The sequence below is a fragment of the Aestuarium sp. genome (assembly GCF_023253315.1).
In the GTDB taxonomy this organism is placed as follows: domain Bacteria; phylum Pseudomonadota; class Alphaproteobacteria; order Rhodobacterales; family Rhodobacteraceae; genus Marivivens; species Marivivens donghaensis.
Map to the genome: position 1 here is coordinate 1 of NZ_JALRGW010000009.1, position 85307 is coordinate 85307.

The 85307-nt window shown below is 56.3% G+C and carries 85 protein-coding genes, 1 tRNA gene, 4 pseudogenes and 1 riboswitch; of the genes and pseudogenes, 28 read left to right on the forward strand and 62 right to left on the reverse strand.

Annotated features, from left to right (window positions below):
- A pseudogene (locus tag AC1QQ2_RS06655) lies at nt 1–148 on the forward strand (CoA ester lyase); the annotation flags it as partial.
- A gap of 68 nt (nt 149–216) precedes the next feature.
- Here the strand turns inward: AC1QQ2_RS06655 and AC1QQ2_RS06660 are convergent.
- On the reverse strand, nt 217–885 hold the full coding sequence (locus tag AC1QQ2_RS06660) for a hypothetical protein (protein WP_479712549.1): 669 nt from the start codon (nt 883–885) through the stop codon (nt 217–219).
- 143 nt (nt 886–1028) lie between these two features.
- Here AC1QQ2_RS06660 and AC1QQ2_RS06665 point away from each other — a divergent pair, with 143 nt between their 5' ends.
- The gene (locus AC1QQ2_RS06665) at nt 1029–1991 is read left to right on the forward strand and encodes an acetyl-CoA carboxylase carboxyltransferase subunit alpha (protein ID WP_067550224.1); all 963 of its coding nucleotides are present in this window, start codon (nt 1029–1031) and stop codon (nt 1989–1991) included.
- A 61-nt stretch (nt 1992–2052) separates the two neighbouring features.
- On the opposite strand, the gene AC1QQ2_RS06670 is transcribed toward AC1QQ2_RS06665, so the two are convergent.
- From AC1QQ2_RS06670 to AC1QQ2_RS06685, 4 genes are read right to left on the reverse strand one after another with little or no spacing between them, the layout of a single operon-like run.
- Nucleotides 2053–2661 carry a hypothetical protein gene (locus AC1QQ2_RS06670; protein ID WP_479712550.1) on the reverse strand — a complete coding sequence of 203 codons (609 nt, stop codon included), beginning with the start codon at nt 2659–2661 and terminating at the stop codon, nt 2053–2055.
- Entirely contained in the window at nt 2658–3395 is a 738-nt protein-coding gene (locus AC1QQ2_RS06675; protein ID WP_479712551.1) for a lysophospholipid acyltransferase family protein, read from the reverse strand. Before AC1QQ2_RS06675 ends, AC1QQ2_RS06670 begins: the two co-directional genes overlap by 4 nt.
- Nucleotides 3392–4297 carry a cell division protein FtsX gene (locus AC1QQ2_RS06680; protein WP_249945967.1) on the reverse strand — a complete coding sequence of 302 codons (906 nt, stop codon included), beginning with the start codon at nt 4295–4297 and terminating at the stop codon, nt 3392–3394. The genes AC1QQ2_RS06675 and AC1QQ2_RS06680 overlap by 4 nt, the downstream gene beginning before the upstream one ends.
- On the reverse strand, nt 4294–4968 hold the full coding sequence (locus AC1QQ2_RS06685) for a cell division ATP-binding protein FtsE (protein WP_067550232.1): 675 nt from the start codon (nt 4966–4968) through the stop codon (nt 4294–4296). Before AC1QQ2_RS06685 ends, AC1QQ2_RS06680 begins: the two co-directional genes overlap by 4 nt.
- A 171-nt stretch (nt 4969–5139) precedes the next feature.
- Between AC1QQ2_RS06685 and AC1QQ2_RS06690 the strand changes: the two genes are divergently transcribed.
- The gene (locus tag AC1QQ2_RS06690) at nt 5140–5997 is read left to right on the forward strand and encodes a zinc-ribbon domain-containing protein (RefSeq protein ID WP_479712552.1); all 858 of its coding nucleotides are present in this window, start codon (nt 5140–5142) and stop codon (nt 5995–5997) included.
- A 4-nt stretch (nt 5998–6001) separates the two neighbouring features.
- Here AC1QQ2_RS06690 and AC1QQ2_RS06695 read toward each other — a convergent pair whose 3' ends face one another.
- The 5 genes from AC1QQ2_RS06695 to argH form a co-directional block, all read right to left on the reverse strand.
- Nucleotides 6002–8512 (reverse strand): TIGR02302 family protein, encoded by a 2511-nt coding sequence (locus tag AC1QQ2_RS06695; RefSeq protein WP_479712553.1) that lies wholly within the window; start codon nt 8510–8512, stop codon nt 6002–6004.
- Between the two features lie 48 nt (nt 8513–8560).
- The gene (gene lysA, locus AC1QQ2_RS06700; protein ID WP_479712554.1) at nt 8561–9826 is read right to left on the reverse strand and encodes a diaminopimelate decarboxylase; all 1266 of its coding nucleotides are present in this window, start codon (nt 9824–9826) and stop codon (nt 8561–8563) included.
- A gap of 69 nt (nt 9827–9895) precedes the next feature.
- A complete protein-coding gene (locus AC1QQ2_RS06705; RefSeq protein ID WP_105235834.1) occupies nt 9896–10213 on the reverse strand; it encodes a DUF2834 domain-containing protein in 318 nt (105 codons plus the stop codon).
- On the reverse strand, nt 10213–10386 hold the full coding sequence (locus AC1QQ2_RS06710; RefSeq protein WP_158664550.1) for a hypothetical protein: 174 nt from the start codon (nt 10384–10386) through the stop codon (nt 10213–10215). Before AC1QQ2_RS06710 ends, AC1QQ2_RS06705 begins: the two co-directional genes overlap by 1 nt.
- Nucleotides 10383–11771 (reverse strand): argininosuccinate lyase, encoded by a 1389-nt coding sequence (argH, locus tag AC1QQ2_RS06715; RefSeq protein ID WP_479712555.1) that lies wholly within the window; start codon nt 11769–11771, stop codon nt 10383–10385. The genes AC1QQ2_RS06710 and argH overlap by 4 nt, the downstream gene beginning before the upstream one ends.
- A 12-nt stretch (nt 11772–11783) precedes the next feature.
- Here argH and AC1QQ2_RS06720 point away from each other — a divergent pair, with 12 nt between their 5' ends.
- Nucleotides 11784–12314 carry a TlpA family protein disulfide reductase gene (locus AC1QQ2_RS06720; protein WP_479712556.1) on the forward strand — a complete coding sequence of 177 codons (531 nt, stop codon included), beginning with the start codon at nt 11784–11786 and terminating at the stop codon, nt 12312–12314.
- Here AC1QQ2_RS06720 and AC1QQ2_RS06725 read toward each other — a convergent pair whose 3' ends face one another.
- Entirely contained in the window at nt 12315–12884 is a 570-nt protein-coding gene (locus tag AC1QQ2_RS06725; RefSeq protein WP_105235837.1) for a YqgE/AlgH family protein, read from the reverse strand.
- Between the two features lie 103 nt (nt 12885–12987).
- Here AC1QQ2_RS06725 and AC1QQ2_RS06730 point away from each other — a divergent pair, with 103 nt between their 5' ends.
- Nucleotides 12988–13767, forward strand: coding sequence for a protein-disulfide reductase DsbD domain-containing protein (locus AC1QQ2_RS06730; protein ID WP_479712557.1), 780 nt, complete (start codon nt 12988–12990; stop codon nt 13765–13767).
- Here the strand turns inward: AC1QQ2_RS06730 and AC1QQ2_RS06735 are convergent.
- From AC1QQ2_RS06735 to AC1QQ2_RS06750, 4 genes are all read right to left on the reverse strand, one after another.
- Nucleotides 13764–17132 carry an efflux RND transporter permease subunit gene (locus AC1QQ2_RS06735; RefSeq protein ID WP_479712558.1) on the reverse strand — a complete coding sequence of 1123 codons (3369 nt, stop codon included), beginning with the start codon at nt 17130–17132 and terminating at the stop codon, nt 13764–13766. The two genes, AC1QQ2_RS06730 and AC1QQ2_RS06735, sit on opposite strands and share 4 nt — an antisense overlap.
- Before the next feature lie 3 nt (nt 17133–17135).
- A complete protein-coding gene (locus AC1QQ2_RS06740) occupies nt 17136–18587 on the reverse strand; it encodes an efflux RND transporter periplasmic adaptor subunit (RefSeq protein ID WP_479712559.1) in 1452 nt (483 codons plus the stop codon).
- An 81-nt stretch (nt 18588–18668) separates the two neighbouring features.
- Nucleotides 18669–19208: a molybdenum cofactor biosynthesis protein B gene (gene moaB / locus AC1QQ2_RS06745; protein ID WP_479712560.1), complete on the reverse strand. Its 540-nt coding sequence runs from the start codon at nt 19206–19208 to the stop codon at nt 18669–18671.
- Nucleotides 19205–19993: a uracil-DNA glycosylase gene (locus tag AC1QQ2_RS06750; protein WP_479712561.1), complete on the reverse strand. Its 789-nt coding sequence runs from the start codon at nt 19991–19993 to the stop codon at nt 19205–19207. Before AC1QQ2_RS06750 ends, moaB begins: the two co-directional genes overlap by 4 nt.
- A 118-nt stretch (nt 19994–20111) precedes the next feature.
- Between AC1QQ2_RS06750 and AC1QQ2_RS06755 the strand changes: the two genes are divergently transcribed.
- The 4 genes from AC1QQ2_RS06755 to plsY all read left to right on the forward strand — a co-directional run bounded on the left by AC1QQ2_RS06755 (nt 20112) and on the right by plsY (nt 23671).
- Nucleotides 20112–21071: an aspartate carbamoyltransferase catalytic subunit gene (locus AC1QQ2_RS06755; RefSeq protein ID WP_479712562.1), complete on the forward strand. Its 960-nt coding sequence runs from the start codon at nt 20112–20114 to the stop codon at nt 21069–21071.
- Between the two features lie 166 nt (nt 21072–21237).
- A complete protein-coding gene (locus AC1QQ2_RS06760) occupies nt 21238–21717 on the forward strand; it encodes a hypothetical protein (protein WP_479712563.1) in 480 nt (159 codons plus the stop codon).
- Between the two features lie 64 nt (nt 21718–21781).
- A complete protein-coding gene (gene pyrC, locus AC1QQ2_RS06765) occupies nt 21782–23059 on the forward strand; it encodes a dihydroorotase (protein WP_479712564.1) in 1278 nt (425 codons plus the stop codon).
- Between the two features lie 3 nt (nt 23060–23062).
- Entirely contained in the window at nt 23063–23671 is a 609-nt protein-coding gene (plsY, locus tag AC1QQ2_RS06770) for a glycerol-3-phosphate 1-O-acyltransferase PlsY (RefSeq protein WP_479712565.1), read from the forward strand.
- Here the strand turns inward: plsY and AC1QQ2_RS06775 are convergent, their stop codons facing one another.
- The 3 genes from AC1QQ2_RS06775 to AC1QQ2_RS06785 form a co-directional block, all read right to left on the reverse strand.
- Nucleotides 23672–25042, reverse strand: coding sequence for a glutamate--cysteine ligase (locus AC1QQ2_RS06775; protein WP_479712566.1), 1371 nt, complete (start codon nt 25040–25042; stop codon nt 23672–23674).
- Between the two features lie 74 nt (nt 25043–25116).
- Entirely contained in the window at nt 25117–25650 is a 534-nt protein-coding gene (locus AC1QQ2_RS06780) for a hypothetical protein (protein ID WP_479712567.1), read from the reverse strand.
- A gap of 3 nt (nt 25651–25653) precedes the next feature.
- Nucleotides 25654–26373 carry a 16S rRNA (uracil(1498)-N(3))-methyltransferase gene (locus tag AC1QQ2_RS06785; RefSeq protein ID WP_479712568.1) on the reverse strand — a complete coding sequence of 240 codons (720 nt, stop codon included), beginning with the start codon at nt 26371–26373 and terminating at the stop codon, nt 25654–25656.
- Nucleotides 26374–26385: 12 nt separating this feature from the next.
- On the opposite strand from AC1QQ2_RS06785, the gene ubiA reads away from it, so the two are divergent.
- Genes ubiA through AC1QQ2_RS06800 form a run of 3 tightly spaced genes read left to right on the forward strand, consistent with a single transcriptional unit; the run spans nt 26386 to nt 29656 of the window.
- On the forward strand, nt 26386–27345 hold the full coding sequence (gene ubiA, locus AC1QQ2_RS06790) for a 4-hydroxybenzoate octaprenyltransferase (protein WP_479712569.1): 960 nt from the start codon (nt 26386–26388) through the stop codon (nt 27343–27345).
- Between the two features lie 60 nt (nt 27346–27405).
- Nucleotides 27406–29319, forward strand: a complete 1914-nt coding sequence (locus AC1QQ2_RS06795; protein ID WP_479712570.1) for an OmpA family protein — start codon at nt 27406–27408, stop codon at nt 29317–29319.
- 10 nt (nt 29320–29329) lie between these two features.
- On the forward strand, nt 29330–29656 hold the full coding sequence (locus AC1QQ2_RS06800; protein ID WP_067550271.1) for a hypothetical protein: 327 nt from the start codon (nt 29330–29332) through the stop codon (nt 29654–29656).
- A gap of 7 nt (nt 29657–29663) precedes the next feature.
- On the opposite strand, the gene AC1QQ2_RS06805 is transcribed toward AC1QQ2_RS06800, so the two are convergent.
- Complete coding sequence (locus AC1QQ2_RS06805) at nt 29664–30611, reverse strand: L-threonylcarbamoyladenylate synthase (RefSeq protein WP_479712571.1); 948 nt, start codon at nt 30609–30611, stop codon at nt 29664–29666.
- Between the two features lie 108 nt (nt 30612–30719).
- On the opposite strand from AC1QQ2_RS06805, the gene AC1QQ2_RS06810 reads away from it, so the two are divergent.
- The 5 genes from AC1QQ2_RS06810 (at nt 30720) to AC1QQ2_RS06830 (ending at nt 34838) form a co-directional block, all read left to right on the forward strand.
- A complete protein-coding gene (locus AC1QQ2_RS06810; protein WP_479712572.1) occupies nt 30720–32420 on the forward strand; it encodes an acyl-CoA dehydrogenase in 1701 nt (566 codons plus the stop codon).
- A complete protein-coding gene (locus AC1QQ2_RS06815) occupies nt 32420–33457 on the forward strand; it encodes an MBL fold metallo-hydrolase (protein WP_479712573.1) in 1038 nt (345 codons plus the stop codon). The genes AC1QQ2_RS06810 and AC1QQ2_RS06815 overlap by 1 nt, the downstream gene beginning before the upstream one ends.
- A gap of 48 nt (nt 33458–33505) precedes the next feature.
- Nucleotides 33506–33973, forward strand: a complete 468-nt coding sequence (locus AC1QQ2_RS06820) for a DUF6173 family protein (RefSeq protein WP_479712574.1) — start codon at nt 33506–33508, stop codon at nt 33971–33973.
- An 81-nt stretch (nt 33974–34054) separates the two neighbouring features.
- Complete coding sequence (locus AC1QQ2_RS06825) at nt 34055–34189, forward strand: aa3-type cytochrome c oxidase subunit IV (RefSeq protein WP_105235855.1); 135 nt, start codon at nt 34055–34057, stop codon at nt 34187–34189.
- Between the two features lie 58 nt (nt 34190–34247).
- Nucleotides 34248–34838 (forward strand): hypothetical protein, encoded by a 591-nt coding sequence (locus tag AC1QQ2_RS06830; RefSeq protein ID WP_479712575.1) that lies wholly within the window; start codon nt 34248–34250, stop codon nt 34836–34838.
- Here the strand turns inward: AC1QQ2_RS06830 and AC1QQ2_RS06835 are convergent.
- The 4 genes from AC1QQ2_RS06835 to greA form a co-directional block, all read right to left on the reverse strand.
- A complete protein-coding gene (locus tag AC1QQ2_RS06835; protein ID WP_249945991.1) occupies nt 34822–35157 on the reverse strand; it encodes an AzlD domain-containing protein in 336 nt (111 codons plus the stop codon). The two genes, AC1QQ2_RS06830 and AC1QQ2_RS06835, sit on opposite strands and share 17 nt — an antisense overlap.
- On the reverse strand, nt 35148–35867 hold the full coding sequence (locus AC1QQ2_RS06840) for an AzlC family ABC transporter permease (protein ID WP_479712576.1): 720 nt from the start codon (nt 35865–35867) through the stop codon (nt 35148–35150). The genes AC1QQ2_RS06835 and AC1QQ2_RS06840 overlap by 10 nt, the downstream gene beginning before the upstream one ends.
- Before the next feature lie 85 nt (nt 35868–35952).
- Nucleotides 35953–36942 (reverse strand): hypothetical protein, encoded by a 990-nt coding sequence (locus AC1QQ2_RS06845; RefSeq protein ID WP_105235859.1) that lies wholly within the window; start codon nt 36940–36942, stop codon nt 35953–35955.
- 19 nt (nt 36943–36961) lie between these two features.
- Nucleotides 36962–37432, reverse strand: a complete 471-nt coding sequence (greA, locus tag AC1QQ2_RS06850) for a transcription elongation factor GreA (RefSeq protein ID WP_067550290.1) — start codon at nt 37430–37432, stop codon at nt 36962–36964.
- 321 nt (nt 37433–37753) lie between these two features.
- On the opposite strand from greA, the gene AC1QQ2_RS06855 reads away from it, so the two are divergent.
- The 3 genes from AC1QQ2_RS06855 to AC1QQ2_RS06865 all read left to right on the forward strand — a co-directional run bounded on the left by AC1QQ2_RS06855 (nt 37754) and on the right by AC1QQ2_RS06865 (nt 42056).
- Nucleotides 37754–39400 carry an electron transfer flavoprotein-ubiquinone oxidoreductase gene (locus AC1QQ2_RS06855; protein ID WP_479712577.1) on the forward strand — a complete coding sequence of 549 codons (1647 nt, stop codon included), beginning with the start codon at nt 37754–37756 and terminating at the stop codon, nt 39398–39400.
- A gap of 69 nt (nt 39401–39469) precedes the next feature.
- On the forward strand, nt 39470–41209 hold the full coding sequence (locus AC1QQ2_RS06860) for a tetratricopeptide repeat protein (RefSeq protein WP_479712578.1): 1740 nt from the start codon (nt 39470–39472) through the stop codon (nt 41207–41209).
- Complete coding sequence (locus AC1QQ2_RS06865; protein WP_479712579.1) at nt 41196–42056, forward strand: 4-(cytidine 5'-diphospho)-2-C-methyl-D-erythritol kinase; 861 nt, start codon at nt 41196–41198, stop codon at nt 42054–42056. The genes AC1QQ2_RS06860 and AC1QQ2_RS06865 overlap by 14 nt, the downstream gene beginning before the upstream one ends.
- Here the strand turns inward: AC1QQ2_RS06865 and AC1QQ2_RS06870 are convergent.
- Nucleotides 42049–43047 carry a polyprenyl synthetase family protein gene (locus AC1QQ2_RS06870; RefSeq protein ID WP_479712580.1) on the reverse strand — a complete coding sequence of 333 codons (999 nt, stop codon included), beginning with the start codon at nt 43045–43047 and terminating at the stop codon, nt 42049–42051. The genes AC1QQ2_RS06865 and AC1QQ2_RS06870 overlap by 8 nt on opposite strands.
- A 55-nt stretch (nt 43048–43102) precedes the next feature.
- Between AC1QQ2_RS06870 and AC1QQ2_RS06875 the strand changes: the two genes are divergently transcribed.
- The 3 genes from AC1QQ2_RS06875 (at nt 43103) to AC1QQ2_RS06885 (ending at nt 44354) form a co-directional block, all read left to right on the forward strand.
- A complete protein-coding gene (locus AC1QQ2_RS06875) occupies nt 43103–43318 on the forward strand; it encodes a putative signal transducing protein (protein ID WP_105235864.1) in 216 nt (71 codons plus the stop codon).
- On the forward strand, nt 43315–44067 hold the full coding sequence (locus tag AC1QQ2_RS06880) for a tRNA1(Val) (adenine(37)-N6)-methyltransferase (protein ID WP_479712581.1): 753 nt from the start codon (nt 43315–43317) through the stop codon (nt 44065–44067). Before AC1QQ2_RS06875 ends, AC1QQ2_RS06880 begins: the two co-directional genes overlap by 4 nt.
- 119 nt (nt 44068–44186) lie before the next feature.
- Complete coding sequence (locus AC1QQ2_RS06885; protein WP_067550298.1) at nt 44187–44354, forward strand: YdcH family protein; 168 nt, start codon at nt 44187–44189, stop codon at nt 44352–44354.
- On the opposite strand, the gene yddG is transcribed toward AC1QQ2_RS06885, so the two are convergent.
- The 15 genes from yddG to AC1QQ2_RS06960 form a co-directional block, all read right to left on the reverse strand.
- The gene (gene yddG / locus AC1QQ2_RS06890) at nt 44351–45214 is read right to left on the reverse strand and encodes an aromatic amino acid exporter YddG (RefSeq protein WP_479712582.1); all 864 of its coding nucleotides are present in this window, start codon (nt 45212–45214) and stop codon (nt 44351–44353) included. The two genes, AC1QQ2_RS06885 and yddG, sit on opposite strands and share 4 nt — an antisense overlap.
- A 60-nt stretch (nt 45215–45274) precedes the next feature.
- Nucleotides 45275–45997 carry an acetoacetyl-CoA reductase gene (gene phbB / locus AC1QQ2_RS06895; RefSeq protein WP_067550302.1) on the reverse strand — a complete coding sequence of 241 codons (723 nt, stop codon included), beginning with the start codon at nt 45995–45997 and terminating at the stop codon, nt 45275–45277.
- Nucleotides 45998–46142: 145 nt separating this feature from the next.
- Complete coding sequence (locus AC1QQ2_RS06900; protein WP_105235867.1) at nt 46143–47318, reverse strand: acetyl-CoA C-acetyltransferase; 1176 nt, start codon at nt 47316–47318, stop codon at nt 46143–46145.
- 124 nt (nt 47319–47442) lie between these two features.
- Nucleotides 47443–48219, reverse strand: a complete 777-nt coding sequence (locus AC1QQ2_RS06905; RefSeq protein ID WP_245918074.1) for an EAL domain-containing protein — start codon at nt 48217–48219, stop codon at nt 47443–47445.
- A gap of 91 nt (nt 48220–48310) precedes the next feature.
- Entirely contained in the window at nt 48311–48751 is a 441-nt protein-coding gene (locus tag AC1QQ2_RS06910) for a molybdenum cofactor biosynthesis protein MoaE (protein ID WP_105235869.1), read from the reverse strand.
- Nucleotides 48751–48999: a molybdopterin converting factor subunit 1 gene (gene moaD, locus AC1QQ2_RS06915; RefSeq protein WP_105235870.1), complete on the reverse strand. Its 249-nt coding sequence runs from the start codon at nt 48997–48999 to the stop codon at nt 48751–48753. Before moaD ends, AC1QQ2_RS06910 begins: the two co-directional genes overlap by 1 nt.
- A 4-nt stretch (nt 49000–49003) precedes the next feature.
- On the reverse strand, nt 49004–49591 hold the full coding sequence (gene pgsA / locus AC1QQ2_RS06920; RefSeq protein WP_067550312.1) for a CDP-diacylglycerol--glycerol-3-phosphate 3-phosphatidyltransferase: 588 nt from the start codon (nt 49589–49591) through the stop codon (nt 49004–49006).
- Nucleotides 49592–49674: 83 nt separating this feature from the next.
- The gene (gene uvrC, locus AC1QQ2_RS06925) at nt 49675–51537 is read right to left on the reverse strand and encodes an excinuclease ABC subunit UvrC (protein ID WP_479712583.1); all 1863 of its coding nucleotides are present in this window, start codon (nt 51535–51537) and stop codon (nt 49675–49677) included.
- A 296-nt stretch (nt 51538–51833) separates the two neighbouring features.
- Entirely contained in the window at nt 51834–52613 is a 780-nt protein-coding gene (locus tag AC1QQ2_RS06930; RefSeq protein WP_479712584.1) for an SDR family oxidoreductase, read from the reverse strand.
- A gap of 13 nt (nt 52614–52626) precedes the next feature.
- A complete protein-coding gene (locus tag AC1QQ2_RS06935) occupies nt 52627–53562 on the reverse strand; it encodes a calcium/sodium antiporter (protein ID WP_479712585.1) in 936 nt (311 codons plus the stop codon).
- 168 nt (nt 53563–53730) lie between these two features.
- Complete coding sequence (locus tag AC1QQ2_RS06940; protein ID WP_479712586.1) at nt 53731–54522, reverse strand: S49 family peptidase; 792 nt, start codon at nt 54520–54522, stop codon at nt 53731–53733.
- Nucleotides 54523–54565: 43 nt separating this feature from the next.
- Complete coding sequence (locus AC1QQ2_RS06945) at nt 54566–55327, reverse strand: ABC transporter permease (protein WP_105235874.1); 762 nt, start codon at nt 55325–55327, stop codon at nt 54566–54568.
- Nucleotides 55324–56256 (reverse strand): ABC transporter ATP-binding protein, encoded by a 933-nt coding sequence (locus tag AC1QQ2_RS06950; RefSeq protein ID WP_479712587.1) that lies wholly within the window; start codon nt 56254–56256, stop codon nt 55324–55326. Before AC1QQ2_RS06950 ends, AC1QQ2_RS06945 begins: the two co-directional genes overlap by 4 nt.
- 83 nt (nt 56257–56339) lie before the next feature.
- Complete coding sequence (gene trpA, locus AC1QQ2_RS06955) at nt 56340–57170, reverse strand: tryptophan synthase subunit alpha (RefSeq protein WP_105235876.1); 831 nt, start codon at nt 57168–57170, stop codon at nt 56340–56342.
- Nucleotides 57171–57244: 74 nt separating this feature from the next.
- On the reverse strand, nt 57245–57877 hold the full coding sequence (locus tag AC1QQ2_RS06960) for a YcbK family protein (protein ID WP_479712588.1): 633 nt from the start codon (nt 57875–57877) through the stop codon (nt 57245–57247).
- Nucleotides 57878–58050: 173 nt separating this feature from the next.
- Here AC1QQ2_RS06960 and ilvD point away from each other — a divergent pair, with 173 nt between their 5' ends.
- Nucleotides 58051–59886, forward strand: coding sequence for a dihydroxy-acid dehydratase (gene ilvD, locus AC1QQ2_RS06965; RefSeq protein WP_479712589.1), 1836 nt, complete (start codon nt 58051–58053; stop codon nt 59884–59886).
- Between the two features lie 48 nt (nt 59887–59934).
- Here the strand turns inward: ilvD and AC1QQ2_RS06970 are convergent, their stop codons facing one another.
- Nucleotides 59935–61245: a TRAP transporter large permease gene (locus AC1QQ2_RS06970; RefSeq protein ID WP_105235878.1), complete on the reverse strand. Its 1311-nt coding sequence runs from the start codon at nt 61243–61245 to the stop codon at nt 59935–59937.
- On the reverse strand, nt 61242–61727 hold the full coding sequence (locus AC1QQ2_RS06975; RefSeq protein ID WP_479712590.1) for a TRAP transporter small permease: 486 nt from the start codon (nt 61725–61727) through the stop codon (nt 61242–61244). The genes AC1QQ2_RS06970 and AC1QQ2_RS06975 overlap by 4 nt, the downstream gene beginning before the upstream one ends.
- A gap of 521 nt (nt 61728–62248) precedes the next feature.
- Between AC1QQ2_RS06975 and AC1QQ2_RS06980 the strand changes: the two genes are divergently transcribed.
- On the forward strand, nt 62249–63646 hold the full coding sequence (locus AC1QQ2_RS06980; RefSeq protein ID WP_479712591.1) for a bifunctional enoyl-CoA hydratase/phosphate acetyltransferase: 1398 nt from the start codon (nt 62249–62251) through the stop codon (nt 63644–63646).
- Nucleotides 63643–64806 (forward strand): acetate/propionate family kinase, encoded by a 1164-nt coding sequence (locus AC1QQ2_RS06985; RefSeq protein WP_479712592.1) that lies wholly within the window; start codon nt 63643–63645, stop codon nt 64804–64806. The genes AC1QQ2_RS06980 and AC1QQ2_RS06985 overlap by 4 nt, the downstream gene beginning before the upstream one ends.
- Here the strand turns inward: AC1QQ2_RS06985 and AC1QQ2_RS06990 are convergent.
- The 10 genes and pseudogenes from AC1QQ2_RS06990 to AC1QQ2_RS07035 all read right to left on the reverse strand — a co-directional run bounded on the left by AC1QQ2_RS06990 (nt 64803) and on the right by AC1QQ2_RS07035 (nt 74619).
- Nucleotides 64803–66503 carry a hypothetical protein gene (locus AC1QQ2_RS06990; protein WP_479712593.1) on the reverse strand — a complete coding sequence of 567 codons (1701 nt, stop codon included), beginning with the start codon at nt 66501–66503 and terminating at the stop codon, nt 64803–64805. The two genes, AC1QQ2_RS06985 and AC1QQ2_RS06990, sit on opposite strands and share 4 nt — an antisense overlap.
- A complete protein-coding gene (locus AC1QQ2_RS06995; RefSeq protein WP_479712594.1) occupies nt 66500–67624 on the reverse strand; it encodes a protein-glutamate methylesterase/protein-glutamine glutaminase in 1125 nt (374 codons plus the stop codon). Before AC1QQ2_RS06995 ends, AC1QQ2_RS06990 begins: the two co-directional genes overlap by 4 nt.
- Nucleotides 67621–68460 carry a CheR family methyltransferase gene (locus tag AC1QQ2_RS07000; RefSeq protein ID WP_479712595.1) on the reverse strand — a complete coding sequence of 280 codons (840 nt, stop codon included), beginning with the start codon at nt 68458–68460 and terminating at the stop codon, nt 67621–67623. The genes AC1QQ2_RS06995 and AC1QQ2_RS07000 overlap by 4 nt, the downstream gene beginning before the upstream one ends.
- 16 nt (nt 68461–68476) lie before the next feature.
- Nucleotides 68477–68964, reverse strand: a pseudogene (locus AC1QQ2_RS07005) (chemotaxis protein CheW).
- Between the two features lie 14 nt (nt 68965–68978).
- Nucleotides 68979–70649 (reverse strand): methyl-accepting chemotaxis protein, encoded by a 1671-nt coding sequence (locus AC1QQ2_RS07010; RefSeq protein WP_479712596.1) that lies wholly within the window; start codon nt 70647–70649, stop codon nt 68979–68981.
- Between the two features lie 15 nt (nt 70650–70664).
- Nucleotides 70665–71147 carry a chemotaxis protein CheW gene (locus tag AC1QQ2_RS07015; RefSeq protein ID WP_479712597.1) on the reverse strand — a complete coding sequence of 161 codons (483 nt, stop codon included), beginning with the start codon at nt 71145–71147 and terminating at the stop codon, nt 70665–70667.
- Entirely contained in the window at nt 71144–73126 is a 1983-nt protein-coding gene (locus AC1QQ2_RS07020; RefSeq protein WP_479712598.1) for a chemotaxis protein CheA, read from the reverse strand. The genes AC1QQ2_RS07015 and AC1QQ2_RS07020 overlap by 4 nt, the downstream gene beginning before the upstream one ends.
- Complete coding sequence (locus tag AC1QQ2_RS07025) at nt 73126–73491, reverse strand: response regulator (RefSeq protein WP_479712599.1); 366 nt, start codon at nt 73489–73491, stop codon at nt 73126–73128. The genes AC1QQ2_RS07020 and AC1QQ2_RS07025 overlap by 1 nt, the downstream gene beginning before the upstream one ends.
- Before the next feature lie 13 nt (nt 73492–73504).
- A complete protein-coding gene (locus AC1QQ2_RS07030; protein ID WP_479712600.1) occupies nt 73505–73804 on the reverse strand; it encodes an STAS domain-containing protein in 300 nt (99 codons plus the stop codon).
- 377 nt (nt 73805–74181) lie between these two features.
- Nucleotides 74182–74619: a 6,7-dimethyl-8-ribityllumazine synthase gene (locus tag AC1QQ2_RS07035; RefSeq protein ID WP_067550352.1), complete on the reverse strand. Its 438-nt coding sequence runs from the start codon at nt 74617–74619 to the stop codon at nt 74182–74184.
- Between the two features lie 76 nt (nt 74620–74695).
- Nucleotides 74696–74825, reverse strand: a riboswitch (FMN riboswitch).
- 135 nt (nt 74826–74960) lie between these two features.
- On the opposite strand from AC1QQ2_RS07035, the gene AC1QQ2_RS07040 reads away from it, so the two are divergent.
- Nucleotides 74961–75037: transfer RNA gene (locus AC1QQ2_RS07040), tRNA-Arg, on the forward strand.
- Here AC1QQ2_RS07040 and AC1QQ2_RS07045 read toward each other — a convergent pair.
- The 4 genes and pseudogenes from AC1QQ2_RS07045 to AC1QQ2_RS07060 all read right to left on the reverse strand — a co-directional run bounded on the left by AC1QQ2_RS07045 (nt 75038) and on the right by AC1QQ2_RS07060 (nt 79163).
- Complete coding sequence (locus AC1QQ2_RS07045; RefSeq protein WP_479712601.1) at nt 75038–76000, reverse strand: SLAC1 anion channel family protein; 963 nt, start codon at nt 75998–76000, stop codon at nt 75038–75040.
- Nucleotides 76001–76358: 358 nt separating this feature from the next.
- Nucleotides 76359–76871: pseudogene (locus AC1QQ2_RS07050) on the reverse strand (amino acid ABC transporter ATP-binding protein); the annotation flags it as partial.
- Nucleotides 76872–76873: 2 nt separating this feature from the next.
- Nucleotides 76874–77371, reverse strand: a pseudogene (locus AC1QQ2_RS07055) (IS6 family transposase); the annotation flags it as partial.
- 214 nt (nt 77372–77585) lie between these two features.
- On the reverse strand, nt 77586–79163 hold the full coding sequence (locus AC1QQ2_RS07060) for a trimethylamine methyltransferase family protein (protein ID WP_479712602.1): 1578 nt from the start codon (nt 79161–79163) through the stop codon (nt 77586–77588).
- A gap of 122 nt (nt 79164–79285) precedes the next feature.
- Between AC1QQ2_RS07060 and AC1QQ2_RS07065 the strand changes: the two genes are divergently transcribed.
- Complete coding sequence (locus AC1QQ2_RS07065; protein WP_479712603.1) at nt 79286–80173, forward strand: LysR substrate-binding domain-containing protein; 888 nt, start codon at nt 79286–79288, stop codon at nt 80171–80173.
- A 241-nt stretch (nt 80174–80414) separates the two neighbouring features.
- Here the strand turns inward: AC1QQ2_RS07065 and AC1QQ2_RS07070 are convergent, their stop codons facing one another.
- The 7 genes from AC1QQ2_RS07070 to narJ all read right to left on the reverse strand — a co-directional run.
- Nucleotides 80415–80960: a DUF2478 domain-containing protein gene (locus tag AC1QQ2_RS07070; RefSeq protein WP_479712604.1), complete on the reverse strand. Its 546-nt coding sequence runs from the start codon at nt 80958–80960 to the stop codon at nt 80415–80417.
- Entirely contained in the window at nt 80945–82210 is a 1266-nt protein-coding gene (locus tag AC1QQ2_RS07075; RefSeq protein ID WP_479712605.1) for a molybdopterin molybdotransferase MoeA, read from the reverse strand. Before AC1QQ2_RS07075 ends, AC1QQ2_RS07070 begins: the two co-directional genes overlap by 16 nt.
- A 5-nt stretch (nt 82211–82215) precedes the next feature.
- Entirely contained in the window at nt 82216–82833 is a 618-nt protein-coding gene (locus AC1QQ2_RS07080) for a carbonic anhydrase (protein WP_347199591.1), read from the reverse strand.
- Complete coding sequence (locus AC1QQ2_RS07085) at nt 82823–83239, reverse strand: hemerythrin domain-containing protein (RefSeq protein ID WP_479712606.1); 417 nt, start codon at nt 83237–83239, stop codon at nt 82823–82825. Before AC1QQ2_RS07085 ends, AC1QQ2_RS07080 begins: the two co-directional genes overlap by 11 nt.
- Nucleotides 83240–83242: 3 nt before the next feature.
- On the reverse strand, nt 83243–84052 hold the full coding sequence (locus AC1QQ2_RS07090) for a peptidylprolyl isomerase (protein WP_347199589.1): 810 nt from the start codon (nt 84050–84052) through the stop codon (nt 83243–83245).
- A gap of 5 nt (nt 84053–84057) precedes the next feature.
- Nucleotides 84058–84756, reverse strand: coding sequence for a respiratory nitrate reductase subunit gamma (gene narI, locus AC1QQ2_RS07095; RefSeq protein WP_347199588.1), 699 nt, complete (start codon nt 84754–84756; stop codon nt 84058–84060).
- A gap of 11 nt (nt 84757–84767) precedes the next feature.
- A partial coding sequence (gene narJ, locus AC1QQ2_RS07100; protein ID WP_479712607.1) for a nitrate reductase molybdenum cofactor assembly chaperone occupies nt 84768–85307 on the reverse strand: 540 nt, incomplete at its 5' end.

Sequence of the window (85307 nt, forward strand, 5' to 3'; positions counted from 1 at the left end):
CGAAGCCCGCGAAATCCTCGCAGCTATGGAAGAGGCTAAAGCCCGCGGCGAAGGCGCAACTGTCTACAAAGGCCGTTTGGTTGACATCGCGTCGATCAAGCAGGCCGAAGTGATTGTCCGCCAGTCCGAGATGATTGCTGGCAGCTAAGGCAAACCTACAAAATTCAAACGGCCGGCTTTGATAGAGCCGGCCGTTTTTGTTGAACGCCCTCGCGATTAGTAGTCGCGCATGAACACCACACCAAAAGCGCAAAGCTTCGCACAATCGCTCGCATCGTGGCCGAGGTTTTCAATAGCAACTGACATCGCGGATGCCGGCCCTTCGAAACGCGGGTCGTCACACTCCATGTCCTGCGGATACTCGCCATTATCGTCGCCAAAATCGACGGCCGCGCAATTGGTCATGGCCTTCGCGTCGTTGTAATCCCAAAGCTTCACGTCACCGTTGAGATAAGCCACCGAACAATCGGTCGCGTCAGCACCGACGTAGGTCCAGCTCACGCTACTGGCCATCGCTGATCCATAGAACCGACGGTCATCACATTCGCCATCCATCGACCATTCGCCACTGTCATCGCCGAAGTTAATACCATCCACGATCACAGGTTCAGGCGCCGTGACGCGTCCGCCCTTCACGCCTGCTTGTGCAGAGGCCGATAGTGTAATCGTGCCGGCATTAAACGCGGCTTCGCAGTCGCTCGCGTCATGCATGATGTCCGAGTCCAAAAGCGGGGTCGTCGTCATCCCCTTCCCCTCGAAACGAGGGTCGTCGCATTCGCCGTCATTCGACCACTGGCTGGCATCATCGCCAAAGTTGATAGACTGCGCGGCCAAGGGGTTCGCGGCCAAAAGTGCAATCGCTGCTGCTGTTAAAACTACTCGCATGAGAATCTCCAAAATCAATCAACTCACCTTTGCAAATGCCCGTGTTCGGCGCAACAAACAGCCTCAACACGACAAGGCGAGTTGCAAAGCACCGCCATGCGGCCTTATATCCAGACGAAACGTAACGTCCCGAGAGGCAAGAGATGACGATTTACCTCGAGTTCGAAAAACCCCTCGCCGAAATTGAGGGCAAAGTCGAAGAATTGCGCGCCCTTGCCCGTGCAAATCCAGAGATGGACGTCGAAAAAGAAGCCGCAGGCCTTCAAAAAAAGGCCGAAGACATGCTGAGCCAACTGTATGGCTCGCTGACACCTTGGCGCAAATGTCAGGTCGCCCGCCATGCGGAACGCCCGCATTGCCGCGATTACATCGAAACACTTTTCACCGATTACACCCCGCTTGCGGGTGACCGTAACTTTGCCGAGGACAACGCTGTTTTGGGTGGTCTTGCACGGATCAACGGTCGCTCAGTCATGGTAATCGGTCACGAAAAAGGCAGCGACACTAAGAGCCGTATTGAACACAATTTCGGCATGGCACGTCCCGAAGGCTATCGCAAAGCGATCCGCCTAATGGACCTCGCTGACCGTTTTGGCATTCCGGTGATAACACTCGTCGACACCCCAGGCGCTTACCCTGGCAAAGGTGCCGAAGAGCGCGGCCAGTCCGAGGCCATCGCCCGTTCGACCGAAAAATGCCTGTCGCTCAAAGTTCCGCTGATCTCTGTCGTGATCGGCGAGGGTGGCTCTGGTGGTGCGGTTGCATTTGCGACGGCGAACCGTGTCGCGATGCTGGAACACTCGATTTACTCAGTCATCTCGCCCGAGGGCTGCGCATCGATCCTGTGGAAAGACGCCGAAAAAATGCGTGAAGCGGCAGAGGCGCTGCGTCTGACCGCGCAAGACCTGAACGAACTCGGTATCATCGACAAAATCATCAAAGAGCCGCTCGGTGGTGCGCATCGCGATCCCAAAACCGCGATCAAAGCTGTTGGTGCTGCAATCGAAAAAATGCTCGACGATCTTTCTGGTCAGACGGGCGAAGAAGTCCGCAACAATCGCCGCAAGAAATTCCTTGCAATGGGTGCCAAAGGCTTGGCCGCCTAATCAGCGTGACTGCGATATCAGTTTGAAAAGGCAGCGTGGGAAACCCCGCTGCCTTTTTCGTTTAGGACAATTCCAAGGTTTCAAAGACTTCAATCGGATCAGCCAGTTTGTGCAAAGCAGACCAAAGGAACGGATCGGTATCGTCGGCATCGAACCTGACCGCCTTCGCACCGATTTCATGGGCTTTGGCGCGGCACCAACGGATACCCTCTTCGACCTCAGCCTTGGTTCCGCCAATCCACCCTGCCTCGCTCACCCCTGCCGACATACCGCGCAGCGAAGCAAAGCCTGACCCGATAAAGACGGCGGTTCCGTCCTCAATGGCAACTCCGAACGCACGGCGCAGATCAACGGGTCGGGCAGGAGGATTGTCGGAATGACAATCACGGTAATATTCCCAGTGCGCCTCAAACCACGCAGCCCACTCAGCAGGTTTCACGAGAACCGCATTGGGGCAAAGTTCATGATGTGGGGGCAGTTCGAACACAGCAGAGCGTCGCACGACCTGCCAGTTTTGCGGACGTAATTCGGACCCTTCAGGCAGGATCAGACGCACACGTTCGTAGCCATCGGGAACGCCTAGTTCATCCAAATCATCACCCACCACCAACGCATCCTCATCGACAAAAGCCGATTCAGGATGCAGTGGGTTTTGAACCAAGCGGATCATTTTTGGCGGTCGTAATATCCAGACTCGACCAGCAGTTCTTCTGATCTCGTTTCGACCACATTTTCGAGCTCTTCCATGAAATCGCTCAAGGATTTGCCCGCAGGTATGGTCGGCAGAAATTCAATCACCGCAGTGCCTGGCGTCCGCATGATCCCATGGGCCGGCCAAAACGCACCGACGTTCACTGCAACGGGCACGCAGTCTTGCTTGAGTTCTTTATAAAGAATGCCCGCACCGATCTTGTAGGGCAGTTTTTCCGTCGGAGGCACGCGCGTCCCTTGGGCAAAGATAATCAGCTGACCGGGGTTGCCGATCCCTGCAACAACTTGGGCAACCATTTTACGGATCGCTGCGCCACGTTTACCACGATCCACAGGAACGCAGCCCATCCGCAGACCGTAGATCCCGATCACAGGCGTGTAGATCAGTTCCTTTTTCATGATGAATTTGCCACGCGGAAGCGAGGCATAAATCATGATGATATCGAGGAATGACTGGTGTTTTGCCGCGACGATAACTTCACCCGTCGGTGGCGTGCCACGGACTTCTGTCTTGATGCCAACCATCCAACCTGCAAGCCACATCGTAGCCCGACACCAAGTATGGGCCGCCGCAAATGCACCGGATCGAGAAACCAACGCCCATGGCAGAAACACAATCCCCACGACCATTAGGTTGAAATAGATCAAACCGAGGAAGATGACGGAACGGACCCACTGGATCGACTGTTTCATGACTGGGTCCTTAGTGTGCGCAGCGCCGCTGCACGGGTTGCAAAAAACGCGACAACCGCCGCAAGCACAGGAATACATAGCGGTGCAAACCACCCTGCGCCTTGGAAACCGAGCCCCGTGAGGAAACCACCCGCGACTTCGGTGCTGGGCAACAATAGAACGGCCAGCATACCCACGATAGACCCTGCTGCAGCCCCCGCAAAGGCGCGGATGGTAAAGCGACGGACAAACGCGCCCGCGATGTAAAGGTCGCGCGCACCAACAAGGCGCATCACACGAATAACCTGCGCATTCGCCGACAACGCCGCCTGTGCGGCCAAGGTGATCATGGCCCCCATCGCCGCTGCAATCAAAAGGATCGCCGTGACCGCCAATAACCGCAGCCGACCAGCCGCATCAATCAACGGCTCCCGCCAGCGCGTGTGATCGTCCAAGATCGCACCCGGCACCTCAGCCTGAAGTCGCGCACGAAGGCCCGTTGGATCATAGCCGTCGCCCTCTTCGATGATTTCGATAAGGCGAGGGATCGGAAGGCTGGCAATGGGGATGTCAGGACCAAACCACGGCTCGAGAAGCTCTTGCTGTTCTTCGGCGCTCAACGCACGGGCGGAAGCGACACCTGGTGTGGTTTCCAGCAGCTTAATCGCGGCGGCCTGTTGTGCGTCCAATTGATCCGCAGGCGCCGAAATCCGAAGGGTCGAGGTCCGTGCCAGTTCCGCCGACCAACGGTCGGCCAGACGGCCCGTGGCCAATGAGAGCGCCAAAGCGAACACCGCGAGAAACGCCATAGCGCCCGAGGTGAACAAGGTCAGGCGTGCCGTATATCCCGTCGGCGGCACTGAACGATCGGCAAGCGGGTCGCCTGCCAACATAGCAATAAAACGTCCAAATGCGGTGATCATAGGTCGACCCCCGCTGCTTGAAGGCGGCGATTGTTGAGACGCAGAACACGCGATTGCACCTGAGTTTTCGCGGCCCGAATGAGGTTCATATCGTGGGTCGCGATCAACACGGCCTTACCCATCTTATTCAGCTCGATCAGCAACCGCAAAAGCCGCTGCGACATTTCCCAATCGATATTCCCTGTCGGCTCGTCCGCAATGATAACGTCAGGCGAGATGATCACTGCCCGTGCCAAAGCGGCACGCTGACGCTCGCCGCCCGACAGTTCCGGTGGCAATTGTCCTGCCTGATGCGCGAGGCCGACCCAGCGCAGCAGGTCTTCGAGGTAATCACCCGCCTCTTGGGCACGACCCGCGACCGTAAGCGGCAAGGCGATGTTCTCCGCCACGGGGAGGTGATCCAAAAACTGGCAATCCTGATGCACTACGCCGATTTTACGCCGCGCCAATGCGACCTCATCGCGCCCCATTTCACGAGCGTTTTGACCGAACAAACGTACGTGCCCAGAGGTAGCACGCAACTCGCCATAGCAGAGTTTGAGCAAAGTTGTTTTTCCCGCACCCGATGGGCCGGTCAAAAATTGGAACGACCCCGGCGCCAGGTTGAGCGAAACGTCTGAAAACAATTCGCCCCCGCCGTAGGAATAGGCCACACGGTCTAATTCGATCACAGAAAGATCCTTTCACGCCCCCACCGCTGTGTTCTGCCGAAAACACTCGCAGAATTCAATCGCACTTGACGGGCATGGGCGTGCTTTTGCTTTTCCATTTCCTCTCAGATTGTTACTAATACTCGAACAAAGACTTACTGTTCGGACAAACCGGACGGCGGAGATGGTATAATGCGGCTGATCTGCCCCAATTGCGGCGCCCAATACGAAGTCCCAGATGACGTCATTCCGGAGGCCGGACGTGACGTGCAGTGTTCAAACTGTGGCTCAACGTGGTTTGAACGACCCGGAGACTCTGACCGCGAAGAAAACGATGCAGTTTTCACGACTGATATCCCCGTCGCTCAAGCCGATCCAGAACCCGAACACGTTCAAGAAGACGACGAATTAGTGATGCCCGAACCAGACTTTGGTCCGGAACCAGCACCTGTCTTTGGGTCATCAGACGACTACGACGAAGACTATGAGGACAACCTTCCGCCGCCGACACTGTCGCCGCGCCGCCCTCGTCGGACCATTGACCCAGAAATCGCCAGCATTCTGCAAGAAGAAGCAGACCGAGCCGAGGAACGCCGTCGAGAGTCGCAACAAGACCCGATGGAAAGCCAGCCCGATCTGGGCCTAGATGAACCGCCGAGCCCCGAAGCAAAGCGCGCCGAAGAAGCACGTCGTCGCATGTCGCTGCTCAAGGGAGAAACTGAACTTAACGATGCCGGACCGCGGAGCGACCGCCTCCCCGACATTGATGAGATCAATTCCACCCTCCGGTCGGCATCAGAGCGTCCTGACAATGCTGTAGCACAAACCGCGCAGGTCGTTCGCCGTAAGAGCGGGTTCAAAACGGGGTTCCTTGGCGTGCTCTTGATCGCGGTTATTGGTGCTGGCGGTTATGTGTTCGCCGACCGCATCGCAGCGATGGTTCCGCAATCTCAGCCTGCGTTAGAGACCTACGTTGCTTGGGTTGATGGGCAACGGATTGCGCTGGATGAAACCGTGCAGGGCATGCTTGCCAACCTCGGCAACGATTGATCGATCAGAACCGATCTAGAAGCCGCCGCAAATAGTTGCGTTCGTCCTCTGGCCGATCCAATTCGGCAGAACGACGGCGAATTTCATCCAAGAGTTCGCCTGCGCGACGATAGATATCTTCGCCCTGCAAGAGGTTCTGATCCGTGCCGGATTGCCCTTCGGTGCCCAGCTGTCGTCCCAGTGGATCGCTCTGACGTGGGGCCGCTTGAGCGGTTTGATCCCCTTGCTGTTGACCTTGTCCGCTCTCATCGCGCTCAGACTGGGCAATCGCACGACCAAGTTCGCGCAGCCCTTCGCGTAATGCGTCCATCGCTTCGGCCTGACGGTCAATCGCCTCTGCCATGTCGCCACGGCGTAGCGCGTCCTCGGCACGGTCCATAGACCGCTCTGCCTGTTCGATGGCGCGACGCGCAGCTTCGGCCTCGTCACCTGACAGGTTCGGCAAATTTCGGCGCTGCTCTTCCAACATCTGCCGCAAAGCTTCTTGACGGTCCGCTAGGTTCTGCTGACCTGGATCGCCGTTCGTACCGTCCCCTTCGCGTGGGGTTTCGCCGGGTCGTTGCTCCGTCTCTTGCTGGCCACCGTTGAACTGATCCTGCAGATCGCGGAAGGCATCGTCGGACAGTTGCTGTTGGTCGCGAAGTGTTTCGCCCAAATCTTCCATGGATTTCTGCCCCGGAGACCGAGGACCACCCTGCCCTTCGCCTTGGGTCATTTTCATGTTTTCCATGAGCTGATTGAGCTGTTCCATCAGGACCGCAGCTTCGGCCATACGGCCTTCTTCCATCAGTTCTTGGATACGATCCATGAGGGCGTTGAGCTCGTCCTGTGTGAACTGCATCGTCTCGCCGCCACCATCTGGCTGATCCGTCGCGTTCTCGTTGGGGTCCATCTGATCGGCGAGCATCTGCATGTAGTCGTTGGTTGCGTCGCGCAGCTCGTCCATCAGTTCCTGAATTTCAGCCGCACTCGCGCCGTTGCGCATTGCTTCGGCCAGACGATCTTGGGCCCGCTGGAGCCGTTCGCGAGCATCGGCAAGCGCGCCTTCTTCGAATTCAATCGCGAGGTCCCACATGAGCGCCGCAACCTCATCGCGCTCTTCATCTGTCAAACCACCTTCGTATCTCGCTTCAAGCGTTTCAACGACACCGCGCACCATCGGGAAATGCGTCTCGTTTCGAAAGAAACCATCGGGACGGTTTGAAATCGCCCGCAACAACTGCGCGACACGCGGTGCATTGGCCGTCGACCAAAGCAGATCTCGACGCTGTTCGATGATCACGCGGGCGACAGGCTGAAAGAAACGACGCCCTGGTAGAACCATCTGGGTCTCGACGGACTGTCCCGCCTGCCCCTTAGCGTCTGTCACTTCCAGACGCACTTTCACAGGGAGGTTCGCCATGACTGATTGGCTGAAGTTGTCAATCAACGCCTCATCGAAGGCAGCCCTGTCGCCCGTAATCGGAATGGGTAGATCAACAATCAGAGGCGCAATCGGGTCTGGGTCGATCGCTAGGCCATGACGGCGGTCGATCTGGGCAAGGTCAATCGACACGGTCGCGGACCCACTTGTAATCCCATAGTCGTCAGTCGCGCGAAACGGCAGGGTCATTTGGCCTTCGGCATTCGAAAGAGCCGGCCCCGTCAATTCGACCGAAGGTATGCCATCAGTCACAATGGAGACGTCCCAGGCCTGACCGCCCGAGCCATCAATACGCAATTCGCCCTGCTGCAATGCCTCAAACACTTGATGCTGATCAGACGCAGGTGGCAGTTCGTCAGCACGACGCCCCGACACGGTTTCCGACAACGTTAACGCGCCAACGTCGCCATAAAACCGAACGGTGAAGCGCGACCCTTCGGGCACCTCGATCCGATCTTCGTCCAGATCAGGTAGATAGAGCGTTGGTTTGCCCGTGTAGGCTGGCGGCTCGATCCATCCCTCCCACGTTGGCCCTGTCGCAGTGGTGGCAGCCGACCCCACGGGCGAGGCCTGAGCCACGGTTCCGATACGTGTGACAGAACCGAACAGAAGCCCGACCATCAGGAACAACAGCGCAATATAACGAAGGCCGAACGGGTCGGCTTGGGACACACGCAGGTCGGGCGAAACATAACGCGCTGCCTTGGTTCGATCTTGCATCCGCTGCAGATGGGCAATCCAAACGGCCTCTGATGCGGGATCACCTGCACCGACCGCTTGAGCATCGCCAAGCGCGGAAATTGGTCTACCCGGCAAACGCGCATCAACCCGCGCAAGCGCCTCAGCCCGCAGCGGCCAGCGGAAACGCCGCCAACCGCGCCACGTGAACACGGCAATACCGATCAGCCCAGCAACCGCGAGGGTCCAGACGAGTTCCAAAGGCATGTCATTGTGAACGCCCAGCAAAAGCGGCGCGAGCATGAGGAAGAGGATTGTCCAAACGGGCCAAAATGCACGCACCAAACGCTCGGCCACGATCCCCACAAAGGTTGCGAGGATTGGGAACCGTAGATGCGGCAAGCTTTCGGTCACGTCGGCCAGCTGTTCACTCCTATGCGTCGTGCCCTGACCTTAACGTGCTCAGAGCCACTCGGGAACGATATCGCGGGCAATCATTTCTTCATAGGTGGGACGTCGGCGGATAACCGCAAATTTATCACCCTGAACGAGAACTTCGGGCACCAAGGGACGCGAGTTATATTCGCTCGCCATCACAGCGCCATAAGCCCCAGCCGAACGGAACGACACCAGATCGCCAGCCTTCAGCGGCGGTAAGTTCCGCCCCTTGGCAAAGGTATCGCCCGTCTCACAGATACCCCCGACAACGTCGTAGGTTTCTGGTTCAACGCCCGGTTCAGCCTCGATCACTGGGTCGATGTCATGGTGGGCGTCATACATCGACGGACGGACGAGATCGTTCATCGCAGCATCAAGGATCAGGAACTTACGATCCTCGCCCTCTTTCACATAGATAACTTCCGACACGAGTTGACCTGCATTGCCTGCGATCAGACGACCGGGTTCGATTTCGACCTCACAGCCCAGATGCCCAACTTCTTCGCGGATCACTTGCCCCAGTTCAACGGGCAGCGGCGGTGCCTCGTTCGAGCGGGTGTATGGAATACCCAAACCACCACCGAGGTCGAGACGGCGAATGTTATGGCCATCTTCGCGCAGGACTTCGGTCAGCTCGGCTACTTTGCGATAGGCGAGGCGGAACGGCTCTAGATCGGTCAACTGACTACCGATGTGCACGTCGATACCAACAACATCGAGGCCTTTAAGCTCAGCGGCGCGGGCATACACCTCGCGGGCGCGGCTGATCGGGATGCCGAATTTATTTTCTTTTTTACCCGTCGCGATTTTCGCATGGGTTTTAGCGTCCACGTCAGGGTTCACACGCACAGTGATCGGCGCAAGCTTACCCAATGACAATGCAACCTCGGACAGGACTTCCATCTCTGGCTCGGATTCGACATTGAACTGACGAATGCCGCCTTCTAACGCGATCTTCATTTCTTCGCGCGTTTTCGCCACGCCCGAAAACACAATCTTGTCGCCCGACACGCCCGCAGCTTTGGCGCGGAGGTATTCCCCGATGGACACAACGTCGATACCAGCGCCCGCTTGCCCCAGCATTTTCAGCACCGCGACGTTCGACAACGACTTCATCGCGAAACATACGAGGTGCTCACCCCAAGCAAGGGATTCATCAAAAACTTGGAAGTGACGCAGCAGGGTCGCCGCCGAATATACGTAAAACGGAGTTCCAACCTGCGCCGCTATTTCGGTCAGGGGAACGTCTTCGGCGTGCAAAACACCGTCACGATAAATGAAATGATCCATTGCAGCCTCCGGTCTCGGGTCAGGGCGTCATACCAAATCCGCACAAAACCCCAAGCCCTTAATGCGAATTTACCGCGCGGGCCGTGTGCGCAGGAAAAGGTAGAGGGGCAAACCGCAGCTCACCCCAATGCAAAACGTCGCTGGAATGGCGATCAAGGCCGACCAATTGCGACGAACAGCCGTTTCGGCAATGACCCAGACCGTCAGCGCAATAGCGGCAATGGTCAGGTCCCACGTGAGGCCCACCGTGGATTGATTGACATACCACGCGTCAATCAATCCGCTCAGCCCTGTTCCCGTCTCCTCCATATAGGCTAGGAAATGGGACATCGGTTTGATGGTGCCCCAAATCGCAAGCGCGAGATAAAGAAGACGGAGGATAGACATCAGCAGTTCACGTTGATTTGGACGGTTTCATTCGCACCGCCGACCTGACAATTCCGAACCACTTGCCCTTGCTCGTTCACATTGAACCCAAGGTTCGCGATGGGCCGCAGCGGAAATCCGTCCGCGCCACATCCCGACAAAACCAAAACCGCCAAAACGACCGCTTTTTTCACGAAAGAGCCTCTTTCCAACGCGCAATTTGTTCGCGCACACGCACCGGCGAGGTGCCACCATAACTTTGACGCGACATGACCGATGCTTCGACGGTCAGCACACCAAAGACGCCATCTGTAATACCCTGATGCACGCTCTGCATGTCGGCAAGGCTAAGATCAGGGAGATCACATCCTTTTTTCTCAGCCATTGCGACCAGCGCACCCGTCACGTGGTGCGCATCACGGAACGGGAGGTTCAGCTCACGCACCAACCAGTCCGCCAAATCGGTCGCGGTCGAGAAGCCGCTCGCCGCTGCCGCACGCAGATTGTCTTTCATCGGGGTCATGGTTTCGACCATGCCCGTCATCGCAGCAATCGCCAGCATGAGGTTGTCCGCCGCATCAAAGACTTGCTCTTTGTCTTCCTGCATGTCCTTCGAATAGGTCAGCGGAAGGCCTTTCATCACGGTCATCAGGGCAACGTTCGCACCAAAGATACGTCCGATTTTCGCGCGGATCAGCTCTGCTGCGTCAGGGTTTTTCTTCTGCGGCATGATCGACGAACCTGTGGACCATTGGTCAGACATCGACACGAAACGGAACTGAGCGGAGGACCAGATCACCAGTTCTTCGGCGAAACGGGACAAGTGCATTGCGCAGATCGACGCCGCCGCGAGGAATTCCAGCGCAAAGTCACGATCCGATGTCGAATCGAGGCTGTTCGCCGTCGGACGATCAAACCGCAGCGCCTCTGCCGTCATATGGCGATCAATCGGGAAACCTGTGCCGGCAAGTGCCGCAGCGCCCAGCGGGCTTTCGTTCATCCGCTTGCGCGCATCACCAAAACGCGAACGGTCACGGTTCAACATTTCGACATAGGCCAGCATATGATGGCCCCATGTCACAGGTTGCGCGACCTGAAGGTGGGTAAAGCCCGGCATGACCCAATCAGCGCCAGCTTCGGCCTGACCGAGCAGGGCTTTCATCAACGCCTCAATGGCACCATCAACCGCGTCACATTGGTCACGAACCCAAAGGCGGAAATCGACTGCAACCTGATCGTTACGGCTGCGGGCTGTGTGCAGACGGCCTGCAGGCTCGCCTACGATTTCTTTCAGACGAGCTTCGACGTTCATGTGAATATCTTCGAGCGATTTCGAAAACGCGAAGTTTCCGCTTTCGATCTCTGACAAAACGGTGAGCAGGCCTTCACGAATGGCCTCTGCATCTTTATCGGTAATGATACCAGTCGCGGCGAGCATCGCAGCGTGGGCGCGGGATCCTTCGATGTCCTGCTGGGCGAGACGCTTGTCAAAGTCGATCGAGGCGTTAATTGCCTCCATGATGGCGTCCGGTCCGGCGGAAAAACGTCCGCCCCACATCGCGTTCGAAGTCTTGGTCATATTGGAGGCCCCATGCGGAAACTTGTGTCAGCGTTGCTTTATACGGCGTTTGCCTGCGTTGCAAATGCCGCCCTCGCCGAAGACAGCGTTTCGGACAAATTGATCTGGCACGATAGCCCCATGCAAAGCTCCGATGCGAGCTTTGTGACCGAGGACGGTACCGAAACGACCTTGGAGCCATATCATGGCAAGGTTCTGCTCGTGAACTTCTGGGCGACATGGTGCATTCCCTGCCGCGAAGAGATGCCTGCCCTGTCGGCTCTCCAAGACGAATTGGGCGGGGACGCGTTTGAAGTCCTCACCATCGCGACGGGCCGTAACCCCGCGCCCGCAATAGACCGATTCTTTGAAGAGATCGGAGTGACGAACCTGCCAAAACACAACGACGCCAACATGCGGTTTGCACGCTCCATGATGGTCGCAGGACTACCTGTAACGGTTCTGATCAATCGGGACGGCCGGGAAGTCGCACGTCTGACCGGAGGCGCCGATTGGCATAGTGCTGAGGCGGTCGAGCTGATCAAAGGCGTTATTGCGCAGTAATCACGCGTGTCCAGCGGTCGACGACAGGGTGATCGGATCGATCCCCAATTGCTTGAGCGCTGCAGTCCATTTCAACTCGTGGGCGCGACCAAACAAGATGTCGTCCTTTGGATCGCAGGTTAACCAACCGTTGTGGGCAATCTCTGCCTCTAACTGTCCCGGCCCCCAACCCGCATAACCCAGCGCCAGTAGGGACATCGAAGGGCCACCTCCGCTCGCCAAATCGCGTAAAACATCTGTCGTGGCCGTCATCGACGTATGGCCATCCACCTCAAGCGTGCCAGTCTCAGACGCGTAGTCCGACGAATGAAGGACGAACCCGCGACCATGCTCGACGGGGCCGCCGAAATGGACACGGATGTCACGCACGCTATCGCCCGTCGGAATCTCTAGCTGTGACAGCAGATCGCGGAACCGAATGTCTGGGGCAGGTTTATTGACGATGAGGCCCATCGCCCCCTCGTCAGAATGCGCGCACATATAGATGACCGCGTGTTCGAAACGCGGATCGCCCATGTCGGGCATAGCAATCAGGAGTTTTCCCGACAAATTGGTAGATGCAAAGTCCATAAGGCGATGATGGGTCGCGAACGAGGCAGGTTCAAGCCCTCTGCTACAAGGACTCGCCGGAACGTGACTTCCCATTACATGCATTGTCCGTAATTTAGGCGCAATGAGAGTCGCAGCAGCCATCATCGCCTTATTCGGAATTACCCCCCCTGCCTTCGCCGAAGCGCCACAGGGCGTGGCCGCCATTGATATTATCCCCGGTTGGCAGACGCCATCTGGAACGCGAATGGTTGGGTTGAAGATCACACTGGCCGACGGTTGGAAAACCTATTGGCGGGCACCGGGTGACGCGGGCATTCCGCCGCAGTTCGAATGGACGGGATCAGAGAATATCTCTAGCGCGGCGTTCCACTGGCCAACACCCGAACTTTTCGAAACGAATGGCGCGGTGACAATCGGCTATCACGGAACCGTGGTGATCCCCATCGAACTCACGGGAGATGGCGATCCCATGTACCTCAGCGGCGAGGTTGATATGGGCGTCTGCAATGACATCTGCGTGCCTGTGTCCCTGAACTTTGACGCTCTATTGGCCGATAAGGGCGGACCAAACGCCGCCATTGCGGGTGCGCTGATTGACCAGCCCATGACGGCAGATCGTGCGAATGTTTCAAAGGTTCAATGCTCGGCAGTGCCTATTCGTGACGGCCTCCGCCTGACGGCTTCAATTGAAATGCCCACCTTCGATGACAACGAATTCGTCGTGGTCGAGGCACCGGGCGCGTGGGTTTCAGAGTCCCACAGCACCCGCGAAGGAGGCGTCCTCACAGCGACCGTCGATGTGGTGCCGATGGTCCAAGGATACATGCTCGACCGATCCAAAATTCGGCTAACCGTGTTGGGATCTGGTCGTGCCGTCGATATTCAAGGCTGCACGGGTTAAGCTCGCCGTACACGCCCGATCATGATCCCTGACACCGCATAAATGGCGAGCGTTCCAAGAGCCAAGACACCTGCATAAAGCGCAAAGGCAACGCCCAGACTTGCCGGCAACGCGGCAACTAGTGGCGTGCCAGACACGATCAGGGGCAGCACAACGACACCAAAGGCTGCGACCATTGCAACGAGGGCGACACCGACAGGTACACGAATAGAGTTTACCCGCGCGATTGCCCCCCGACGCGCCGCAGTGAACAACCCTCCGATATCGGCCTGAACGGCGATCAGCGATGGCACAACGACCAACACCATCACCATGCCAAAGGACAGGCCATAGACCAGCGTGACCACGGTGGGTTTCAAAAATTCAGCCTGACTGGACCCTTCGTAAAGCAGCGGCAGAAGGCCCAAAACCGTCGTGGCCGTCGTCAGCATCACAGCCCGCAAACGGTCAGCCGTCCCGTCAATAATCGCAGGGATCAAGCCGCGTTCTTTGGCATAGTCGTCGATGGTCGTGACCAGAACAATCGAGTCGTTGATCACGATGCCGACCATGCCCAAGAGCCCGACCACAGTGAACATGCTCATCGGGATGCCCCACGCATTATGGCCGTAGATCGTGCCCACCAGTGCGAACGGAATAATCGACATCACAACGAGCGGGCGGGTCCAGCTCGCGAAAATCCACGCAAGCGTCAGGTAAATCCCGACAAGGATAAAGGCCAAGCCCGCCTTTGCATCGTCAAGAAACGCGTTTTCCTGTTCACTCAATCCCCCCAGATCTGTCGAAACGCCATAGCGGCTCTCCACATCGGGAAGGATATCTTCGTTGATCGACAGCTTGACCTCTGACGCGCGATCCGCGTCTTCGTCATCCAAGTCACCCGTCACAGAAATGAGCATGAGGCCATTTTCACGCCGCACGGTGCTAAACCCAGTTTCCCGCTGCACCGTCACAATGTCAGCCAGCGGCACATAGACGCTCGCGGTTGAACGCAACAACATACGATCGAGGAAGTCGGCCGTCAGTTCTTCTTCGGGGATTTCAACGCGGATCGACGCGCTACGGGTGCCGTCTGGATATGTGGCCGCTTCAACCCCACCCAACCTGCGGCGCAGTTCGGTGCCCAGCGTATCAATCGTAAAGCCCAGCGCCTGCCCCTGTGGCGTCAGTTCAAGGATCAACTCTTCCTTATCGTAGGAGAGCGAATCTTCGAGCCCTGATATCTCTGGGAACCGAGCGAGCTCTGTTTTCAGAGCTTCCGCAGCGGCCTTGAGCGTATCCGCATCCGCACCGTAAATCTGCACCTCAAGCGAGTTGCCACCTGGCCCAGCGCCCCATGACCGGAACGAGAGCGTTTCAGTCATCGGTGTTTGAATGACCTCTTGCTGAACGGCTGATACAAATTCACTCGACGAAATTGACCTGAGGTCGGCATCGATTAGCTCAATCGTAATCGCGCCGAGCTGATAGCTCTCTTTGGTATCCGCACCAGATAAACCACGACCCGAATTGCCGCCGATCTGGGTCAGAACATAGTTCACTGGATTGATGCGATCCTCGGCCTCATATCGCGCAGCCACGGCATTGGTCGCGCGTTCCAACTCATCGAGCATCGCCAGAGTATCTTGGCGCGTTGCGGCGGGCAGCATAGCGATATTGCCGCTGACCTGACCCTGCTCTGGCGAAGAGAAGAACCGCCACTGAACATCACCGCGGATAAAGAGCGATACTTGACCGGCAAGGATCACCAACGCACCCGCCAACACAGCGTATCGCGCCTTAACGATCAGGGACATCAGCGGGCGGAAAACCCGATCCCGCACCCAACCAAAGCCACGGTTCACGACCCGCGATGGAGCGTCATACCAATGCTGCTTTAACCCTGTGCCGACCGAATGGGACAAGTGGTTCGGCAGGATCACAAAGCATTCAACCAAGCTCGCCGTGAGAACAACAATCACGGTAAACGGAATATCAGCGATCATGTTGCCAAAACGGCCACCAATCACCAAGAGCCCGAAAAATGCGATGTTCGTTGTAATGGTCGCCGAAAACACGGGGCTGAACATACGACGCGCCGCGTTTTCTGCAGCAACTGCACCCGTTTCGCCCAAGCGTCGGGCCCGAAAGTCTGCGTGTTCGCCCACAACAATCGCATCATCGACCACGATGCCCAACGTTATGATCAGCGCAAAGAGCGAAATCATGTTGATCGTGATGCCAGACATATACATCAGCGAAATCGCGGCGAGCATTGAGACGGGGATGCCCATAGCCACCCAAACCGCCGTGCGTGCGTTCAAGAATAAGAACAGGAGCAGAAGCACCAAAGCCAAACCCTGCGCACCGTTCTCCATCAGGATATTCAGGCGGCCAGTAATCATTTCAGCGCGGGTGTTGATCAGATCGACGCTCACGCCTTCGGGCAAGGTCGACCGCATCTCAGCAGCGACCTCTTCGACAGAGCGTTGCAGACCAATGGCGTCGCCAGATGCCGACCTAACGACCGAGATTTGAACCGCAGGATTTTCACCAACGAAATAGGCACGGTCGCGATCTGGGCCTTCGACGGTGATCGTCGCAACATCGCCAACGGTAAGTTCCGAATTGTCGTCATTGGTACGTAGAACAATCGCCGACAGAGCGTCTGCACTTCGCTTTTCGGTGCCGGCCCGAACGCGCGAGGCCCCACCGATATCGCCTACGGGATCGGCATTGACCTCGGACGCAATCGCAGCCGCAATTTCGCTGATCGTCACATCGTGTTGGATAAGAGACAGCGAGGTTACTTCGATCAATGTCTCAGGCGCCGCGACCCCTCGGATCGTGGTCCGTGTCACACCTGCCGCAAAGAGACGTGCGACCATCTCATCCGCAAAGCGCGACAGTTGATCGACACCCACAGGCCCCGTGATGATCACATCGCTCACGCCATCCGACCAGCCTGCTCGACGGATCACAGGGTCATCGGCCTCTTCGGGCAGAGAGCTAATCGCACTCAACGCGGCATCAATGTCTTTCTCTGCCTGATCGAGGTCGTAGTCAGTCTCAAACTCCAAATCGATCCGCGCGGCCCCTTCGGAGGAACGGCTTTCGCTCGACGTTACACCTTCAACACCAAGGAGAACGGGTTCGAGAACCTGAACCACGGCCCGATCGACGTCCTCAGCCCCTGCCCCATCCCACGCCACGCTAACGCGGATGGTTTCCGAGACGACGTCGGGAAAGAACTGGGCCCGCATTTTTGGAAACGCGACCAATCCCGCGATGACCATAATGACCATCAACAAATTTGCGGCAGTGCGGTGGCGTGTGAAATACGACAAAATCCCGCCTGCCCCACGATCCAGAAGCGTGCGCGACATGGCTTAGCTCCCCATCCGCGATTCAATCCGCTGCACCGTTTCGGCAGGGACTGTGTCTTGTTCAAGCTGAGCGATTAGGCGGGCTTTGACGGCGTCGGGCATTTGGCTGCCCGTCACAAAGCTCACCAGTTTTTCACGACGATCCGCGTCGAGTTCGATCATCTCTGGCGCTGCGGCTTCGGCGCCCGCTTCGCCCAGCGGATTCACCTTAATCCCCGCACCGAGGAGCGGTGAGCGTTCGGCGACAATTCGACGGCCATTCAGGTCACCAACGGCAAGGATGACGTCATCCCCCTGACGGCGCAGAACCGTGACAGGAACAGTTTCTAAACGGTCCTCGTCGTCCAAGGCCAAAACGGCACCATCCGACCCAACTGCCGCAGCAGGCGCAAGCACCACATTGTCGAGCGGAGGTTCCACAATACGAACCATGACAAAGTCACCAGGGCGCAGGCCCGGTGCGGACTCAATCGACGCGTAAAGCAAACGACCCGTCTGACCATCTGCCACAGTCGGGCTTTCGCGCGTCACGCGGCCTTGGGCTTCGAGTGTAAATCCAGACACATCCAGCGTTGCCTGAACGGGCAGGTCGAGAAGATCACCGTTCGCGTCAATCAGACGCGCGTATTGCGCTGTGGAAACACGAAAAGCGACTTCCAACGCGGACGGGTCGATAAGCTGCGCGATCTGTTCGTTCGCCGTCACGCGACCACCTTCGACGATGGATACATCCGAAAGGGTTCCGTCAAAGCTGGCCGTTATCGTGGTGTCGCTCAAGGTCCGCTCTGCATCCGCAACAGACAGACGCACCCGGTCGAGGCTTGTGCCTGCCTGATCAACACGCGCCTCGGCTTGAGCTAACGACTGACGCTGACTTAGGACCGAACTATTGGCCGCGGCCACGGCAAGTTCGGCAGTCTCTACATCTGATGCAGTAACTGTTCCGCGTTCGCGCAAGGCACGGGACCGCTCGAGCGCAGCTTGGCGAAGGTTCGCCTGCGCTTGTGCTTCGGTGAGGCTGTCACGAGCAATGTCCAGCGCGCCCTCAGCTTCACGCAGTTCCGCCTCGGCGTCTTTTAGGTCAGCCTGCGCAAGGGCAAGACTCGTCTGAGCTTCGGTCGGATCGATCTGCAGGAGCGTCTGCCCCGCCTTTACCGCGCCACCCTCAACGAAGACAGGATCGGCGCTGATCACATTGCCGCCGACGGGACTACGCAGAACAAGCGTTCTCTGACTGCGAACCTCACCGAAAACCGTGATCTCAGGTTGGAGTGTCGCGGCCTGAACGGTGAGGACATTCACCGAAGCAATGCGCTCTCGCTGGCCATAGTTCGGCGCTTCTTGGGACAGTCGCGCTTGGATCGCGCTACGGACAGTGTTGCCAGCAATCGCGAGCAGGGCCAGCGTCAAACCAAGAAGAAAAACACCCGTGAGGCTCCGGCGTAAAAAGCGCATGGTCGCGTCCCATTAAAGTTCAGACATGTTTTAGTGCAAACCCCACGAAGGTCCACAACATAGGTCTAACGGACGTTGATCCTATTTCCGTCGCTTATGTTCTTCGAGACGCGGGAAAATCTCGACAAAGTTACAGGGCATGTGCCGATAGTCGAGTTGTTTCACGAGGATTTCATCCCAAGCATCCTTGCAGGCCCCCGTGCTACCGGGCAGCGCAAAGAGATATGTCCCCATCGCCACGCCCGCGGTTGCACGACTCTGAATCGCTGAGGTGCCGATCTTTTGCATCGATGCGATGGTGAACACCGTTGAGAACGCGTCGATCTCTTTCTCATAGACATCGCGGTGGGCCTCGACGGTCACATCCCGCCCAGTCAAACCCGTGCCACCTGTAGAGATGATCACGTCTACGTCTTTGCTTTCGCACCACTCCCGCAAAATCGCGGCAATATCGTCGCGGTCGTCCCGAATGATTTTACGATCGGCTAGAATATGACCCGCGTCAGCAATGCGCGCGACAAGGGTATCGCCCGATTTATCTTCGGCCAATGTGCGCGTATCGCTCACCGTCAGAACGGCAATTCGTACGGGGATGAATTCGCGGACGGTGGTTTGGGTCATGGGTTTGACAGCCGTGCTTTGAGGTCAAGTAAATCCGCCCAAGCATCACGCTTGGCCGTAGGGTTTTTCATCAATTGTTCAGGGTGCGCCATCGGCAGAACGGGCTTACCCAAAACAGTGGTCCATTGCCCGCGCAGCCTCGAAATGCCCGCTTTGCCGAGCAAGGCCTGACACGGACTATTGCCCATTAGAACAATGATCGCAGGGTCCACGAGTTCGACATGGCGGGTCAAAAACGGCAACATCATCGCGAGCTCAGCCGCTTCGGGCACACGGTTCGCAGGGGGGCGCCACGGCAGAACGGTTGTCACATAGACCGAAGACGCAGGATCAGAGTGGCTGCGGCTCAGCCCAATGGCACCGATCATTTTATCTAACAGATCGCCAACTGGCCCAGCAAAGGGTTTGCCATGTTGGTCATCATCGCGGTTCGGCGCTTCGCCAATGATCATCACATTTGCGTTCACGGCCCCGTCGCCAAAGACAAAGTTCCGCGCACCTTTTTTCAATTCGCAATGCTCGAACGCCCGCATCGCACCAGCGAGCGATTCCAGCGTCTCTGCTGACTTAGCGGCGGCCTTAGCAACAGCAACAGGATCGACTTTTTCCTTCACCGGAACCGGTGGCGGCGCGGCTTTACCCAAAGGCGACACTTTGGCCGTAGGCTTTTCATCAACAAGCTCATACCGGTTCAAGGGTGCGTCGAGGATTGCCTCGTCCGCTCCCATTTCGACCTGCCATTCAAGCAGGGCATGTGCCGTCCAGTAGTCATGTGCAGATTCCATGGGCAGACCCTAATGCGTTCTGCGCCAGATGTGCAGAGGTAATCTCAAGGCGTTAGGCTCCCTTGCCGCCTGCCCGCCCCTTACCTATAAGCAACCCAAGGCTCGACCGGAGGATTTCATGACATTCAATGCCGCGCACCTGCTGGGGATCGAACACCTCCACCCGACAGAAATTACCACGCTCTTGGATTTGGCGGATCGTTATGCCGAAGAAAGCCGTCAGGGCATTCAGCACAAAGACGTTTTGGCAGGTCTGACCCAGATCAACATGTTCTTTGAGAACTCGACCCGCACTCAGTCGAGCTTTGAACTGGCAGGCAAACGCTTGGGCGCGGACGTGATGAACATGTCCATGGCCACATCGAGTGTGAAGAAAGGCGAGACGCTGATTGATACGGCACTGACCCTCAACGCGATGCATCCCGACCTTCTGGTCGTGCGTCACGGGGCATCGGGTGCTGTCGATCTGCTCGCCCAGAAGGTCAATTGCGCCGTGTTGAACGCCGGTGACGGTCGCCACGAACACCCGACCCAAGCGCTCTTGGATGCGCTAACCATTCGCCGTGCAAAAGGCCGTCTCCACCGCCTGTCGATCGCGATTTGCGGCGATATCGCGCACAGCCGCGTTGCACGGTCGAACATCATGCTTTTGGGCAAAATGGAAAACCGCGTGCGCCTGATCGCTCCGCCGACGCTGATGCCATCCGGCATGCAAGAGTTTGGCGTCGAAGTGTTCGAAAACATGCGTGAAGGCCTGCAGGACGTGGATGTCGTGATGATGCTGCGCCTTCAAAAGGAACGTATGGACGGTGGGTTTATCCCGTCCGAGCGCGAGTATTTCCACCGCTACGGTCTCGACGCGGAAAAACTGTCCTATGCCAAAGACGACGCAATCGTTATGCACCCTGGCCCGATGAATCGCGGCGTTGAAATCGACGGTACCATTGCCGACGACATCAACCGCTCGGTTATCCAGACGCAGGTCGAAATGGGCGTGGCTGTGCGTATGGCCGCGATGGATCTCTTGGCTCGGAACCTGCGCGCAAAACGCGCTGCTCAAACCAACGTCGCCGTTTGACCTGAAACAAACCGAAGGGCGCAAAACTGCGATACTGCGGGTTTTGAAAGGAACGACCGATGAGTGACAAACGGAAATCAGATGCGCGAATGGGCGGCATGGTGGCAATGGCCGCACTCGCCGTGATGGCGCTTTTGGTAGTGGTCATGGTCGTAATAGCTGGCTGATGGCAAATCGCGAACACCAACCTGACAATGCCATTTTGGGCATGAACCGGAACTTCGTCCCGACGATCCCTCTTAACGATGGCGAAGCAGAGATCATGCGCATGACGGCTGATACCGTCACATTTTGGCGATCACAGGCGTGGATGGCGCTGTTTTTCTCAGTCGTCGGCGCGGGCATTCTGATCGGCATGGGCAATCCGCACTGGTGGACTGCGACCGTCGGGGCTGTTTTGGCGATTGGGGTTCGGGCGCTTTACCTTGGCCCAGATGAACGTAAATCCGTCTGGGTTCTGACCAATCAACGCATGATGGGCCCACAAAACAAGGTCACGACCTTGGACAACATCACCAAGGTCAACGTGATTTGGACCGCCGTCCAAGTTGTAACACTGAACGGTGATAAACATCTGATCCGTTATCAAGGCGATCCCGACGCTGTGAAAGACGCGATTGAGGCTGCACAGGCCACTTCCCACTGACACCGCTTGCGCCCTGCGTTTGTTCGCTTATACCCAAAGACCAAAGGCGGCCTGAGGGACGGACATGGACGATATTCTTTTTCATAACGCACGACTGATTGATCCGGTCACACTGACCGATAGCCTCGGGGCGATCACGGTCAAAGATGGCAAAATCACAGCCATCCTCGAAAAAGGTGAAACGCGTCCAGCAAAAGAGACGATTGATTGCGGCGGACTATGCCTCGCGCCCGGCATCGTGGACATGGGCGTGAAGGTCGGCGAACCCGGCGAGCGTCATAAAGAATCCTACCGCACCGCAGGCCGTGCCGCAGCGGCCAGTGGCGTGACCACTATTGTCACTCGTCCAGACACCACGGCTGCGATTGATACCCCTGAAACACTCGAGTTCGTCGCGCGTCGTGCGCAGGCCGATGCAAAGGTCAACGTTTGCCACATGGCCGCGCTGACCAAAGGTCGCGATGGCCGCGAGATGACAGAGATCGGGTTCCTTTTGGATGCGGGGGCTGTCGCCTTTACGGACGGCGATCACGTGGTCACCGATGCCAAGATTTACAGCCGCGCCCTGACCTACGCCAAAAGCCTTGGCGCACTGGTGATCGGCCACGTCCAAGAACCAACGCTTTCCGCAGGATCGTCGGTGACATCTGGTAAATTCGCGTCCCTTCGCGGCCTGCCGGGGGTCAACCCAATTGCAGAGCGTATGGGCCTCGACCGTGATATTTCGCTGATCGAAATGACGGGTGCAAGGTATCACGCGGACCAAATCACCACCGCCCGCGCGCTCCCCGCTCTTGAACGCGCGAAACGCAATGGGCTGGACGTCACAGCAGGGGTCGGCATCCACCACCTGACGTTAAACGAATTCGACGTTGCGGACTATCGAACCTTCTTTAAGTTCAAACCGCCTCTGCGTAGCGAAGAAGATCGGATCGCTGTCATTCAAGCTGTTGAGAGCGGGTTGATCGATGTGATCTGTTCGATGCACACCCCCCAAGACGAAGAATCCAAGCGCCTGCCGTTTGAAGATGCGGCGAGCGGTGCGGTCGGGCTAGAAACCTTGCTGCCCGCCTCGCTCCGTCTGGTACATGCTGGGCATATTACATTGCCTAAACTGTTCCGCGCATTGTCGCTGAACCCTGCGCGTCGACTCGGCCTCGACTGTGGTCGTTTGATTGCCGATGCACCTGCAGACCTCGTCTTGTTCGATCCAGATGCGCCGTTTATCCTTGATCGGTCAAAACTCCGCTCGAAATCCAAAAATACCCCCTTTGACGGCGCCCGTCTTCAAGGCACAGTCGCAGGCACATGGGTCGCGGGTCGCCGCGTCGATCAGGAGTAACCGATGCCCGACTTCAGCCAAGCCCCGACCGCCGTCATCCTTTGGTCCGTTATCGGCTATCTTTTGGGGTCCATACCCTTTGGCATGATCCTCGCTAAAGCGATGAACCTTGGCGACCTGCGCAAAATCGGGTCGGGCAACATCGGTGCGACGAACGTTCTGCGGACTGGCAACAAAAAAGCCGCTGCGCTGACGCTGATTTTTGATGGTGGCAAGGGTGCTGTGGCTGTTCTACTCGCTCGCGCTTTTGCTGGCGAAGGTGCTGCACAGGCGGCCGCGCTCTTTGCGTTCTTTGGTCACTGTTTTCCTGTGTGGCTGGGATTTAAGGGCGGCAAAGGTGTCGCGACTTTCATCGGCATCATGCTCGCCATCTCTTGGCCGATTGGCCTCATGGTCTGCGCAACATGGCTTTTGACCGCCGTGATCAGCCGTTATTCGTCGCTGTCAGCGCTTTTGGCGTCTGGCCTATCGCCCGTCTACGCAGCCCTGATCGGACGCCATGAACTATTCATGCTCTGCGTTCTACTGGCAGTCCTGATTTACTGGCGCCATTGGGCCAATATTCAGAGACTGCGCAGCGGAACCGAGGGTAAGATCGGCCAAAAGGGCTGATCAGTAGCTATAATCGCCATAAATTTTGGTCAGGTCGCCGTTCCAATCACCATTGTAACGGGCGATCAGTTCGTCCGCAGGCGCTTGACCCGTTTCAAGGCTCTCTTTTAGGGCATTCAGGAAATGGGTCTCATCAGGAATGAGGCCATTCGCGCCGACTTTGGCACGGGCTTTCAAACCAGCCTCGGAAATAGCGACGACTTCTTTGGCGAGGTCCATCATTTTGATATTGCCGACCTGCGCATGCAAACCATCAACTGACGCAGCAACACGCAGAGCTTCGCGGGTTTCAGCATCAAACCCTTTGGCCAAGTCCCAAGCGGCGTCGAGCGCGGATTGGTCATACATCATGCCAACCCAAAGCGCAGGCAGCGCACACAGACGACGCCACGGACCGCCATCGGCACCGCGCATTTCCATGTATTTCTTAATACGCGCCTCGGGGAATGCCGTGGTCAGGTGGTCAGCCCAATCCGACAATGTCGGGGTCTCACCTGGCAATGCGGGCAGTTGACCCTTCATGAAATCGCGGAATGACTGGCCCAGCGCATTGATGTATTTGCCATCGCGGTAAACAAAGTACATCGGCACATCGAGCGCGTAATCCACGTAGCGTTCAAAGCCCATGCCGTCTTCGAACACGAAGGGCAGCATCCCCGTGCGGCTGTCATCAAGGTGCCGCCAAATCTGCGAACGCCACGATTTGTGACCGTTCAACTTGCCCTCAAAGAAGGGCGAGTTCGCGAACAGCGCGGTCGCGACAGGCTGCAACGCCAGAGCTACGCGGAATTTCTGCACCATGTCGGCCTCAGACGCGAAGTCGAGGTTCACCTGAACCGTGCAGGTCCGATACATCATCTGCGTGCCGCTCGTGCCAACACGGCCCATGTATTCGGTCATCAGCTTGTAACGCCCCTTGGGCATCACAGGCATATCTTCGTGCTTCCAAATCGGCGCGGCACCCAGACCGATAAAGCTGACGCCCACTTCATCCGCGATAGAGTGCACTTCACGCAGGTGTTCGTTCACTTCATCACAGGTCTGGTGGATGGTTTCCAAAGGCGCACCAGATAGTTCCAGCTGCCCACCCGGTTCTAGGCTCACGTTGGCGCCGTTGCGGGTCAGGCCGATCAGTTGCCCCGCTTCGTGAACGGGATCCCAGCCATAGCGATCACGTAGCCCTTCGAGCATCGCTTTGACCGACCGTTCGCCCTCATAGGGGATCGGGCGTAGGCTATCACGGCAGTAGCCGAACTTTTCGTGTTCGGTGCCAATGCGCCAATCTTCTTTGGGTTTGCACCCAGAGGCGAGGTATTCCGCCAGCTGGTCATGGCTTTCGATCGGGCCTCCGCCGGATTGTGGTATAGACATGGGGTCGCCTCGATCTGTTAAATTCGTAATGAAGCTTTGAGGTGGACTTGTTAGCGGGTCAAGTCAAGGGATGGTCAGACCTGTTTTTCCACGTGCAAATCACCTGCGCGCCACAGCACAAAACGTTGTTCTTTTTTCGCCTCCAGCGCCTTGAGGGCCGTTGCGAAATCGAACCCTTTTAGCGCCGCAAGCGCATCGATAAGTTTCTCAGCGCCCTGAGCCGCAGATGGCACTGCCAATCTTTGGCCGTCCGTCTGAGTGAAAATCCAAAGCGCCTTTGCGCCCGCAGTCACCTGAACCTCGACCATTTTCAGCAGGTCCATATCGACGGACCCGCCAAAATGCGCCGACATCCAAGAAATCCGACGTTCGTCAATTTCGACGATCCCCGGACCGTCACCTGAGGCCGCTTTGCTGAACCGTGCCCGACGAAGCCCATCGAGAGCCACAACGAAACCGACAAGAGTGACCGCATAAGCGAACCAAAGGACGATCCCAAAGCTAAAAGACGCGAGCCACAGGCCAAGCGCAACAATTGCGCCACCCATGATGGTTTGCTGATGACGTAGCAGCGCCGCCTTGGCTTCGGGCCGGATCAGGTTTTCCATGTCTTACCAATCGCCCAAAAGCTGCTGCCAAACCGTAAGGGCAGCCACGGCAGCTGTGTCGGCGCGCAGAATGCGCGGACCGAGGCTGACGGAATGCGCATAGGGTTTAGATTTCAGACGTGTGCGCTCTGCCTCTGAAAAACCGCCCTCTGGTCCGATCAAGATCGCCCATGGGCCCTTGCCTGCACCAGTCAGAACCTCTTGGGCACCGACAAGCGCCTCGTCACAGAACATCAACTGTCGGCTTTCGTCCCAATGGTCGAGCACCTTGGACAGTTTCTCCATTTCCCCAACCTCAGGAACATAGGTGCCGCCGCACTGCTCTGCCGCCTCAAGCGCGTGGGCCTGCAAGCGTTCTACATTCACACGCCCAGAGTTGGTAAAGTCGGTTTGAACAGGGATGATCCGCGCCGCGCCCATCTCTGCCGCTTTTTCGACGATGAAATCAGTGCGGTCTTTTTTGATCGGCGCAAAATAGAACCAGAGGTCAGGCGGCATTTGCAGCGGCTTTGTCTGCAACACGCAAACAAGCGATCCTGCCTTTTTACCTGCCTGCGCAACTTCTGCATCCCATTCGCCGTCACGACCGTTGAACAGCGACACGACTGTGCCTTCGGTCAAACGCATCACGCCAAAAAGGTAATGAGCCTGCTCTTTTTCAAGAGAGACGGTTTGCCCTTCACCAAGGGCCTGTTCTACATAGAGCCGAACTTTAGATGCCATGGGGCGGACAATATGAGCGACACCGACCAAATGCCAGAGGGCACAGTAGCCGATGCGGTGAAAGGCAATTGGGTCGATACGCTAGCGTCCGCGTGGACCCGTCCCTACCTCAGGCTATCTCGCGCGGATCGGCCCATCGGGACTTGGCTCTTGCTCTTGCCCTGCTGGTGGAGCCTCGCGCTCGCCATTCTGCAGACAAACAGCGTTGGTCTATTCGACCTCTGGATTGCCGTCAGTTGCGCGGTCGGGGCGTTCTTAATGCGTGGTGCGGGCTGCACTTGGAATGACATTACGGATCGGGACTTTGACGCGGCAGTTGCACGAACACGGTCCCGCCCGATCCCGTCAGGCCAAGTCACCCCGAAAAAAGCCGCCCTCTGGATGGTGCTTCAGGCGCTTATTTCGCTAGGCATCCTCGTCAGCTTTAACACCTTCACGATCGCCCTCGGTGTCGTGTCGATTATTCCCGTGCTGATCTACCCATTCGCAAAACGGTTCACATGGTGGCCACAAGTGTTCCTCGGCATCGCGTTCAACTGGGGCGCACTTATGGGCTGGGCCGCACACACGGGATCACTGGGTTGGCCGCCTGTACTGTTGTATCTGGGCGGCATTGCATGGACGCTGTTCTATGACACGATCTACGCCCATCAAGACACCGAAGACGATGCTCTGATCGGCGTAAAATCGACCGCTCGTCTGTTTGGGGATCGCTCCGCAATGTGGCTCCGTTGGTTCCTAATCGCGACCGTTGCGCTGCTGGGTTCTGCTGCCGTTCTGGCCACGATCGACCGTTCAATGCTATCTCTGGTGGTAGCCGTTTGTGGCGTTTGGGCGATGGGCTGGCATTTGATGTGGCAGCTCACACGGTTCAATTCCGACGACAACGCCATTTTGTTGAAACTTTTCAGATCCAACCGCGATACTGGTCTCATTCCTGTGCTGTTTTTCGCCTGCGCGGTTTTACTTTGATTGCACCTTTGGGCTGTAGGGCCTAGACAATACGAAATTCAAAAAAGAGCCGCCCTACATATGCGTCTATCCTCGGTTTTCATTCGCGTCGGCACCTTCGGAGTGGCTGCACTGATTGCAACCTTGGGCGCGCAGAGTGCCGTGCACCTTCTCGAAGACAAATCCACGCTCGCCGTTCAAGAAGCCCTGCTCGATGCTGATCTAGGATGGGTTCGCGTGATCGGCGATGGCCTTCAGGTCGTGCTCGAAGGCGAAGCCCCTGACGAAGTGTTCCGCCTGCGGGCTGTGAACGCGGCGGGTGGTGTGGTTGATGCAAGTCGCGTGATCAGCAATATGGGCGTTGCCAATCAGACCGGCATTGAGGCACCTGATTTTGCCATCGAAATCCTGCGCAACGACAGCGGCGTGTCGCTGATTGGGCTTATCCCCGCGTCAACGGATCGGCAGAACTTGAATGGCCGTATCGCGACCGCAGCAAAAGGCAGCACTGTGACGGACCTTCTTGAGGGTGCGGATTATCCTGTTCCAGAAGGCTGGCGGAGCGCTGTGAACTTTGCTCTGCGGGCGCTGGAGGTCCTTCCTCGCTCTAAAATCTCTGTCAGTGCTGGATCAGTGACAATCAACGCCAGTGCAGACAGTGGCGATCAACGACGCGATCTAGAGCAACGGATCAGGTCGCTAAAACCGGACAATGTAGCACTTGCTCTGACAATCACCGCACCGCGTCCCGTTGTGTCCCCCTACATCACGCGCTTCATCATCGACGAAAACGGCGCACGGTTTGAAGCCTGCACAGCAGATACGGCAGCGTCGCGCGACAAAATCCTGACCGCAGCCCATGCAAACGGCTACGAGGGGCGCGATTCGTGCACCTTGGCTTTGGGCGTTCCATCGCGCACGTGGGGCGATGCTGTCTCGCAATCGATCAATGCGTTGGGCGAGCTAGGCGGCGGGACACTGACCGTTTCGGACGCCGACGTCACCGTGACCGCGCCAGTTAATACAGATCAGGCGACTTTCGACGACGTCATCGGTCGTTTGGACAACGCTCTGCCTGAGTTATTCGCACTCACAGCCCATCTACCGACTACGACGGAAAATGGCGACGATGGTCCCGAGCAATTCATTGCGACACTGAGCGAAGACTCCAAACTGGACCTCAGCGGCCGCGTGCCAGATGACCTGACAAATATGGTTATCGAAAACTACGCGCGGGCAAAATTCGCTGGTGATGAGGTCGTCATGGGCACGTTGGTCGATAGCGAGGGACTGCCCGCTGGATGGCAAGTCCGCGTTCTGGCTGGCTTAGATGCATTGTCGAACCTGTCGAACGGTACCGTGATCATCCAATCCGACACGATTTTGATCACTGGTCAAACTGGTGACGAAGAAGCCTCTGCCAATATTTCGGGCCTTCTGGTCGAGAAGTTTGGGTCGGACGCGACCTTTAGTGTCGATGTCGAATATGTACCGCAGCTCGACCTCGTCGTGGAAACACCGTCGTCCGAAGACTGCGTTGCACAAATCAATGTCGTCACCGAAAATCGCAAAATTACCTTTGATCCTGGTTCTGCGACGCTCACCACTGACACGCTTCCTGTGATGGACGACATCGCGGAAATCCTAAGCCAGTGCGTCGATATTGAACTTGAAATCGCTGGCTATACGGATAGCCAAGGCAGCGAAGAGATGAACGCAAGGCTCAGCCAGAATCGCGCCGAATCTGTTGTGTCAGCGCTGCGTATGCGCCGCATCATCACCTCTAGCTTCACAGCCAAAGGATATGGTGAGGCCGATCCGATCGCCGACAACGACACCGAAGAAGGCCGCGAAGCAAACCGCCGTATCGAATTCCACTTGGTTCAGCCCGAACCGACCGAGGACGCTACAGCGGAGCCTGATGCGACCGAAACGCCAACCGACGAAACCGCGCCCGTGACCGAGAGCGCCCCCGCCGACAAAGCCGCCGAATAAGGGACACGTCATGAACAGAACCGAGCTTATCTTTGCAACGGCAGTCATCCTGTTTGTGGCCTTCTCTTTGGGATGGTTCGCAAGCTGGCTGATCAACCGCTTCACTCGCGTGACCAAAGCCGAAATCGGTGAATTGGACCGCATGGCGCAGGCCCTGCACGAAGCCGAAGAAACCCGCGATCAGGCGATCACCTACCTGCAACAGCGCGAGGCAGAGATCACCAACCAACTGGCGCAGACCGAGGCAGAGTTGCGCGCAGCCATGGACGGCCTACGCGATGCGCGTCACGAGGCCGAAGAGCTTCGGATGTATATCGAAAAGAACAACCTCGGCTGAGATTGCGTTAGTCCCGTGGGGCAGCTGCGCGAGCAAGGCGATCATTGATCGCGCGACCCAGCCCAACGTCAGGCACGGGCGACACCGCAATCTTTGCGGCCCCCAGTGCGTTCAGTCGATGCAAGCACTCAAAGAGGTTCGCCGCGGCTTCGACCAAATCACCCGTTTCAGACAACGACAGTGCCGCGCCCTCAACTGGGCCGAATCCCAGAAGGGTTTCGTCTGGCTGTGGTTCAGTCACGTTCAAACGCATGGTGCCTTCGGGCGCATAATGTGACGCGAGTTGCCCCGGCGCGACGATTCCCTCTCCCGCAGGGACTAGGGGACGGCCCAGCGCGGCCTCGATAGCCTCAGCAGGGACACCGCCCAACCGCAACAACGCGGGTTCACCGACACAGCCGACAATTGTGGACTCGACGCCAACACCGCATTGTCCACCGTCGATGACGGCATCAATTCGGCCCGACAAGCCAGCAATCACGTGGGAAGCCGATGTCGGGCTGACGCGACCCGATGGGTTCGCTGATGGTGCCGCGACAGGTCCGTCGAAAGCACGCAAAACACCCTGCGCGATATCACCTTGGGGCACACGGATCGCTAACGTTTCAAGGCCCGCAGTCACGAGCGGTGAAATACCCGCATCTGCCCGCATCGGCAGAACCAACGTCAAAGCGCCAGGCCAAAATTGCGCGGCCAGAACCTCAGCTTCTGCAGAGAACGTAACATAGCGACGGGCCGTCTCCACATCAGGAACGTGCACAATTAAAGGGTTAAACGACGGGCGCCCTTTGGCCGCGTAAATCTGCGCAACGGCATGATCGTTCCGCGCATCTGCGCCCAGCCCGTAGACCGTTTCCGTTGGGAACGCGACCAGCCCTCCCTCACGCCAAATCTGGGCGGCACGGGTCAAATCATCACTTTTGGACGAAAGTAGTATGGTCTTCACGGTGGTCATGACGCTGCGTTTCAGTTGCGGGGTCGGAGGGCATGGCTACCCTACTCTTTGATAAAGTGGAATAGACTGACCATTCTTTGGCCAATCCCGTGAAGTGAAGGACATCAGATGCCGTATCGTAGCCCCGTTTCCGATTTTCGGTTCATCATGGATCACATTGTCGATTTTGACGCGGTTGCGCAAACAGACAAATACGAAGAGGCCACACCTGATCTGGTCGACGCAATCCTAGGCGAAGCGGGCAAGCTCTGTGATGAGGTCATCTATCCCGTCCAGCGCAATGGTGATCTGCACCCTGCAAAGCTGGAAAACGGCATCGTTCGCACCTCCCCCGGTTTCGCTGAGGCCTTTTCTGCCATCGCCGAAGGAGGCTGGATCGGCGTATGTGCGAACCCTGAACACGGCGGTATGGGGCTTCCTGTTACGATCGGCACAGCAATCAATGACATGCTGTCGGGTGCTTGTCTGTCCCTCCACCTCAATCCGCTCCTGACCCAAGGCCAGATTGAAGCGCTGGAACATCACGCAAGCGATGAGATCAAAGAACTGTATTTGCCGAAACTGATTTCGGGCGAATGGACAGGGACGATGAACCTGACCGAACCGCAAGCTGGTTCTGACGTTGGCGCGCTGTCATCCAAAGCGGAACCGCTGGGCGACGGCAGCTTTGCGATCACGGGGCAGAAAATCTACATCACTTGGGGTGATAGCGATTTCAGCGAAAACATCTGCCATCTTGTTTTGGCCCGCTTGCCCGATGGTGTTCCTGGCACCAAAGGCATCAGCCTCTTTATCGTTCCCAAATTCATCCCGAACGCGGACGGCACTTTGGGTGAACGCAATAACCTGCGCGTTGTGAGCCTTGAACACAAACTCGGTCTTCACGGTTCGCCAACTGCTGTAATGAGCTATGAAGGTGCGCGTGGCTGGTTGGTCGGCCCCGAAAACGGTGGCATGGCGGCGATGTTCACCATGATGAATAACGCTCGCTTGGGTGTCGGCACCCAAGGGATCGGGATCGCCGAAGCCGCTTATCAAGCTGCTTTGGCCTACGCGATGGACCGCAAACAGGGTAAAGTTGGCGGCACTGGCACCATCGTCGAACACCCCGATGTGCGCCGTATGCTGGCAACGATGAAGGCCGAAATCTTTACCGCACGCACGATTGCACTGGCGTGTGGCGCCGCGATTGACATGGGCATCGCTACGAATGACGAAAAATGGAAGGCCCGCGCGGCCCTACTCACCCCGATTGCAAAGGCGTTCGGCACAGATGTTGGTATTGATGTGGCCAATACGGGCATCCAAGTTCACGGCGGCATGGGTTTTGTCGAAGAAACAGGCGCAGCCCAGTATTTGCGCGATGTTCGTGTGACCGCGATTTATGAAGGCACCAACGGCATTCAGGCCATGGACCTTGTTGGACGCAAAATGATGGACGGCGGTGACGCGGCCTATCGCCTACTCGACGAGGTCGAAGCAGGTGCAGATGCCGCAAAAGCGAGCCTACCTGAACTCGCCGAAGCTGTCTGGCAATCTGCAGAGACGCTTCGCGAGACAACGGAATGGTTGGTCGGCCAAGACTTGACGGATCGCTTTGCCGTGTCTGTTCCTTATCTACGTGCGTTCGCACGTGTGCTGGGTGGCCACTACCACCTGACCGCGGCTCTTAAGGGCGACGAAACCCGTAAGAAACTGGCGGCATTCTACATCAAACGCCTGCTGCCCGAACATGTCAGCCTCTGCGCTCACGTGCGCGAAGGCAGCGATGATCTTATGGCGATCTCGCCAGACGATCTGGCAGCGTAATGGACGGCAGCAAAAGCCTGATCCGCTACCCGCACGAAACACCGCCTGAAAATGGCGCGGCTATCGAAGTAGCGGAAGGCGTCCTATGGATTCGCCTTCCGCTGCCGATGGCGCTCGACCATGTGAATGTCTACGCGCTGGACGAAGGTGATGGCTGGACCCTCATTGACGCTGGCATCAACACGCGGAAATGTCGTGCCGCGATGGAAGCCGCGATGGCAGGGCCTTTGGCCGGCAAGCCGATCACGCGGGTCGTTCTGACCCACCACCATCCCGACCATGTGGGTTTGGCTGGATGGCTATCGGACCTCGGGGCGGAACTTGTCATGCCTCGCACGGCTTACCTTTTGACGCGTATGCTCACCATGGATGAGCAATCCAACTACTCGGCCCATAACCTCGCTTTTTATCGGCGTAATGGGATGGCGGCTGAGGTTCTTGAGCAGCGCGAAACAGAACGTCCGTTTAACTTTGCCGACTGCGTTTTGCCGCTACCCGCAGGCTACACGCGCATTTGCGATGGTGAGACGATCACCATGGGTGGGCGCACGTGGGACATACGGATGGGCGACGGCCACGCACCAGAACACGCAACGTTCTGGAGCCGCAATGACGCCCTCGTTCTGGGTGGCGATCAACTGCTGCCATCCATTAGCCCGAATATCGGCGTCTACCCGACAGAACCAGACGGCGATCCGTTGGGCGAATGGCTGCGATCCTGCCGTCAGTTCGCGCAGATTGCCAGCCATGACCATTTCGTTCTGGGTGGGCACAAATTGCCTTACTACGGACTGCCCACTCGGCTTCAGCAATTGATCGAAAACCACGCAGGAGCGCTAAGTCGCATCGAGGAGCACCTATCGACACCCCGCGTCGGCGGAGACTGCTTTATCCCGCTGTTCAAGCGCGAGATTACTGGCGATCAATACGGACTGGCCTTTGTCGAAACGGTTGCCCATCTCAATCACCTTTTGAAACAAGGTCGAGTGACCCGTGAAATGGGCCCCGATGGCGCGTGGCTCTGGCAACGGGTCTAGACCTCTGGGCAGAGAAGGCTAGTGTTACCTCTGACAATGGGGGCACCAATGAGCGAACTTTCCGACACAATCGAAACTTCGGCGGAATATGCCGAGAACGCAGTCCTACCCGCACTTCATGAGGTCCATCTCAGTCCTAATGCTCAGTCCGCAACACCGACGCAGATCCCATCCAATCTTCAAGGTAATGGTGAAGAAAAAAGCGCAGCGCGGTGGGCTTATGAACGCCTAATCCTGTATATTCAGAACTTCGAAAACCAGCTTAATGCGGACCAAGAAGTTGCGATGGGCTTTACTGGCTCGGACGCAGGCGTGATGCGGATTGAAGGTTTGGGGTATTTCGACCCTGATATCGTGACGTTCTACGGCAGCACCGACACGGGTACACGCACTCAATTGATCCAGCATGTGGCGCAGCTAAACGTGATGTTGATGGCCCTTCCGAAACCAACCGAGCAAGCAGAGCCCACGCGGATCGGGTTTGAATTGGCGAAAGACCTCGAAACGACGTCATGATGGACATTTTGACATCGTGACAGACAGAATTGAATCGTCTATCCACGCGCAAAGCGAACAGAATTCGAGAAGGAGCCTCACATGGCTGAACACAAGCACGGCACCATGGACGCCAGCACACACGAAGCAACCTTTGAAGGCTTCGTAAAATTCTCAACCCGCGTCGCGACGATCTGCATTGTCGCACTGGTTTTGCTTGCTCTGATTAACGGCTAATCAGCAAGTCACAAATTTCGCGCTTTGGGGGCGCGCATTGATGGATCGGCGATCATTTTTGATAGGCGCGCCGCTGGCATTGGCTGGCTGCGCCGCCGAACCCGTTTGGGCTCCTGACAATCAGGTTGCCAGCATGCGCTATCATCACGATGGCCCGCCCCGCCTTACCCTTATGACCATGCGCAACGTAGGTTCCGGCCGCGGCGCCCATACGAGCCTCATGGTCAATGCATCCGAACGGGTCATTTGGGACCCCGCTGGATCGTTCAAACATCCTTCGATCCCTGAACGCAACGATGTCATCATCGGTGTCACGCCACAGATCGAAGACTATTACATTTCTTACCATTCCCGCGCGACGTTCTACACCGTTGTCCAAGAGCTTGATGTCTCTGCCGATGTTGCGGAACGTGCGCTTCGGGCGGTGATGACACACGGTGCCGTGCAGAAAGCCAATTGCGCACGGTCGACCTCGGCCATACTAAAATCCCTACCGGGGTTTGAACACATCCGCGTCACGTTCTTTCCTGAAACGTTGGAAACGCAATTCGGTAAATTGCCTGGCGTTCGGACACGTGAAGTGCGTGAGGATGATTCCGACGACAACGCGCAGGTGCTCTACCAAATTCAGGTTAACCCGCTGCGCTAAGCTGTAGGCCGATAATCAGCACCGCACTCCCCGCGACAATCGCAGGAAGAACCTTACGCGTCACCATCCCTACAGCCAGCGTGGTCAAGGCGGCAAGCATTCGAACGGGATCGGTCTGGCCATCGGTCGCATTCGGCCAAAGCACCTGTGGCGCGACGAGTGCGGGCAGAACAGCCACTGGCGTGAACCGCAACAACCGAACGACGATGGGTGGCAAGGGGCGATCACCGATGAGTCCCAAGAATGAAAATCGGATCAGAAATGTCCCGACGGCCAAAATGGCGATGACCGTCCAAACCAGCACTGCATCTACAGCCATGTCGCGCTCCGTTTTTCTTGCCAAATCTCCACCGCGGCCCCTGCGGCCATGGCGCAGGCCGCCGCGATCAAAAGCCCCATCCCTGACGGCAAGCCAGAGAGTATAAGTCCAACCGCCACTGACACCGATGCCGCGATCATCTGCGGCACCGTTCTTAGCATTGGCCCAACCAGCGCGATAAAGGTGATCGGCAGTATGAAGTCGATGCCAAGTTCCGTAGGAATAGCTTTACCAATCAGCGCCCCAACCAATGTCGCCGCAATCCAAGTCGGAACAATCGGAGTGGCGACACCAAAAAAGAAGGTAACCTTGCGTTCTACGGGCCACTCTGGATTTTGCTCGTAGGCAATGCTGGCAACCGCATAAGTTTGATCGAAATTCATGTAGGCGATCAGTGCACGCTGCCACAGTGGAGCCTTACCCAGATGCGGCACAAGAGCGGCGGAATACATCGCCATCCTCAGGTTCACCGCTAACGCCGCGGCAATGATCAACCAAAGCCCCGCGTTATCGACCATCATTTGCAACGCCGTAAACTGGGCGGCCCCCGCGATCACAAGCATCGTCATGCCCATGGTTTGCGTCAGCGTGAGCCCCGCATCCATCGCAACAACGCCGAACAAGAGGCCAAAAGGAACGACGACGAACATGAAAGGCAAACCGCCAGTCAAACCTTGACGATAGGCCAATGCACGCGAAGTGGAGAGCATAATGATCAACCAGAATGTGAAACGTCGAATTTGATCATTTATTCAAACTCGGAGTTTTACAACCCCTCGACGATCACGAAATTGATCAGTCAAACGCGCCAGTCACACGGCCCACAAGCATAAAGGCCCGCGCAGTTCTGGTTTCTGACAGTGCTGCGATTTCCTCATCCGTGGCTTGCGGTTCGAACGCCACAAGCATCTGATCAAAACGACGTAAGAAATGGTGCGCGGCATCGCGGAAAATAGCATCCTCGCGCATACGAGCCGAGGTCAGTGCCAGACAGGACCGATCGCGAATACCGCCCAAAACGGCTGTTGCACGACCGCGTTCACCTTTAGCAAAGCGGCGCCAAATTTCTGGACGAGCACGGTCGGGCCGCATGTCGTCCATGTAGATACCGTCCTGGGACAAGAGCGTAAGGACATCTTGGCTCGCCTGAACCAGCTGTCGGGCTTGACGGTCCTTGAGCGCAGCACGAAGGGCAGCAAACCCGTCAGCATCCTGATCCGATTCTGGGAAATTGATCGCACGGATCAACATCGCATTCGAAAGCGGCGGTTGCAGCTCTTCTGCGGTGGTCCCCAAGGCGAGGCTGGGCTGATCGTCGGACGGTTCAGGCTTGGCCAAGGGCAGTTGTACACGGCCCTGTTGGCGGGCCGACGAAAACGTCGCCAATACCGTCTCTGTTTTCTGGGCAGACTGCGCAATTGCGGCCAGTTTTTCTTCGACCTGCCCTGTGATCGCTTTGGACTTCGCCTCACGTTCAGCAAACAACGCCTGACGCATGTCATCTATGGAACTACGCAGGCGTTCTGTTTCTTCGCGGTAGATGCGCGCGGTCCGCGCGGCGCTGGCTGCGACCCAAATCACCGCCACAGGCAGAAACAGCGCAACGAGCGTCATGACAAAGCGCAAGCTATCCATCGACCCGTCGCCATTCGACGGCGCAAAATAGAAAAACGCGCCCGCACCGACGAGCCAAATGAACGTGACCGAATAGCCAATCAGCTCCGCACTCGAAAGAGAGCGGGGTTCGTCTTGGGTTTCTTTAGCTTTGCCTAGACCAGTGCCCATGGCGTGCCGCCTTCCAGCGTTAAACGAAGAGGACCGACAGAATTTCGTAGCTACGGTCACCGCCAGGTGTGCGCACTTCGACGCTGTCACCTTCGTCTTTACCGATCAAAGCGCGAGCGAGCGGCGATTTGATGTTCAACTTGCCGTTCTCAAGATCAGCCTCGTATTCACCAACGATCTGATATTTCTTCTCTTCGTCAGTGTCTTCATCGACCAGCTCAACGGTCGCGCCGAATTTGATTGTGCCCGACAGTTTCGACGGATCAATAACTTCAGCAAGGGACAGAACGCCTTCGAGTTCTTTAATGCGCCCCTCGATGAACGACTGCTTTTCTTTGGCAGAGTGATACTCTGCGTTCTCGGAAAGATCGCCCAGCGCACGCGCTTCGGCAATGGCCTGAATGATAGCTGGACGCTCCACCGATTTGAGGTGTTTGAGTTCAGCGTCAATCTTGTCAAAACCGGCCCGAGTCAGCGGGATCTTTTCCATAATTTACTCCGTCGCACGTCTGTCGTGTTCTCTTGCCCATAACCTATCGGGCAGGTCAAAAGTCAATAGCCCCGCATATCGATTAAAGCTACAAGAAATCAATAAGCCAAGGCGTTTAAGGGGATAACGGTCGCATATAACGCGCCGCTCTACCATAAGACGGATAAAGGCCCGCGATATTTTAACGTCGACACCCCGTCCAAATGTCGCAATGCAGCAAAATAACGCCGTGTCGTGATTGCCCAAGAGTTGCGTCTAGTTTAGTCCTTTTGCGAAAGAATGTTACCCAAGCGCGTCGCGCTGAGAACAAAAGGAAATGCCATGACCGCCATCGAACGCGAAGCAATGGACTATGATGTTGTGATCGTCGGTGCCGGCCCTGCTGGGCTTTCGGCCGCGATCCGTCTGAAACAACTGGATGCCGACCTGAGCGTCGTCGTTCTGGAAAAGGGCTCTGAGGTTGGGGCGCACATCCTGTCGGGTGCGGTTCTGGACACCTCTGGTCTTGATCGCCTGATGCCTGATTGGAAAGCCAAAGGCGCGCCGATCAAAACCGAAGTCAAAGAAGACAACTTCTACTTCCTCGGCGAAGCTGGCGGTATCCGCCTACCGAACGCTGCGATGCCGCCGCTCATGAACAACCACGGCAACTACATCGTGTCGATGGCGAACGTCTGCCGCTGGATGGCAGAACAGGCCGAAGAACTGGGCGTCGAAATTTTCCCAGGCATGTCCTGTTCGGAACTGGTCTACGGCGAAAACGGCGAAGTCGCTGGCGTTGTTGCTGGCGTTTTCGGCCTTGAGGCTGACGGCTCCTACGGTCCAAACACCGAGCCGGGGATGGAGCTTCGCGGCAAATACGTCTTCCTCTCCGAAGGCGTGCGCGGCTCGCTCTCCAAAGAAGTTATGGCGAAATACGACCTTTCCAAAGGCCACTGCCCGCAAAAGTTCGGCATCGGCATGAAAGAGATTTGGGAGATCGATCCAGCCAAGCACAAAGAAGGCACCGTGACCCACACGATGGGCTGGCCTCTGGGGTCCGAAGCTGGCGGCGGTTCGTTCATCTACCACCTCGACAACAATCAGGTTTACGTCGGCTTCGTGGTTCACCTGAACTACAAAAACCCGCACCTGTTCCCGTACATGGAATTCCAGCGGTTCAAGCACCACCCGATGGTGGCCGAACTGCTAAAAGGCGGTAAACGCGTGGCCTACGGTGCTCGTGCGATTTCTGAAGGCGGCTATCAGTCAATCCCGCAGACTGCGTTCCCCGGTGGTGCGCTGCTCGGTTGTTCGGCGGGCCTCGTCAACGTGCCGCGCATTAAGGGTAACCACAACGCGATGCATTCGGGCATTGAGGCGGCGGAATCCGCATTCGCAGCGATCCAAGCGGGTCGTTCAGGCGATGTGCTGGCAGACTACGATACTCGCGTCCGCGAAGGCGTGATCGGCAAAGACCTCAAGAAGGTCCGCAACGTGAAGCCGATGTGGTCGAAATACGGTCTCTTGGGTGGTCTGGCGTTGGGCGGTTTGGACATGTGGACCAACACGCTCGGCTTCTCGTTCTTTGGCACCCTGCGTCACGGCAAACCCGACGCTGCCTCGACCGAAGAAGCGTCGAAGCACCAGAAGATCGACTACCCGAAACCCGATGGCGTTCTGTCGTTTGACCGCCTGACCAACGTGTCTTTCAGCTTTACCAACCACGAAGAGTCGCAGCCTTGCCACCTTCAGCTGAAAGACGCCTCGGTTCCGATCTCGGTTAACCTGCCCAAGTTCGACGAGCCTGCGCAGCGCTATTGCCCTGCTGGTGTCTACGAGGTCCTTGAGGGCGAAGACGGTCCGAAGTTCCAAGTGAACTTCCAGAACTGTGTTCACTGCAAAACCTGCGACATCAAAGACCCGTCCCAGAACATCAACTGGACTGTCCCGCAGGGTGGCGACGGACCGAACTACCCGAATATGTAATCTCACATCCGCGAGATCACGCCCATTTGGCCCGTCGTCTGATTGCAGGCGGCGGGCCATTTCTTTACCATGTCTTTGAAACTTCTGGATAAGGGGCGCTGCTTCGTGAAAATTCGCACGTTCGGTCTGATGCTGCTCACTGTGGCGAATATCGGTTTGGCACCTTTGCCGTCTCAGGCAGATAGCTTGTCAGGCCCTTACCTCGCAGCACAGCGGGCCTTTGCGGCTGGCGATTTCGAACAGGCGGCGGAATATTATCAACGCGTATTGGCAATCGACCCCGAGAATATCGGCATGGCAGATAGCGCCATGTCGTCGCTCGTGGCACTCGGTGATTTCGAAGCAGCGTTACCGTTTGCGCAGCTCCTAACAAGCCAAGGAAACCTGAGCCAAATCGCGAATATGGTCGTGATGCTTGATCATATCAAAGCGGATCGTTGGAAAAAGGTGCAGTCGGACCTCGAGACTGGACTAGCCGTCAGCGATATGATCGACGGAGCCGTTCAGGCTTGGGGTGCATTGGCCCAAGGAAACGTGCGCGACGCGATTGAAGGGTTCGATGCGATCATCGCAACCGAAGGGTTAACCGCATTTGGATCCTACCAAAAAGCGCTCGCGCTGGCCTATGTCGGTGATTTCGAAGGGGCCGAAAACCTGTTCGGCGATCCCGCAAACACCAGCATGTTGCGAAACACCCGCGCGTTGATCGCGCAAGCGCAGGTTTTGGGACAGCTAGGCCGCACCGACGATGCGATTGCGCTGTTATCTCGAGCCGACCCATCGGGCAGCGACACCGCGATACAAGACCTTCTGGCACGCCTAACTGCAGGCGAAACCGTGCCTTTCGACGGGATCACTAACCCCAAAGAAGGCCTTGCCGAAGTGTTCCTGACAGTCGCCGTCGCCATCCAAGACGAAGCGCCCGAGGCCTACACCCTCGCTTATTCGTGGGCCGCACATGAACTGGCCCCGACACGTTCAGACGCGATCCTGACCACGGCGGAACTCTACGACGCCTTGGGCCGCTATGACCTGTCCAGTGCGACCTTCGCGATGATCTCACCCGAAGACCCCGCATTCCTCGATGCAGAGATCGGCCGCGCGGCTGTCCTCGAAGCGGATGGACGCAATGATGCCGCCATTGAGGTGTTGCAGCAATTGGCTCGCACCTATCCAGAGTCCGGCTACGTCGCTGCGACTTTGGGCGACTCTTTGCGTCGGGTTGAGGACTACAAACAGGCCGACAGCGTCTACACGACCGCACTCGACCTCTACGGCGAAGATGCCTCTAGCGCGTGGTTCATCTATTTCGCACGCGGGATTTCACGCGAACGGCTGGACCGCTGGGATGATGCCGAAAGCGATTTTCGCGCCGCGCTCGATTTGCGCCCTGGTCATCCGTCAGTGCTGAATTACCTCGGCTATTCGCTCGTCGATCGCGGCGAGAAGCTCGACGAAGCCTTGTCGCTCATCGAACAAGCCGTTGCAGCCCAACCCAACAATGGCGCGATCATTGACAGCCTTGGCTGGGCCTTGTTCAAACTTGGACGGTACGAAGAAGCGGTGCCCGTCCTCGAACGAGGGAGCGAACTGGAAGCAACCGATCCTGTGGTGAATGATCACTTGGGCGATGCTCTTTGGGTCGTGGGTCGCAAACTCGAAGCACAATTCCAGTGGCAGCGTGCGCTGTCATTTGATCCCGAAGAAGGCGAAGCTACCCGTATCCGCCGAAAACTTGCGATTGGTTTGGATGCGGTGATGATTGAAGAAGGCAAAGACCCATTATCGGTGGCCCGTGGCGACAATTAAGACAACAGCACCTGCAAAGATAAACCTGACCCTGCATGTCACTGGCCAGCGGGACGATGGGTATCATTTGCTCGATAGCTTGGTCGTTTTTGCCGAGGTCGGCGACGTCATCTCGGCCACTCGTGCTGTCGATATGCGACTAACGGTAACGGGACATTTTGCCGAAGGTGTGCCCGTCGACGGAAGCAACCTCGTTCTGAAAGCCGCCGAGGCCCTCCGCCGTGAGCGCGGCGTGACGATGGGTGCGCACCTCCATCTTGAAAAGAACCTCCCCCATGCTGCGGGTATTGGTGGCGGGTCGTCTGATGCGGCCGCAACGCTAAAACTTTTGGCCGAGCTGTGGGATGTTGAACCATTGGCGCATGACGACCCTGCGGTCCTTGCCCTTGGTGCCGATGTTCCTGTTTGCCTACGTGCCCCGACACCCTGCCGCATGGCTGGGATCGGTGAGGAGCTGAGCGATTTTACCGCCCTGCCCCGCGCGGCACTCGTCCTCGTCAATCCAAATGTCGAAGTGCCAACGCCCGAAGCCTTTCGGGGGCTAACGCAGAAAACAAACCCGGCTATGGGTGAACTGCCAGTTGGCGTGACGCTCAATGGGTTTACGGACTGGCTGCATGAGCAGCGGAACGACCTTCATAAACCTGCCGCTGCAGTTGCCCCAGAAATTGACAAAGCGCTCGCCATAATGCGCCAGCAACGCGCCGTTCTTTGGGCAGGGATGTCAGGGTCAGGTGCGACTTGCGTGGCGGTGGTCAAGGATATGGGGGCCGCCCGTCAGGTTGCCCGCATGATCCAAATTCGAGAGCAAAGTTGGTGGGTTGTCCCCACCCCGCTACTTAGCTGATCCGTGCAACCACGTAGTCAGCGATATCCGACAGCATATCGCGGATGTCGTGTGCGGGGACTTCCGCAAGACATGCTTTAGCTTTCGCAGCCCACTGCAACGCCTCATCGCGAGTGTCATCGAGCGCACCATGCTTGCGCATGATGTCGAGTGCCGCCTCTAGGTCGCCTTCGACTTGCTTGCCCTTCGCGATGGTGCGCGTCCAAAACGCCATCTCGTCCGCATCCGATTTCGCGACCGCTTTGATCAACGGCAGTGACAACTTCCGTTCGCGGAAGTCATCGCCGATGTTCTTACCGATCGCCTCGGTTCCACCGTAGTCGAGCAAATCGTCAACCATTTGGAACGCAATGCCCAAGGCGTCGCCATAATCGTATAGCGCTTTCTCGACGCTCTCATCTGCGCCAGCAATCACCGCGCCGACCTGAGTGGCCGCAGAGAACAGCGCTGCCGTTTTACCACGGATCACTTTCAGATAAGTATCTTCGGTCGTGGACAGATCACGTGCTGCGGTGAGCTGAAGCACCTCGCCCTCAGCAATTGTCGCAGACGCATCAGCAAGTATGCCCAAAACGCGGATCGATCCCGTTTCGACCATGATCTGGAACGAGCGCGAGAACAGATAATCTCCGACCAGAACGGACGACTGGTTATCCCACAAAAGGTTCGCCGTCGGACGCCCACGACGCTGATCACTTTCGTCGACAACGTCATCGTGCAGCAAGGTCGCTGTATGAATGAACTCGACCGTTGTCGCCAAATGAATGTGATACGGACCCTCGTAACCGCAGAGTTTCGCCGCCGCGAGCGTCAGCATCGGGCGCAAACGTTTTCCGCCAGCTTCGATCAAGTGGGCAGTCACTTCAGGAATACGGGGCGCGTGTTCCGACGACATCCGATCACGGATCATCAGGTTCACGGCTTCCATTTCAGGCGCCAGCGCCTCTGCCAGACGTTCATGCGGTTTGGTGGCAGTTACATCGAGGCTCATCACAGGCTCCACGGCGCTATTGGCAAAGTCGGTTTCCCGCCTTACGTCTTTGGGTATGAAAGAGCTTTTACGCACAACCGACCCCACTGTGATCGCCTTTGCAAAGGTGCTCTTAGACGGTGAGGGTATAGACTGCTTCGAGTTTGACGTAAATATGAGCGTCCTCGACGGAAGCCTCGGCATTTTGCCGCGCCGCATTATGGTGCGCGATGCCGATCATTTCATCGCAACTGCCGTTTTACGCGACAATGAAATCGATTTGGGCCTGTGACTGACCTTAGCTGCGATAACTTTCTGAATGGTAAGATTAGGGTCTGGCAGCCGATCAATGGCTACCGCGCTGGCGTTGATCCCGTTCTGCTCGCCGCTGCTGTTCCAGCAAAATCAGGCCAAACCGTATTAGAACTTGGCTGCGGCGTAGGCACGGCGAGCCTGTGTCTTTCAGCGCGGGTTGCAGAACTGTCGATCACTGGCGTCGAATTACAGCCAGAGTATGCGGAACTGGCGCGCAAAAATGCCGCCGAGAACAAAGCGCCATTAGATGTGATCACCGCCGACCTTCGGGCCCTACCTGCGGACCTCAGAAATCAGCAATTCGATCACGTCATCATGAACCCACCCTACTATGATCGCACGGCATCTACTGCCGCGACTGACCTTGGTCGGGATACCGCACTCGGCGGGGATACCCCTTTGGCGGATTGGGTGACGATCGGCGCAAAGCGCCTCGCGCCGAAGGGCTATTTCACACTTATCCAACGAATCGACCGTTTACCCGAAGTGCTGAACGCTGTTCAGACCTGTCTGGGCTCGATCATCGTGCAGCCTATCGCGGCCCGTAATGGCCGTAGCGCAGGCCTCTTTATCATCCAAGCGCGCAAGAATGGGCGGGCGGCCTTCCAGCTCGCTCCGCCCTTTGTCATGCATGTCGGAGAGAGCCATACACCTGACGGCGAAAGCTATACGTCCAAAGCCACCGCTATTTTACGAGATGGCGCTGAATTGAGCATAATTTGTTAATTTAATTGCGCAGGATCGGCGGAAAACGACCGATCTCGAAAAATGCCGCAGCGCCGCGTGACAGTTTTGTAAAACTGTGCTGCAATCGAGTCGTAACCATCACAACAGAGGAGACGACTATGAGCCTAAGTTCGCACATCGAGGAACTGAGGAAGAAACACCAGAACCTCTCTGCGGCCGTAGAAAGTGCACAGCGCAGTCCGGCAATTGACGCATCAGAGATTAGCCGTCTCAAGAAACAGAAGTTGATGGTCAAAGAGGAAATTACGCGCCTCACAACCCACTAAGGCCTACGGCTCGCTTGTGCGGCCAGTGCCGCGCCTCCGGTAATTAGGGCAGCGGCAAGTAACACAGTCCAAGTCGGGGCTGCCATCCCCGCTACAACAAGCGCCAATGTGGAGAGAACAGGCGCAGCATAGGAGGCGACACCAAGCAATTGGATGTCGCCTTTTTTCACACCCACATCCCAAACAAAAAACGCGATCCCGACGGGGCCAACGCCGAGCCCAATGACTGACAGCCATCCGAGCGTGGTGGTCGGCCAGATCGTGTCTTCCAATGCGACGTGCGCGACCCCTGACAGGATTGCTGTGGCGAGGCAGAACACAACAACCGATGCTGTCGGAACCGCCCCGAAACTGCGAGATACGACCGAATACCCTGACCATGTGAGCGCACAGAGGAACGCCAATCCATATCCGGGCAATGCGTCAGCATTAAACCCAGTCACACCTTGCGCGACGATCAAAACTGCGCCCGCGAATCCGATCACACCTCCGATAATGTGACCGCGTTTCAAGTGCTCCCCCGGCAAAAGACCAGAGAACAAGACGATCAAGAGTGGCCAAAGGTATGCTATCAGGCCCGCCTCAGCGGCGGGGGCCATTCTTAGGGCCGAAAAATACAAAAAATGATAGCCGAACAGACCTGCCGTTCCGATGAGATAGACCCGCATTGGAACGCGGCGAAGTTGCGACAAGCCGCCCGTTGCAAGCAACCAGATGACACCAATCCCCCCGCCGATCGCAAAGCAGAGCGCGTTCATCAGAAACGGCGGCACGGGGGCCGATCCGACGGTGAATAGCGCGAGAAGCGCCCACAAAAGGACCGCGATAAATCCGACTGCTGTGTAGGAGTTTTTAGACATGAAAAGGGCCAATCATTGTGACCGGCCCAATTTGACTAATAAAATCAGTCGCGCAAGTGATTAGACGAAGAACTGTCCGCCGTTCGCGGAAATGGTCGAGCCGTTTACAAAGCCCGCGTCGTCTTCGACGAGGAATTTCACGCAACGCGCGATTTCTTCTGGCTCGCCCAGACGACCTGTCGGGATCTGGCCAATGATGGCTTCACGCACTTTTTCCGGAACAGCCATAACCATTTCTGTCGCGATGTAGCCTGGGCAGATTGCGTTTGCGGTGATGCCGAAACGTGCGCCTTCTTGGGCCAGCGATTTCACGATGCCGAGGTCACCCGCTTTGGTCGCGGCATAGTTCACCTGACCGAACTGACCTTTTTGACCGTTGATCGAGGAGATAACCACAATGCGGCCAAACTTGCGCTCACGCATACCCGGCCAAATTGGGTGAACGGTGTTGAAAACGCCCGTGAGGTTGGTGTCGATCACTTCCTGCCATTGTTCGCGGGTCATTTTGTGGAACGGCGCATCGCGAGTGATGCCTGCGTTTGCCACAACGATATCGATCGGGCCGAGGTCTGCTTCGACCTGCGCAAGACCCGCCGCGCTTTCGTCGTAGCTGCCAACGTTCCATTTGTAAGTCTTAATGCCTGTTTCAGCAGTGAACGCAGCGGCTTTTTCGTCATTCCCAGCATAGGTCGCAGCTACGGTATAACCAGCGTCTTTAAGGGTTTTAGAAATCGCTGCACCGATGCCGCGGGAACCACCAGTTACAAGAGCTACACGGGACATTTGATTCTCCTCCTAAGAAATTCAGTTAGTAACGTTATTATTTGAAACGACATATATACGCAATATTATTGCGCTGCAATGCCGCATCGAACAAAAAAGGGGTCCAGCGCGCTGAACCCCTTTGACGTAGAGTAAACGCCGAATGTTACAGGCGTTCAACACACATTGCGACGCCCATGCCACCGCCGATGCAAAGGGTAGCGAGACCCTTTTTCGCATCGCGGCGCTGAAGTTCGAACAACAGGGTGTTCAGAACACGACAGCCCGATGCACCGATTGGGTGACCGATTGCGATTGCGCCACCGTTGACGTTCACAATTGCTGGATCCCAGCCCATGTCCTTGTTCACGGCGCAAGCCTGTGCAGCAAAGGCTTCGTTTGCCTCGACGAGGTCGAGATCGCCAACCGACCAGCCAGCTTTGGCCAGTGCTTTCTTCGACGACGGGATCGGACCACAGCCCATGATCGACGGGTCGAGGCCAGCGGTCGCGTAGGACGCAATGCGTGCCAGCGGTGTCAGACCACGGCGAACAGCTTCTTCTTCGGTCATCAGCAGAACGGCTGCCGCACCGTCGTTCAGACCAGATGCGTTACCTGCAGTGACAGAGCCGTCTTTGGTGAAAGCTGGGCGCAGTTTCTGCATGCTTTCGAGGGTCGCGCCGTGGCGGATGTATTCGTCTTTGTCGACAATGGTGTCGCCCTTACGGCCTTTGACGGTGAACGCGATGACTTCGTCGTCGAATTTGCCAGCTTTCTGTGCAGCTTCCGCTTTGTTCTGCGACGCAAGCGCGAATTCGTCCTGCATCTCGCGGGTGATACCCCACTGGTTTGCAACGTTTTCAGCGGTCTGACCCATGTGGTAGCCGTTGAATGCATCCCACAGGCCGTCTTTGATCATGGTGTCGATCAGTTTCATGTCGCCCATTTTGGTGCCGTTGCGCATGTGGGCGCAGTGAGCCGAAAGGGACATGTTTTCTTGACCGCCAGCAGCAACGATCGACGCATCGCCGAGCATGATGTGCTGTGCAGCAAGAGCAACCGCGCGAAGACCCGAACCACAAACCTGGTTAAGGCCCCAAGCAGCGGATTCAATCGGCAGGCCAGCCGCGATGTGCGCCTGACGTGCAGGGTTTTGGCCCTGACCAGCGGTAAGCACCTGACCAAGGATGGTCTCATCCACTTCGCCTTTTTCGATCCCAGCGCGCGCAACAACCGCTTCGAGCACAGCAGCACCCAGTTCATGCGCAGGAACATTGGCAAAGGAACCGCCAAAGCTGCCAACAGCAGTTCGTGCGGCAGACGCGATTACGATATTGGTCATGAGAATCCTCTCCTCTAAGGCTCAGAAAAACGGCAATTTGCTGATCACCATCGGCATCTATGTACAAATTATGCCCACTTGGCGCAACATTATTTCGCTGCGCCGCAGCTAATATAGATAGACTTTAGATTGAGAGTCGCGGCGCACCGAAATGATAGCCCTGCAAGCAATCGATTCCCATGTCACAGAGCAATTCTGCCTCTGCTGCCGTTTCCACACCCTCGGCCACTGCAAACATCTCGAACTGCTGGGCCACAGTGATCAACGCTTCAGCCATGACCTGATTGTCCGGCGAGTCCTGAATGTTATGGATAAAACAGCGATCAATTTTCACCATATCGAAGTAGAAATCTTTGAGCCGCTGAAACGCGATCAATCCCGCGCCGAAATCATCGAGGGAGAAATTCACGCCATAGGGCTGCATGTCCTCCATAAAGCGGATCAACACCTCATGAAGCTGCATCGCAGAAGTTTCACTAATTTCAAGGATCAGCCGCGGCCCGATATCGCGCCCTCGGTTCAAGCCCGCCGTCAGGGTTCTGCGCCATTTTCCATCCGCCAATGACCGCGCCGACATATTAACCGCCAAACGCATCGTCGGATTATTTCGAAGCACTTCGAGCCCCAGCCGCAACGACGCGCAGTCAATTTCACGGCCTAGGACGGTTTCTTCGACCTCACCCATGAACTGACCCGCAGGGATAATTCGGCCTGTGCTGTCGCGCAGACGGATCAGCCCCTCGTAAAAAGCGACAGTCGTGCCATCCGCCGCCGCAATAACAGGCTGAAAGGCCAGTTGCGCCTGTCCAGCAGCGAGAGACTTGCGCACCATATTCATCACGTCTCTGTCCCGCGCATACACAGCATAATCGAGCGGGGTCTGTGGTTCTGCGGCAGCCATATAGTCCATCCTTTGCAACGGATAGAGATTGGCCGACCGATACCTAAGGCGCGGTAAAGGAAACGGAATTGAATAGAATTTGAAACACTTCTTACCAGCGATCGAGAGCGGCTTCGTCTTCGTCCCGCGCCTCAACCCAGCCATCGCCAGATTGGGTCATCTCTTTCTTCCAGAAAGGCGCCCGCGATTTCAGGTAGTCCATAAGAAATTCGGCGGCTTGGAACGCATCGACTCTATGACGCGATGCCGTTGCGACCATCATAATCTGATCGCCAGCAGTCAAACGACCATGACGATGGATCACCAAGGCCCCTGCCAAATCCCAGCGAGACTGAGCCTCTGACACAATCGCGGCAATCGCCTTTTCTGTCATGCCTGGATAGTGTTCGATCTCCATCGCGACGAGGTCACCGTCCACATCGCGCACAACACCAGTGAAGCTCACAACTGCGCCTGCACCTGCAACGGTGTCGGTAAACGCGTTCAGTTCCGCGCCCGCGTCAAAGCCTTCGGTTTGGATGCGAACGGTCATTAGCCACCTGTCATCGGCGGGAAAAACGCGACTTCGCGTGCGCCAGCCAGCGAAGCATCGAAATCTGTCAGTTCTTGATCAACGGCCACACGCAGCGCGCGCAGGTCTGAAAACGCCAGCGCGTACCGCTCTTCACGGGTTTTCAGCTCTTCGATCAGCTCGGCAACGGTTGCCGCATCGGTTGCGACTTGTTCGCGGGGCACTCCGATCCGTTCACGGACCCATGCAAAGTAAAGGACATCAATCATGCGACTACTTTAGATACGGCAGAGCTTTTCGGAAATAGTCCAAACCGGTGATAAACGTCAGGATAGAAGCGACCCACAAAATGGCGACGCCCAGATACCAACTATGCCGCGCGTAGTCCAAAAAGGCCACATCGCGTAGCGCGTGATGTTCGAATGCTCCCGTAGAAAACAGGATCGAAATCGCCACCATCTGCGCAGTTGTTTTCCATTTGGCCAGCTTGGTGACCTTCAAAAGGCCCGCTGTATCCCCAAGGTATTCGCGCAGACCGGACACAAACACTTCGCGGAACATGATGATTGTCGCGGGCAACAGGAACCACGGGTTCATACCAGAGAACCCCGTGATGACCATGAGCGCAATCACGACCATCGCCTTATCCGCAATAGGGTCCAGCATTGCGCCGATTTTGCTTTCTTGTTTCCAGGCGCGGGCGAGATAGCCGTCCAGAAAATCGGTCACAGCGGCCAGCACGAACAGAACCAGCGCGAACCAGTCGGCCCATGGACGTGCGAAGTATAGGAACATCAATGCCACACCCGGCGCAGCCAACAGGCGCAACACGGTCAAGGTATTCGGCAAGGTCCACTTCATAATCGCCCCTTTCGTCCCATGCCTCTTCTTAACGGGCGGCTGCGACGGCGAACAGCCCCCACATTGAACCACCGTAGGGTTGTTCAGCCATTTTCGTGAAAGTATGCGTAAATCGTCTCTGCCATCGCGCTCGAAATGCCGTCAACAGCCAGCAAATCCGACAAATTCGCGCCACGAACGGCTTTGGCGCTGCCAAAGTGCGCAAGCAAAGCGCGTTTGCGTGTCGCCCCGACTCCTGGAATATCATCCAATGTTGTCACGCCAATCGCTTTGGACCGTTTGGCACGGTGGGTGCCGATGGCGAAACGGTGTGCCTCATCGCGCATGCGCTGTATAAAATAGAGAACGGGATCATTGCGCTGCAGAGCAAAGGGACGCTGACCTGTGCGGTAAAACTCTTCTTTGCCGTGATCACGATCAACGCCTTTTGCGACACCGACCATGGCTACATCGGTGACGCCCATTTGATCCATGATTTCCTGCACCGCTGACACCTGCCCTGCACCACCATCAATCAGCAGAAGGTCCGGCCAGTTGCCCGACGTCCGATCAGGGTCTTCTTTTTGAAGGCGCGCAAATCGACGAGTGAGCACTTCTTTCATCATGCCAAAGTCGTCACCCGGCGTGATGCTATCGCCCCGAATATTGAACTTACGGTATTGCGATTTCATGAACCCGTCAGGCCCAGCCACTATCATCGCGCCGACGGCATTGGTGCCCTGAATGTGGGAGTTGTCGTAAACCTCGATCCGCTCTGGCGGCGCGTCAAGGTCGAATGCCTCAGCGATGCCACGAAGTAGTTTCATCTGCGTAGCACTTTCGGACATTTTCCGCGCAAGGCTCTCTTTCGCATTACGGAGCGCGTTGCTGACCAGCTCGGCCTTTTCGCCGCGCTGCGGGACAGTGATCTCGACCTTGCGCCCTGCTTTCACGGCCAATGCCTCAGCCATCAGGTCTTCGTTGTCGAGGCCATGAGACAGGATGAGTGCCTTTGGCGGGTCGCGGTCTGAGTAGAACTGGCCGACGAAAGCCTCCATCACTTCCGCCAAATCTTCGTCCCCGCTTATACGTGGGTAAAAGTCGAAATTGCCCCAGTTTTGGTTCGCGCGGATAAAGAACACCTGCACACAGGCCTGACCATTTTCGGTATGGAGCGCGATGATGTCGGCCTCTGCCACCGTCCGAGGGTTGATGCCTTGGGCCGTTTGAACTTGGGTCAGTGCCTTGATCCGATCACGCAAGGAAGCGGCACGTTCGAACTCCATCGCTTCAGAGGCAGCCATCATATCAGCGGCGAGGTTCTCTTGGATCTGAGCGGTTTTGCCCGAAAGAAAGTCCGACGCATCTTTGACGGACTTTCGATATTCGGCCTCGGTGATATAGCCGACACAGGGAGCAGTGCAGCGTTTGATCTGATATTGCAGACACGGACGGGTGCGTCCCTCAAACTGGCTATCGGTACAATTGCGGAGCAAAAAGACTCTTTGAAGCTGACTTAAGGTGCGATTTACCGCGCCAGCGCTCGCAAAGGGGCCGAAATACTGGCCCTTCTCTTTTTTCGCACCACGGTGCTTCTTAACCATCGGAAACGCGTGATCGGTCACCAGCACGTTTGGAAACGATTTATCGTCGCGCAGAAGAACGTTGTAGCGCGGCTTGAGTTGCTTAATAAGGTTTTGCTCTAATAAAAGCGCCTCGGTTTCCGTCCGCGTCGTCAGGAACATCATCGACGCCGTTTCCGAAATCATCCGCGCGATGCGGCCCGAGTGATTTCCGGGACGCGCATAGTTCGACACCCGATTGCGCAGGTTTCGCGCTTTTCCCACATACAAAACGCGACTTTCTTCATCCAACATTCGATACACGCCTGGTGAACCATCGAGCGTTTTCAAATAGGCCGCGATGCGGTCGTATCCGGTCAGAGGGGCGTCGCTGTTGTCGTTCACTTCACAAGCCTGTGATTCTTTGGTTCGCTGCAATTTTACATCCCCGTCGGCAAGGGGAAAGGCATCCACTGAAACTGTGGATAACTCTGTGGAGTGATGCCGCACAGATGGAAAAAATCCTTATTTTTCGGCTCACTCTTTAGTTTGCCTATTTTTTAATCAATATAATAAATACCTGAAATTAAACGATAAAAAAATTTCCGCCCGTTCAAACACCTGAAAACACAGGATTAAGTAACAGTTTCGTGTCGGTATTTTGACAAAGTGCACAACTTGTCGCGCAATCTTTGAGATTGTTACTCGACCCCAAGTATATCTTGCGTTTTCCAACCTAGGTGCTGACCGCCGTCGACGCAGATCAATTGGCCCGTCACAGCGACCGAGTCGACCAGAAAACCCAACGCCGCACATATGTCTTTTGGGTTCGATCCACGCTCCAAAATCGTGGAACGGCGTTGCCGCTGGAAGTGATCGAGGGTCTGCCGACCGCCCTGCAACGTCGGGCCAGGTCCGATCGCATTTACCCGGACTTTCGGGGCAAGACCTTGGGCCGCCGTTTGGGTCAGTGCCCAGAGCCCCATTTTGGCGATGGTGTAGGTCGAAAACTCAGGCGTCAATTTCCGGACGCGCTGGTCGATCATATTGACGACCAAGCTTTGCGCGACAGGTTCCCCCATATCATCCACGATCGGCTCAGGGGCCTGCGCGGCTAATGCTTGCGTCAGTACATAGGGCGCGCGGAGGTTCGACTCCATATGCCGATCCCAACTAGTGCGCGTCGCAATATGGATGTTGTCGTATTCAAAGATTGACGCATTGTTCACCAAACAGGTGATCGGGCCACCCAGTGCCTCAGCCGCTTTTGGCAACAGATCTTGTACTTCGGCTTCGATCAGCAAATCAGCTTGGAGCGTGACCGCGGATCGACCCATTGCCCGAATAGCCGATGCCGTCTCCTCGGCACCTTCTTTGCTGCTCGCGTAGTGCACAGCAACATCATAGCCGCGCTCTGCCAAATAAAGGGCCATATCACGACCCAAACGAGCACCTGCTCCGGTTACCAATGCGCGCTTCATCATCGAACTCCTGTCACAACAGGACAAAGAGATAGGCCAGATACAGCGCGGTCAAGGCAATGCCTGCAATCCGGCCAAGATCACGTTTGAAAAAGACGAATGGGATCAACAAAAGCGATGCGGCAGCCATCGCCCACAGGTCACGGGTTAGGAATTCTGCGGGCACTGGGATGTCGCCAAAAAAGCTCGACAGCCCGACGATTGCCAAGAGGTTAAACATGTTCGACCCGATGACGTTGCCCAACGCCACATCCGCCTGACGACGCAAGGATGCCATGACGGTCGTCGCAAGTTCGGGCAGCGACGTGCCGACAGCCACAAGGGTCAGACCAATCACTGCATCGCTGACCCCATAACGAACGGCGATGTTCGTCGCGCCTTCGACCAAAAGGTTCGCGCCCAAGGGCAGACCAACCAGACCGACTGTCAAAAACGCAATGATCTTCTTCCAAGTCATGCTTGGATCAGCGCCCTCGACCGCCTCATCTTCAGACGATTGAGCACGGTGCTTGAGCGTCTCCAAAAGAGTATGCCCCAAGATCAACGCCAAAGCAGCGATGAGGATCAGACCTTTGACCCAAGTGATCGGCCCCGTAAAACATAGGCCGATAAACAACGCAGTACCCGCGAGCATTTGCAGGTAGCTGGCGCGGGTATCGTAGTGGCTCGTGTGCATGAGCGCGATCATCGCTGGAATACCCAAGACGATCAAAATATTCGCCGTATTCGACCCTACGACATTCCCCAAAGCGAGCTCTGGAACGCCATCCAAGATGGCCTGAACCGAGATCAACAATTCAGGGGCAGAAGTGCCAAAGGCCACAATCGTCAGCGAGACGACCAGCGCAGGCACCCCTAGTCGCAGGGACAGATTCACCGCCCCTTTGACCAAAGCATCGCCCGCCAGCAGCAGGATAATCAAACCTGCAAACGTCAGCACCCAATCCATAAAACCTTAGTCCTTTTTGCAGCCACATCGGGATTTGCCGATGCGAAACTTTCCGCAGCGCGGGCATTTGGCAGATGCAATGCGATCCTGCCCAGGGAAGCGCCACTTTCCGAACATGGCCAAAACGACCATGAAAATCAGAAAGAGAAAGACGGCGCGCACCAACATTTACAAACCAAACCGCGCAAAGGATGCGCGTTCTTCGACGCCCGCGATCACATCCTGTGCCGCTTGGGCACCGAACCGTTGGAACAGCGAACGACGCTGTTCGTAGCGTCGGAACGTGACCTTATCGCCGAAACGGTCTTTCATCACTGACACCAAATGCCCAATGCCATCCGCTAGACCGTTTTCGACGGCACGCTGGCCGATCCAGATCTCGCCCGTGAAGTGATCCGTGCCTTCAGCCAATTTTCCCGCGCGACGGGATTTTACATAGTCGATGAAATAGACATGCAAGTCGTCCAGCCAGCCGCGCAGACGTTCGATGTCTTCTGGGTTTTCGGGCTTGAACGGGTCGAGCTGAGATTTGGACTTCCCAGCCGTATGAACCCGTCGCTCTACGCCATATTTACCGATTAGATCGCTAAAGCCGAAGCCTGCAGAGATCACGCCAATGGACCCAACGATCGAACCGCGATCCACGAAAATCTCGTCCGCAGCGCAGGCCAGCCAGTAGCCCCCAGATGCCGCGACATCTTCGACAAATGCGAAAACTGGGATGCCCTTTTCTTCGGACAAACGGCGAATACGTCCCGCAATCAACGACGACTGAACAGGTGATCCGCCGGGTGAGTTGATCTGCAGCGCAATCGCATCGGGTTTACCGCGAAACGCCTTTTCGATCACAGGCGCGAGGCTGACATCATCGAGCCCGCGCGACGAATTGGAGATTTGCCCCTGCAGCCGAACGACGGCGACACGGGGGCCTGATTTCACAAAGGGGATCCAACGTTTCATACGATGACAGATAGGCACGAGGTCCAGCCGTAACAAGCCGCCGTCACGACCGAATGCGCCAACCCGTGCGGAAAATCCACGCAATCGCAGCGAGGCACAGCGCGGTAAACGCCGCAATCGCCATGAGCGACACGCCAACAGGAACATCTGCCTGTTCAAAGAACGACCAACGGAACCCAGAAATCAGATAGTGAACTGGGTTCAAAAGGGTCACGGCCTGCCAAAACGGAGGCAACATGGTGGTCGAGTAGAAGCTCCCCCCGAGGAACACCAACGGCGTGATAATCAGCAGTGGGATGATCTGCAGTTGCTCAAAATTCCCAGCCCAAATCCCGATGATGAAGCCCAACAGGGAAAATGACAGACAGGTTAGGATCAAAAACGCGACCATCGCCAAGGGATGCATCACCTGAACGTCGACAAAGAAAAACGAAGTCACAAAGATGATTGCCCCGATAATGAGGGCCTTTGACGCTGCCGCCCCGACATAGCCCACTGTCGCCTCAAGAAAGTTGATCGGCGCTGAGAGGAGTTCGTAGATCGAGCCCGTGAATTTCGGGAAATATATCCCGAAAGATGCGTTCGAGGTCGCTTGGGTCATGACGGACAACATAATCAGACCCGGCACGATGAATGCGCCATAGCTGACGCCCTCGACCTGATCGATACGGCTGCCAATCGCCGCGCCGAACACGATGAAATAGAGCGAGGTCGAGATAACAGGCGCGAGGAAGCTCTGCCGATAGGTGCGGAAAAAGCGCGACATTTCGAAAATGTAGATCGCACGCATTGCTTGATAGTTCATGCTGCGTCTCCTTTGACCAGACCGACGAAAATCTCTTCGAGGCTGCTTTGCCGTGTTTCCATATCCACCATTTGAAGCCCCGCTTTTTGAAGGTCGTTCAAAAGGGACGTGATGCCCGTGCGGTCGGCCTTTGTGTCGTAGACGTAGCGAAGGCGCGCGCCCTCTTCGATTACCTCAAGCCCATAGGCACTGAGTGCATCTGGAATGTCGCCCACCAAAGATTGGTCCAGCTGAATGATCAGTTCTTTCTGTCCCATGTGGCTCATCAAGGCATCCTTGTCCTGAACGAGCATAATCTGGCCCTTATCGATCACGGCGACGCGGTCGGCCATAGCCTCGGCCTCTTCGATGTAGTGGGTGGTCAGAATGATCGTCACGCCATCCTGACGAAGCCGATCAACCACCGCCCACATGTCTTTGCGCAACTCAACGTCCACCCCCGCGGTCGGTTCATCCAAGAACAGCACTCGTGGTTCGTGGGCCAGCGCTTTGGCAATTAGAACACGGCGTTTCATGCCCCCCGAAAGGGCCATAATCTTTGTATCTTTTTTGTCGAGCAATCCAAGCTGGCGCAGAATGTCCGTCACCAAAGCGTCGTTACGCGATTTTCCAAAGAGGCCGCGCGAAAAACTAACCGCGTTGAAAACGGTCTCGAATGCTTCGAGGCTAAGCTCTTGGGGCACCAATCCGATCATCGACCGCGCAGCACGATAGTCCTTGAGGATGTCATGGCCGCCAACGGTCACTGTCCCCGACGATGGCATCGTGATGCCGCAAATCGTCGAGATCAGCGTGGTTTTACCCGCTCCATTCGGCCCGAGGAGCGCAAGGATTTCGCCCTCTTCAATATCGAGCGTCACGCCCTTGAGCGCTTCAAACCCTGAGGCGTAGTTTTTGCGCAGGTCATTAACCCGTACGATCGGTGCCATTCGGAAATCCCCCTTAATCGGGCAAAGAAATAGCCCGCAGCACTGCTACGGGCTACTGATATTTATGTGCGGCTGTGCGCAGATCAGTTGCTTTTGGCGCGACGCACACCAGCGGCAAGATCAGCGACCATGTCATTCACGGCAGTCGCGGTCGCAGCCGTAGCGGTGTCGCCTTCGCCAAAGGTCGACGCGATTTGGTTGACCAGAGCGGTGCCAACAACAACGCCATCGGCATGTTCGCCAAGGGCTGCAGCGTGTTCACCCGTCTTAACGCCAAAGCCCACGACAATCGGCAAGTCGGTGTATTTGCGGATACGCTCTAGTGCGGTCGATACAACGGAATAGTCTGGTGTCGCGGCGCCCGTGATGCCGTTGATCGACACGTGGTAAACAAAGCCCGAAGAGTTCTTCAGAATGACAGGAAGGCGTTTATCGTCCGCAGTCGGCGGAACGAGACGAATGAAAGCCAGACCCTGTTTCATCGCGGGGATGCACAGTTCGTCATCTTCCTCAGCGGGGACATCCACGACGATCATGCCGTCAACACCAGCGTCTTTGGCATCGAGGACGAATTTCTCGGGACCGTAGGAATAAATCGGGTTGTAGTAGCCCATCAAGATGACCGGAGTATCTGGGAAATCCTTGCGGAATTCACGCACCAGATCGAGCGTCTTAACGGTCGTTTGACCCGCATCAAGAGCGCGCAGGCCAGACGCCTGAATGGCAGGACCGTCGGCAACTGGATCTGTGAAGGGCAAGCCAAACTCGACGATATCCGCGCCAGACGCCGCAACGTTTTTCAGAATAGCGAGAGAGGTTTCCGCATCCGGATCACCCGCCATGGTGTAAGTCACCAGAACAGGACGATTTTCGGCACGGGCTTTCGCAAAGCAGGCGTCGATACGGGCGGTCATGATAGTCTCCTTGGCCGTGAGCAAAACGGCTTTAACAGGAAAGCGCGAGGTTGCAAACGGGGCGTGGCACCACGTTAGGCGGCTGTGCCCCAAAACCTCACCCGACCCGTGTCGACATGCACAAATGTGTCGTAGCCCCCGACCCCACCCATGCGCAGTCCTTTGGCGAGTTGGATCGTATCGCGGATCGACACTCCAGGTAGGCTAAAATCAATGGCCTTCGCCTGAATATGAAGCGAATTGCGCGCAGCATTGGCCCCCGCCGCGCGGATAGCGTCATTGGTTGCACGACTGCGGTAGCCAGAGAGAAAACGCACGTCGCCCGAAAACCCTTGGCGACGGGCTTGTTCTTGGATTTCAAGTAGGCCGACCACAGCGTTTGCATCAATCGGTTTGACTTCGTTTCTACGCCAGTCCCGCATAAAACGGTTCACTTGATCCAGCGCGGCATGATCAACACCCGTGGCCTGCACAGGGCGCACAGCGATGCGTTCGTCCGTGTGGATATTCCACATATTGAGAACGGGCGTTCCCGCGGCGAAGTCGACCTGAGGCGATTGGCCCATCGGCCCTTCCTGCAGCGGTTCAGGCTCTGGATCGTACATCTCGTAAAGGCTCGCGCCTGTGTCGAGGTCAATCAAAGGCCCAGCGCCGCGTGCCAAAATGCTCCCCGTGGTCGCCACAGCAGGGCGCGCGACGAATGGCATCGCTAAACCTGCTATCAATCCTGTTATGACATCACGACGTTGCACGCGTTTCCCTTTGACCTAATCAGCCAATGAAAGTGCAAGTTCTGGGCCAAACAGGAAATCGCCGCGAAACCCTGTTAATCGGCTTTGTGACGTTATATCTAGTCAACGCGCAACAGATGGATGTCCCAATGCCCTATTACCGTTCTCGTAAATCCACCCATGGCCGTAACATGGCAGGTGCCCGTGGTCTTTGGCGTGCCACAGGCATGACCGATGGCGATTTTGGCAAGCCGATTATCGCAGTCGTGAACTCGTTCACCCAGTTCGTTCCGGGTCACGTTCACCTCAAAGACCTCGGTCAGATGGTCGCTCGCGAAATCGAAAAAGCGGGCGGCGTTGCAAAAGAATTCAACACGATTGCTGTCGATGACGGCATCGCGATGGGCCATGACGGGATGCTCTATTCGCTCCCTAGCCGCGAAATCATCGCTGACTCGGTCGAATACATGGTGAACGCGCACTGCGCTGACGCGATGGTCTGTATCTCGAACTGTGACAAGATCACCCCAGGTATGATGATGGCGGCAATGCGCCTGAACATCCCCGTGATCTTTGTGTCTGGCGGCCCGATGGAAGCTGGCAAGGTTCAGATCGGCGATCTGGAACACGCGCTCGACCTCGTTGACGCGATGGTTGCGGCAGCCGACGACAAATATACTGACGAAGAAGTTGACGCGATTGAGAAAGCCGCCTGCCCGACCTGTGGCTCGTGCTCTGGTATGTTCACCGCGAACTCGATGAACTGCCTTGCTGAGGCGCTCGGCCTTGCTCTGCCGGGTAACGGTTCGGTTCTCGCAACGCATGCGGATCGCAAGGAACTCTTCCTCGAGGCGGGTCGCAAGATCGTTGAGATCACCAAAGCCCACTACGAAGAAGAGAAACCGGGGCTTCTGCCGCGTGACATCGCGACCTTTGAAGCGTTTGAGAACGCAATGTCGCTCGATATTGCGATGGGTGGTTCGACCAACACCGTTCTCCACCTTCTCGCTATCGCGCATGAGGGCGAAGTGAACTTTACCATGGCCGACATGGACCGTCTGTCGCGCAAGGTTCCGTGCCTGTCCAAAGTTGCCCCTGCAAAAGCAGATGTTCACATGGAAGACGTGCACCGCGCTGGCGGCATCATGGCGATCCTTGGTGAACTGCATCGCGGCGGCCTTCTCCATGGCGACGTCAGCACCGTTCACACCCCCACTATGGCCGAAGCCATTGCAAAGTGGGACGTGATGACCACCAACGACGCGAAAGTGGACGAATTCTTCCGCGCTGCACCGGGTGGTGTTCGCACGACCGAAGCGTTCTCGACCCAGAACCGCTACAAAGAGCTCGACCGTGATCGCAAAGGCGGCGTGATCCGCTCGGTAGAAAACGCGTTCTCCAAAGATGGCGGCCTTGCCGTTCTGTACGGCAACATCGCGCTGGACGGATGCATCGTGAAAACGGCAGGCGTTGACGACTCGATCCTCAAGTTCACCGGCAAAGCCAAGGTCTATGAGAGCCAAGACGATGCTGTGAACGGCATCCTGACTGGCAAAGTGGTCGAAGGCGACGTCGTAGTCATCCGCTACGAGGGTCCGCGTGGCGGTCCAGGCATGCAGGAAATGCTCTACCCGACGTCCTACCTGAAATCCAAAGGCTTGGGTAAGTCCTGTGCGCTTCTCACCGACGGCCGTTTCTCGGGCGGCACTTCGGGCCTGTCTATCGGCCACGTTTCCCCCGAAGCCGAAGAAGGCGGCCTGATCGGTCTGGTCGAAACTGGCGATACCATCGAAATCGACATCCCGAACCGCACCATCAACCTCGCCGTTGATGAAGCGACTCTGGCAGCCCGCCGTGAAGCAAAAGGCCCGCTTCCTTGGAAACCCGCAGAGCCACGCAAGCGTCAAGTATCTACCGCGCTTAAGGCCTACGCAATGCTGGCATCATCGGCGGCAAAGGGCGGCGTTCGTATTCTTCCAGAATAAGTTCGCGCATCATTGCATTCAAAGGCCGCCCTAATCGGGCGGCCTTTTTCATATCAGAAAGAGCGTTATCGCTGGGAACAAAAGCAAGATCGCCACGCGGATCAGATCAGAACCGACGAACCAAATGACTGCGCGATAGGTCTCTGGCATCGGGGTTTCACGATCCATCGAGTTGATGATGAACAGGTTCATCCCCACAGGCGGCGTTATCAATCCGACCTCAACCACGATCAAAACGAGAACCCCGAACCAAATCGCCAGTTCTTCGGTCGTCATGCCCCATTCCATCATTTTCAATGCAGGGAAAAAGATTGGGACGGTCAGTAGTATCATCGACAGGCTGTCCATCACGCAGCCCATGATGAGATAGAACACAAGGATGGCGATCAGGATAACGATGGGGGCGTAGCCTTGGGACAAGAGCCATTCCGACACCTCTTGCGGTGCACCTGATCGGGCAAGGAAGCCGTTGTAGTATTTGGCACCAAACACGATCAGATAGATCATCGCGGATGATTTTGCCGTCGCCAGAAACGCCTCGACGATAGCACTTCGTCCTAGGGTTCCGTTTAGCGCTGCCACGATCCCCGTCCCAGCCGCGCCAACGGCAGCCCCTTGGGTTGGCGTGAAGAGCCCAGTGTAGATGCCACCAACAACCGTCGCGAATACGGCGAGTACAGGCCAGACTTTGACCAGCTCGCGCATCCGATCCGCATAGGACACGGGCGGACGCGTGCCCGCTTGATCAGGATACCGCCGCACATAGAGTGAGATGGTGGTAGCGTAGCCAGCTGCTGCCAAAAGGCCCGGAATGAAGGCCGCAAGGAACAGTTTCGCGATGTTTTGCTCGGTCAAGATCGCATAGACGACAAGGATCAAAGACGGCGGAATAAGGATACCCAACGTTCCACCTGCGGCCAGCGTTGCCGTCGAAAACCCACCTGCGTAGCCAGCGCGTTTGAGTTCAGGCAGAGCGACCTTGCTCATCGTGGCCGCCGTGGCCAGCGAGGACCCGCAGATCGCACCAAAGCCAGCACAAGCCCCGACCGCTGCCATGGCCACCCCGCCGCGGCGATGGCCAATCCAGCTTTCTGCGGCTTTGAACAACGCACGCGACATGCCGCCAATAGATGCGAAATGCCCCATCAGGAGGAACATCGGCACAATGGACATGGAGTAGTCGGAAAATGTGGTGAAGGTCTCAGTCTTTAGCTTTGCCAAAGCGAGGTTGGGGTTCCCCATCATCAACCAAAGCCCGCCAAATCCCGCGCAGAACATCGAAATGCCGATCGGCACGCGCAGAAAAATGAGGCCGAGAAGGGCGGGGAACGACCAGAGGCCGATTTCGAGGTTACTCAATGAACCACCCCTTCACCAACGGGCAGGATCGCCCGCCCTGTCAGTGCCTCTGCTATTCGAACGGTTGCCGTGTAGAGGCTGCATAGCGCCGTGAGCCCCAGCCCAATGAGACATACCAAATACGCCCACCAAAGCGGAATCTGCAGCAATGTCGTCCGCGTGCCGGCACGGTGTTTTGCCTCTAGACCCTCGAACAATTTCCAAACGATCACGACCAGTACAGCGGCGACCAACACGTCGACAAATGCTTGGAGGATGCGCAAAACAGGCGCTGGCATGTTTTGTGTAAAAAGGTCGACGCGCGCATGTCCTGCTGTCATCTGACATAGGGGCATGAATAGGGAAATCGTAACCGCCATGCCCAGCTCGACCAGTTCGAAATCACCGCGCACGGGCCCAATGCCCAGCGCCAATATCCAATCGGACAAGGCTGGAGCTAACTCAACCATCGCATGTGCGAGGTCAGCGGTAATTTTGCCCATAATCGATAAGCAAACCATCACGATGAGCGCTGACAGAACCAATCCGCCCACGATCGCACAGCCTTTTGCCAACCGAAGTAAAACTCTGAACATCCCAGTCACGTTCATGTGCCCCTTTGAGCGCAGCGATATGCGCAAAGGTCCTGAAAGTCGAGATTTTAGGGGGCCAGAAATATAAAACCCCCGATCCGCTCAGCCTTTTGGGCGATCAGATCGGGGGTATTAATGCTAGTCCATATCCCTCCTCCAAAGCATATGGACCTGCATCAAACTGAAACCTGTGTTTCGAGCGTCAACGTGACGGCAGGTCACCCTGATGTCAAATAGTGCAAATACAACCTATACTTTTGAGACTTTTATGCTGCTGCGCAGCATTTTTCCACATTCTCGATTGAGCCATTGAACTGTCGAGCCAGTTTTATAATTTTATGATTAAGGTCAAAGCGAAAGCCCGTGGTGACAGCTAGTGACCTCTCGGGAGGAACGACCGGACACCAACTCAAGGGAGCCATCGGGCCACCATGCATCTCGTAAACAAAACATTCGATGAACTCAGAATCGGTCAGACCGAATCCCTCCGCCGATTGGTGACGGCAGACGACCTGTACGTGTTCGCCAACGTATCAGGGAACTACAACCCGATGCACCTGCCGCGACACGATGGCGACGGCGATGGTTCGGTCGAAAGCGTCGCGCCTGGGATGTATGTGGCCTCGCTGATTTCCGCGGTGCTGGGAACCTGTCTTCCCGGTCCTGGAACGCTCTATCGTCGTCAAACGCTCGAATTTTTTGACCGCGTACATGCTGGCGAAGAGATCATCTGCACGGTCACTGTCACCGCCAAAGATGAGGATGGGATCGTCACTCTATCCACCGACATCACCCATGCTGACACCGGCAACCTCGTGTTGCGTGGTGAGGCGCAGGTCCATGCCCCAACGGTCAAGTTTGACCAAGACAACGTAGACGTGCCGCGCCTCGTCGTCGAAAGGCATCGGCATTTTGAGGCCCTTCTGGAGAAGGCAAAGCCCCTGCCCCCACTTGCAACAGCGGTCGTCTGCCCCGAGGAAGTTAAATCCTTGGGGGGCGCGCTACTTGCGGCGCAAGAGAGCATCATCACGCCCATCCTGATCGGCAATCCTGCCAAGATCAAAGCCGCGGCAGACGAATTGGGTGAAGATATCTCTGCCTTTGAAATCATCGACGCCGACCATCACTCAGCTGGATCAATCGCCTGCAAGCTGGTCCATGACGGAAAAGCGGCTGCCGTAATGAAGGGGCATCTGCACACGGACGATCTGTTGCGCCCGATGCTTGATAAACAAAACGGTCTGCGGGTTGGTCGACGGTTTACCCATGTCTTTGTCATGGACGTTCCGGGGATGCGGCACCCTGTGATGGTTACAGACGCCGCGATTAACATCGCGCCTGACCTCGAAACCAAGGTCGATATTGTTCAGAACGCAATCGACCTCGCGATTTCTATTGGGTCCGAAGAACCGCTTGCCGCTGTTTTGTCTGCGGTCGAGACAATCAATCCATCTATCCCGTCTTCAATCGACGCCGCGCTTTTGTCCAAGATGGCAGAGCGCGGACAAATCAAGGGCGGCAAGGTTGACGGCCCGCTGGCGATGGACAACGCCGTCGACATCGGTGCTGCCCGCACAAAGGGGCTAAGCGGCGATGTGGCTGGCCACGCGAATATCCTTGTTGTTCCCAACCTTGATGCGGGGAATATGTTGGCCAAACAGCTCGCCTTTATCAGCCACGCCGAAGGGGCTGGCCTCGTTCTAGGGGCGAAAGTGCCCGTGATCCTGAACTCGCGGTCTGACAGCAAAATGTCGCGGCTTGCATCCTGCGCTGTTGCTGCGCTCCATGACGCACGGCTCAATGGCGTCAAAGCAGGTGACGTGAAATGACGACCGTTTTAACGCTGAATGCGGGGTCTTCATCGCTGAAATTTGCCGTTTACACGTCAGATAGCGATCAACCCTTGGTCACTGGATTGGTGGACCGGATCGGGACGAAAGCAACGTTGAAACTAAAGGATCAACGGGGGTTCGACCTACCAACGAAAACTGACGGTCTGAGCACACATCAAGAAGCGCTCACCTCTGTGCTTTCAGCAATCGATCCAGAACTGGATGGAAAGACGATCGATATCGTAGGGCACCGCGTCGTTCATGGTGGACTGTGGTATGATGCACCCGCGATGGTCACGGATGAAGTTTTAGAGCGGTTGACCACGCTCGAACCTTTTGCGCCCCTTCACCAGCCGCATAACCTCAGTGGGATCAAGGCAGCCAAAGCGGCGTTTCCTAACGCGCCTCAGATCGCCTGTTTCGACACCGCATTTCACCGCCACCACCCTTATGTGAACGATACCTTTGCTATACCCCGCGCCTATTACGACAAAGGCGTGCGGCGGTATGGGTTTCATGGGCTGTCTTATGATTACATTGCTGGCGAATTAACCCGCATCGCGCCGACAATCGCCCAAGGGCGTGTAGTCGTTGCCCACCTCGGGAACGGCGCATCAATGTGTGCGATCCAAGACGGCAAGTCAGTCGCTTCGACGATGGGGTTTTCGGCCCTAGATGGCTTGCCGATGGGAACCAGATGCGGGCAACTCGACGCGGGTGTGGTCCTATATCTAATGGACCAAGAGGGCCTTTCGGCGACCGACATTTCAGACATGCTCTACAAGAAATCCGGCCTTCTTGGGCTGTCTGATTTGTCAAACGACATGCGAACGCTAGAGGCCTCGGATAGCCTCGAGGCCCGACAGGCAATCGACTATTTTGTCTTCCGCATTCAGCGCGAACTGGGCGGTATGGCCGCTGCGATGGGCGGGATTGATGCCTTGGTATTCTGCGGCGGGATTGGTGAAAATTCAGCCTTTATCCGTAATCGCGTCTGCGAACGAACGGCATGGATGGGCATCGAAATCGATCACAATAAGAACGACGCCCACGCGCGGGTCATCTCGACAGAGATGTCCCGAACAACGGTCATGGTCATTCCAACCAACGAAGAGCTCGTGATCGCACGCGCCGCCCGTGAACTCACAGACGTTTAAAAGAGGATATCGTCCAGATCATCCGAACCTGCGTCGGGCGCGGTATCGGCGACAGCTTCGAGAGATACGAAATCGCCACCGAAAAGTTCGTCGTGGATGATCCGTTCACCTTCCATAGTGTATTTCGAACGGAGTGATGAAAGGATGTCCGACATTCGATCAGGGTCACTCGCGCCCTGATCGGAAACCGTATCTTTGAACAATTGCAGTCCCATCAGATGCGACCCAAGGCGGTCAAGACGTTCGCTAAAGCGCTCCAGCTCACCCGTGGCAGATGCGATCTGAATTGGCAGCGAAGAGGCTGCTGCTTCAAAGCCAGAACTGGTGCGAACCATTAGCTCATTTGCTGTCTCGATCAAATTGAACAGCGACTGGCCGTCGTTTGAGAAATCCGACAGGCAGCTTTCGAGGCCACCGATACGATCTTCGGTCAAGACACGGATCGTTTCACGTGTATCGGCCAAAATCGACTGAAGCCGCGCGATGATGAGGTCGCTCTCGTCCGTCAAGTCGCGGAGCCAATGCGCCAGCTCGCGAAGCGCGCGGCCTTCAGTACCAAGTTTTGCGCAGATGATCACAGCGTTGATACCAGACAGACGGATCTGATGCGCGATGCCACGCAGGGTCGCTTCGTGTTTCAGAATAACTGACAAACGGTTGTGGACTGCTTCTGCGCGGCCCTTCATGGCGGCGAAGTGTTCACCGTTACCGCGTAAGCTCTGTTCGAGCTTTTTGTGTTCCTTCCCACCCGCCGTCGACGAAAGCCCAGTCCCACCCAAGGTCGTTCGCGAAGCCGCTAGAATAGCCTGCTCTCCGCGCTCCTGAACGGAACGCAAAGAGGCAATCGCCGTTTGGATGTCGTCTTGAGTTCGAAGCTTCATACGCTCGGACAATGCAATCGCGAGATCAGCCAGTCGGGACGCATCGCGGCCATCGACAGTTTCCGCAATCGCCAGTGTCTCTTCGACACGCTCGATACGCTGACGCGCGGAATCGCCGGTTTGAAGCGCCACGATGATACGCCCGACTTCAGACGCGATCTGATTGGCCTGTTCATCCATGTCCTGCGCGGCAGAAACCATGCCTGCCTGACCATCGCGAATTTTGGTCGACATGGCCGAGAACGCAGCAATCGACGGCATAACGTTCTGGCGCAATTCGCCCAGCATCAGCCGCTGCTCGTAGTCCATCGCTCTGACGTCATAGGCAATTTCTGCCATCGAGTCGTTGATTTCGCTTAGGATGTTCTCTGACTCTTCCGACATAGCCGCGAGCCTATCGATAAAAGCCGTCACTTGCGGACGTGCGGGAACAAGGCTGTTGCCCTGAATGCGCGCGTTGATCGAAATATTGGCGATGGTCCGAACAACGCGGTCCAATTCATGGACTTCGGACGAAATCAGACGCACCGACTTATGCAGTTCCGACGACGCCGTCGTAAAGCTGCCGCAGTTGGCCTGAAGCGTCGAAAGATGCGCGTTGACGGTATCGATCAATGCGGACAGTTGCGCTTCGGTTTCAGCACCGAGTCCGTCGCGCAATTCGCCAAACACCGACGACAAATGACCAAGCCGATCTAGGGCGCCTTCTAGGCTTGAGCTCGTCGATACAAAGGTCGTTTCGATCTCTGATCTAAGCCGAACAAAGTGGTCAATTGTCGCGCGAATGGGCGATTGGATAGGGGTAAGATGCGTCATGAGCCGGCCCCGTGATACTCGTGCATACGGGCAAATGTAGTGATTGAAAGTGCAAGACGGCCTAGAGGCAGAACCTGCTTTGCGTGACCTAGGTTCACCGCTTCGCGTGGCATGCCGTAGACGACACAAGTCGCCTCGTCTTGGGCGATAGTGTGGCCTCCCGCCCGTTTGATTTCGCCCAAGCATTGCGCGCCATCATCGCCCATGCCTGTCATGATGATGCCCAGAATATTCGCGCCACCCGCAGCGGCCCCAGAGCGGAACAGCACATCAGCAGAGGGGCGGTGCCGACTGACACTTTCGCCTTCCACCACTTGGACGCGGTACCCCGAAGGACCACGGCGCAATAGCATGTGACGATCACCCGCAGCGATGATGCAGCGCCCTTGTGTGACAGTCATTCCGTCTTCGGCTTCGCAAATTTCGATCTGAGCAAGGCTATTCAAACGATCGGCGAAGGCTTTGGTAAAACCTTTTGGCATGTGCTGCACGACGACGATCCCAGGAGCATCCGCAGGTAAAGCACAAAGGACTACGCGCAGAGCCTCAGTCCCCCCCGTCGAGGCGCCGATGCAAACGATCGGTTCGGTCTTTGGGACCGGGCGCGAGAAGTTGGGCGGCGGTAGAATGACATCCGCTGAGAGTTTAGCCGTGGGCTGAACTGGCGCTGCCGCACGACGCGGGAGCCTGCGACCGGGCGCGCGATTACTCTGAGCAGCGGCATGGATCGCGTCACAAATTCTGGCCGACGCCTCTTGGAATACCTTCGCGTCTGCCATCGACGGCTTGAGGATGACATCAACGGCACCCGCCTCCATTGCTTCGACACTACGCTGGGATCCGCTCTGCGTAAGCGAGGAACAGATGATGACGGGCAATGGACGCTGCGCCATGATCTTTTTCAGGAATGTGATTCCATCGACGCCCGGCATTTCAAGGTCGAGCAGGATGACATCAGGCAAAGCCTCTTTCATCAGCCGTGCTGCGGAATAGGCATCCTGCGCCATGGCCTGCACGCTCAACGCTGGATCGCTTTCAACGATTTTACGCATCATGACGCGCGCCGACGATGAATCGTCCACGATCAGAACTTTGATGGGGTCAATTTCGGCACTGGTCATCTTGCGATCTTCTTAAAAATTGTAGGTTTTACTTGTTCGAGGCTGTCACATCGAACGACCATGCTTTCAGCGTGACCCACGATCAGATAACCACCTATCTGCAAGTGGTCTGCCAGCCTTTGTACGACAGCTGCTTTGTCAGGCGCATCGAAGTAGATCAGGATATTGCGTAGAAAAATCACAGATACATCGCGGTCAACGGGGTAAGACAAATCGATCAGGTTCATGTGACGGAACCGAACGCGCTGACGTAGCTCGGGGACGATGCGCACTTTGCCATCCATACGCGGGGTCTGCGCAGTCATGATGTAGCGCCGCGCTAAATCAGGGGCGACGGTCGAGATCTGTTCTTCATCGTATACGCCAATCGTCGCTTTCTTGATCATGCGATGCGAGATATCAGTGCCCAAAACACCCCAGTCAAATCGCACGCCTGTGCGGCAGGCCTCGGACAGAACCATCGCGATTGTATAGGCTTCGGCACCTTCGGAACTCGCGGCGCTCCAAACCTTCATGCGTGCCTTTTTCACACCCGCATTGGCGATTAGCTCGGGCACGATATGGCTGCGCAAGAAATCAAAATGTTCCTTCTCGCGGAAAAAGCTCGTCGTGTTTGTAGTGATGAGATCAATGACCTGACGCAGTTCATCTTCGGGCAACTGCCCGTTGACGAGAGCCTGAAGGTAGCTGTTCACATCAGGAAGCTGCCACATGACCATCCGCTTGCGCAGACGCTGTTCGATCATTGGAGCCTTTGACGCCGGCAAGCTGATGCCAGTGAGGATCCGGATGATATGCCGGAACCTTTCGCTGGTATCAGTTTGCAATGACGTCATTACCACGGTGGAATCCTCAAGCCGCGTCAATCGCAGCAGAGGTCGAGACCCCAGCTAGAAGTGCAGGATCACCAAACAGGTGATCAAGGTCGAGGACACTCACGATTTCACCGTTGCGACGCCCTATCCCTGCGATGGCAGCACCGTCCCACCGCAGCAGTTCAGCTTCGGTCAACGGACGAATTTCTTCGTCGTCCATGCGGGTAACTTCGATCACGCGGTCTGTCCGCACGCCAACAACGCCAGAGCCCGAACCATAGTCCATCAAGGTCACGAGGATACGCGTATTGGGCGTGTCCTCTAACGGCTCTAAGTTCAGCAAACTCCGCAGATCGACGACGGGATATTTTCCCCGCGCAAATCAATGATGCCCATCAGATACTTCGGTGCCTTCGGCAACGGTGCGATAGGACGGATGTCCAGAATCTCTCGAACCCGATCGACCGCGACACCATAGATGGCGCGGTCGATTGTGAAGGTGACGATGTCAGTGCAAGTCGACATACATCCGCTCCGGATCAGTAGGATTTGCTGCGAGCAAATTGATCGTCGAGCGAGTCTAGATCATGTTCACCCAGATCGAAATCGAACCCACCATCAGCCTTTTGCGGACGCGATGGACGCATCGGTTTCTTGGCAGCATTTGCAGCAGGAGCAGATTTACGCGGTGCAGGTTTTTCAATTGCAGCACCATCCATTTCAAAGAACCCAACGATACGTTCCAGCTCAGAGGACATATCAGCCAGTTCAACTGCGCTCGCCGAAAGCTGCTCGGACGCCGAGGTGTTCTCTTGGGTCACGCGGTCGAGCTGTTGGATCGACATGTTGATCTGGGACGAACCCGTTGCCAGTTCACGCGCAGCCACCGAAATTTCAGTGACCAGCGACGATGTACGTTCGATGTCAGGAACAAGACCTTGAAGCATTTCTCCAGCGCTTGCAGCAGTCTGAACTGTCGACGCAGAGAGCGACGAAATTTCAGTTGCCGCAGTCTGGCTACGTTCTGCGAGTTTACGAACTTCAGCCGCAACGACCGCGAAACCACGACCATGCTCGCCCGCACGTGCGGCCTCAACAGCAGCGTTCAGAGCGAGAAGGTCGGTCTGACGCGCAATTTCCTGAACAATCATGATGCGTTCAGCGATGGTCTGCATCGCATCAACCGCTTGGGTCACAGCCTTACCGCTGTTGCGCGCATCTTCGGCAGATTTGGTAGCCATCTGTTCAGTGATGCTCGCGTTTTCAGCGGTCTGTTTGATGTTCGCAGCCATCTGCTCAACAGCAGCCGAAGCTTCTTCGGTCGACGATGCCTGTTCTGTTGCGCCCTGCGAGAGCTCTTCGGAGGTCGCGGCCATCTGGGTCGCGCCGTTATTCACGTTGCGCACCGAATGGGTCACTTCACCGACGATATCACGCAGCTTTACAACCATGTCGTTGATTGCGGTCTGCAGATCACCGATCTCGTCACGGCCCTGAACATCGATTGTGTTGCGAAGATCACCTTTGGCAACGCTACGAGCCATTGCCGAAGCCACACCAAGGCGACGCGAAATGCTCAGAACGATGAAGAGCGCGGAAATAGCACCCACCAGCATCGTTGCGGCAACGATGATAATCAGATTGCGACGATCGGCGACAAAGCTCGCTTGGTCTGCAGCGACGCTGGCTTCGAGGCGACCTTGAACGAGTTCATTCAGTTGCCCGAGCATGTTCTGCAGATTTTCTGTTTCGTCGCGCAAAGCGCCGTGGAACATGGTGTTCGCTGGATCACCCTGACCCGAAAGTTCAAATGCGATGACACGCTGAGCGGTCGCCAGCGCTTCAGCATCGGCCTGTTCGAAATTATCTAATATCGTGATCATGTCTGGCGTAGCGACAGCACGAATTTCAGCCGCATATTGCTTGGCTTCCTCATTCAGCTCATTCAAGCGCGCGCGAAGGTTCGGAATGTGGTTCGCTGGCGCATCAGGAAGACCGATGAGAATTTCCGCAACAGTGGTACGGACCATCAATTTAATGCGGGTCAGATCTTCGATCAGCAACAAGACGGGCAGTTCGTCAGCGATAACCGCGTCGTAGTTTTGGTTGACCTTATCGAGGTCCTTAAGGGCGATCCCCATCGAAATCGACGAGAGGATAAACACGAACAAAAAGGTGGCGGCGAGTTTAACTTTGATGCTCAGACGCATGTCACAGTTCCCAAGTTATGCAACAGCGGCACGCTGCGCCATTGCTGTAAAGATTGCGGATAGGTCGGGGATGAGGACGAATTCGCCCTCTGGGCCTTTGAACAGGCCTTCGACAAATTCAGAGGGCCACATAGACGTGGCGGGTAGTGTTTCGATGGATTTCGACGGGATGGTCGCGACTTCGTGGACGATGTCAGCCATCACGGCGACCGTTGTTGGTTCGCCGCCGATGACCGCTTCTAGGACGAGGAAACGACGAGCGTCCTCGGGGCGTTCGGCTGGATTGGGGTCGTTGATCCCCAAAGGCAAACGCAGGTCGCCCAGTGGCAAAACTGCCCCACGGACGTTAACCACCCAAGGCGCAAAATCACCTGCACCCGGAACGCGGGTTGTCGGAAGTGGGTCGATGATTTCGCGCAGATCGGTCGCTGGAATAGCGAGGCGCTGAGGGCCGATCGAAAAGGTGATTACGATTTTATGAGATGCGGCGAGGGTCATGCGGCCACCTCTTTCTTAGGTTCGATCAATGGCCCCGACATCGCGAGAAGCTGCGCAACGTCTACGATCAGAGACACGGTGCCATCCCCCAGAATGGTCGCGCCAGAAATCGCGCGTGCACCTTGCTGGAGTTTAGAGACTTGTTTGATCACCGTTTGGTTCGTGCCGATAATCCGATCGACAACGACCCCCATGCGGGCATCGCCAGACTCGACCACGACAACGTTCTGTTCGGTCGGTGGCTCACCTTCGCAGTCAAACAGATGACGCAACCGAACGAAGGGCACGAACTGACCGCGGATATCGAGGTAGTCGCCGTTGCGAGACGCAATGCGTTTGTCCAACGGCAGTTCGAAAATCTCTTTCACTGACGACATCGGCAGTGTGTAGCGTTCGTCCGCAATCTCAATCAGCAACCCATCAATGATCGCGAGGGTCAGTGGGAGGCGCAGGGTAACTGTCGTTCCTTGACCCAGTTTACTGTCGATTTCGATGACACCACGCAGCCCTTCGATGGTGCGTCGGACAACATCCATGCCGACACCACGACCGGACAGCTCTGTGATCGTTTCGGCGGTCGAGAACCCAGGTTCAAGAACCAGCGCGAACACCTGACCCGCTGTCAGTTGGGCTTCAGAGGTGATCAAGCCGCGCTCAATCGCCTTTGCGCGAATTTTGTCGGCGCTCATACCACGCCCATCATCGCGAACAACGATGTGAACCTCGCCACCAACATGAGTTGCGGACAGTTCAATCCGCCCAACCTGATCTTTGTCCGTCTGCGCTCGAGCAGCGGGATCTTCCATACCGTGGTCGATGGCATTGCGCAGGATATGCACCAACGGATCAGCGAGCTTTTCGATCACCGTTTTATCGAGTTCGGTATCCTCACCGTCGACCACAAATTCCACAGGTTTGCCCAGATCAGACGAAAGACCAAGGATCAAACGGCGGAAGCGCGACACCAAAGTCCGCATCGGGACCATTCGCATGGTCATCGTCGCATCCCGCAGACGTGCAGCAAGGCGGGTGACTTCTTCTGCGGTGGACAAGAGCGCGGGGTCACGGCTGTGACGCGCCAGTTCCGTCAAACGGGCCTCAACAGTCACCAGCTCCCCAACAGAGTCCATAAGCGCGTCAAGACGCGCAGCAGGCACACGAATAGAGGCGGCAGGTTCGGTTGCGGCAAGCGCTTTGTCAGAGGGCACTTGCTGTTGTGGGGCTGGGGTGTCGAGGACGGGTGCCTCGGACAGGAGATCATCAATCTCGTCACGCTCGACAACCTCGTTGACCTCGGTAGCGGTCAGCGTCCAGTCGGCGTCCGCGAACATGAATACGTCTTCGACATCGTCCTCTGCAACACCAGCAGGCAATTGCATCTGCCACGCCACATAGCACTGATCCGCATTAAGATCGTCCAATGCTGGAATGTCAGAAAGGTCGGCAACGATTTGGGTCGCGCCGAGGTCTTTCAACTCCGACAGCAGAATATCGGGGCGTGCGCCCAGCGCGAGGGCATCCTCGGACAGCTTGAACCGAAGGGTCGCAGGTGCGTTTGATGTGACGGCTTCGGCCTCGATTTCATCGTCGATATCGGCTGCCGCAACACCTCCACCCGATGTCAGATCGCGCAAGGCATTCAGGATCGCGACACGATCACCGTCTGGATCATCTTCGCCATTGACCAGCGCCGGAATTTGGTCACGTGCCGCAAGGCCGAGACGCACCAACTCGGGCGTTACCGGAACAGCACCAGCACGGACCTTTTCAAAGGCGGTTTCAAAGTCATGGATAAACGCCGCAAGATCGGTGAACCCGAACATCGCGCCGCTTCCCTTAACGGTATGTAGATCACGGAAGACCTGATTGATCAGCCCCGCATCCTCAGGGCTCTCCTGAAGATCGACCAAGCCCCTTTCGAGACTCTCGAGCAGCTCTACGAGCTCTTCCTGAAAGACTGCAATCAGATCATCAGACATCAGCCTAATACCTTTTTCACTACAGCGAGGAGTTTGTCTTGGGTGAAGGGCTTAACCATCCAACCCAAAGCGCCCGCTTCGCGAGCTTGAGATTTCAGGGTTTCCGCGGAATCTGTCGACAGAACGACGATCGGAACACCGCGCCCGTTCGGGTGCTGGCGCAGCGCCTTGATCATGGAAATCCCATCCATGCGCGGCATGTTCTGGTCGGTAATGATGGCATCAACGCGCGAGCTGGTTGCTTTTTCCAAACCGTCTTGGCCGTCGGACGCCTCGAGGACGTTGTACCCTGCTTCGCGCAGCGTCAGGGCAATCATCCGGCGGATCGACGGGCTATCATCAACGGTCAGTACAGTTTTAGTCATATCGTTATCCGAGTTATTCTTGTGCGCCAGACATTGAGCCGGCAATCATTTCAGCGTTCAGCGCATGGGCCGCCAAAGCATTGAGAACCGTGGTGTTTTCCGGTGACATACGAACCTCAAAACCGATCCGACGCGCGCGTGCCGCTGCCGCTGTTGCGACAAGAACCTGAAGCGGACCGAATTCGATCTTTTCCAGCTCAGCCACATCAACGATGCATCCACCTTCGTCCAAGGCATCCTTAAGACACTCGAGCAGTTCAGCCGCATCCGAGTGAAACAGTTCTCCTGACAAAGAAATCTCGACGTCAGACATGTACACTTCTTCTCCTCAACACGCCCAAAACGGACTGATTTTAATTGGCCCGCACGTCGGTAACGGTCGAAGGGGCAAAAACTTTACTTCTCCATGCCAAGCCACCGCATCTCTTTCGTATCGACAGGTGCCCAATAGGGCCCGTCGACGCAGAGCCAAAATGCGAAGGTATCAGGCGGGGATTAGTCGCAAGTTTCGTGCCACATGAACAAAGGAGAAGACGCAGCAGGAACTGCCGCGTTGTGAAATTTTGGCTATGAGATGGGAATGGGACCGAACGAGACTTTACGGCTTCGAAAAACAAACCGTCTCAATCGGTTAAGGTCTTTGCCAAGCAAAGTAGAACGGGCCGCATTTTGGCGGCCCGTTTTCAAAAATCAAATATCAAGATCAGCGATCATTCGTACAGCCGATGCAGCCTCTTCGCCTTTTTTGACGAAGTGTGCATGATAGAACCCGATGTGCTCTTCAGTCGGCTGGAAGTGGTGTGGTGTCAGGGACACCGAATACGTCGGCACACCTGTTTCCATTTGCGCTTGCATCAGGCCATCGACAACAGCCGAAGCGACGAAATCGTGACGGTAAATGCCACCGTCAACAACCAGCGCGGCGCAAACGATTGCGTCGTATTTTCCCGACGCGCCCAGCTTTTTCGCCAGAAGCGGCATTTCGAAAGCCCCTGGAACATCGAAGGATGTGATATCTACAGCACGGCCAGCGTCAGCCATACCTTTTTCAAAGCCGACCAAAGCTTGATCGACGATTTCCGCATGCCAGCGGGCCTTAATGAAGGCGATGTTTAGTTTGTCAGTCATGGAACCATTCCTTTGTCTTATCAAAATGGTCCCAAGGCGCAGCCGCCCGAACACAGACGCATTGCTGCGCTGCCCCGAACGTTCTCTTTCATCCGGACTTTAACCGTCGGCCCCGGAATTTCACCGGATCTGCTGACCCCACCTTTGATGGGCGCTCGCGGGCTTTAACCGCCGGTGGGGAATTTCACCCCGCCCTGAGAACACGGTTTTAATGCCAACCTTCCCCAAGATTGACAAGGGCCGCCTGCGACAGATCAGTTAACCGTTGCGTCACCAAAGCCGAAACGGCCTTAGAGTTTCGCTTGCACGTCATGGCGCGCCAAAGTTAAAGAGCATCCAGCGGTCCCATAGCTCAACTGGATAGAGCAGCTGACTTCTAATCAGCAGGTTCGGGGTTCGAGTCCTCGTGGGATCGCCATCACTCAGGCTGACAGATTTGACCGCGTCGCACTGCAACTGCGGTGCGCGCAAGTAATCCCCCCACGATGATCACCAAAAGCGCCAATAGCGCTGTTCCAATGATAACATGGCCCTGAGATTGCACCTCTCGGCCATAGAGGAACGATGCGGTCGACAGCGCTGCGATCGGGAACGAGAGAGCCCACCAGGACAATGCGAACGGCAAACGCATAAATTTCGGCGCTTGGGTCAAAACGATCAGCGCAAACACGTAAGCCAAACTCAACAGAATATGGCCAAAAGAATCGACGCCGCCTGACAATCGCGTCCACGCGATGAACGCAACCGATGGCGGCGCAATAAGGATGACGAGGGTTGGCACAAGGCGACCTGGCAGTGGGTCGTGGAACATAAGCCTATTGATCACCAGCGTCAGTAATACGATCCAGAACATCACACCGGCGGAAAAGAACAGCCACGAAAGTTCTGTGTGCCCCAATGGCACACCAGCGAGCGGAACAATTACGTTGCCAACGGCAGGGATGAACCATGCGGGGCTGACGTGGACTGGCGCGAAACTACGATGCCCGATCCACGCCGAAATCACTGAGAGAGCCAGCGCACCCTGCAATGCCATTCCGATCCACCACAGAGGTCCAGCAATGGCCTTGTGGTCCGTGAGCAGCGCTGCGGACAAAAGCAGAAGGGAAATTGAAATCGCTGGGAAAAAGGCGATTCGAACAGGGTGGTTCCACTCGGCCTTTACCGCATCAGGATGACGGATAATTTTCGCCAGATACCCAAGGCTGACGACCGCCAGTAAGGCGACGCTCACCCATAGCGCATAAGCTGAATAGTGCGCCTCGGTCCTGTAGGTAAGTTCGGCAGCGTGAATAGACAATGTTAGACCAAGCATCCCCATGCCAATAGCAAAGAGCGTTACTGGATAATGGCGGAGTTGTGGGGACGCAGTGTCGGTCATGTCGGCCTCTGAAATGTGATGCCAAAACATAAACAAAATAAAATGTTTTGACCAGCAAACAAAGCAGGACCGACGCAGCGTATTTCACGCTTACAAACGTTTTATGTAAGGGGAATTAGATGGCGGTGGAGTTGCGGTCACAACCATTTTAGCTCAGGTGATCACTTGGGTTTCCAACGAAGGATCTTGAAAACAGGCGGAAAAGTGCGGTTACGCAAAAACCACCGCAACTCCCCACCCAACTCATAACCAACGCTTAAACGTATTTACAGCGCTTCAAAGATTAGAAAACACCTGCAATAGCTTCTCGGCATTATCGGAGCACTCCAATAGTGTGAGCATATCCACTCTTAGTGCCTTAATGCCCTAGAACCTGAACTAAGAAGAGCTTGGTCCGTTCGTTTTTCGGACTTGAGAAAAACTCCTGGGGTGGTGCTTCCTCGATGATCTCACCTTTATCCATGAAAATCACACGGTCCGCGACCTTCCTTGCAAAGCCCATTTCATGCGTGACGCAGACCATTGTCATGCCGTTTTGAGCGAGCGTCACCATCACATCCAGATCCTCAGCGATCATTTCTGGATCAAGCGCACTGGTAGGTTCATCGAATAAAAGAACTTCTGGCTGCATGCAAAGCGCGCGTGCGATTGCCACACGCTGTTGTTGCCCGCCCGATAGCTGACCGGGGAATTTATTGGCTTGATCAGCGATGCGCACCTTCTCAAGGTATATCATCGCGGTGGCCTCAGCATCAGCCCGCGATATTTTGCGCACCAGCATTGGCGCAAGTACACATTTCTCAAGAACTGTCATGTGCGGGAACAGATTAAACTGCTGAAAGACCATTCCAACTTCGCGGCGCACTTCATCCAGCTGAGCCACCTGCCCGTTTGCTGTTTCTCAGTATTTCCTAGGTCTCTCATAGCAGCGCCATAAGACCTAAGCTTGTAGGTGACTATTGCCTGCGGGCTTCCATATCTACGCAGAGATTTCCTGAGGAATTTCAGTGCCGCCTGGCGGTCTCGGCGCTTTGTGACATAGCTTTCAAGCACTTCACCTTCGTGATCAACAGCACGCCACATGTAATGCCGCACGCCATTTACCTTCACGAAAACCTCATCCAAGTGCCATTGCCAATTCGCACTGGATTTTAATCTGTCCGCTCTTCGCTTCCGGATTTCAGAAGCAAACAGCGGACCAAATCTATTCCACCAATACCGGATCGTCTCGTGACTTACATCGATCCCCCGCTCATGCAGGAGATCCTCCACATTACGAAGAGACAGAGGGAACCGTACATAGAGCATGACCGCTAAACGGATCACCTCTGGGCTCGTCTTGAAGTGCCGAAAAGGAGAGCCCTTGTTCATACCAAAACGCTCACCACGCTCCAGAACCACCGCAAGGCCGTTTAGTTTGACAGAGCCGATCGGACGTTTTGTTGGAGTGTGCGTCAAAGACGATGCAGTTGCGCATAGTGTGACCGCGCAGCGTGAGCGGTGAACGCAAGTTGCGGAGGCCAGTCATGCCAGAGTAGCGCGCGGGCAATCCCGCGCGCCATTGAAATAATTTTTCAATGCCTGATCAATACCATGCATCGGGCATAGAGGCCTTCTTGCGAGCCACGAAATCTAGCAGCGCGGCCTCAGTGCCAGCATCCATCGCGGGCGCTTCGTAAGCCTCAAGCGCGGCCTTCCAGCGTTTGTTGGCGCGCTGCGCATAGTCCACGCGGCCCTGCTCAAACCACGTTTCCCACGGCTGATCATCATTGAGCGCACTGTCCCAATAGGCAGTCTTGTAGTGGCGCAGGGTGTGATCGGTGGAGAAGAGGTGCTCGCCGGGGCCAAACTGCGCCAGGGCCTCAAAACCGAGCGTGTCTTCATTCACCTCGATGCCGTTAAGGTAAGCGTGCAGCGCACCGCACATATCGGTATCCATCACGAATTTCTCGTAAGACATGGAAAGCAAGCCATCGAGGAATCCCGCCGAGTGCAAAATGTAGTTAGCGCCACCCTGAATGGCCGACATCATCGACATCATCGCCTGCTGCATGGCCTGCCCGTCGGGCATTTTCGAGGTGGAGAAGTTGCCCGCACAGCGCAGCGGGAGGTTAATGCGCCGCGCCAGTTGACCCATCACCAACGAACCAAGCGCGGGTTCAGGTGTGCCAAAGGTGGGCGAGCCAGAGCGCAGCGACATCGACGAGAGGAACCCCGCCAAAAGCGTGGGGGCGCCGGGGCGCACAAGCTGGGTAAGTGCGCAAGAGGACATGGATTCTGCCAGACACTGCGCCACCGATCCTGCCATGGTCAGCGGTGAAACCGCGCCACCAAGCAGAAATGGCAGATGAATAGAGCCCTGCCCCGCTGCTGCATAGGTGCGAATGCCCTCCGCCGTGGCGCCATCGAGCACTAGCGGCGAGGTGGTGTTGAAATTGCCCATGATGACGCAGTTGTTCTCGACAAACTCGGCGCCATACAGCACGCGGCACATTTCTATGCTGTCAGCAGCGCGCTGGGGCGCGGTGATCGAGCCAAGGAAAGCGCGATCCGAGTAGCGCATATGCGCATAAACCATATCGAGGTGGCGCTTGTTCACCGGCACATCGGTTGGCTCGCAGACGGTTCCGCCTGAGTGGTGAAGCCAAGGTGAGGATTGGCCCAGTTTGATCAGATTTTCAAAATCGGCAATCGTGCCGTAACGGCGGTTGCCGTCGATATCGAGGATGAAGGGCGAACCGTAAGAGGGCGCAAAAACAACGGCATCGCCACCGATTTCGACATTGTTGTCAGGATTGCGAGCGTGCTGGGTGAAGCGCGCGGGTGCGGTTTTAAGGATCTCGCGCACCATGCCCGGCTCAAACTTTACCCGCCAAGCGTTTCCATTAGCAGGGGTCACTTCGGCACCAGCCTCTCGGTAAAGACGCGCTGCCTCGGCATCTTCGCGCAGTTCAATGCCGATCTCAGCCAGGATACGGTCGGCCGTGGCCTCGATTTTGATAAGAGAGTCTTCGCTCAGAAGATCGTAAGTTGGCACCTTTCGGGTGATGTAAGGCACGCGCATGTGCAAGTTCTGCCCCGGCTCGGCGCTGCGGGTCGACTGCCCGCGCCCCCGCCGGCGGCTGCGGGAGGTTTCTTGAGCGTGTTCGATCGGGTCCAGCATGGCGCATTCCTTCACAAGAGTTACGCCAGTTTTCTTGCGAACCGACCCTCTGGCAATTGTAGAAAATTTGTTACTGAGGTTATCTGAGCTAATGTGAAAGCTCACACAGGAAAGGCACCTGAATGGCAAAGCGGCTGTATAAACTGCCCCCGATGAGCGCGCTCGTGGCCTTTGAGGCGGCGGCGCGCCATGTCAGCTTCAAGTTAGCGGCGGAGGAGCTGAACGTAACGCCTGCCGCGATCAGCCATCAAGTGAAAGCGCTCGAGGCTGAATTTGACACGGCGTTCTTTCGGCGCAACCACCGTGGAGTTGACCTGACCGAAACTGGAGCTTTTTTATTTGTGGCGCTTCAACGCGGCTTTGAAACGATGAGTGAAGCCGTGGGCCAATTGCGCGCCTGCACCACGCGCGACTATGTCACCATTCGGGTTAGCACCGCTGTTAGTTCCCTTTGGCTTACCCCCAAACTCGCACAGTTCTGGCGCGCTCATGGCGATGTGTCGGTGACTCAAATCGTCAGCGACGGTTTGCAAGACGATGAAGAGTGCGACCTGAGCATTCATTACGGCGATATCCAGCGCGAAACGGCACCCTGCGAGGTGCTGTTTCACGATCATATTCTGGCGTTGGCCAGTCCGGCTTTTGCGCGCGCCCACCCCGTTACGCGGGTAGAAGAGCTGGCCCAACTGCCGCTAATTAACCTTGAGGCGGGCCGCGCGGCTTGGATTGACTGGCACGGCTGGTTTGGCGCGCTTGACTATCGCGGCCCGTTTCGGGTGGCACATCGGGTCAATAACTACGTCATCGCGCTTCAGGCCGCCCAAGATGACATGGGCGTTGTTCTGGGCTGGACCGGGCTTGCACGGAGCCATCTGGAGAGCGGGCGGCTGGTGGCACTGTTACCCAACCGGGTGGAAACGCCCGAGGACTTTTACATCAGGCTTCACCCCCATGCATCAAAGCCGGCGCGGCTGCTCTATGGCTGGCTGGTTGGAAAAACCAGACAATGAGCCGGCCAAATTATTAAGATCGCGTTCGTCCAACGCACATTTACTCTTTGGACCATGCTCTGACGATAGGTGCACACCCTGCAGACCAGTATGCTGCGCACCAACAATGCCTCGGCTGGAAGACCCCCAAAGAGGTTTTCCGAGTATGGATACTGGCGGAGATGGGACGCCCCCCTACCCTCGACGGCGATAGGAGCGCGGTTCACGTAGCGCTCACAGCAACGCGCTCTACATAGCGCATTTATACGGTTATCGTTGAACCTATCGTCTCTTTGACCCAGTCATTGATCGCTGGACCGCTAGCTGCAATTTCATCTGCCACACCACCGCAGAATTCAAGAAATGCATCTTTGTTCAAACCGTTTATGCCAACTATCACAGGAATTTCTCGTTCAACAGCAAAGGCTATTGCTTCACGGAAACCGCGTCCTTCGGCCTCATGTTTGCCGAACTTGTTAATGATCAGGACATCGGCCCCTTGCCCCAAACGAGCCTGCACCTCCCCCACTGCGGTTTCCAAAGCAGCCGGATCAAGACGACATCCTCGGGATTCACGACCTAACGATTGAGAGATGCGAACCACCGGCCCATCGGGGAGTACCTTGACATCCATATCGCAGGGACCGTCAGTTTCACGTTCTGTATTGATCTGCACTGTTCCCACGACCCGCAAACCGCGTTTCATCAAGGTCTCAGCAACCTCTTGCAGGACCAAATCTGTATCTCCGCGATCGGGAGCCATCGTGTAGGCCAATTTCATAAAATTTCCTTTCAGTCGTTTACGCAAAACGGGAGAAATTCGACCAATGCCCCTTTGGGCAAGTGATCCGTTTCTGCGGGAATAAGAATAAGTCCGTCTGCATCGATCAAACGCGAGACGCGTGCGGAATGCGTAGCGGTCGGGCAGGCTACGATTTCGCGACCCAGATCATCAAATGCCTCACGGCGTGCCAGACGAAATTCGCAGCGGCCCGCGCGATGACTAACAGCGTCTGAAAGAACAACATGCCTGCGACGTGGTACGTCACGGCTCCCTTCCAGTCGCGATAACAGAACCCTGCCGAACACGCGCCACGTCACAAGAGCTGACACAGGATTTCCCGGCAGTCCGAGCCAGTGTGCCGCCCCGATGCTCCCGAACGAGACGGGCTTTCCCGGTTTGATGGCGACGCTACTGAAGTGGGTTTCACCTCCGGCAGCTTCCATGGCTGGTTTGACCAGATCAGCATCTCCAACCGAAACACCGCCAGTAGTTATGATCAGATCTACCACTTCGGACAGCATCGAAAGTTGAGCCGTGAGCGTCTCCAAATCATCGCCACCCGCGTAAACCTCTACGATATCGACAGACGGTTGCTGCAGCTCTGCTAAAAGCATCGGTGTATTCACGTCATTTATCTGCGCTGTATTTAACGATGAACCGGCGCGTCGAACTTCGTTTCCGGTAACCAGCAGAGCGACTTTCACAGGTCGGCGCACGACGAATTCGGACAACCCTGCCGCCGAAATTGCAGCGATGTGTCGGGACTGCATCCGCACTCCCGTCGGCAGGATTTTTGTTCCGTAGAGAATGTCCTCTCCGGTGCGACGAATATGTTGACCGACTTTCGGGCGGCGATCAAAAGTGATCTCATCCCCCGATCGCGCAACATCTTCTTGCATGATCACAGCGGTTGCCCATGCAGGCACGGGCGCGCCGGTAAAGACCTGAGCCGCGCCATCACCCTTGATATCCGCGACTTCACCCGCTGCGACCCTTCCTCGAACCGGAAGTCGCCAAGGACCATCGCCTTGCAAGGTGCGGGAATCCACTGCATATCCATCCATTGCCGAATTATCAAATGGCGGGTTCGAACTCGCCGCAAACTCCGGACCAGCGAGAACGCGTCCGAAAGAGCTTGCAATAGGAACGACATCCACTCCCTCGACCGGAAACACCCGATCCGAAATCCTACGGAGCGCCTCGTCGATGGAGATCAGGTCATAGAGACTATCATGTGCTTCACAGCCGCAACCCGTCGCACGTAGCGTATCCATGATTGTCATTCTCCTGCCTCCAGCGAAATATGACTGCGGTCAATCGTACAGTTGAGATCCCGCAGAAGGCCGTCTTTGAGACTGTAGATGAGTCCATGAACACTGATTGGCATTCCGCGATCCCAAGCGCGTTGTAAAATCGGTGTTTCCGACACGCGACGAACACCTTCGACGACATTCAATTCTGCCAACCGATCCCGAAAATCTTCCGTGCTAACGGTTCGGGCCAGATCAACAGCATAAGATCGCGCAAGCCGCCGTATCGGTTCTAACCAGTGATCGGCCAATCCGTGCGGGAGGTCCTCGGTCGCCGCCCGGACACCACCGCAGCCGTAATGCCCACAAACGATGATTTCACGAATTTTCAAAGCTTCTACCGCAAATTCCAACGCCGAAAGAAGGTTCATGTCAGAACTGTGCACGACGTTCGCTACGTTACGGTGTACGAAAACCTCTCCGGGATCGAGTCCGGCAACAACATTGGCTGGAACACGACTGTCAGAGCATCCGATCCAGAAAAATTCCGGCGCTTGCTGTGTCGCCAGACGGGCAAAATAATCCGGCTCTATAGCGTTGCGGTGTGACGACCACGCAATATTCCTATCGAGTAGATCAGCCAGCATCGCCAAGGCCCCAACGATCTTTCATTGCAAGACGAATGGTATCCATACCCTCAAGTGTGAGAATGAACTCGGACGCGCCCTGTACATCATAGATATGATCCCGTTGCATTTTACTGAACACCTGGCCGATTTCGTCCTCAGTTTCACAGCGTTTGATCATGAGTGGGAAAAGGCTTTCTTCTTCATCAGCCAAATGTAAGGGCAGTTCGAGCTTGAGAAACGATAGCACGTCCAGAGTATCGACATGGTCAGGACTGTCGGTCGCGGCGATCCGGTCAAGTGAGCCATAGGCTTCTCTTTTCTGAACATGATCATCCACCAGAAAATCGATCGGATTGCCCAGCAACTGCAGAGCGATTGGAGCCAGTGCGTCTCCTCTCGGGTAATAGTGGCTCTCATCGCTCATCGTTCAGCCCTCATCTAACGAAGCCGAAAGGTCTACACCGCTAACATCAGCTGTCGCTGTGAGCGTTCGTACAAACGCCCGAGCGTTTTTCGCCCAAGTTGCTTTTTCAATGGCATCCGCAATTTTCTGGCGCACTGTTTCATAGGGAAGCGTGCTTCCTTCGGCGACGGCATCCATGCGAATGATGTGCCAGCCAAAGCGACTTTGAACAGGCGCCGAGGTCATCTCGCCTTCATGCAAACCGCGCAAAGCAGCCTCAAACTCGGGCACTGTATCGCCCTGCCCTAATTGACCCAGTGCACCACCGTTATTCCGTGAGCCGCAGTCACTATTTTCCGTGGCCAGACGGGTAAAGTTCTTTGGAGATTTGGCGAGTCTGGCAGCAAGCTGATCGGCGCGCGATTTTGCCTCTGCAACCGCCTGAGTATCCTTTGGATCGCAGGCGATCAGAATGTGGGACACCTCCCACAGGGGTGGTGCGCGGAACCTGTCCGGATCACGGTCATATTCCGTCCGAACCGTTGCTTCGGGGATCGGCGCAACGTCAACTTCAGTGTCGAGAAGACTTCGTATAAGAGCCTCCTCTTCAGTTTCGAATTTTCCCGGCGCGACTTCCAGCGGATCCGCCGTCAGGCGACGCACACGCGCCTCCTGCAAGAGCAAGGTGCGGATGGCCACGGCCCGCGCAGCTTTGCGCCACGCAATACCGGGTTTGCCCGTCGGCGCATCGTGGTTCTGAACCTCGGCGGCAACGACCGTGTGTGGAACGGCCTCGCCATTGACGATTAAATCGGGGAAAAGTGTAGATCCCATCTGACTTACTCCGCTGGTGTACGCGGAGCCGACCGGCGCGACCGCACGATTTGATAGCCCGGACGTACAAAGTAGCGAACAGGGACGGACAGCATGTGAACAAGCCGCGTGAACGGGAACACAAGCAGGATCGTCAGACCAAGGAACAAGTGAAGTTTGAACACCAGCGCCACATCGGCAATATGATCAGCAGCACCGGACCGGAACGTAAAGATCCCCTGTGCCCATGCCATGAACTTGGTCATTTCATGACCATCAAGGTGCTGGAGCGACACAAAGATCGTGCCCACCCCCAGAACAAGCTGCACCAGAAGCATCGCTAGGATGGCGATGTCAGCAAAGCTCGAGGTTTTCCGGATACGCGGATCAGTCCAACGACGGTGGAACAACATCCCGCCACCGATCAGGGCAGACACACCGGCGATCCCGCCCGCCACAACGGCAAGGGTCTGCTTTGCACCGTGGCTGATACCCAGTGCATCAAAGATCTGGATCGGGGTCAGCAGACCGACGAGGTGACCGACAAAGATCACCAAAACACCCAGGTGAAACAGGATGGACCCGATGACTAATTGTTTACGACGCAGTAACTGCGAAGAAGACGTCTTCCACGTAAATGGGTCACGTTCGTAGCGCGCGATCGACCCGACGAGCAGAACCGACAACGCAATGTAGGGGTAGATACCGAAAAGGAAATTATGCATCTGAGCCTCCGTTACTCAGCCGCGACATTGGGCGCGGAGTTTACGGGTTCATCCATCCGTGCGAGCATGTCACGCACTTGCGGGCAACCGGCGTTTGGATCAGGACCGAAACGAACTTCGGACTCTTCCCAGACCTTATCCAGCGCCTCCAGATCGTTCGGATCATCGTCGGGCTGGTCGAGCATTTCGGCCACCGCCTCTTGATCCGCGGCGACACCTGCGAGCTGTAAAAGAGCGGCGAACACGGCGCTATAGGGGCTCTCGCGACGGTCCAGCCGTGCACTCAGGGCCTCAAAAATATGCGCCGCGTCCGCCAGAGTATCCTGAGCCTCTGAAGGGAACTGAGTGGCCAGGAATTCGAGCAAAACAGGCAGGTGATCCGGAAGTTCGGCTGTGTCTGGCTCAAAGCCAGCATCACGATAAGTCTCAATTAGGGAAACCATTGCGCTGCCACGATCACGGCTTTCACCGTGAACGTGTTCGAACAGGTTGAGCGACAGTGTCCGCGACCGGTCGAAAAGCATCACATATTGCTCTTCGATGTCATAGAT

Excerpts from the sequence above, each read along its gene's own strand:
- AC1QQ2_RS06660 (WP_479712549.1), bottom strand. The coding sequence starts at position 885 with ATGCGAGTAGTTTTAACAGCAGCAGCGATTGCACTTTTGGCCGCGAAC.
- AC1QQ2_RS06665 (WP_067550224.1), top strand. The coding sequence starts at position 1,029 with ATGACGATTTACCTCGAGTTCGAAAAACCCCTCGCCGAAATTGAGGGC.
- AC1QQ2_RS06670 (WP_479712550.1), bottom strand. The coding sequence starts at position 2,661 with ATGATCCGCTTGGTTCAAAACCCACTGCATCCTGAATCGGCTTTTGTC.
- AC1QQ2_RS06675 (WP_479712551.1), bottom strand. The coding sequence starts at position 3,395 with ATGAAACAGTCGATCCAGTGGGTCCGTTCCGTCATCTTCCTCGGTTTG.
- AC1QQ2_RS06680 (WP_249945967.1), bottom strand. The coding sequence starts at position 4,297 with ATGATCACCGCATTTGGACGTTTTATTGCTATGTTGGCAGGCGACCCG.
- AC1QQ2_RS06690 (WP_479712552.1), top strand. The coding sequence starts at position 5,140 with ATGCGGCTGATCTGCCCCAATTGCGGCGCCCAATACGAAGTCCCAGAT.
- lysA (WP_479712554.1), bottom strand. The coding sequence starts at position 9,826 with ATGGATCATTTCATTTATCGTGACGGTGTTTTGCACGCCGAAGACGTT.
- AC1QQ2_RS06705 (WP_105235834.1), bottom strand. The coding sequence starts at position 10,213 with ATGTCTATCCTCCGTCTTCTTTATCTCGCGCTTGCGATTTGGGGCACC.
- argH (WP_479712555.1), bottom strand. The coding sequence starts at position 11,771 with ATGACCAAGACTTCGAACGCGATGTGGGGCGGACGTTTTTCCGCCGGA.
- AC1QQ2_RS06720 (WP_479712556.1), top strand. The coding sequence starts at position 11,784 with ATGCGGAAACTTGTGTCAGCGTTGCTTTATACGGCGTTTGCCTGCGTT.
- AC1QQ2_RS06725 (WP_105235837.1), bottom strand. The coding sequence starts at position 12,884 with ATGGACTTTGCATCTACCAATTTGTCGGGAAAACTCCTGATTGCTATG.
- AC1QQ2_RS06730 (WP_479712557.1), top strand. The coding sequence starts at position 12,988 with ATGAGAGTCGCAGCAGCCATCATCGCCTTATTCGGAATTACCCCCCCT.
- AC1QQ2_RS06735 (WP_479712558.1), bottom strand. The coding sequence starts at position 17,132 with ATGTCGCGCACGCTTCTGGATCGTGGGGCAGGCGGGATTTTGTCGTAT.
- AC1QQ2_RS06740 (WP_479712559.1), bottom strand. The coding sequence starts at position 18,587 with ATGCGCTTTTTACGCCGGAGCCTCACGGGTGTTTTTCTTCTTGGTTTG.
- moaB (WP_479712560.1), bottom strand. The coding sequence starts at position 19,208 with ATGACCCAAACCACCGTCCGCGAATTCATCCCCGTACGAATTGCCGTT.
- AC1QQ2_RS06750 (WP_479712561.1), bottom strand. The coding sequence starts at position 19,993 with ATGGAATCTGCACATGACTACTGGACGGCACATGCCCTGCTTGAATGG.
- AC1QQ2_RS06755 (WP_479712562.1), top strand. The coding sequence starts at position 20,112 with ATGACATTCAATGCCGCGCACCTGCTGGGGATCGAACACCTCCACCCG.
- AC1QQ2_RS06760 (WP_479712563.1), top strand. The coding sequence starts at position 21,238 with ATGGCAAATCGCGAACACCAACCTGACAATGCCATTTTGGGCATGAAC.
- pyrC (WP_479712564.1), top strand. The coding sequence starts at position 21,782 with ATGGACGATATTCTTTTTCATAACGCACGACTGATTGATCCGGTCACA.
- plsY (WP_479712565.1), top strand. The coding sequence starts at position 23,063 with ATGCCCGACTTCAGCCAAGCCCCGACCGCCGTCATCCTTTGGTCCGTT.
- AC1QQ2_RS06775 (WP_479712566.1), bottom strand. The coding sequence starts at position 25,042 with ATGTCTATACCACAATCCGGCGGAGGCCCGATCGAAAGCCATGACCAG.
- AC1QQ2_RS06780 (WP_479712567.1), bottom strand. The coding sequence starts at position 25,650 with ATGGAAAACCTGATCCGGCCCGAAGCCAAGGCGGCGCTGCTACGTCAT.
- AC1QQ2_RS06785 (WP_479712568.1), bottom strand. The coding sequence starts at position 26,373 with ATGGCATCTAAAGTTCGGCTCTATGTAGAACAGGCCCTTGGTGAAGGG.
- ubiA (WP_479712569.1), top strand. The coding sequence starts at position 26,386 with ATGAGCGACACCGACCAAATGCCAGAGGGCACAGTAGCCGATGCGGTG.
- AC1QQ2_RS06795 (WP_479712570.1), top strand. The coding sequence starts at position 27,406 with ATGCGTCTATCCTCGGTTTTCATTCGCGTCGGCACCTTCGGAGTGGCT.
- AC1QQ2_RS06800 (WP_067550271.1), top strand. The coding sequence starts at position 29,330 with ATGAACAGAACCGAGCTTATCTTTGCAACGGCAGTCATCCTGTTTGTG.
- AC1QQ2_RS06805 (WP_479712571.1), bottom strand. The coding sequence starts at position 30,611 with ATGACCACCGTGAAGACCATACTACTTTCGTCCAAAAGTGATGATTTG.
- AC1QQ2_RS06810 (WP_479712572.1), top strand. The coding sequence starts at position 30,720 with ATGCCGTATCGTAGCCCCGTTTCCGATTTTCGGTTCATCATGGATCAC.
- AC1QQ2_RS06815 (WP_479712573.1), top strand. The coding sequence starts at position 32,420 with ATGGACGGCAGCAAAAGCCTGATCCGCTACCCGCACGAAACACCGCCT.
- AC1QQ2_RS06820 (WP_479712574.1), top strand. The coding sequence starts at position 33,506 with ATGAGCGAACTTTCCGACACAATCGAAACTTCGGCGGAATATGCCGAG.
- AC1QQ2_RS06825 (WP_105235855.1), top strand. The coding sequence starts at position 34,055 with ATGGCTGAACACAAGCACGGCACCATGGACGCCAGCACACACGAAGCA.
- AC1QQ2_RS06835 (WP_249945991.1), bottom strand. The coding sequence starts at position 35,157 with ATGGCTGTAGATGCAGTGCTGGTTTGGACGGTCATCGCCATTTTGGCC.
- AC1QQ2_RS06840 (WP_479712576.1), bottom strand. The coding sequence starts at position 35,867 with ATGCTCTCCACTTCGCGTGCATTGGCCTATCGTCAAGGTTTGACTGGC.
- AC1QQ2_RS06845 (WP_105235859.1), bottom strand. The coding sequence starts at position 36,942 with ATGGGCACTGGTCTAGGCAAAGCTAAAGAAACCCAAGACGAACCCCGC.
- greA (WP_067550290.1), bottom strand. The coding sequence starts at position 37,432 with ATGGAAAAGATCCCGCTGACTCGGGCCGGTTTTGACAAGATTGACGCT.
- AC1QQ2_RS06855 (WP_479712577.1), top strand. The coding sequence starts at position 37,754 with ATGACCGCCATCGAACGCGAAGCAATGGACTATGATGTTGTGATCGTC.
- AC1QQ2_RS06860 (WP_479712578.1), top strand. The coding sequence starts at position 39,470 with ATGTCTTTGAAACTTCTGGATAAGGGGCGCTGCTTCGTGAAAATTCGC.
- AC1QQ2_RS06870 (WP_479712580.1), bottom strand. The coding sequence starts at position 43,047 with ATGAGCCTCGATGTAACTGCCACCAAACCGCATGAACGTCTGGCAGAG.
- AC1QQ2_RS06875 (WP_105235864.1), top strand. The coding sequence starts at position 43,103 with ATGAAAGAGCTTTTACGCACAACCGACCCCACTGTGATCGCCTTTGCA.
- AC1QQ2_RS06885 (WP_067550298.1), top strand. The coding sequence starts at position 44,187 with ATGAGCCTAAGTTCGCACATCGAGGAACTGAGGAAGAAACACCAGAAC.
- yddG (WP_479712582.1), bottom strand. The coding sequence starts at position 45,214 with ATGTCTAAAAACTCCTACACAGCAGTCGGATTTATCGCGGTCCTTTTG.
- phbB (WP_067550302.1), bottom strand. The coding sequence starts at position 45,997 with ATGTCCCGTGTAGCTCTTGTAACTGGTGGTTCCCGCGGCATCGGTGCA.
- AC1QQ2_RS06900 (WP_105235867.1), bottom strand. The coding sequence starts at position 47,318 with ATGACCAATATCGTAATCGCGTCTGCCGCACGAACTGCTGTTGGCAGC.
- AC1QQ2_RS06905 (WP_245918074.1), bottom strand. The coding sequence starts at position 48,219 with ATGGCTGCCGCAGAACCACAGACCCCGCTCGATTATGCTGTGTATGCG.
- AC1QQ2_RS06910 (WP_105235869.1), bottom strand. The coding sequence starts at position 48,751 with ATGACCGTTCGCATCCAAACCGAAGGCTTTGACGCGGGCGCGGAACTG.
- moaD (WP_105235870.1), bottom strand. The coding sequence starts at position 48,999 with ATGATTGATGTCCTTTACTTTGCATGGGTCCGTGAACGGATCGGAGTG.
- pgsA (WP_067550312.1), bottom strand. The coding sequence starts at position 49,591 with ATGAAGTGGACCTTGCCGAATACCTTGACCGTGTTGCGCCTGTTGGCT.
- AC1QQ2_RS06930 (WP_479712584.1), bottom strand. The coding sequence starts at position 52,613 with ATGAAGCGCGCATTGGTAACCGGAGCAGGTGCTCGTTTGGGTCGTGAT.
- AC1QQ2_RS06935 (WP_479712585.1), bottom strand. The coding sequence starts at position 53,562 with ATGGATTGGGTGCTGACGTTTGCAGGTTTGATTATCCTGCTGCTGGCG.
- AC1QQ2_RS06940 (WP_479712586.1), bottom strand. The coding sequence starts at position 54,522 with ATGAAACGTTGGATCCCCTTTGTGAAATCAGGCCCCCGTGTCGCCGTC.
- AC1QQ2_RS06945 (WP_105235874.1), bottom strand. The coding sequence starts at position 55,327 with ATGAACTATCAAGCAATGCGTGCGATCTACATTTTCGAAATGTCGCGC.
- AC1QQ2_RS06950 (WP_479712587.1), bottom strand. The coding sequence starts at position 56,256 with ATGGCACCGATCGTACGGGTTAATGACCTGCGCAAAAACTACGCCTCA.
- trpA (WP_105235876.1), bottom strand. The coding sequence starts at position 57,170 with ATGACCGCCCGTATCGACGCCTGCTTTGCGAAAGCCCGTGCCGAAAAT.
- AC1QQ2_RS06960 (WP_479712588.1), bottom strand. The coding sequence starts at position 57,877 with ATGCCATTCGTCGCGCGCCCTGCTGTGGCGACCACGGGGAGCATTTTG.
- ilvD (WP_479712589.1), top strand. The coding sequence starts at position 58,051 with ATGCCCTATTACCGTTCTCGTAAATCCACCCATGGCCGTAACATGGCA.
- AC1QQ2_RS06975 (WP_479712590.1), bottom strand. The coding sequence starts at position 61,727 with ATGGGCAAAATTACCGCTGACCTCGCACATGCGATGGTTGAGTTAGCT.
- AC1QQ2_RS06980 (WP_479712591.1), top strand. The coding sequence starts at position 62,249 with ATGCATCTCGTAAACAAAACATTCGATGAACTCAGAATCGGTCAGACC.
- AC1QQ2_RS06985 (WP_479712592.1), top strand. The coding sequence starts at position 63,643 with ATGACGACCGTTTTAACGCTGAATGCGGGGTCTTCATCGCTGAAATTT.
- AC1QQ2_RS06990 (WP_479712593.1), bottom strand. The coding sequence starts at position 66,503 with ATGACGCATCTTACCCCTATCCAATCGCCCATTCGCGCGACAATTGAC.
- AC1QQ2_RS06995 (WP_479712594.1), bottom strand. The coding sequence starts at position 67,624 with ATGACCAGTGCCGAAATTGACCCCATCAAAGTTCTGATCGTGGACGAT.
- AC1QQ2_RS07000 (WP_479712595.1), bottom strand. The coding sequence starts at position 68,460 with ATGACGTCATTGCAAACTGATACCAGCGAAAGGTTCCGGCATATCATC.
- AC1QQ2_RS07010 (WP_479712596.1), bottom strand. The coding sequence starts at position 70,649 with ATGCGTCTGAGCATCAAAGTTAAACTCGCCGCCACCTTTTTGTTCGTG.
- AC1QQ2_RS07015 (WP_479712597.1), bottom strand. The coding sequence starts at position 71,147 with ATGACCCTCGCCGCATCTCATAAAATCGTAATCACCTTTTCGATCGGC.
- AC1QQ2_RS07020 (WP_479712598.1), bottom strand. The coding sequence starts at position 73,126 with ATGTCTGATGATCTGATTGCAGTCTTTCAGGAAGAGCTCGTAGAGCTG.
- AC1QQ2_RS07025 (WP_479712599.1), bottom strand. The coding sequence starts at position 73,491 with ATGACTAAAACTGTACTGACCGTTGATGATAGCCCGTCGATCCGCCGG.
- AC1QQ2_RS07030 (WP_479712600.1), bottom strand. The coding sequence starts at position 73,804 with ATGTCTGACGTCGAGATTTCTTTGTCAGGAGAACTGTTTCACTCGGAT.
- AC1QQ2_RS07035 (WP_067550352.1), bottom strand. The coding sequence starts at position 74,619 with ATGACTGACAAACTAAACATCGCCTTCATTAAGGCCCGCTGGCATGCG.
- AC1QQ2_RS07045 (WP_479712601.1), bottom strand. The coding sequence starts at position 76,000 with ATGACCGACACTGCGTCCCCACAACTCCGCCATTATCCAGTAACGCTC.
- AC1QQ2_RS07060 (WP_479712602.1), bottom strand. The coding sequence starts at position 79,163 with ATGCTGGACCCGATCGAACACGCTCAAGAAACCTCCCGCAGCCGCCGG.
- AC1QQ2_RS07065 (WP_479712603.1), top strand. The coding sequence starts at position 79,286 with ATGGCAAAGCGGCTGTATAAACTGCCCCCGATGAGCGCGCTCGTGGCC.
- AC1QQ2_RS07075 (WP_479712605.1), bottom strand. The coding sequence starts at position 82,210 with ATGGATACGCTACGTGCGACGGGTTGCGGCTGTGAAGCACATGATAGT.
- AC1QQ2_RS07080 (WP_347199591.1), bottom strand. The coding sequence starts at position 82,833 with ATGCTGGCTGATCTACTCGATAGGAATATTGCGTGGTCGTCACACCGC.
- AC1QQ2_RS07085 (WP_479712606.1), bottom strand. The coding sequence starts at position 83,239 with ATGAGCGATGAGAGCCACTATTACCCGAGAGGAGACGCACTGGCTCCA.
- AC1QQ2_RS07090 (WP_347199589.1), bottom strand. The coding sequence starts at position 84,052 with ATGGGATCTACACTTTTCCCCGATTTAATCGTCAATGGCGAGGCCGTT.
- narI (WP_347199588.1), bottom strand. The coding sequence starts at position 84,756 with ATGCATAATTTCCTTTTCGGTATCTACCCCTACATTGCGTTGTCGGTT.